Origin of the sequence: Lysinibacillus sphaericus, assembly GCF_015844675.1 — a bacterium.
Lineage (GTDB): Bacteria > Bacillota > Bacilli > Bacillales_A > Planococcaceae > Lysinibacillus > Lysinibacillus sphaericus_E.
Window position 1 is genome coordinate 1 of sequence record NZ_LDGC01000068.1, and the last position, 115343, is coordinate 115343.

Genomic DNA, 115343 nt, shown 5'->3' on the forward strand with positions numbered 1-115343 from the left:
AACCTTCAAAACTGAACGCAAAACGTAATCTTACAAACCCTAGGTTTGTATTCCGAAAATATCCTTAGAAAGGAGGTGATCCAGCCGCACCTTCCGATACGGCTACCTTGTTACGACTTCACCCCAATCATCTATCCCACCTTCGGCGGCTGGCTCCAAAAGGTTACCCCACCGACTTCGGGTGTTACAAACTCTCGTGGTGTGACGGGCGGTGTGTACAAGGCCCGGGAACGTATTCACCGCGGCATGCTGATCCGCGATTACTAGCGATTCCGGCTTCATGTAGGCGAGTTGCAGCCTACAATCCGAACTGAGAACGACTTTATCGGATTAGCTCCCTCTCGCGAGTTGGCAACCGTTTGTATCGTCCATTGTAGCACGTGTGTAGCCCAGGTCATAAGGGGCATGATGATTTGACGTCATCCCCACCTTCCTCCGGTTTGTCACCGGCAGTCACCTTAGAGTGCCCAACTAAATGATGGCAACTAAGATCAAGGGTTGCGCTCGTTGCGGGACTTAACCCAACATCTCACGACACGAGCTGACGACAACCATGCACCACCTGTCACCGTTGTCCCCGAAGGGAAAACCATATCTCTACAGTGGTCAACGGGATGTCAAGACCTGGTAAGGTTCTTCGCGTTGCTTCGAATTAAACCACATGCTCCACCGCTTGTGCGGGCCCCCGTCAATTCCTTTGAGTTTCAGTCTTGCGACCGTACTCCCCAGGCGGAGTGCTTAATGCGTTAGCTGCAGCACTAAGGGGCGGAAACCCCCTAACACTTAGCACTCATCGTTTACGGCGTGGACTACCAGGGTATCTAATCCTGTTTGCTCCCCACGCTTTCGCGCCTCAGCGTCAGTTACAGACCAGAAAGTCGCCTTCGCCACTGGTGTTCCTCCAAATCTCTACGCATTTCACCGCTACACTTGGAATTCCACTTTCCTCTTCTGCACTCAAGTCCCCCAGTTTCCAATGACCCTCCACGGTTGAGCCGTGGGCTTTCACATCAGACTTAAAGGACCGCCTGCGCGCGCTTTACGCCCAATAATTCCGGACAACGCTTGCCACCTACGTATTACCGCGGCTGCTGGCACGTAGTTAGCCGTGGCTTTCTAATAAGGTACCGTCAAGGTACAGCCAGTTACTACTGTACTTGTTCTTCCCTTACAACAGAGTTTTACGATCCGAAAACCTTCTTCACTCACGCGGCGTTGCTCCATCAGGCTTTCGCCCATTGTGGAAGATTCCCTACTGCTGCCTCCCGTAGGAGTCTGGGCCGTGTCTCAGTCCCAGTGTGGCCGATCACCCTCTCAGGTCGGCTACGCATCGTCGCCTTGGTGAGCCGTTACCTCACCAACTAGCTAATGCGCCGCGGGCCCATCTTATAGCGACAGCCGAAACCGTCTTTCAGTATTTCACCATGAAGTGAAATAGATTATTCGGTATTAGCCCCGGTTTCCCGGAGTTATCCCAAACTATAAGGTAGGTTGCCCACGTGTTACTCACCCGTCCGCCGCTAACGTCAAAGGAGCAAGCTCCTTATCTGTTCGCTCGACTTGCATGTATTAGGCACGCCGCCAGCGTTCGTCCTGAGCCAGGATCAAACTCTCCATAAAAAGAAATTTGATTAGCTCAAATTGTTTTGCCGGCATCATGTTTGATGTCCAAAATTTTGTTTCTTTCACCAACTCAAGGTTAGCTACTAAAAACTTTATTGATTACGTTTTGCTTGTTCAGTTTTCAAGGTTCATTTCGTCGCCGTTGTTTTTCAGCGACTTCTTTATATTAACATTTAACTCAATTCGTGTCAATAACTTTTTTCAAAAAGTTTTTTCGTTCGTTGAGTTTTTTTATTACGTCTTAGCGACAATTAATATAATACATTATCAATTAATTAAAAGTCAATAACTTTTTTATAAAAAATATCGAGGTATTTTTTATACCTCGATAACTAGCATACTACAGTCCTTGCTCCATTTCTAGAGCTTCTTTATTTACCTTATAATGACGGTGGAATATCATTTCACTTTTCGCAACGATTGGTTCAATTTGAATATAACCTTTGTCCACTAGATATTCTACAAATACTTCTAAATCTACTGAGTAATTCATGAGCTCACCATGATCATGCAATTCCTGAATAGTCCAAGTATCCTTTGTTTGCATGACTTCTAAAATATGCTGAGCGCCGTCTCGAGTACGTGAATGTATTAAAAACTCACTTGCTAAAAACAATAGCTCTAATCGTTTCTCTATTGGCTCAATACTTGTAACGAGCTCTTCGTACAATTTATAAATCGCTGGTTCTATTTTTTTCACCTGTGCCCAAACAGTTACTTCAGGATAAAGTCCACTATCGATAATGGATAAACGGCCTAAATGATGTAACGAATCTACTACATGATTATAAGCATCAAGATAGCTACCTTTATCAAAGTATTCTTTTCCTTCTAAGTAACGACGAATTAATTTTGAAAATTGAATGCCTGTTTTGATTTTACGACCGCTAAACGGAAACTCCTGTAATTCAATTTTTAATTTATGAAGAAATTCATTACGATCAAATAATACTCTTCCAAAGAAAATCCAATCGACCACTTTTTTATTTGAGCCAATAAGCAGCCATTTTCGTATTATTTTCTCGGTAACCGTATGTAAAGCTACTTTATTTCCTTCATATAGGTAATGTTTCGTAAAGACTGGCTGTTCTGCTTCTTTTACGATAATAAGTAAGATTGTATCAAATGTATCTGTAACATTACTTTGTTCCTCTCGTTTTTCCACTAAAATAACGCCTAGTGTATTCGACTGACTTGCACGTTCCTGATATATTGGACGCAAAACTTGTTCCATGTTCAGTCCCCCTCTATTTGCTTGTAACCTTTTATCTTCATTCAGTGGATGTCACGGATTTACACCGGACTCAATTACGCCAAGGCGAGATTGATTTCGTTAAAATTTCGACATACTCTAAAAGTATTCCTTCTTTCCACGTTATCAAAGCTAAAATACTTTGTTCTTATATGTTATAGTAGATTTTAGATTGGGAGGCAAGATGATAAATGAAACCTTACAAAAGTAAAATTAATAAAATCCGTTCATTCGCATTAGCACTTATTTTTATCGGCTTTGTAGTTATGTATGGGGGAATCTTCTTTAAAAACAATCCTATTCTAGTCTTAATTTTCATGACCCTTGGTGTACTTTGTATTATTGGTAGTACTGTTGTCTATGCATGGATTGGACTGCTCTCAACACGAGCCGTGCAAGTCGAATGCCCTAATTGCCATAAACACACAAAAGTATTAGGCCGTGTAGATATGTGTATGTACTGCAATGAACCATTAACTCTGGATCCAACTCTAGAAGGAAAAGAGTTCGACCAATCTTATAATAAAACAAAAAATTCCTAGCCCTATAGAAGAGCTAGGATTTTTTTATTGTACTTTTGCAGATACTTCTTTACACGATGGACAAGTGCCGTAAATTTCTAAACGATGCGCATGCACATCAAAGCCTGTTACTTGTGATGCAAAATGTTCAATTTCGTCGAGACCAGGATAATGGAAATCGACTATTTTTCCACAGCATTCACAAATCATATGATAATGATCGTTTGTAACGAAATCAAAGCGGCTTGAAGCATCACCGAAAGTTAGCTCTTTTACTAGACCAACTTCACGAAATACGCGAAGGTTATTATAGACAGTCGCTACACTCATATTCGGGAATTTCCCTTCAAGTGCTTTATAAATTTCATCGGCAGTTGGATGTGCCATTGTTTGAATTAAATATTCCAAAATAGCATGACGCTGAGGAGTAATACGAACACCAGTTGTTTTCAACGTGTCAAGTGCATCCTGTAAATGCATTTCAGACATCGTCATGCACCTCTTCCATAAAGATTATTAATTGATAATAGTTATAATTAGTGTATCCAATTTAGCTTACTTCTGTCAACATTCATACACATTTCACTTTAATGAGGATTGCCGCTTCAATAACCCCTTGATAAATCTAACCTATTTTCTACATCTGTTTCACCACGTAACCACTTCTCTAAATTCGGCTTAAAAATCGCTAAGCTACGTTCAACATAGCGAGATGAGTGACTAGAAACATGCGGAGACACAATGACATTCGGCAAAGTCCATATTGGATGATTCGCAGCTAAAGGCTCTTGTTCAAATACATCTAAAACAGCGTAACCGATTTCACCTGTTTGAATGGCATGCATCAAAACAATCTCTTCTACTAAGTTCCCACGACCAAAATTCATAAAAATGGCGTCATTTTTCATCGCTTTAAAATGGTCTGCTTTTAATAAATGTGTCGTCTCTTCTGTTTTAGGTAAAACTGAAATGACAATATCAGCATTAGGTAAAGCTTCGGCTAATTGATCAAAACTCACCATCTCATTCATATACGCCGCTTCGTTCCCTGAACGGTTACAGCCAATTGTCGCAACACCAAAAGCTTGCAATAAGCGACCTACTTCCGAGCCAATAGCTCCAGGCCCCAAAATAAGTGCTGTGCTGTCTCGTAACTCGGATTGTTTCGCTTTTTTTGACCATTCACTTTTCTTCTGCTGTTCATACACCCAAGGTAGTGCACGCTTAATCGCTAAAATATGAGCAAGCATTGATTCTGCCATTGGCGTTTTATGAATGCCACGCACATTCGAAACTACTATTCCTCGGTCAATAATGGCCCCGGCTGGCATTTTTTCAATCCCCGCTGAAGCTACAAAAATCCATTTCACCTTTGTCGCATACTGAATATTTTCATCATTTAAATCTTCACCATATGTCACAAGAACATCCGCTTCTTGTAGCTCATTATTTGATAAACCATTTTCAAAAACAAAATCCACCTGTGGAAATTCTGCTACTAGTGGCTCACGTAAATCTGGTCTTGGTTCAAACGTAAAATAAATTCTCATTGCTTCGCCTCCCATTCTGCTAAATATGTATATACTTCTTCAATATGATTTTTTACACGTACTTTACGCCAAGCCTTTATCAAATTTCCATCTGTATCAATCAAAAATGTTGAACGTTCAATCCCCATATATTCACGTCCATACATCTTCTTCAGCACCCAAACTCCATATGCCTCTGCCACGGCATGATCCTCATCCACTAATAGTGAGAATGGTAATCCATGTTTATCTATAAATTTGATATGCCTTTTAGCTTCGTCAGGACTAATACCAAGCACAACTGCATTTAATTTACTAAAATCCTCATGCTTATCACGGAAGTCACAAGCCTCCGTAGTACAACCTGGTGTCATATCTTTAGGATAAAAATATAAAATAACATTTTGTCCTTTAAAATCCGCTAACTTTACTACTTCTTCTTTTTCATTCATAAGGGAAAAATCCGGTGCTTTTTTACCTTCTATTAAAGCCATATCAATCTCCTCCTCTGTACGCTTTATTTTACTCTAAATAGCAAAACAAATCATATCCCTTAATTTCTTTGGATTTCTTGCACTGATAGGTCTACAATAGATGAAGTATAAAGATTTAGGAGGCAATATAGATGAATCACACAAAATCTGAAGCAGTACACGCAGAAGCGCTACAGCATATCGTCGGTGGTGTAAATAGCCCTTCTCGTTCTTATAAAGCAGTCGGCGGAGGTTCACCTGTCGCTATGGCTCGTGGGAAAGGTGCTTATTTTTGGGATGTTGATGGCAACCGTTATATTGACTATCTAGCAGCTTACGGTCCTATTGTTACTGGTCACGGTCACCCACATATTGCAAAGGCTATTACGCACGCAGCTGAAAATGGTACTTTATTTGGGACTCCAACTGAATACGAGGTTACTTTTGCTAAGATGCTTAAAGAAGCAATGCCATCTATGGATAAAGTGCGCTTTAATAACTCTGGTACAGAAGCTGTCATGACTACAATTCGTGTAGCACGTGCTTATACTGGCCGTACGAAAGTTATGAAATTTGCTGGATGCTACCATGGTCACTTTGACTTAGTATTAGTAGCTGCTGGTTCTGGTCCTGCGACATTAGGTACTCCAGACTCAGCGGGTGTTACAACTTCAACAGCCGAAGAAGTAATTACAGTACCATTTAACAACCCTGAAGCATTTACAGAAGCAATGGATCAATGGGGCGATCAAATCGCAGCCATTTTAATAGAGCCTATCGTTGGAAACTTCGGTATTGTTGAGCCTAACCCAGGCTTCTTAGAATTAGTGCATTCTACAGCGAAGGAAAAAGGTGCATTAACTATTTACGATGAAGTTATTACTGCTTTCCGCTTCCACTACGGCGGTGCCCAAAACTTGTTAGGCTTAACACCTGACCTAACAGCGCTAGGCAAAGTAATCGGCGGTGGTTTACCAATCGGTGCATACGGCGGCCGCAAAGAAATTATGGATACAGTTGCTCCACTTGGACCTGCTTATCAAGCGGGTACAATGGCAGGAAACCCTGCCTCTATGCAAGCTGGTATTGCCTGTCTAGAAGTATTACAAACTCCAGGTATTTATGACGAAATGGATCGTCTTGGAGCTATTTTAGAGGAAGGTATCCTAACTGCAGCCAAAAAACACGATGTAACAATTACTGTTAATCGCCTTAAAGGTGCTCTTACTATTTACTTTACAGATGTGAAAGTAGAAAACTATGAGCAGGCTGAAAACTCAAACGGCGAAATCTTTGGACGCTTCTTCAAATTAATGCTTGAACAAGGCATTAATTTAGCACCATCAAAATATGAAGCATGGTTCTTAACAACAGAGCATACAGAAGCTGATATTGTTGAAACAATCAAAGCAGTAGATAGTGCATTTTCACAACTGTAAAGGCTAAACGCTTAGTGAGAAACGCAATTTATAATAGCATCTAGATTATCTAACTTTTAAAGACGACTCCCATGCGAGTCGTCTTTTTCTTTAAATGACATACAAATCTATGTATTTTATGAGCACTTCCTTCTATAATGTAAAGAAGCATTAATTATGCAGCCTAAGCCCCTCTATTTCAGCGGATGTCTTTTGTACCGAAAGCGTAGCGACAGGTACAGATGATTGAACACCTGCTGAATAGCAACTAAGTCTTCAAGGAGTTAAAATTTTAGACAGAAAGGACATCCATTTTCTATGAAATTAGGTGCCCGTGTATTTAAAACTGGTGTTGCCATCGTGTTTGCACTATTTATTGCTGAGTTACTAGAGCTTCCTTCACCTGTTTTTGCAGGAATTGCAGCAATCTTTGCGATTCAGCCATCTATTTATCGCTCCTATCAAACAATTGTGGAGCAAGTACAAGCCAATATTATAGGAGCTACCATCGCGGTCATTTTTGGCCTACTTTTTAGTCACCATGTAGTAGCAATCGGCATTGCAGTCATTGTTGCTATCGGTATTATGTTGAAATTTAAGCTTGAAAAGTCGTTGTCTCTAGCACTTGTTACTGTTGTAGCTATTATGGAGATTCAAGGAGATGACTTTCTTACATTTGGCCTTATTCGCTTTCTTACCATATTAGTTGGGGTATTAGCAGCATTTGTTGTCAATTTGTTCTTCCTACCGCCAAAATATGAAGTAAAGCTATTCCGTAAAATTTACTTTTTACAAGATGATATTATTCGATGGACGCGACTTGCTGTTCGTCAAGCATCTGAGCATACTTCTACTAAAGAAGCATTAAGCAAATTTAAGTCTCGTATGCAACGTGTTGATACACTGTATGATTTTTATAAGGAAGAGCGTAATTACTTTAAAAATAAAAAATTTGTAAAAGGACGTAAATTAGTTGTGTATCGTCAAATGATCACAACGTCGAAGAAAAGTTTAGAGCTCCTTCATCGTCTTCATAATCATGAAAACGAATTAGCACAGCTCCCGACACAATTCCATTTAATGATTCAAGAGCGGCTTGATTTTCTACTAACTTACCATGAGCAGCTCCTGTTAAAATATACAGGGAAATTAAAGCCCGAACATTCGGAGTGGAGTAAAAACATCGATTATGTTCAGCGTAACGAGTTAATGGAAATATTCATCAAGCAGATCAGTTATGCGCATGACGAAGGCGATACAGAATTTTCGAGCTATCACTTGCTTTATATATTATCGCGTATTTTAGATTACGAAGAAAACCTAGAGCATTTGGATACGCTCATTGTGTCGTATCAAACTCATCATGGTCATGAAATCAATGTGGAATTTGAAGAGGAATTTGTTTAATAATTAAAAGTGAGCGAAGAGTTGGCATAATGTCCATCTCTTCGCCCTTTTTATTAGCTTTTCATTTTCGGATCAAGCGCATCACGTAGGCCGTCACCCATTAGATTAAAACCGAGAACCGTTAACATAATAGCTAATCCTGGGAAAATCATCGTCCACGGAGCCTTTAATAAATATACGCGGGCATCCGCCAGCATTTTCCCCCATTCTGGCGCGGGTGCTTGAGCTCCTAATCCAAGGAAGCCTAGTGCTGCCGCCTCAATAATTGCTGTCGCTATCGCTAGTGTTCCTTGTACGATGATTGGCGTCATCGAGTTTGGCAAAATATGCGAGAACAAAATTCGCGAATCACGCATTCCAATCGCCTTTGCTGCTACGATATACTCCTCTTCTTTAACACTCAATACTTTCGAACGAATTAAGCGCCCAAAATTCGGTACGTTAATAATGGCAATGGCAATCAGTGCATTTTGTAATGATGGTCCAAGTACCGCTACTACCGCAATCGCTAGTAAAATACTAGGGAATGCTAACAGAATATCGAAAATACGCGAGATTATCGTATCAACCCATCTTCCATAATACCCCGCAATAATGCCAAGGAAACTACCTACAATAACAGAAAGAATAACCGATAAAAAGCCTACTTTCAAAGAAATTTGAGCTCCATAAATAACTCTAGAGAAAATATCCCGTCCGAAGTCATCCGTTCCAAACCAATGCTCACTTGATGGTGCTAATAAACGCATCGAAAGATTTTGTTCATTCATTCCTTCAGGAGCAATCTGTGGACCAAATATAGCAAGAAAAATAAAAAATAGTACAATGCCTGCACCTACCAGGGAGATTTTACTCTTTTTAAAGCTGCGCCAGCCTTCTCTCCAAGGACCTGCCGCTCGTTCACGTCTTGGTGCTGCTTCTGTTTTTACATCCATGGCTCCAGTCATTATTGCTTCTCCCCCCTATTTGTATTTAATCCGCGGATCAATCACTGTATACAGTAAATCCACAATTAAGTTAATCATGATAAAAATAAAAGCAATTACTAAAATTCCTGATTGAATAACAGGATAGTCACGGAAGCCAATGGCATCATATATATAACGACCAATTCCAGGCCAGCTAAAAATTGTCTCTGTTAAAATAGCACCACCTAGTAACAATCCTGTTTGCAACCCAATGACAGTTAACACTGGGATAACTGCATTCTTCAATGCATGCTTATAAACAACAATAAACATTTTTTGCCCTTTTGCTCTAGCGGTGCGTACATAGTCAGAGCGCATTACTTCAAGCATAGACGACCTAGTCATTCTTGCAATAATCGCCATTGGAATTGTCGCAAGAGCCATGCCCGGTAATACTAATCGTTTTATTACTTCAGTAAATTGATCAAAGCGGCCTTCGATGAGTGTATCAAGTAAATAAAAATGAGTAATGGCGGTTATTGGATCTCGTACATCTTCTCGTCCAGATGTCGGGAACCAGCCAAGCTGATTACTGAAAGCCCATTGTTCCATTAAACCTAGCCAGAAAACCGGTACAGACACCCCGACTAAAGCAACTACCATTGCCACATAATCGAACCAAGAATTTTGGAACCATGCAGAAATAATGCCTGCATTTACGCCAACGATCACTGCAATAATCATGGCAAACAGCGCTAGCTCAGCTGTTGCCGCTAAATACGGGTAAATCTCCTCTGATACGGGTAATTTAGTACGTAATGATACGCCTAAATCCCCCTGGAAAATGCCACCTAAATAACTAAAATATTGAGTATACCACGGCTTATTTAATCCTAAACTTGCGTTTAACGCTTCAACCGCTTCTTTCGTTGCCTGCTGCCCTAAAATTACTTGTGCTGGATTACCAGGAATTGCACGAATTAACATGAAGACGATGAAAGTCATTCCAAGCAAAACTGGGATTAGTTGGGATAATCGTTTCCCCATATAGTGAAGCATTTTCTTCACCCCTCTGTTATTTTCATAATATACTTTTGTAAGAAAAGCATTGAAGTCTTTACACATACTGTAGAAAGGGTCAGCTTTCACCAACAAAAGAATCCGCTAGATTTCTACGGCTTACCCGCAGAAAGCAAGCAGATTCTTTAAATTTTCTTATCTTCTTAAATTAAAACCTGTTGGGATAGCCGTTTAATACCTACTTCACATCTACTGTATCTAAACGGTCTGAACCTGTCGGATGTGCAACATAGTTTGTAACTTTAGTATTAGCAGATAAAATTGGCGTAGAGTGAGCAAGCGGAACCCATGGTGCATCTTTAGAGATAATCACTTGTGCTTGCTTGTAAAGGTCATTACGCTTGCCCTCATCCATTTCAGTTTGTGCCGCAACAAATAATTCGTGCACTTCTTTGTTGTCATAGAATGTATAGTTGTTAGAATGAATATTATCTCCGTCTAATAAAGTGTAAAGGAAGTTATCTGCATCCCCGTTATCACCTGTCCAACCAAGTAAGAACGCATCTGCCTCTCCATTTTCCGCCTTTTCTAAATACGTAGCCCATTCGAACGTTACAATCTTAGATTTCATGCCAACATCTGCTAAATTCTTCTGAATGGCTTCTGCAATTTTTTGACCGTCAGGCATGTACGGACGTGGTACAGGCATTGCCCATAGCTCAATTTCTTTACCATCATAGCCAGCTTCAGCTAATAATGCTTTTGCTTTTTCTGGATCATAGTCATAGCCTTCAACCTCATCGTTGTAGCCTGCAATTATTGAAGGCATCGGATTTTTTGCTGTCTCGCCTAAGCCTTCATAAAATGCATCTACTAATGCTTGCTTATCAATTGCATGATTTACTGCTTGACGAACCTTTACATTATCGAACGGTGGACGAGTTACTGTTAATCCAAGATAACCAACATTCATAGACGGACGTTCGATTAATTGTAAATTTGCATTTGATTCGATTGAAGCTTTATCAGATGGACTTAAGCCATCAACTACATCAACCTCAGCATTAGTTAATGCATTGAATCGTGCGGAGTTATCTGGAATAGAACGGAAAATAACTTTATCTAATTTCGGTAAATCTGCAATACGGTAATCAGGGTTTTTCTCAATAGTGATAGAATCATTTCGTTTCCACTCTACAAATTTAAATGGACCAGTACCTACTGGATTATCTTTAAGAGCCTCATCATTCTTTTCAAATGCTGTTGGTGAAGCAATAGCAAATGGTGACATCGCTAAGTTTTTCAAGAATGGTGCTTGTGGCTGAGCTAGTTTAAATATAACTTTATAATCCCCATCAGCAGTGATCGACTCAATTACTGGCTTTTCATTTACCGTAAATTGAGAAGCGTAGTATGGGAATTTATCAGCACCACCAGCTTTCCAGCGCTCAAAATTTTTCACGACTGCTTCAGCATTAAAGTCAGTACCGTCATGGAACTTAACCCCTTCTTCAAGTTGCATAGTATACGTTAACCCATCTTCTGAAGATTCCCAAGATTTTGCCAGCCCTGGGTGTAACGTTACATCCTTCTCTCCAAAGTTAATTAGAGTCTCATAGATATTAACGGTAACTTTAAACGATTCACCTTCTGTTACTGTCGCTGGATCGAGAGCAGTAGAATCGCCACCACGACCATATACTAATGTTTTTGGTTCATTACTGCTAGTTGAGTCACCTCCACTTGATGTATCTTTACTACCCGTATCCTTAGAATCTGAACCGCCACAAGCAGCTAAGATTGTCGAGAGAACAAGGATAAGCATTACTCCCAAAGTCCAAAGCTTCTTTTTCTTCATTTAATTTCCCCCTAAGTTTTTTTATATCATTGAATGTTGGATTGCATCGTAAAGATGACAAGCAACAAAATGACCCGGTTTCACCTCTTGCATTTTCGGAACTACTTGAGAACACTCTTCTTTTTTAAATGGACATCTCGTATGGAAAGTGCAACCACTTGGTGGATTCGAAGCACTCGGAATATCTCCAGAAATAACAAGCTGTTCACGTTCAAACATAGGATCTGGAACAGGTACCGAGGATAGCAACGCCTGTGTATACGGGTGAAGTGGCTCAGCATATAAATCTTCGCTTGCTGTCAACTCCACTAATTTCCCTAAATACATCACACCTACACGATTACTAATATGCCGTACAACCCCTAAATCATGGGAGATAAAAATATAAGTTAGCTTTAAATCCTTTTGTAAGTTTTGCAATAAATTCAATACTTGAGCCTGTATAGATACATCGAGAGCAGAGACAGGCTCGTCTGCAATAATCATGCGCGGATTCGTCATCAGCGCACGGGCAATGCCGATACGCTGTCTCTGACCACCACTAAATTGGTGTGGATACCGTTTCACATGATATTCATTTAACCCAACAATTTCGAGAAGCTCTAACACTTTCTTCTTCCGTTCTTTTGCATTGCCCATTCCATGAACAATAAGAGGCTCCTCCAATATCTTCCCAATATTATGTCTAGGATTAAGAGAGGCATAAGGATCTTGGAAAATCATTTGAATATCTCTACGGGCTTTGCGCATTTCATTGTTCGATAGTTCAGAAATTGCCTTTCCTGCAAATTCAATTTTGCCCTCAGTTGGCTCAAGCAATCGCATTAAAAGTCGACCAGTCGTTGATTTACCACACCCAGACTCACCTACAATACCTAATGTTTCTCCTTCAAAAACTTCAAAGGAAACATCATCTACTGCCTTTACGTCCCCAACTTGTTTGTTAAGGACCCCCTTCCGAATGGGGAAGTATTTTTTCAAACCATCAACTTTCAATAAAGTTTTCGACATGTTGCTCCACCTCCTGTTTCTCTAGTAAAAAGCATCTTGATTTATGCTGCTCTCCTGCTTCATATAAAGGTGGCGTTTCTTGTACACAGCGTTCCATCGCAAATTCGCAACGTGCTGCAAAGCGGCAGCCTACCTGAATACTTCCGGGTTTTGGTACACTGCCTGGTATAGAGTAAAGGTTGTCCTTCTTATAACGCATATCTGGTACAGACTTAATAAGTCCTTGTGTATAAGGGTGCTTTGGATTAACGAATATCTCCTGAATAGGCGCCTCCTCTACTATCTGACCTGCATACATCACAATCACTCGCTCGCATGTTTCTGCCACAACGCCTAAATCATGCGTAATTAATAAAACAGCTGTATTTAAACGTTTATTTAAATCTTTCATCAGCTGCAAGATTTGAGCTTGAATCGTAACGTCTAGCGCGGTAGTCGGCTCATCAGCAATCAGCACCTTCGGATCACAGACAAGCGCCATCGCAATCATGACCCGTTGTCGCATCCCCCCGGATAGCTGATGTGGATAATCTTTTAATAATTCCTCAGCACGTGGTAAACCTACAAGCTTCATAATTTCAACTGCCCTTGCAAAGGCTTCTTTTTTCGACCATTTTGGATTATGGATTAAAATCGCTTCTTTTAGCTGATCCCCAATTGTAAACAAAGGATTCAAGGATGTCATAGGTTCTTGGAAAATCATCGCCACATCTTTCCCACGAACTTTCTGCATTTGTTTATCAGATAATGTTACGAGGTTTTTCCCATCTAACCGTATTTCTCCCCCTGTTATTTTTCCAGGCGGTGACGGTATTAACCCCATAATGGACAGGGATGTAACACTTTTTCCACTTCCTGATTCCCCTACTATCCCTAATATTTCTCCCTCATGAACAGAAAAATCAATATCATCTACGGCAGGAATTTGTCCATCATCTGTAAAAAAGGTTGTCTTTAAGCCTTTTATTTCTAGCAGCTTTTTTCTCATGATCAATCTCCCATCGTCCTATATTTTTACTTAATCACTCTAACTATCACTCAATTCCCTATTTTCAGATAATTCTAACCAAAAAACATTGCTCTTTCAATCATAATTGTTCTGCAATAAACATAGATTTTCTACATCGTTCGAGTTTCATATTAATAATGTCTTATTAATTGATACTAATTTATAAATAAGACAAAAAAATAGCCTTCCATTTATGCTTAAACGGAAGGCTATTTTTAAATTTTTAACTCATAACCAAAAGATGGGGACGACATTACTCTTTGCTTTCGCATATTAAAAACTTGTTAGTCCAAGCGACTCCTCGGGGATTAGCGATATAGAGGAACGAAGGCTAAAAGCATCACGTCCTGTGATAACGCCTTCGTGACCAACCTCGTGCTGTTGCTTTCGCACAAACAAAACCAAAACCCTATGCTGCCGCTACGTTGCACTCACGCTTTCGCGCAAAAGACATCTGTTGACCCGAGACCCTGCAACGAAGCGAAGCGGCTCATCGGACGCCCCCAGGAAGCTTTGCTCTGTGCGAAAGCGTAGTGTTAACGTAGCAGCAGCAAATGTTTTAACTGTGCGAAAGCGAAGCGCCAGCAACAACAATGTTTTCTCTGTAGCGAAAGCAAAGCGTCAGCTACAAAGCGCCTGGCCGGAACGGAAATCAACCACACATTATGATGGTGCATCAATCTAAATGTTGCACCTGGAATAAACTAAAGTACGTGCCCTCTTTTTGCATTAATTGCTCGTGCGTACCACTTTCAATTAATTGTCCATGATCAATAACAAAAATTTTATCTGCATGTGTAATCGTAGAAAGTCGGTGAGCAATTATTATTGTCGTACGTTCATGTGCAAGTACATCCAATGATTCTTGGATAAGTGCCTCGCTTTCTAAATCCAATGCAGAGGTTGCTTCATCCAGTATTAATATAGGAGGATTTTTTAAAAACACACGAGCGATCGCTACCCGCTGCTTTTGTCCACCTGATAACTTCACACCGCGCTCCCCGACCTTTGTGTCATAACCATCTGGTAAGCTCATAATAAAATCATGTGCATTGGCTGCTTTTGCCGCAGCAATAACCTCTTCATCAGAAGCATCTGGCTTGCCCATTAAAATATTTTCTTTTACGGAATCACTAAACAAAATATTATCTTGTAGGACTATTCCAATTTGTGAGCGTAAAGAATGTAGAGATACGTCACGCACATCATAGTCATCAATACATACAGTGCCACTCGTTGTGTCATAAAAACGAGGAATTAAACTAATGATAGTTGATTTTCCTCCACCACTCATTCCTACAAATGCAACTGTCTCGCCAGGATTAATTGTAAAATTGATATTGTTTAAAATTTGTGAGCCCTCTTCTTCATATTGAAAGTTCACATTGTCAAAACGAACTTCACCTTTTACCCGAGGTAGCTCTAACGCATTAGCCTTGTTTTTTATTTCATAAGGTTCATCTATTAATTCAAACATTCGATCCATTGATGCAATTGACTGTGTTAACATTGTTGATGAACTTACAAGGCGACGAAGTGGACCATAAAGTCGTTCGATATAGGCAATAAAGGCAACCATTGTCCCGATTGAAAGAGGTCCATTAATAACCTGATAACCTGCATATGCAATTACTAGGAGTGGTGCTACATCCGTGATTGTATTCACCACTGCAAACGATTTAGCATTCCATCTCGTATGATCCAACGCTTTCTCTAAAAATTCTCCATTTGCTTCATCGAATAATTTTTGCTCATGCTTTTCTAGCGTGAAGCTTTTAATAATACTCATTCCAGCTACACGTTCATGTAAATAACTTTGCACACCTGCTAGTGCTTGTGACCGTTTACGTGTTAAAGACCGAAGCTTGCCAAAGAAGAACTTTACGCTAAACGCATAGAATGGGAACGCAATCAATGCTACTAGCGTTAGCTTTACATCCATAGCAAACATAATACCGATTGCAATAACAATTGTCGCAAGGTCCAGCCAAACATTCATCAGGCCTGTCATAATAAAGTTTTTTGTTTGTTCCACATCATTAATTACTCTTGAAATCACATCGCCAGCTCTTGTATTGGCATAATATCTTAAACTTAGTCGCTGTAAATGTGCATATATTTGTTTTCGAATATCGAAAAGCACTTTGTTACTGACATTTTGAGCAAAATATTGACGGTAATACTCAATCGGTGGTCGAATAATAAAGAATACAATGATCGTGCCACCTAACCAATAAAACAATTCTTTTGTCTTCTCTGCATCCGTTAAATGATCTGCAGCAATAATATCATCTAACACAATTTTTATGAGTAATGGAATAAATAACGGAATTGCAAATTTCACTATACCAATTAAAATCGTTAAAATTATTTCCCATGTATATGGTTTTACAAATCTCATATAACGCTTTATACTACCCAATTCATTATCACATCCTTATCAAAAACCATATTTAGCAAATGCAAGGGGAACCCCTTGTTTCACTTCGTACATAAAAAGAAACAGACATTCACAAAATGAATGCCCAAACGTATTATAGCAATATTTTGTTTTAAATACAGTTAATTTAGCTTTGTTACGAACTATTTTGCAATCAGCTTATGTAACATTCCTTTTTACATTTTTTCCTTTAATCTTTTATATACAAATTCTAGTAATATAAAGATTAAACCTACTAGCATGAACCCTAAAGAAGGTACGTATAATTCCTTATTCATATGTATAGAATCATTCACAAAGTGACCCAAACATCGGACCGCTTCAGCTACAAGTCTGTGCATGAACAACATAAAACTACCAGTCAAAAAAAATAATGTACCTATAATATAACCTGTATTCATAGTTCCCCTCCAAATATCTGTAATGCTTTACAATATTACTATAACAAAAAACTGGTAGATAATTACTTATTTTTCCGATAAAAAAACACCTATTAGTAAAACTAATAGGTGCAACTAACAATCATCTGCTTGCATATCGAGCTGAAACTTATAGCGACTTGTCCAGGCATCGATAAAATCAGGTGCAAAGGGTCCTCTTTTTTGTTGAATCCAGCTAATTAATTTATCGACATTGCGCTTTAAAATTTTATCTATGACATCTGGATAAGACATTTCCTTACGATGCAGCTCATATTCATCCTCATCTAAGAGTGAATAAGACATATCGGGGAAAACTTTAATATCTAAATCATAGTCAATATATTTAATGGCATTATTATCGAAAACAAATGGTGAGCTTAGATTACAATAATAATACACACCATCTTCACGTAGCATGCAAATGATATTAAACCAGTACTCCGCATGGAAATAACAAATAGAAGGCTCTCTCGTTAGCCACGTTCGACCATCGGATTCTGTCACAAGTGTCCGCTCATTCGCACCGATAATGATATTTTTTGTTCCTTTTAAAACCGTTGTTTCTTGCCAAACACGGTGGATACGGCCATTGTGTTTATAACTATGTATTTGTATCGTTTCTCCTTCTACCGGTATTGCCATCTTTGAAGCCCACCTTTTCATCTATGCTACCTAAATCTAGCAGTCTCTAGTATATTATAGCAATGTGTAGGCGAAAGGTGTAGTTAGAAAACCACAAATTTCCCTGCGCTCTTTTAAATTTGTACAAAATTTCGTTAATTTAAAGCGAATTTTATCATAACACTAATCCAATTGGAATTATTTGTTTATACCCATGTATCGGAGCATGGTTTTATCAACTATCCGAGCAGTTCCTTATCACCTGAACCGTTTTTTATCTTGCTATATAAAAATTTAAAAGGAGCTGCCCTTTTTAATCTGTTCGATTATAGACAGCTCCTCAGAGGTAAATGCAATTATGCAATTTACAAAGTGTTATTCACCAAGATCTTGGTTAGTTTTATTGAAGTTACCTGAAGCTTGAGCTTTTTTCTGCTCTGCTTTAGCATTTTGCTTTTGCACTTCATTAACATCTGTTTCATAACCAAATTCTTGACTTTGACGTTGCATGTTTTTATTCGGTTGGAAATTCTGGTTGTTTTGCTTTTTCATTTTCATTCACCTCCACGCTCATTATTGTGTACCGAGGTGAATGCTTTTATGCCTAAAAATTTTATATAAATAACTTTCCAGATTAATCCTTTGTTTCCTGCCAAATTTTCAGCATTGGAACAGACATTGGTAACAATTCTATTTGTTCACGAGTCAGCCATTCGCCCTTTTCTGCTGAATTACATTTCATAAAATAGCTATTTATATGCCATGTTAAATGTGAGAAAACATGTTTAAATGTTAGCAAATCCTGTTGCGATTGAACATTCATAGCATAATCATTAATAAAAGTATCTATTGAATCTTTACCGTGCTCTAGCATTGGGAACTGCCATAGATTAGCTAGTAAACCCTCTGCTGGACGCTGCTCTAATAAAATTCGCCCTTCGCCATCTTGACATACAAGCACATCGTATGTGAGATGCTTCATCTTTACTTTTTTAGATTTGATAGGTAATTTTTCAGGCTCTCCTTCATTAAAAGCGGTACAGTATTCCCGAACCGGACATAATAAACACTTTGGTGAAGTTGGCGTACAAATAAGTGCACCCAGCTCCATTAAGCCTTGATTGAAGGACGATGCATTTTCAGGATCAATTAGTTCTTCAACAGCCTCTTCAAAAACCTTTTTAGTCTTTGGAACGGCTATATCATCATGGATAGTAAGCACACGACTTAAAACACGCATAACATTTCCATCCACTGCATGTTCCGGCTTATTATAGGCAATACTTAAAATAGCTCCAGCAGTATACGGACCAACGCCTTTTAATTTTGAAATCTCATGGCGATTATCGGGTACTACCCCACCGTAGTTTTCTAATACCTCACGAACACCCGCTTGTAAGTTACGTGCACGGGAATAATAGCCGAGGCCTTCCCAATGCTTTAATAAGTATTCTTGTGGAGCTTCCGCGAGTAATTCTAATGTTGGAAAACTTTCCATGAAACGATTGTAATAAGGAATAACTGTGTCGACACGTGTTTGCTGTAGCATCACTTCCGATACCCAGATTTTATAAGGGTCCGTCGTATGCCTCCAAGGTAAATCACGTTTCTCAACATTAAACCATTCGACTAAAGATTGTCGAAATTCTGTTACATATGGATAATTCACAGTGACCTCCAGTGTTTTTACGATTTTATTTATGGTAAAAAGAGTATACAATTAAGAAAAGACCATCTGTCTAAAACGACAAAAAGCGCCATTATTTTCTAGCTTCAAGATTTAGCACGACCGTCTTAATAGAGAAATATTAAAGTATTACGGATTATTGAAATATACATGTATGCAAATTGTACTCTATTTAGATGCATACAAGGAGTGGATATTTTTGGATTCAGGTACACATTTCGTTATGGGTATAGCCCTCGGTGGTCTTGCATTAGCAGATCCCGTTGTAGCAAGTCATTCAATGACCTTTACCGCAGTAATGGCAGGTACAATTATTGGCTCGCAGGCACCTGATGTCGATACAGTTTTAAAACTGCGCAACAACGCAATTTATATTCGACATCATCGTGGAATTACACATTCACTACCAGCAGTAGCTATTTGGCCCATCTTAATTACAGCGGTTTTAGCACTTATTATTCAAGACGCAAATGTGTTTCATTTATGGCTTTGGACATTTTTAGCTGTAGCACTTCACGTCTTTGTTGATATTTTCAATGCTTATGGTACACAAGCACTTCGACCGTTTTCTAGAAGATGGGTTGCACTTGGTGTCATTAATACATTTGATCCTATTATTTTCACACTACATTGCATCGGCATTTTGCTTTGGGCATTTGGTGTTAATCCTATTTGGACATTTAGTATCATGTATCTCATTATTATCGTTTACTACATTTTACGATTTGCAGTCCAAAAGGCTGTAAAGAAAGCTGTGCATAATACCATTCAGGATGAAGAGTATGTTATTGTAGCCCCTACAATGCGGTTCTTCCACTGGCGTATTGCAGCAAAATCCAAAACGCATTATTATGTTGGCCGTGCATATGGGAGAGCTGTTAATATTTACGATAAATTCGAAATAAAACCTTTACCAAAAACGCCTCTTATTGAAATAGCATTGAAAGATCCCAATCTCGCTGCATTCGTGTCATTCTCACCATTGTACCGTTGGGAAATTTCAGAACTTGAAAATGGCTTAACAGAAGTAAGATTAATTGATCTGCGTTACCGTAGTGATAATCGCTATCCATTCGTGGCTGTCGCTCATTTAAACGAGGACAATGAGATTATCACTTCATACACAGGCTGGATTTTTACAGAAGATAAACTCCAGAAAAAATTACAAGTTGGCGCAAGTAATTAAACATCAGTAAACCCTGACCAAATATTGGCCAGGGTTTTGTTATTGTACCATATCATCACTAGCATCAAGTAAATGTGCGTATTTGGGGTTACGCCCCGCAAATGCATGCAGTTTATCACCATAACTGGCAATTAATTGACGCACCAAATTTTCAGTGTATTCCGCACCGCGATAAGCGTAACCAGCTTTAGCAGAAGTCGATTCGAAATCACTCCATAAAAGCTCAATCCATACTCGTGCACGCCCTACTGACATTTCCGGATTTTTTGCAAGTAACTCAGCTGTTAGCTTTTCAATTTTTTCATCCATTTATTTGCCCACCTTTACAGGTGATAGCATTGAAACAGGTAAAGCCTCTTGGTATTTTTCGCCCCCTAAGCGATGACCCCATGCGAAACGTCCTTTTAAATAATCCACTTGGAAAAATTCATTTTCAGAACCGTCAATACGATACATTTCTCCAGGAATTATTGTATCTAAATCCACTAAATAAGCTGCAGCCATTAAAGCCTTGCGCTCGTATACTGCGAATTCATTAATGATGCCTAGCTGTTCCGCCTTACGTGCTTTTTCCTTTATCCTAGCTATTTCTTCACGTAATTCATGCTCTGACATCGCAGCATAATTTTTTTCGTTCATTCCTCATTCTCCTTCTCTTCTATAAAACGATCTATAACTTCTATAGGAAAACCCTTTTGATAGAGCGCCTGCTTTATTTTCATTTTCAACTCAAAACCAGTATACTTCGATGAATACTTTTTCCAAACTTTTTCGCCTTGCACATCAAGTAGCTGTTGCCATTCATCTTCCTCTTGCTCAATCTCTATTTGACTAAGCACCTCATCTACAACACTAAAAGAATAACCTTTTCTCATTAAAAAATCTTGAATTTTAGCTTTTATTTGTGTTGGCGTTTTCTTTTTTTCCGATCGAATGACCTTTTCAGCCAATTGTGTCGCAAGCTTTACCTGTTCCCCATGACTATATGTAGCCAATACCTCATCCTGTAAGCTTTTATCAATCCCTTTTTTTATAAGGTCTTGCCTAATTGCTTTGGGTCCCTTTTTCATCGTAGCCTTTTTCGTATCGAGCAACGCCTTGGAGTAAGTTTCATCATTTAAAAAGCCATACGATTTAAGCTTTTGTATAGCCTCTAAAATAACCGCTTCCCCAAATTCTAATGAGAGCAGCTTTTTCTTAACCTCATGCTCACTGCGCATTTGATAAGATAAAAAATTTAACCCTTTATTAAAAGCTTTTCGAATCTCATCCTCATAGGCAATTTCCTGAATATCAAATTCCTCAAGCACTTTGCCCTTCGTTAACCCAAATTGAATGAGAATTGCCTCATCTACAGGAAAAGCGTATTCTTCGTTCAAATATATATTATAACGTTCTGGATTGTTTTTTTGACGTGCAATCTTCGTAATAACACGCATTCGTAACACCTCACTATAACCATTATAACATTTTTCGTAAGTATTGCTTTTGAGGTGTTTTCTCGGTTTGCGTTCGATTCGCGGGATTTACTTCTTTTCTTCGGGTATTCTCTCCTCTTTCGCGGGTATTCATTTCTCTTCCGCGAAGGTTTGGACACCCGCGGAAAAGTAGCTTAAACCTGCATTTATCTCACTACCTATAGAAGTGAGAGACTTCCGCTAAAAAAAGTCAAATTCCCCCATTAAAAAGGAACTTTTTTAATGAAATCAAGTAGGATAATTTTAAAAATAATAACACATTCTAATAAAAAAGAAAGGATGCGTTGTTTTTATGTGGAAACAGCATATAGTAGGATCGGTAATTGCTACTTTTATTATTGCCGCGGCAATTAGCTTTAATCCATTTTCGGCCTCTGGCTCTGATGAATACAACTGGGGCATTAAACGAGCGAAAAACGGTGAACCAGCAGAAGCTGGGGCACAGCTTGATCAGATAGTTGAGAAATATGGTGCCATTTATAAAGGAAAGCCTGATAATAAAGTTGCTTATTTAACCTTTGATAACGGATATGAAAATGGGTTTACGGAGAGCATTTTGGATACATTGAAGAAGGAAAATGCACCAGCTACCTTCTTTTTAACTGGTCATTATTTAGAAAGTGCCCCTGATTTAGTGAAACGCATGGTTAAAGATGGCCATATGATCGGCAACCATTCATATGGGCACCCAAATATGGCGAGACTAACGCCCGATGGTATGCGTAAAGAATGGAAAAAGCTTGACGATAAGCTGCGTGAATTGACGGGTATTGAACGTACAACATATGCTCGCCCGCCTGAAGGTACATTTAATGCGAAATTATTAGAGGTAGGCAATGCTGAAGGTTATCGTCATATTTTCTGGTCTGTTGCCTTTAAGGATTGGGAAAGGGATGTACGACGTGGCGCAGATTATGCGTATAACGCATTAATGGAACAGCTTCATCCTGGTGCCGTAATATTAATGCATACTGTTGCGCAGGATAACGCTGAAGCTCTTCCTAGGTTTATTGCCGAAGCGAAAAAACAAGGCTATACATTTTTATCCCTTAACGATTTAGTTTTAGAACATGAAGATTTCCCTGTCGCTTTGCAATCGTCTACTCCTTAGTTATAATGGAGAGATGATATTAAAAGAACAGGGACGTGGAACGCTTGACGCAACAAACAACAATGGAAGTAGGACAAAAATTTCCTCTAATAATAAAAAGACTAGGTATTAATGGTGAAGGTGTAGGCTTTTATAAGCGTAATGTCGTATTTGTAAAGGGTGCCATTCCTGGTGAAGAAATTACAGCACAAGTGACTAAAACACAGCGAAACTTTGCTGAAGCAGAAATAGTAACGATTCGCAAAGCTTCAAAACATCGCCAGGAAGCACCATGCTCAGTTTACAACGAATGCGGCGGCTGTCAGCTTCAACATATGACATATGAAAAACAGCTGATTGAAAAGCGTGATATCGTCGTTCAAGCATTAGAACGTTATGCTAAACCATTAGCTACTTCAGTTGAAGTTCGTAAAACTCTAGGGATGGATAATCCATGGAATTACCGAAACAAAAGTCAATATCAAGTACGTAAAGAGGGTAAGCGTGTCTATGCAGGGTTATTTGCAGAAGGTAGCAACAAGTTACTGAACATCAATGATTGCCTAGTGCAACATCCGAGTACATCAAAAATCACGGTGGCAACACGTAAAATTTTACAAAAACTGAATATTACTATTTACGATGGTCGTACGCTTGATGGCTTAGTGCGTACGATTGTTGTACGTACAGGGATTCGTACGGGTGAAACACAAGTCGTGCTTGTCACAACACGTGAGGAAATTCCACATCTAGCCGAGCTCATTGCACGTATTAAAAAAATCGACCCAAGTATCGTATCGATCGCTCAAAATATTAATCGTGAGAAAACATCGTTAATCTTTGGCGACGAAACGATTGTCCTCGACGGTAAGGAAACGATTCACGAGGAGTTAGGTGAATTAGCCTTTGATTTATCAGCTCGTGCCTTTTTCCAACTGAATCCAACACAAACTGTTCATCTCTATGATGAAATCAAAAAAGCAGCAGCATTAACAGGCAGAGAAACAGTTGTAGATGCTTACTGCGGTGTTGGAACAATCGGTTTATGGCTAGCTGACAAAGCGAAAGAAGTTCGTGGGATGGATGTCATTCCAGAAAGCATTCAAGATGCACGTAAAAATGCACGTAACCATGGTTTCAAGCATACAAAATACGCAGTCGGCACAGCAGAAAGCGTTTTAGCAAAATGGCGTAAGGAAGGATTTACACCAGATGTTATTACAGTTGATCCACCACGCACAGGTCTAGCACCAGAGTTTATCCGTACGGTGTTAAAGCTAAAACCGAAGCGCTTTGTCTATACGTCTTGTAATCCATCAACATTAGCGAAGGATTTAAATGAATTATCGAAGTTTTATGATGTAGAGTATATTCAGCCAGTGGATATGTTTGCACAGACTGCACAAGTGGAATGCGTTGCGAAGCTTGTGTTGAAGAATAAATAATGTTGAAGAAGGACGTCTTGAGCAAACTCTAGGCGTCCTTTTTTAATCGTTCCCTTTTTAAACAAAACAGGCGTCCCTTAAAAAAAAGAGACGCCCAAATTGTTTATTTTTCTATGTAATGCACAGCTCAAGCTGCCTGGTGGATGACGGACGGTCCAGAAAAATCAGCACCTTAACCAGTAGCCCAGGATTTAAAAGATTTTTATACTTTAAGTTTTTAGCTTTAATACGAAAGATCTTTGAAACGTAAACTTTGGACTTTTAACTTTAACCTTTGAGCTTTCAACTCAGATTAATTAAAGTATCCTTTGTTGTAAGACATGTTTCAGGTTTTAACTCGCACACATGTCTTGAAGCGCGAGCGACTTTTCGTTTTCCGTTTTCGCTTGGCCATGCAAATTTAGTTAGGCTTGTACTTCAATAAATGTCGTTGCGTTTGATTCTGATAATACAGCGTCGACCTCTGATTCAAATTCTTCAATTCGACTATTTAATGCTTCCATCTTCTTTTTAACATTCATCGGATCTATTAATTCGAACTCGTTTCTTTTCATAAATGTGTCCGTATGTAATTTAACTTCCTCAGGAGATTGTTTATCTTTATTCCCTAGAATATTAACTAAATACGTTTCTAGCTTCGCTGGCAACGCATCATTTTCTTTAGCAACCATATTTATCGCTGAACGATATTGCTGTTGCATGACTTCTAACAGTTCCTTTTCATATTGAATGGACTGTTTCCGTTCAATTGCTTCCGCTACAGTCATTTCTTCTTTTCCTACTATTACTTTTGTTATAGCATTGGACTCTACAACTAATGCCTTAATTCGGTTGCGATAGTCAATTAAGCTAACTACTTTATCGTATGAGGCTTGCATTTGCTTTTCATATTCTTGAATCACTACACCATTAATTTTGCTATTGCTTTTACGATTAGCTAACACTGAACTAACCTCATTCGTTGCTGCTTCGATGCGATGATTTAACATCTTCAATTCTGTTAATGCACGGTGAATTGATATTTTTTTATATTCAGTCATGATTCAATCTCCTCATAATAATTAGAATCTTAGTTAGTGTTCTTCTATTATATAGAGATAAAAATACAAAGTCCAAATATTACTTCTCTGCAAATTTTATTTGATTTTATGTTTGCTTGTCTGTATAATATCATTCTAGGTGCCAAACCTATGTGACTTGGACGGAACATCCTTGTCACGCAAAGAACGCCATAACAGCACGGATTTGCTGGGCGTTTTTTGTTTTATGAGCGGGAGATGAGCCCCGCTCTTTTATTTTGCCCCAAAATATACATAGCGCAAAAGCTTACAAGCTAGCAATTTACTCGAGCTATTACTTCCTCTACCGCGAACTATTTGACTAGCTCTCTTCTTTCCGCTTCAAGGATGATTTCCAAAAGACATTACATCGACACCATTCGCTTATTTTTATTTCGTCCAAATACTAACAAAACAATAGCTATAATTAGCAAAAGCATCGCTACTAATAAAAGGAAGCTGTAATTTACATATTCTAAATAAATGCCCCCTAAAAATGGCCCTGTTAAGCTACCGATACTAAGGGCAATGCCGCAAAGCAGATTTCCTGTTGGTAGTAGCTCTTTTGGTGTTAAGTCTGCCATATAGGTAATACCTAGTGAAAACATCGAACCGACTAATGTACCTGTAAAGAAAAATGCTACAGCTACCGCCATTTGAGAATGCTCTAAAAAACTGGCAATCCCAAAAATAATAGCCCCTCCAAATGAGCCAATCATCAGGACATAACGTCGTCCTATTTTATCCGCTACTGCACCAAGCGGCACCTGCGTTAATATTCCGCCAAATGTAAAGACTGATAACATAATGGGAATCATATTCACGTCAAAATCTTTACGTAAAGCATAGACTGGGAACAAAGCATTTAAAGCAGATTCTAAAAACCCATAAGCGAATGGCCCTAAAAATGCAATCCATCCAAATGCAATGGCTATTTTATAGCGATGCCAGCCTCTTGCATGTAAGTCTCCCGTTAAACGCTCTGGTTTTTCATTTTGTAAAAGGAATACAAAAGCCCATGCAAATAAACACATAGCGGAGGACACAATAAACGGTAATGCTTCTGCAACTTGTATAAGTTTCACCATTAAAGGCCCAACTGCAAAGCCTGTACTAAAGGACAAGCCGTAAATGGCCATACCCTTTCCTAAGCTTTTATGATCTGTGGTGCTTGTAACCCACGTTTGAGTTGCAAAGTGTAATGCATGGTCTCCTACTCCAATGAGTAAGCGCAGGACAAACCAAAAAGTCACACTTTTCCATAAAGGAAATAGTAGCAGTGAAACAAACACAAATGCACCGCCAATTAAAATAATCGGTTTATAGCCCCATTTTCGTAATGGCTGCTCGATAAATGGTGAGATTAATAAAGTTCCTATGTATAGACCTGTTGCATTCAATCCGTTCAACGCGGAGGACACCCCATCACGTTCGAAAATAATTGAAATTAGCGGTAAAAGCATTCCTTGTGAAAAGCCTGAAATAGATACAATCAACACTAGAATGGCAAATCTTTTTTTGCTGTAATCTGAGAAGTACGTCATCTTTTCCTCCGACATCCAATCATTCTTCCAAAGAACAGCATACCAAAAAGCCTTAGCGCTCACCACATGTGATTTTACGCTAAGGCCTAACTAACACTTATCTCCATTTAATTGTATAAACACGAATTTCGGCTTTTATATTGGCCGATTACTTGTTTAAACTCCCTCCTTTTCGAGTTAGAGTCTTTTTAGATTTTTCAAATCAGCTCCTTTGCTTTTTCTTAATATTAATTTAACACACGCCCTCAATATTGTAAATATTCCGTCTATTATTTTTTTAAAATAATCGCTAAGTCCTAGGTGTTTACCTAAACGTTGAAATTTAGTCCCAAATCAGCTAAGATGGAGGGGACGAAATGAGGTGTATGTATGTCAAATCCAATCACTGATAAAAAACAACAAATGAATTACTTAAAAGAACGTCTTGAAATATTTTTAGAAGTTTTAGATGCCATCGATCCTGAAACAACTGAATTAGAGGATATTGATCGTTTAATTCAAATGATGGATGATTTAGAGGACAAAATGGAGCAATTTAATGCTCGTGAACAATAACTACTAATCAATTCCAACGTAAAGTAGCTGCTGCTTTACTTTCGCTATAGAAAACATTTGTTGCTGTCGCTTCGCTTTCACACAAATAAACAATGCGACCAGATTTTGAATTATGTCCAGCACAATATCCGCCGGAGGTAGGTTTTAAAAAAACATCCAACTCTCTACCTTCAGAATAAAGATTTGCTGAACGAAGATAAAAAGCAAGTGGAAACAGATCCACTTGCTTTTTTTAAAATTAATAACAATCCCAATTATATAGAACTTTACTAAAATCTTTACGTTTTAGCTCATCCTCTGTGATGAAAAAGTTGCCGACCCCGACATCCCCCCACAGAATATGCTCACCTACACTGTCAATTTGAAGCAACAAAATTGTTGAATCTGTATAGTCACCATAAGCTCTTGGATCTTCCTGAGTAAAGAATGGGTATCCCCCGATTTTATGACCTGTACTATTTAATGTTTCATAAAATGAGTCTACTAATTGATCATCGTCTTCTATAGTAGAAAGAATCTTCGCATATGTTTTTTCACTTCTAAAGTCATTTGCTGATAATGGTTCATAGCTTGTTCCAAAGGACAATGCCATTTCCTTTTCCACAGGAAAGTATAATTCTTCTTCGTTCGCTTCAACAAACGAGAAATCTTGAACTAACTGTGACTCATCACTAACAATATGTTCGTGGAAAACAACCCGGAAGCCCTCATGATTTTGACCATTGTCAAAATCCATCCCTAGTACATCATCGTAGCCATCAATATAAAACTGCAAGATTCCCTCTTTAGGGAAGTTTGGTAAATGCTTCGGAACATCTGCAAAATTAATTTGAGCTAGTAATTTTAGTGGTTGCCCTTCTAGACTTTTCGGATACTCCATTGATAGCGGAAAATACGGATTGCCTGCAAATTTACTTTCAAATAAAGAAGTTTTTCGTACTTTCGTTTCAATTAATACAGTCGGCTGTATCGTTCCCTCTATTACTGTCCTATTTTGTTCAAATGCTTCAGGTAAATTAAGTAACTTCATTCTATTACCTCCTAAAGTAAATTTAAATTCATTATAGAACGAATGTTCCTTTTTAACAATCTTTATTCGGAGAAACTACAGCTTGTGAATAAGGCTCCTGGATGATTCGATCGGCTTGACTCTTAAGATAATCAACTTCTCGGGAAAAATGCCTTCAATTCCCACTATATTCGCTTAAAAATATTATTTATTCCCCTGCTGCAATTATCTTAATACAACCTTAACAATAAATAGATTAACATAATTTAACATTTAAATTTCCTCTTTTTGAGAATAGGCCTTTAATTCCGACCACAATGAGTTGAACTCTTTTTTTCATTAGTTGAAAAGAGTATAATATTACGTGGAAATAATCAAATTTTTATGGGGGGCAATACTGAATGAATATCCAAACTTTGGAGAAAAGTCTTTATGATTTAATTACTGAAACGTCTACGAATCTACCAAAAGACGTACGTCGTGCTATTAAGAAAGCTAAAGAAGCTGAGAATTCTGGCACTCGTGCGGCAATGAGCTTAGACACAATCTCAACTAATATTATTATGGCAGAAGATAATGTATCACCAATCTGTCAAGATACTGGTCTACCAACATTCAAAATTTATACTCCTGTTGGTGTAAACCAATTAGAAATTAAAGCAGCTATTAAAAAAGCTATTGTCGATACTTCTGCAGATGCAAAATTGCGTCCAAATGCGGTTGATTCATTAACAGGTGCTAACAGCGGTAATAACCTAGGTGACGGTCTACCTGTTATGAAATTCGAACAGTGGGAAAAAGACTATATTACAATTAAATTAATCCTTAAAGGTGGCGGCTGTGAAAATAAAAATATTCAGTATAGCCTACCTTGTGAGATTGAAGGTCTTGGCCGCGCTGGTCGTGATTTAGATGGTATCCGTAAATGTATCCTTCACTCAGTATACCAAGCTCAAGGTCAAGGTTGTTCAGCTGGTTTCATCGGTGTAGGTATCGGGGGCGATCGCTCTTCTGGTTACGACTTAGCGAAAGAACAATTATTCCGTCATGTGGAAGATACAAATCCAAATGCTGATCTTGCAAAATTAGAAGAGTATGTAGTAAAAACTGCTAATACATTCGGAATCGGTACAATGGGCTTCGGTGGTGAAGCAACATTACTTGGTTGTAAAATTGGTGTTATGCACCGTATCCCTGCTTCATTCTACGTATCAGTAGCTTATAACTGCTGGGCATACCGTCGTATGGCTGTGGACATCAATCCTCAAACTGGCGAAATTATTAACTGGCATTATCAAGAAGGCGAAAAAATTACATTTAAAGAAGATGAAGTTGCAGCAACAACAGAAGATACTACTACAAATGTAGTGGAACTTACTGCTCCTATTTCTGAAGAACAAATTCGCTCTCTAAAAGTTGGTGACGTTGTATCAATTACTGGTCGTATGTATACAGGCCGTGACGCGATTCACCATCATTTAATGAGCCACGATGCTCCAGTTGATCTTAATGGACAAGTTATTTATCACTGTGGTCCTGTAATGGCAAAAGACGAAGAAGGTAACTGGACAGTAAAAGCAGCTGGTCCAACTACTTCTATTCGTGAGGAGCCATATCAAGGTGACATCATGAAAAAATTCGGTATCCGCGCTGTAATCGGTAAAGGCGGTATGGGACCAAAAACACTTGCTGCATTAGAAGAACACGGTGGCGTTTACTTAAATGCAATCGGTGGCGCTGCACAATACTACGCAGACTGCATTAAAGGTGTTGACGGTGTTGACCTAATGGAATTCGGTATTCCAGAAGCGATGTGGCACTTAAACGTTGAGAAGTTCACAGCAGTTGTAACAATGGATTCTCACGGTAACTCACTACATGCAGATGTAGATAAATCATCTCTAGAAAAACTTGCTCTTCACGCAGAACGAGTATTCTAATAAAGAAGCAATTTCTTTCTGAAGTTAAACCATTTTTACTACACAAATTTGAAAAGCACAGAATATTCTTATGAATATCTGTGCTTTTCATATGTTCAAAAACATTTCAAAAAGCCTCACCATGACCCCAACTCAATCTAATGCCTCTTTTATTCCACTTTCTATCAATTATGCCTCGGCATAATTGCGTCCAAAATCGACTTTGCGTTTAGGCCCGCTGAAAGAAGTTAAAATCCCCTCTAATTTCTCACTTTCTTTTTCCAAATTCTTTTGTTATAATAATTCTAAATTAGAAAGACGTTAATTGAAATCTATTTTCAATTAGAAAAAGTTTATAATCATTGATTTATATAGACTTTGATATTGATTTTCATTATCAGGAGGGATAAAGGTGGAACACACTAATCGAGAAAACATTAGTTTAATTGAGAAAACAAAAGAACACGCTGAATTAATCGCCGCCCTTATAGCAGGTTTGTTTATTTTGCTTGCATGGCGTTTAGATATTAGCGGGCAAACAACAGCTTCTATTCTTTTATATATTATTGCATTTTGCGTTGGAGGATTTGCTAAAGCAAAAGAAGGTATTGAAGAAACTATTGAGAATAAGGCGCTTAACGTTGAACTATTGATGGTATTAGCCGCGATCGGTTCAGCAGCAATCGGTTATTGGACGGAGGGTGCTATTCTTATTTTCATCTTCGCTGTGAGTGGCGCTCTTGAAACTTACGCAATGAACAAAAGTCACCGTGAAATTTCTGCACTCATGAATTTACAACCTGAAGAGGCTTGGCTTGTTCGTGGTGGTTTTGAACCAATGAAAGTTGCTGTATCAACTCTACAAATTGGTGATCATCTTCTTATTAAGCCCGGTGAACGTGTACCAGCAGACGGTGTAATCTTTAAAGGGCAGTCTTCTATCGATGAATCTGCAATTAGCGGCGAACCACTTCCAGTAGCAAAACAGGAAGGCGACGAGTTATTTGCAGGAACAGTGAATTTAAATGGTGCCATTACGATGGAAATGACAAAACCAAATTCTGAAACACTATTCCAAAAAATTATCCAGCTTGTACAAAATGCTCAGAGTGAAAAATCTCCATCACAACAGTTTATAGAAAAATTCGAAGGTACGTATGTGAAATTCGTGCTACTTGCCGTTGCTCTCATGATGTTTCTACCTCACTTTGTACTAGGTTGGGACTGGACGACAACATTCTATCGAGCAATGGTACTCCTTGTAGTCGCTTCTCCGTGCGCACTTGTTGCAGCTATTATGCCAGCGACACTTGCAGCCATTTCAAATGGTGCAAAACATGGTGTGTTATTCAAAGGAGGCTTACACTTAGAGCATCTAGGTGCATTGCGTGCACTTGCAGTAGATAAAACAGGTACTTTAACACAAGGTAAACCAACCGTTACTGATTTCATTGTTCGCGAAGGATTAGACCGTAAAAACGCAATGGCCATCCTTGCGGGTATTGAAGCTCAATCGAACCACCCACTTGCTCAAGCAATTACTTTATTCGCAAGAAAAGAAGGGATCACACAATTCCCTCAGACCACTATTAAAGATATCCCAGGTTGGGGTATTAAAGGTTACGTCAATGAGGTCGAGTACCTTGTTGGTAAACCAGATTTTGTTGGTACAAATGAGGCAAATGAATTTGCAAATGGCGTAGCAGAAAAACTCGCTTCAGAAGGAAAAACGGTTATTTTCATTCGTGACAAGGATGGCATCGTTGCATTAGCAGCCTTAAAGGATACCGTGCGAAACGAAGCAAAAAAAGCAGTTTCATTACTAAAAGAACTAGGTATTAATGTTGTCATGCTAACGGGCGACAACGAGAAAACAGCAAAGGTAATTGCCAAGGAAGCAGGCGTGACAGAGTACGTCGCAGAATGTCTCCCTGAAACAAAAGTGACTGAGATGAAACGACTTCTTTCTGAACATAAATTTGTGGGGATGGTCGGTGACGGCATTAATGATGCACCCGCATTAGCAACTGCCACTACCGGAATCGCTATGGGAGAAGGTACAGATGTTGCTTTAGAAACAGCCGATGTCGTTTTAATGAAAAATGACTTATCAAAAATTGCCTATGCCGTACGCTTATCACGTAAAATGCAACGCATCGTTAAACAAAACATCTTCTTCTCAATCGGCGTTATCGTTTTATTAATTGCCTCAAACTTTTTACAAGTCGTCGATTTACCACTAGGTGTAATCGGTCATGAAGGAAGCACCATTTTAGTTATTTTAAACGGCTTACGTATGCTGAATAAAAACGTCTAAAACAAACAGCCTCGTATCGCAAAAACGTGATCTCGAGGCTGTCCTTTTCATATTCCTAACTATTCGTTAAAGTCTCCTGCATCACAAGTTCTTTTTGCAATGCTTTTTTCTGCATCGTCGCATTTAAAACGCCACCAGAAATTACAATAATCCCCGTGAAATATAGCCAAAGCATTAAAATAATAACGCCACCAATACTACCATATGTAGCGGAATAATTCGCAAAATTATTTATATAAAAAGAGAAAGCGAACGTAACTGCCAGCCAGCCCAACGTCGAAAACAATGCACCCGGCCAAACACTCATTAATTTCAAACGTGGATTTGTATTCGGAATAAATCTATAGACCCCTATTAATACGATGAAAATAAGTAGAGGGGGTATCCACCAGCGCATTCTATGCCAGATAATTTCAAATTGCTCCTCAATGCCAACAATCGAAAATAAGAAATGCCCCACTTGTTGCCCAAAAACCGGTAAAAGTAGTGCAACAGCAAAAACAACGACAAACGCTATAGTGAAAACAAGGGATAACCCTCGTTCCAATATACTTCCCCTATTTTCTGTATCGTAGGCCTTATTCAAGGCTCTAATCAATGCATTAATCCCTTTAGAAGCAGACCAAATTGTTCCAAGCACCCCGATGGATAATAGACTACTATTACGGCTTGTTAAAATTTCATTTAATGTATTTTCAATAAGCCTATATACCTCGTCCGGCATAACATTCACTAGAAAGGAATACACTTGCGTCGTCTCTAAATTCAAATAAGGTAGTAATGTAACTAAAAAAATTAATAGTGGGAAAAAAGATAGTAAAAAGAAATAAGCCAATTCTGCGGCAAGAGCTGATATTTCCACTCGCTGAAAGCGGAGAATTAAATCTTGCATAAAGCCTCTTGATGTCATCACATTTACAGTGTCTTCGTCTGGTGAGACAAACGACTTTACCACTCCAACAGCTGTACGTATCGATGCTTTTTTCTTTTTCATACAAATTTCCTCCTGTACGAACAACTATTCTTTATCAGGTAAAGCAAAGGCTGCTTTTGTATCATTAATCATGCTTTCGATCGTGGAAGGTAATTCTTTAAATTCATCTACTTTTTCAGCAATCGCATTTACATTTTCTGACACACCTTCACATAGCACTTTAGCGGCCAATACTTTTTCCTCAACTAGCACTTGTAATTCCTCTCGATTAGCTGCATAATACGTGATTGCTTCTTTCATCTGTTTTGTTGTAGCTATTGTTTTTTCACGCGTTGTACGGTCTAACATGCTTAATGCAGCACCAACTGCAGCACCAACTACGATGGATGCTAATAATTTACTACGTCCCATATTAAATACCCCCTGCTTGGTAAATGTTTATTCCTTTAGAACAATTAAGACTCATCATCAAAAGTTAGGGATGATTTTGTATACGAGTTGATTGGAGTGGTGACTGGACGTTACCATGAAGCTTTGCCCTGCGCGCCCAAGTCGGAGCCGAAATCAACCCTACGTTATGGTGATGAACCATAATTAAACTATCACTGCCCTTATTCTACCCAATAACAGTCTATTTTTAAAGCAATGCCCAAATCAGTGTTGACATTTTTTTTATTCAATGAAATGATATTTCCGAGGATTATGAAAGGTAGGTTTAAATAATGGATTTATCAGTACCGTCAAAAGAGAACGTTATTTATATGGTTGATCAAATGAAAGAAAAGCTTCGTATGGTGAATGTCGACGCAATGAAATCGGAAAATTTCAATGAAGCTGATTACGAAGATCTTGTTTATTTATACGAAATGGTCATGAAGCGTGATACATTTAGTCCGAGCGAAATGCAGGCTATCGTTGCTGAATTAGGCGCTTTACGCAAATAAATAGGATTTTGTAAATAAAAAGCTATTAGCAATATGGCATCAAAGCCTGTTACTAATAGCTTTTTTCTATTTTGCTTGTTTTGCAGCAGTACCATCTTCAGTTACAAGAGGTTGTATTAACACTTCTACACGACGGTTTTTAGAACGTCCTTCTGCAGAATCATTTGGTGCAATGGCACGGTTTTCACCGAAACCTTGTGTACTAAAGTTTCGACGATCTAACTTCGAATTACTGTTTATTAAAATTTCTGCGAAGTTCACTGCACGCAATGCTGAGAGTTGTAAGTTAGAAGTGAAGTTAGGACCAGCTGGAACATTATCCGTATGACCCGTAATCACAATACTACGTGGTGGATTAGATACTAATACATCTGAAAGCTCTTTAGCTATCGCATTATATTCTGGTTTAATCTCTGCTTTCCCTGGATCAAACAAGATACTATCACGAATTGTTACAAGCAAACCCTCATCAGTCATCGCTGTTGCAAATTGACCTTCCATCTCATTAACTGCGATAAAATTATCAACGCTATCTTTAATTTCAGCTAACTCCTTCTGATCCTTTAAATACGCGGAGTTTTGCGCTTGTTGTGGTGTTTTGTCACTTTCTGCATTTGGACTTTGTATCGGTGCAGGCTGCTCTAAAAAGCCTGTACCACCATCAAATACTTGATTAAACACAGCTGACATTCTCTCTAGCTTTTCTTGGTCTACTGAACTTGATGCAAATAATATGATAAATACGGCTAATAGCAGCGTTAAAATATCTGCATATGGAACTAACCAAGACTCATCGATATGCTCATCATGCTTTTTTTTCTTAGCTTTCTTTGCCAAGGCCGCCCGCCCCGCTTTCATCAGAAATTTGACGACGTTCTTCCATTGTTAAGTAAGAAGATAATTTTTGTTCGATAACACGTGGCGCCTCCCCTTCTAAGACAGAAAGGATGCCTTCAATCATCATTCTTTTTTGCTTAACTTCGATAGCAGATTTACGTTTTAATTTATTCGCAAATGGATGCCATAAAACATAACCTGTAAAAATACCTAGTAATGTGGCCATAAAAGCAGCTGAAATAGCATGTCCTAGCTTTTCTATGTCATTCATATCTGCTAACGCGGCGATTAAACCTACTACCGCACCAAGTACCCCTAAAGTCGGGGCATATGTACCAGCTTGTGTAAAGATTGCAGAACCACTAGCATGACGTTCTTCCATTGCTTCGACTTCTTCTGTTAGGACATCACGAATATAGTCGGCATTTTGACCATCAATTGCTAATGTAAGTCCATTTTTCAAAAATGGGTCTTCTATTTCTGAAGCTTTACTCTCAAGCGCTAATAGACCTTCACGGCGAGCTAAATCAGCCCATTGTGAAAACATCTTAATAATCTCAATATCATCTGCTAATTTTGTTTCTTTAAAAAGAATTTTAAATAGCTTTGGTACACGCTTTAACTCCTTCATTGGGAAGGCAATTGTTACTGCGGAAATTGTACCGAAGATGATAATTAGAATGGCAGCTGGGTTATAAAACGCACTTAAACTTACACCCTTTAGTACCATTCCTGTTAATAGCGCTACTAGCGCAAGTATTAACCCTACAATCGACGATATATCCATTCTAGAACCTCCAAATCTCCTATTAATCTTTATTTCGTCTTTTTTTCCATAATTTTAATATAGTATAAATGTATTTCACATTTTTTTCGATGTAATAAATACTTTTTATTCACTTTTCGACGATATTTGATTATATAGAATTAAGAATAATACATTAAAATGTCTTTATTTAAATTACTTAAGAATTTATTATTATCCTTCAACACAAAATTGTTAAAATATGCTGAATGTGTCGTAAAAGAAGGAGTAAATACCTAAAAATATCAATATCACTATATAAGCTATTCGACCGATAATCAAAATCTTCTTCAGATAATTACTAAATTTTTATAGAAAAATAGTGTAAAAAAACTGTTTACCGATGTGTCATACAATACTTTTTTTCACTTTCATAATTAAAGTACTCCTAAAGAATCATTTATTTTTTTCCTCTATTTAATCAATTATACCTCGGTATATTTGCGTACGGATTCGGCTTTGTACTTGGGCAAAAAACTCCTTTCACCACCTAAATACACGGAAATACCTATTTCACATTCTTGTTTATTATTTTGATGAAAATACCTCTAATCAATTCGTTATTGAGAATGCTGCCTATTATTTTCGTATGGAAGGTAGGAAGAGAATGTCGTTTGAATAGCTATTGAAGAATGAGCTAAATCAAAGCTTGTCATATGACTTTACGATTAGTTTTGAGATAAATGAGTATAAATAACATTACTGCGGATAGATAAAAAACATTCTGTTCTTTGTAATAAAAACTAGTATTTTATACCTACTATTTTTTGTCCAGACTAGGTATCTTATGGTTGTCATAAATTCTCCTTAGATTTTCCTAGTAACCTATTGTATAATTACTTTAGATATCATTTTAGATTATTTTAGTAGAGAGGAGCTTTCATTATGTTCATTACGACTGTACTAGGTTTTTCGGTTGTTTTACTAATTGCTACGGCATTCTTCATCCACTACTTACAAGTTGGTTTAGATACTAAGTCTTCAGTAACTGTAGATCCAAAACCAAGTGAAAAATTCTAATCTATCTATAAAAAACAGCTACCTAATGTAGCTGTTTTTTATTTTTTCAATTATTTCGTTTCGCTAAAAGATTACTAAACTTCTTTTTTTTCGTAAAAAAATTGCGTGAATATTGTCATTATTATTTGCATATTGATCATTTTGCTCTAAAATATTTCTGTAGGGAAGGGAGCAATCTTTCATGACAATGTTACAAGATATTCTTAAGTTTAATGAAGATTTCGTTCAAGAAAAAAAATATGAGCCTTTTATTACAACAAAGTATCCTGATAAACGCATCGTTGTTTTATCTTGTATGGATACTCGCCTTGTAGAGCTGTTACCTAAAGCTATGAATTTACGTAATGGTGATGTAAAAATCGTTAAAAGTGCTGGGGCATTAGTTAGTCACCCTTTTGGTGCAATTATGCGTAGTTTACTTGTAGCTGTTTATGAACTACAAGCGGATGAAGTGTATGTTGTTGGACATTACGACTGCGGCATGAGTGCAGTTGACCCAGAAGCAATGCTTAGTAAAATGGTTGCTAGAGGGATTAACCCTGAAACTATCAAAACGATAGAAAATTCAGGTCTTGATTTAAAAAAGTTTTTACGTGGCTTTGGCGACGTATCAACGAGTGTTAAGAAAAGCGTAGATACAATTCGCAATCACCCGTTAATGGTGAAAGATGTGCCTGTTCACGGATTAGTAGTTGATCCAAATACAGGTCGCCTTGACTTAATCATAGACGGTAGTAAACAATAGTAAAAATAAGAAGCGTCTATCCTTCATTACTTGAAAGTTAGACGCTTCTTTTTATTCGTTCTCTAAACGCGCATACATGTAATGATCCACCCATTGGCCATTAATGTACAGCAGCTTTCTCAAAAGACCTTCTTGCTGAAATCCTGACTTTTCTAAAACACGGATAGAAGGATTATTTTGTGTTGAAACATAAGCCTCTACACGATGTATGCCTACTTGCTCGAACGCAAATTGCACGACCATATTAACCGCTTCTGTTACGATCCCTTTCCCCACATAAATTTCATCCATCGCATAGCCAACAAATGCACTGGAATATGGCAAACGTTTTACTGCATAAAGAGCAATATGTCCTATTAGATTATTTGTACCCGGCTCAAAAATACCGAAAGTAAACTCCCTCTTTGAGTCCATTAAGTATAAGCTTTCTTGAATTTTTTTATATTGAGCATTAATTGTATAATATTCAGGTCGTTGTAACGGTTCGTATGTAGACCAAAAATATTTATTGCGGCTTACGAGATCAGTTAAACTTTGTGCATCTTTTTCGTAAAATGTGCGAATGTAGCATTTATCCCCCTGAATTGATACCACATTTTCACCCTTTTTCCTCAGTAGTCTCCAAATTTTAAGCACCATTTCTCCACACTAACCTTCCGATAATTGTCAATACGTTTTTTAATGCCTGCGTTCATTTTATCAATGGTTAACAAACAATTTTTAAATCTTCACCATAACTTGTGGTTGTTTTCCGTTCCTCTATCGCTCATCCTCAAGGAATCACCCAATCGTAACGAAGATCAACTTATATATGGTGTAAATTTCAATAAATATCGTCCTCAACCTTTAGTAATAAGCCTAATTTGTGGGTAAACACCCACCAAATTGAAGTTTTATTTTATTGTATGTAAAAAAAGATGCTGCTACAACTAAAACATCTCGTCTTGTTGTTACAGCATCAATAACATTATTTCACTTTTTGTTTTTGTTTTTTAGGCTTCTCTTCTAGTAATTCAAGGCTAGACGATTCAGCATCTTCTAAATGCGCTTTGTCTAAGACATTCGTTAAATGAAGGCCACGTTTTTTTGCTTCACGTTCGATATGTGCTAGTGTTTCTTGCAGTACCTGTACACGAGCATATTTTTTATCGTCTCCTGGTATTAGAATCCATGGAGCATTTTTCTTATCAGTCTTCTCAAACATTTCATTTGCAGCTTCTACATACAGTGGTGTTTTTTCACGATTTCGCCAGTCTTCATCTGTTAGCTTCCAAGACTTGTACGGATCCTGCTCACGTTCTTTAAAACGTTTAAGTTGCTCCTCATCTGATACTTGAAGCCAAAACTTAATGACAATATAATCTCCTGCCGTTAGAATCTTTTCAAAATTATTTATTTCTTCGTATGCACGAGACCACTCTTCATTTGTTGCAAATCCTTCAATACGCTCAACTAATACACGACCATACCAAGAGCGATCAAAAATTGCTATTTGTCCATGCTGTGGCAGTTTTCTCCAAAAGCGTTGTAAATAATTGTAGCGTAGCTCATGGGGCTGAGGCGCTGAAATCGGGTGTACGACATAACCACGTGGATCAACACATTCAATTAGACGCTTAATAGCGCCCCCCTTACCAGCAGCATCCATACCTTCAAATACTAAAATTAACCCTATTTTATTGTTTAATAAAAACTGTTGAGCATTTAACATTTCATACTGGAGTACTTTTAATTTCTTTTTATACATTTTCTTATCTAGATTAACTGATAGATCTAGATCATTTAAATTTTGAGTCATTAAAACTTCACTCCTTACATTTGTATACTTCCATTGTACTAAAGAAATATATGGCTGCCCATTTAAATGGTAAATTGTAGATAATTTTAGCGAAACAACACGATACATTGTTGGAAATTTCCGTTATAATGAAAATAGTACGTTACAGTCCTATACTTATTTGTCTTTTCCCTATACAATTTAACACGAAGGGAGAGGAAAACATGCCTCGATTTTTTTTGATGACAATCACTTACGTTGTCTCACTTATCCTAACCTTTTCATCCTATTTCATGAAAATAAACGGTCAATCTTCCTTAGAGATCTCAAATCGTTTTCCAGTAATATTTGCACCTTTTAATGTTAGTTATGTGATTTGGATTGTGGTTTACATGTTACTTGGTTATTGGTTAGTCATGAATCTAAAAAAGACATCTATTAAACAGACTGTTCTCTTTAGTAGCATATGTATCATGCAAGCACTAGCAATTGTTGTTTGGCATCACGAATTATTTATCGTGTCAATCGTCAGTACGTTTATTTTAGTGCTGTATTTATCTAAGTTGTACAAAACGTACCCTCTCAGCAATAACTCACTTACAGGTCGTTTACCCTTCTCGATTTACTTCGCATGGGTTACATTCAGCCTGATGACAAATGTAAGCTTCACGCTAACATCTTATCAATGGAATGGTTTTGGACTTAGTGATCCACTGTGGGCAGTTATTTTACTGACACTTGGGGTAGCAATAGCACTACATATTCGAGTCCATTATTTTGATATTTTCTATCCAAGTGTATTTATCTGGTCCTATATAGGGGTCGCATTACATAATGGTTTTGATGAGCTACTCGTGTCAACAGCAGCCTTGTTTTTATGCGGAGTGCTACTTGTCGGTATATTATTTGTTAAAAAAAATCCTGCCCACCAAAAATAAATTGGTAGCAGGATTTTTGCTTTTTTATTGTTCGTCAAGTGAAGTTAAAATAATTGGTTTGTCTTTTGTAACGATAATTGAATGCTCGATTTGAGCAACTAATGATTTGTCTGGCGTAACAAATGTCCAGCCATCACCAGACTCCACAATATGCTCCGCTTTCGCTGAGATAAATGGCTCAACTGCAAGAACCATGCCCTCTTTCATAATTGTAGAATCCCATGCATCATAATAATTTAAAATATGGTTTGGCTCATCATGTAAAGAACGACCTAAACCATGGCCTGTTAGGTTCATAATCACTGTTAAATCATTAGCATATGCTTCACGCTCAACAGCTTTTCCGATTTGGTTTAATTTTGACCCAGCTTTTACTTTTGTCATCGCACGATCAAAAGCACTTTTGGCTACGCGACACAACTTTTCTTTATCCTCATAGCCCTCACCAACTACAAATGAAATGCCTGTATCAGCAAAATAGCCGTTTAATGAACCAGATACATCTATATTGACGATATCTCCCTCTTTAATCACACGTTCACCCGGAATACCATGTGCAACTTCCTCATTAACACTAATACATGTATATCCTGGGAAATCATACTCCCCTTTAGGGCCAGAAACTGCTCCGGCCTCAGCAAACATACGGCCTGCAATTTCATCTAGTTCTAGTGTTGTTACACCTGGTTTTGTAGCAGCCTTCATTGCTTCACGAATTTCAGCACAAATACGGCCGATTTTTTTAAAGGCTTCAATCTCTTCTTGCGTTTTTACAATCATTTTTAACGTCCCTTTCATCTAATATCTACTACATAATATAACATAACTTTCTATGCTTAAAACGCTAAAAGCTTTAAATATTATATGCCATCATAAATTGTAAAGTGCTGAAAACAGGCACCATTACCAAAAGTCGAGGTTGGCATTTATTAAAACGGAAACAATGTGCATAAGTTAATTGGAGTGGAGACTGGGCGACTCCTTGGGGATTAGCGATATAGAGGAACGAAGGCTAAAAGCATCACGTCCTGTGATAACGCCTTCGTGACCAACATCGTGTTGGCCCGAGACCCTGCAGCGAAGCGGCTCATCTGACGCCCCCAGGAAAGCGCCCAGTTGGAACGGAAATCAACCCCACGTTATGGGGATGATCTTTCATTCAATTTAATAAAAATAAAACCCTCCACTCGTGTGAAGGGCATACTAATTATGATTTTCGTTGCATTAATTGAGGTGCTGCTGTAAATAACAAAACACCGACAATCGCTGTTAAAATCGTTGCTGGAAGCATATATGTTCCATTATAGATAATTGAATAAACCCATGCATTTTGATCGCCAGCATACTCTGCGAAAAATACAGCGCCCCCAATGGTATGTGCTGCATAACGTAAAAAGCCCGCTAAAACCGTTCCTAAAATAATATAAAGCGCCATTTTCTTTTTGTTTAAATCTTTTGCAGCCTCAAGCACTGGTCCACGCACAACGGCCGCTAAGCCTACTACCGTAAAGGCAACACCATAATCAAGTGTTCCTTGAAGCCAATGTATAATATAGGCGCCAAACATTGTTTGCATAACACCAATAAGTAAACCCGTTACCATGCCTGGAATAAGGCCCCAGCGAAATGCTATTAACATTATTGGCACCATTACGAGACTAACAGAGCCTCCTTGTGCCCATACTTTAAAGGAAACTTGATCGAGCACAAGGCCAATCGCTGCGAATATCGCAATCTCCACAAGCATTAAAAGTTTTTTATTGTCCATAATTATTCTCTCCTTTGTTCCGATGTAGGATACAAGAGCAGGAATAGAAATCAGTTGGCAAATATGTCACTATCTAGCATCATTAAAGATAAAAAAACGATGCCAGGACAGAGCCTCACATCGTAAAAGTGTCGGTTTCTATCCACATCCCTACGCAAGCGTTAACTTACAGGTTCAAAGAGTTAAGGCATTACGTGCCTAGTCTCAGCTGACATCATCAGCTCCCCTTGTGGTCGTTACATCTTAATTTAGTTGAACAACCTCATTGTACGCAAACACTGTAACGATTACAACCTCTTCCACATTAATTTTTTTGAAACTTTACTGTTTTTTATGCGTAAATATTTAAAAAGGAGGTACTACTATGGAGAACCAAAAAATTTTATCTGCCTTTAGTTATCTCAGTATCTTTTTTGCACCCTTTATTGTGCCATTAGTCGTTTACTTTGTTTCAAAAGATAACGACGTAAAGAGTCATTCTCTTCGAGCACTAATATCGCATTTAATCCCAGTCGTATTTGGAATAATATTTTTTGCAGTCTTTATTTTCTCAACTTTATCATTCAACACTTTTGAACCCGATTCAGGCAGTAGTTCTTTTCTTATCATTTGGTTAGTTTCATTTATGATTTACATTCTTGTTTCAATCGGAATTGTTATTTGGAATATTATTCAGGCAGTTCGCGTTATCCGATAAGTTTCATTTCAAACTTGAACAGAGTACTAAAAGGAGCTGTTATTTTTTGAAAGTATCTAAAGTTGTCAAAACCGCCGTAAAATTAGCACCAATCGTTATTCCAATAGTAAAAAAAGTAATCGCTGCAAAAAAAGGAACAAATCCTAACTTAACTAAAAAGTAATAAAAAGGCGTATTCCACACATCGGAAATACGCCTCTTTTTTATTTTACTTCAAAATATGTTTGACTATGTCCGTTCATTGTTTTTTCAACGTGCAACACTGCAGGCATTGTAGCTTTTAACTCTGCAACGTGTGAAATGACGCCAATCATGCGTCCAGAATCTTGTAAATCAATAAGAGTATCAATTGCCTTATTTAATGCCTCTTCATCAAGAGAACCAAAGCCCTCATCAATAAACATTGTTTCAATACGGATATTACCTTGAAAGCTTTGAATGACATCCGCCATCCCAAGGGCAAGACTTAAAGAAGCATTAAACTTTTCTCCCCCTGATAATGTTTTTACATCACGTAATTGGTCTGTATAGGCATCATACACATCTAACCCCAGTCCACTTTGCTTAGCATGCTTTTCTAAACGATCTGAACGTCGTAGCTCAAATTGACCGTTGGATAAATGATAAAGGCGGACATTTGCTGCCTCTGTAATTTTATCTAAATAATTGATTTGAATATAACGCTCAAAGGACAGCTTTTTCGCATTTTGCCCATTTAACATTGCATATAATTCCTTTACTCGTCCCGCTTCTTTTTCAAGTAAGCGTATTTCCAGCTCCGCTTCCTCTACTTTTTCGATAAAGTCTGCGCAAGCTTTCGCAAATCCTTCCATCTGCTGCAATACTTTAAAGGCGTCCTCATAGGTTACACGAAGCACCTCTAATTTTTCTTCCATTGCCGTTAAATCTTGTTTCTCTTGTCCTTTAAGGTGCTTCGCTCCCTCAGTAATTTGTACCTGTAAAGTGTGGATTTGCATAGCATAATCACTGCAAGCCTTCCGTAAAGCTTCTATTTGCGACACGCTACGCTTTCCAGTAGCAAATTCTTCATAGCTTTCAAAACCTGCTTCCTTCATACTTACTGAAAATTGCTCACGCTTTTCATCCATTTTCAGCTTTAACTCCTCAAAAGCCTGTTTCGCTATTTCGACGGTCATTCTAGCATTGTTTGCTGCTTCCTTGGCAGTTTGCAAACTTTGTTGGCTGATAGTCCACGCAGTTTGTAAGGCAACCTTTTGGGAACCTATATGAGCAATTGCCTGCTTCAATGCATGTAGCGTCGTAAGATTTTCTGGAATATGTTTTTGCTGCTCTTCCACAATTGCTTGTTGTTTAGTCAATTCCTTCGTCTTTTCAGCTAAATACTGCTCTAGCTTTAATTGTTTTTCTTGTAGCTGCTCCATTCGTACACGATGATCCTTTTGTTGCATACGTACATCAGACAATTGATTGCTCACTACTTTTAAGATAATAATTTGTTGCTCTACATTTTGTAAGGAAGCTACAATTTGTGCTTGGTTCGATTGATCAATCTCATTCGCCTCTAACTGTTCTAATGCCTCTTGCAAAAGATGCTTTGTAGAGTTCAATAAAGCTTCTTTCTCTAAAAACTTGCGCTCATCATTAGTAGCCTTTACTCGCAAAGCTTCCACCTGTGCTAGTTCAATCATCTCTAATTGCTCACGATGTGTTTCAAGATGTGTTGTACTACCACACACTGGGCAAGCCTCTCCATCCTTAAGCTGCTGTGCTAAAATACTTGCCTGACTCGCAATCCATTGTTGCTCCAACTTTTGAAGAGCTCTCTTACTTTCTTGATAGTGGACATCAGTCATGGCTACATCCTGCTCTGCCATTTCAACTGCTCTAGTGTATTTTTCAACTTGCGCTAAGTATGATACTTGCTCTTTTAGCTTCGGTAACTGTTCTAAAAAACCTTCATATGGCTCAAGTTGTTTTTCATATTGTTCAATTGTTGTTGCTAAATGCTGAGCTTGCATTTGTCCTGTTTCTACGATTTTACGATTATCGTCTACAGCTCGCTTAGCTGTTGTAACATATTGTTCAGCTATTTGCAGTTGCTGAAGATTATTCTCATACGCCTCGAAAGTTGGTAATAATGCTTGTAGCTGCAACTCCTGTTGTAGAACGTGTTGGCGTTCAGGTTCCTTCGCCTCTTCAATATTAAATTTTTCCTGCGCAAGTTTTAACTGAGCTTCTGCGTTTTGTTGCTCTGTCACTGCTTGCTGACAGGATTGTTCTTTATGATTTTGCTCCGCACGTAAATCGACGCATTGTTGCTCAAGTATAACAAGACGTTCTGCTTTTTCTGCTAAAGCAATTTCACGTTCTTTTGCGCTATATACATCTTGCTCTTGTAGCAATGCTTGCAGACGGTTCTGACGATTCGATTGCTCATCAAATTGCTCATTCAATGTTTTCGCCATACTATAAAACTCTTGCTCTTTTTGGTGATGCGCATAAGCTTCTTTATAACGCCGCTGTTCCAATTGTATACATTCATTATAGTAGGTCTGCTCTTCTTCCAGAGCCTTCTTTAGCTGATGCATATTTTCGGTATTATTAGTAATACAAGTAAATAGAGATGACGAACGCTGTGGCAATGCCCCCGCAATTTGGCCAAGAATATGCTCTTTTAATTGCTTCGCGCGCAGTAAATCACTTTCTGCTTCTTTTCGTTTCGCATCAAGTCTTTTTGTCATAGCACCAAAACGGTCTGTTTTAAAAATCTTGCGCAAAATAACTTCTTTATTCGTAGAATCTGAAGTTAATAGCTTGCGAAATTCACCTTGTGGCAGCATAACAATTTGACTAAACTGATCCTTTGTGAGGCCTATTATTTCCTGTAGCTTTTTATCTACCTCAAGTGTTTGCTGCTTTTCTACAATACTATAATCAAGTGTGTCTCCTTTGATTTCAGCCAGTTCTATTTTCTTACCAGTAACACTTTTGTTCTTTTCTTTAATATGACCTGGCTGACGTAATATTTGATACACTCTATCATGCATTTCAAAAACAAGTTCCACAGCAGTATACACATCATCATCTGCAAACCCACTTCGCAACATAGCCGTATCTTGACGATCTTCACCGCTACCTGATCCGTAAAGTGCGTAGCATATAGCATCAAAAATCGTCGTTTTCCCTGCACCTGTTTTTCCAGAAATCGCAAATAGACGATGTTCACCTAGCTGTTGAAAATCAATAACCTCTGTATTTTTATATGGACCGAATGCAGTAATCGTTAACTTTAAAGGCTTCATTTTACTGTCTCTCGCTCCTCATCTAATAATTCTTGCAGCATCTCTGTAAATAGACGCTCAGTATCTTGATCTGGCTGTATGCCAATAATATCTGTAAAAAATGATCGGAATAAATCGATGTCTTCTATCTTCTCCGCCTCAACCGCTTGAATTTCTTGTGATAGTTCTTGGCGTATTACTTTACGCTCAACATGCATCGCATGAGGAAACACTGTACGAATACGTTCCATCGGCGACGTTACTGGCGTAGTATCTGTTAAGCGTACAAATACATAATCATCACTTGGTGGTAATTGCAATAAATCATCCATTAAACCCTCTACCACACGTAAATCCCGTCTCGGTATAAGCTTTCGCTTCGTCACAGCTATTTCTCCCTGTGCATCTAGCTCAACAATTAAAAAGCCCTTCTCATGTAAATGCTCAGATAATGAATACTTCAATGGAGAACCAGCATATCGAATCGTTTCATTCAACACAAAATGCGCTTTATGCAAATGTCCCAGTGCAGTGTAATCAAAAGGTTTAAACAACGCTGCATTTATGCAATCCGAGCCCCCTATTGATAAAGGTCGCTCTGATTCACTCGTATTTGCTTCTTCTTCTCCATACTTCGTCACAAAGGCATGTCCAACAAAAACATTACGTTTTGTAGAATCTAAACTTTGCCCAATATATTCAATAATTTTTTCCATCGCCTCTTGATGAGAACGAATAGAATCATCCTCTAAAATCGTCCGTACTGACGCTGGCTCTGCATAAGGTACGAGATGAAAATGTACTTCACCATATTCATCATGTAAAACGATCGGTGCATGGTCTTTCGTAAACTGGCCTTTAATATGTAATCCACTATCACTCATTAAACTACTGCCAAAGTTTAATCGACCTGCACTATCGTGGTTCCCGGCAACTGCTAACACGGGAATTTTCTTATCAAGGACAATTTCCGCCAAAATATCATTTAGTAAATTCACTGCCTCAATCGGGGGCATCGAACGGTCATATAAATCACCTGCTATAACGATAACATCTGGTTTCTCCTCATCTATAGCTAGCTTAAATTGCTGTAAAATACAATGTTGATCCTCGGTCATGTAGACGCCTTGTACAAGCTTCCCTAAATGCCAATCTGCTGTATGAAATATTTTCATTTTGTGCGCCTCCTGTCTATTTCATTTTATCATGGCTGTTGGATTGTTTGTTTTTCCTTTTATTAGTTTGAAAATTATAATAGGGCTCCTCATCATAACTTGGGAAACTAGGGTGACGGAGTGTATCCGTTGTTTCGACGATTCCTTCCGCCGCTCCAACGATTCTTTCCGTCACTCCGACGATTCTTTCCGTCGTTCCAACGATTCCTTCCGTCGTTTCAACGATTCCTTCCGTCGTTCCAACGATTCCTTCCGTCGCCTATATTTTGATAGATCATCAACATAAAAAAGAGCATTCTTGTCGAATGCCCTGTTACATTAAAAAATTTCTTTAGCTCTTACCTTCTCCATAAAAGCAGCATATCCTTTAAAACTTGGGAGGGCACGTGCCGTAGGAGTTGTTTTTTCTTTTTCCTCTTGTTTCTGCTCTGCCTTCACCAGTTGTTCTAAAATCTGGTCAAATGAAATAGGGTTAGGCTTTGGTAATTCGTTTGAAGAAATGGCTAGAGCTTTACTTCCACTATATTCATGTAAAAATGCATTTGCCATTTGGCGATAGCCTTCAAAATTAGGATGTACATCAGAGATATTGGGTAAAAAGTTTCTAGCGTTTAACCCAATATCATCATATACGTTTACATAAGCTGCTCCAGCATGCTCTGCCTGTTGCTGTAAAATCGTATTTAGCTTAACGAGCTGTGCATTTGTTCCTTCTTTTTGCGAAGGGTGAACATTTGGATAAGCAAAATAATAGCCCATTACATAAATCTTTGCTTTAGGTGCTCGCTCTTTTAACGCTTCTAAAGTCTTCTCCATATTTTTTCTGGCAATGTTTAATGCATAATCGGTTTGTAGCTGTGAAAAGGCTAATGTACCAGCAGTTGGATTAGCTTGCACTAGCCGCAGTAAATCATTGGCGCCTGCCGAAACAGTAATAAGTGTTGCATTAGCTAATAAGTTACTTGCTTCCTCTGATTTTACTCGTTTCAAAACGTCGGCTGTTGTATACCCTGGGAAAGCGAGCTCCTTCGTATAGAAGCTCAATTGCCCAGTCATTCCTAATTTCATGGCGATTAGATCACTGTAGCCTGTATCAATCTGTTGATAAGGTGTTTGACCAGCTGCCAAGGAATCTCCAATTGACAGGTAGTTTTCAGTCTGAGCTAAAGCAGATGAAACACTAAACACCAGCGTGAGTATAACTGTACCCATTAAGCATAGGTATCGTTTCATCTGCTCAACTCCTTTCTTTCCATCAAGTACTTAAAATGCCCAGCTACCTTTGCGGAAAATTGGCTCTACAGTTCCGTCTGGTAAAATACCGTCGATGTCCATCTCGCCGCTGCCAATCATAAAGTCCTCATGTGTTACTGAAATATTTGCACCTAATGCTTCAAGCTGCCCTTTTTCTAAATCTCTTCCACCCTCTAAGCAAGTTGGATAAGCTTCACCAATCGCTAAATGGTTCGATGCATTTTCATCAAATAATGTATTATAATATAAAATTCCCGATGCTGAAATTGGTGATTCATGCGGTACAAGTGCTACCTCACCTAAATAGCATGAGCCTTCATCCACATTCATAAGCTCCTGTAATAAATCATGTCCTACCTGTGCTTCAGCCTGAACAATTTTTCCTTCTTCGAATGTCAGTTTAAAGCCATCGATAATATTCCCTTGATAAGCTAATGGTTTTGTATTGCTGACATAGCCATTAACACCTTGTTTCATCGGTAATGTATAAACCTCTTCTGTCGGCATATTAGCAATAAAGATTGTATCTTCTGGCGTTCTACTACCTCCAGTAAGCCATTTATGCTGTGGCGCTAATGCAATTGTTAAATCAGTACCTGGCGCTTTATAGTGAAGCTTCGCATATTTTTTATTGTTCAAAAGGTCTGCACGAGATTCTAAATTTGTTACATGATCACGCCAGTTTTCAACAGCATTGCCTTCACCTATACGAACAGTCTTAAATATAGCCTCCCATAATGCTGGCACTTGTTCCTCAGCTGCTAAGTCCGGGAACACTTTCGATGCCCACTTTGGTGAAGGAACGGCTACAATTGACCAAGCGATTAAATCCTTCATGACAGCGTTACGATAGTTTCTTAGAGCTGCTCCTGATACCTTTTGGTGGGTAGCTAGACGGTCTGCTGAAATACCTGTTAATTTATCAGGGTCTGCAGCATCAATTAATAAGAATGCCCCTTTACGTTCGATTACCTCATCACGCATTTTAACTACCCATTCTGGGAAACGATTAAATTCTTCATCTGAAGCATGCTCAAAGTAAGCACGATCCATTTCATCATCCGTTAAGTTAACATGAACACGCCCTGCCCCAGCCTTATAGGCCTCTTTCACAACTAAACGGGCGAAATCCAATGCATCGACTGATGTATTGATTAATAAATATTGCCCTTGTTGAATATTAACACCGACTTTTACCGCAAGTTCTGCATATGCTTGTAATTTTTCTTCAAAAGTCATATTATTTACCTCGCTTTTGTCCAATTGTTTTTGAATTGCCCTCCACTATCTTGCCTTCATGCCATACTTTCTGTACAGGTTTCCCAGGAATTTCTCTAGTCCATTTTTTATATGTTTTTTCGTCACGATATGATAATAACGTTAATACTTCGCCATCTGCTCCAGCACGACCTGTACGGCCAGAACGATGTAAATACTGCTCAATTGTTCTTGGAACATCGACATGAATAACATGTGTTAAACCTGCAATATCTAAACCACGTGCAGCAATATCTGTAGCAATTAAAATACGCGCATCTCCTTTACGGAATGCATCTAATGTCTTTTTACGTTCTTCTTTTTTCATGTCAGAGTGTAATGTCACAATCGGTGCCGCACGGTATTGTAATTTCGTTTCCTTCATCAGCAATTGATCTATATTGTTGACGAAAGCTAGCGCACGTACTCCTTCAGTATGTGATAGTCGACGTAGGAAATCAGTTTTATCTCGCTCCTCTACTTTCACGAAAGAATGTACAACTTTACCAACCTTCAACATATCTTCTGGTTTAATTTTGAAGCGTACTGGCTCGAACATCATGCGACTAGCTACTAATTCAATTTCCTCCGTAATGGTTGCTGAAACAACAACTACTTGTCGTCCATATGCTGAACCTTCGATAAAGGATTTTACGACAACTCGATATTCACGACTAAGTAACTGATCACATTCATCTAAAATAACTGTTTCAATTTCTTTTAGCTTTAATTTCCCAGCACGTGCTAATTCATTTAATCGGCCTGGTGTTCCTACAACGATCGTCGGTTTTTTCTTTAACTTTTCGATTTGACGTGCAGAGTTTGCACCACCAATTAGTTGCTGAACCGTAATATCAGAACCTGCTGTCCATTCACGGATAACTTCTACAATTTGCATTGCTAGCTCCTGTGATGGGGCTACGATAAGTCCTTGTGTTTGTTTTTTTGAACCGTTTACTTTATTTAGTAAAGGAAGTACATACGCTAGCGTCTTCCCCGATCCTGTCGGCGATTCAGCTACAATATCCTTGCCATCAAGCATTGCTGGAATCATTTCTTCTTGAATTTTCATCGGTTCTTCAAATTTCCATTTTGCTTGTAAATCTTCATTTAATACATTTATTACTGACATGTAATTTCCCACCTTCTATCTACTTGACACTAGTTTAACACACTAATCATTTTCCTACTTCATATGTACATAAACCATTTTATAATCTCACCTAACGAAGTTTGAGATGGGCGTCTTCTTGTACAATAATGCGAAAAAAATCTGCACGATTCATGCACGGGATTTGTAAGCCTTCAAGCCCTCATAGACACCGGAGCTACTTTGAAGGTTTACAGCTTACCCGCGAAGAGCGAGCAGATTTTTATTTGGTTGATTCAATTGTTAATCTACTATTTCGTAACCGCATGCTTCTATCGCACGTTCTGCTAAAACAATTAATGAGTCGATATAGGTATCACTTAATTTTAAATCTCGATTAACGATAGATAATTCTGTGCATCCTAGTACGATACGATCACAATTAAGTGCAAGCATTGCCTCTTCTATCGGTTGCCAATCCTCTTGAGAGACATCTTTCCCAGCCTTTACATAATCATAAATAATAGACATGACTTTTTCTTTCATCCCATCGTCTGGGACAACTGGTGTTAGTCCAAATTCCTCTAACGCATCTTGATACATACGTGAAGTTAATGTACCTGTTGTCGCTAAAATACCTACACGCTCAGCCCCTAAATCAGAGGCACGCTTTGCTGTTTCCCTTATCATATGTAATACAGGGACTGGAGAACCTTCAACAATCTCATCGTAAAAGGTATGTGCTGTATTACATGGAATAGCAATCATATTTGCCCCAACAGAAGCAAGCTTTTTAGCATCTGCGACTATTACTGGTACAGGATTTTCCTTTGTATTATCTAAAATAAAGGCAGTACGATCAGGGATATTCGTATCATTATCAATGATTGTATGTAAATGCTCCTGATCCTTCGTTGCCTTCGTACGTCTTACAATCATTTCACCGATAAACATCGTTGCTAGTGGACCTACGCCACCTATTATACCTAAAGTTTGTTTTTTCATTAGTTTGACAGACCTTTGTTGTTAAAATATTTCTTATATTGGCGATAAAAACTTAAATTATCTAGCGTTATATTCAACCAACGCTTCGCATTCATATCCTTATAATTAAAGACAGAATCCGTAGCCATCCCTTGGCGAATAAGGCTCTTCGCTTCAATTACTAGCTGTTCATTTTGTACATATTTAAAGAGTACACCATTTGGCACAATCGTCCAAAGATGCTTATTCTGAACATAAGTTAGTTGTTGCTTACTTCCTCGAATAAAATCATCCGCAACATATTGCATTAAATTATAGCCACTTGCTGTCACATAATAATTGGAAAGTTCATTATGTAATTCAATACTTAATAACTTATATTGACCGTCGCGTTCATCATACTTCATATCAAACGTGGCAAACCCTTTGAATCGAATCTCCTCTAGAAACAATTTGACGCGATCCATTAAGTCTTGATCATATGCTGTCATTATGGCTACATAGCGACCAATCCCCTCTGGAGAATGCTCTTCTAAAATCGGGTTACCTACCGAAAGTAGCTTTACTTTATTATCTTGCCCAACATAAGCATTGACGACGCACATATGAGCATCTTCGCCTGGAATATATTGCTGTACCATTATGTCATCTCGGTATGCAGATTCCTTATAAATGGCGTGGAAAATAGCATCCTTTTCGTCGTTATCTTGTGCAATATATACTTTTTTCTTGCCTGGAAAAATACATGCAGCATACTTAGTCATATTCAGTGGTTTAATGACTACTGGATATTCAAAAGGGATGTCAAGTTCCTCATAGTCATTGACGGTGCAAACATGCATTGCCGGATAGTGAAAGCCGAACTTTGCACAAAGTTCATACATGCTCTCGCGTGTTAATAAATCTTGAGCAAGGTTTGCATCCACATAAGGAACTTCAAAATACTCTGCTAGCTCCTCTTTATGTTGCACAATTTTTTTTACGTAAAATTCATCGCAGGCTAATAAAAGTAATTTTTTACCTGTAAATTCCTCTGCAATTGCCTTTAACGCCACGACAAAACGATCTTCAATATGGAGTCTTGGAACTTCACGAAATGTTAATAAATCACTGTGCTGTATTTTCTCCATATTCGTATGATTTAATGCAAGTGGTTTAACGCCATAGGACTCGTAAAATGCTCTTGCCATGCCATATGCATTCATTTCATCTCCTAATAAAACCGGTAAAAAAGCGTGCTCAATGACCATTCTGCTCAACTCACTTTAGCTTTTTTTAGGCTTATCACCATAACGTGGGGTTGATGTCCGTTCCGGCTACCAGCCTCCACTCCAATCAACTTATATAAATGGACTTTTTATCGAATGTCATCCTTACTTGGTGATGAGTCTTTTTAAGTGTAACATACTTTCTTTGTACTCCTTATACCTCTTCTTTGAATCATTTATGAACGGCTACAGCTTGTTTACCTAACTCTCTATAGCTTTTAAAAAACTGATCCACATTATAAGTGACAAAGCCTTTTAATGGGTCCATGACCACTACTTTATCGCCTAAATGCCCAGTTAAAACAACAGCATGTAAGTTCATATACGCTTTATGCGGCACTGTTTCACCTTCATATATCCAGCCCTTTTCTGATTTTTCCTTTGGCTTTGATAAATCCAATGTAACCCAAGTCACAACAGGGACTCCTTCTCGAACAAGCTGTAAAATCTCATCCTGCGAGGCATTGCTCTTATTTGTCACTCGTAAGTCTGCCTTTTTATCCGCTATGACTGCCTCTGCTGCTTTGACAATCGGAGCTGCGAAGACATACATTCCATTTGCTTTATCACGAGGATTACCTGCAAAAGCCTGCTTTGGATTTGGACCAAATCGTTGTCCGTCGACAGTACTTATTGTTTGCTTTGGTAAATAGTGATCAGCCATTTCCAGCTTCGAAACATCCAATCCATAATAATTTAATACAGCTGTTAATGATGTTATTTCACACCCATGTGGTAGTTCCGGATTTTGCATAACAACTGGTACATCCAGCTCCTGCTCGTCTCTTGAAAAATGTGTTTGCAATCGATAATACGGCTTTGTCGCATCATATGTAAAATGTTCGATTGTTGTATAACCATCGTTTTTCGTACTATTTTCAAGTGTAGTTGCAGCTATCGCATAATCCTGTCCCTCTTTAAGTTTCGAAAATTTCGCTTCGCCCTCTTCAGAGCCAACCGCATCCTCCACTACCTCACCTGTCTTTACATCTGTAGCAGTGATATAAAGGTTAGGTATCGGTGCACCACTATTAAATTCTACCGTTAACACAGTTAATCCATTGTTTTTCGTTTCCTGCTGAGAAAACGAATTGCAACTCGAAAGTAGCATGATGATCATAATACCTATTAGTAAAAGGCGTTTATACCTCGTCCACAAGACAAATTCCGCTCCTATCTTGTTTGAAGACAATAACTTCAACTCTATTATATTTCAATTTGTCGTATACTCCATTATACGCTAATTTAATAGACGTTCCTATTTTAACCTCTTTCAGCAAAGTGTTTTTTGTAGCGAAAGCGGAGCGTCAGCTACAGAGTGTTTTTTGGTAGCGAAAGAAAAAGACTGCCTCTGGCCTAAAAATCTCATCGAAAGTTACGGAATTAGGTCGAGGCATCATTGATCACACTTTACCTATGAAGTTATTGCCCAAGAAGGTATTATTGACTTTGCTACTTTCGGGTTTCACTTTACACGCTTAGTTTATAGTGCTGCTTACGCTTGGTCGTAATGTATGCTTCAAAACCTTACCAGAAGCATTGCGTGGCAGTTCAGTTAAAAATTCAATTTCATGTGGCACTTTATATTTTGCAAGCTGTGTCCGACAATACGTCAAAATCGCCTCTTCATCAGAAGGCTCCCTTTCCTTCAATACGACAAACGCTTTCGGAACTTCGCCGTATACTTCATGTGGTAAACCTACAACAGCTGCCTCTAAAATTTCTGGAAGTTGATATAACACCTCTTCTATCTCGATAGGATAAATATTTTCGCCACCTCGAATGATCATATCCTTTTTACGATCTACAATATAGAGATAACCTTCCTCATCAAAACGCCCTAAGTCTCCTGAATAAAGCCAGCCATCTTTAATTGTTCTAGCTGTTTCTTCAGAATTACGTAAATAACCTTTCATTACCTGTGGTCCTTTAACACATATTTCTCCAACCTCACCCGTTGGGACAGTTTCACCAAAGCTATCAACAACACGGACGTCTGTTTGTGCTAAAGGTTTTCCTACTGATCCAATTTTCGTCAATGCATCGGTATCTAAAAGGGAAGAGGTCGCAGGCGAATTTTCAGTTTGTCCATACAGGTTCTGTACTTTCACATTAGGGAAAGTCTCTTTCACTTGCTTAACAAGCTCATAAGGCATCGGTGCCGCCCCGTAACATAATAAACGTAAATTTTTAAATGTATGTTCCTTAAAATTAGGTGTGTTTAAAATTATTGTATACATCGATGGAACACCAAAGAAAATTGTCGCAGCTGTAGCGGCAAGCTGTTCTAATGTATTTGACGGAGAAAAAGCCTCTTCTATAACAATCGTACCGCCTTTATAAAACATCGGCATCGCAAATACATGAAGACCTGCACAATGAAATAAAGGCGTACAAATAAACATGCGATCCTCATTGGTCATGTCCATTGATGACGACCATATATCCGCAGTTGAAACAATATTTTGATGAGTTAGCATTACGCCTTTTGGTTTTCCCGTCGTGCCAGAAGTATACATAACAACAGCAGTATCATGAGGCTCTAATTTGATAACTTTTCTTTGACCTGGATTTTTTTTAATAATGTCTTTCATTTCATTGAGCCCTACAATATGTTGAAATGGATTTGCAATCGTTGTGAGTACATCCTCTAACCTTTCATCATAAATAAGCCCTTTAGCTTCTGAATGATTAAAAATATATTCGACTTCCGGAGCTGCTAATTTCGTATTAATGGGCATGACAACGTAACCCGCTAACTGAACACCGATATAAGCAATTAGAAATAAATCTGAATTAAGCGTATATAATGCAATTACATCATCTTTTTCAAAGCCTTGCTCTTGTAAGTACGCTGCGAATTTTTCTGCACTTTTATAAAATTCACTATAGGATACCTCTGTCCCATCGTATATCGTCGCAATCCTTTTTGGTTGTTGCATAGCATAGTTTTGTAAAATGTCTGTCATTAACATCGTCATCATAAGCCCCCCAAATCTTTAATTCATTACCCTCATACCGTACAAAATTGCCACAAAGAAAATTCAGAAAATTACAATTATATTTTATCAATCTATGAAAAGGTTGGCAATTTTTCTTCCCACAAAAAATATGAGATTTTGAGCGAAAGCCCTGAAGTCTCAATTCGGAACTGGAATTAACTCCACGTTATAGTGATAAACGAAAATATGACCAATATGTAACTAAATATACATAAACTTTTTACTTTTATATCAATTTCTGTTAGGTGTATGATATTTGTAAAATGATTAACTTCTTTCAGAATTTGTTTATGTACCGAAAGCGTAGCGACAGGTACAGGTGTTTGAACACCCGCTGAAAAAAGTTTTAAGAAAGGCCTGATTAAAATGCTATACGCACTTTTAGGAGATTTACATTCTAATATAGAGGATACGAAGGCAGTTCTAGCCCATATCCAGTACACTGCGAAAGATGCAAAAGTATTGGGATTAGGTGATTTATACGAATGTACTGTAAGTAAGAAAAAAGCACAAACAATGTCAGGTTTACCGCTTCAAAAAGCTGCAATTGTGGAAAATGATTTTGAAAGTTTGCTAACATTCCCCTCTATTCGTGGCAATCAAGAAGAGCGAATTACGCGTGTAACTGGCATTGAACGTTTTAAAGAGCTACCTGAAACAATAGAGATAGATGGTGCTACGCTTATGCATGGCCATCAATTTCAATGGAGTGTGACGTGGCAACCAACATTTCCGCCATTCCAAAAATCGCTCCTTTTCTTCGGACATAGTCATGAATCAGGTCTTTATCATCGCAATAAAAAGTTACGTATTCGTATTCGCTATGGCGAACCAATCGCATTACAAGAAAAGCATTATGGCATCAATGTTGGATCAGTTGTTGATCACCGTGAATGGTGTCTCTACGATAGTTCTAAACGAACAGTAACATTTATGTGCGCTCCATCTGTTGAGAAGGATTGATTATTTTAATCCAAAGTAAGCCTTACTCTGCACTTTCGCTAATATACATAGCATTCACAAAAAACGCTAAAGTCGGCTTCGACCCTAGCGTTTTTAGCTCCGTGTCCAAACTAGCAATTTTCGCAATCCTTTAAAGCATCCAGTAATTTTTCCATATCACAAATACGATCGCACATAGTTTTAATCATATTTTGAAGAATTGGTATTAATTCCTGACAAATACAGAACCTTAAAACATTTTGTGCTAGTCGAACGCCTCCCTGATGATGAACAATCATTTCTCGAAGAAAGTTTATATTAATATTATTAGATACTGGTGGTAAGCTCATTGCTTGGAACATAGCCCCGGTAATTTCTTTGTATGCACACATATATTCATACAATTCACATTCCGAATTTTGTACGATACAGCATCTATTTTGTATCGCTTCCAGGCATTCAACAATTTCTGTACTTGTTGCTATTATTTCTAATGCGAGATTTTGCACAAGTATATTTGTGGTATATCGCAAAACATTTTCCGACATTCTAATTGCAGCTACTTGATGCGGTAATATTTGCTTAATAAAATTTTCTGAAATACTGCAGGTAATTGTCACATAGGTCATGCCCTGCATCATTTTATTGAGGATCCTTTCGTATTCCTCTAAATATGCCTTTGTTACATTACTAAGTACAATTGGTTTAGTCATTAGACACACTCCTTTCAGAGTAATATATGTCCGATAGGTTGTTGTGCGGTAGACAATTGTACCAAATGATCTTTATTGTTTCGTAACAGCAATTGAAGTTATTTTTAACCATCTTTTTTATATGTATCCAAGCATTTTTGACAAATACATCGCTCTTTAGGTACCGCTTCAAAAATTTCTTTAGGGAAACTTTCTGTCATACACCAGCAATCCTTTTGCCCCTTTACTATCTCACAATGATTTTTTTGCCCACATAACGGACAACGTTTTTCCTTCATTCGTTCACCTCCTTGCATGTGCTTTATTTTATAATAAAGCGAGATTTTAATCTTTTCATCCCAATTAAGCTTTACAGCATAAAAAATAGAGGAGTACTTATTTCATACTCCTCCAAAAATAATTTATTGGTTTTTTCCTTGAATCTCTCGCTTTACTTCTTCAACATCTGTATCACTATATTTTCCCGTACCAACCCCACCACTTTGGGCTAGCAGTTTTTTCACTTCATTGTAAGATAAACCACTTTCCGCATTTTGTCTTTTTACTTCATTAATATCCGTCCCGGCAGAAGTAAACTGAGCTTCGTTATAATCAGTCATGAAAATCCCTACCTTCTATAATTCATCTGGCTGCAATTCGATCAATTCATCGCCTTCTCGTTCTACTCTTTTATTGAGCTCTCTAACCGGTATAGCATCAACCGTTTGCATATCTTCGTGTAAATCAAAAATACTTATATTATCAGATTCCACCATGTCTGGTTTATCCTTACTTGCTAAGTTCATGAACATCTTTTTTTCATGTGGTATGTTTTTTTCTATGTCCATCATTGCTCACTCCTTTACTAATAGAATGTGCAGTGTTGAACAAATCATGTACCTTTCGTTTTCGAGCTTTTATCGATGCGATGATATTCTGATATTTGAATGACTCGAACATGTCTTGTATGCAGCTCATGATACATCCCTCTACTATCGGTAAAAGATATATATTGATCTCGTTCACTTCGAACTAATGCTTCTGCTTTTTCTTGTGATTCTATATGGATAAATCTCCGTACATAATGCATTTCATCAAAAAAATAAGTAATTTTAAATTCTTTCATAATAACTCCTCGATTACTGGTTATGGTTGTTTACTGCTTATCCTATCCAACTAACTACAGTTGCTATTCTCATGAAAAAATATAAAGGTATTTTCTATATCTACGGCATAACCTGTATTAAAGAAACCACTTTATAGGAGGTGATGATTTTGATCCATACAGTTAAAGTAGGAGAAACCTTGTCCCAAATAGCTAGAAATTATCGTACACCGTTATCTTCCATAATTACTGCTAATCCAGGGATAGATCCGAATGTACTTTATATAGGACAACAAATTGTTATTCCTGGATTTCCTAATCCAAATACAATCCCTTATAGAATAGATATTTCTACTGAAAATCGATGGCTACGGTTATATAAGGATAATGTTCTTCAAAAGCAATACCCAATTGCGGTTGGAAGGATGTTACATGATACACCTATTGGCGATTTTATAATCATTAACAAGGCTCCAAATCCCGGTGGTCCTTTTGGAACAATGTGGATGAGTTTATCTAAAGAGCACTACGGTATTCATGGAACTAATGATTCTAGCTCTATTGGTCATGCTGTTTCACGTGGCTGTATTCGTATGCATAATAAGGATGTCGAAGAGCTTGCAAGCATTGTCCCAATCGGCACTGGCGTTTTTATTCATCCATAAAAATCAACGAGGCTATCTCATAAGATAGCCTCATGTTGTTGAAAAACTTTTTCTATAGAGTGCTAGAATACAAATGCTATGTGTGAAGTGGTTGATTGGAGTGGAGGCTGGGCGACTCCTCGGGGATCAGCGATTTAGAGGAACGGAGGCTAAAAGCATCACATCCTGTGATAACGCCTCCGTGACCAACATCGTGTTGGCCCGAGACCCTGCAGCGAAGCGAAGCGGCTCATCGGACGCCCCCAGGAAAGCGCCCAGCCGGAACGGAAATCAACCCCTCGTTTTGCCGAAAAATTCATATGACACCTTTACTTTCATTAGTATATAGCCCCTTTAGTGCAAATTAACCTTCACCTCTAGATTGAGCAAGCTTCGATAAATAGTATTGCTCCTCTCTTAGCATATGATCCGCCATTAGAGCTGTAAACGTACCTAATACTTCTGCACTTAACTCCATTTCCTCTAACTCACGTAAAAACGTTTTGAATAATTTCATTTCTAGATCTACATCCTGATTAAAGCGAGTTAATGCAGGGAAAGAGTCTATATTTGAACGTAAATATCCTGTAAGCTCAACTGCTTTTAAATAAAACTGTTCAAAATGTTGGGCAAAGGTAGTACTTTTTTGTCTCAATCTTCTTTCTACGCTATCCAAATCGTCATGAATAACACCTGCATGTCCTGAAGCATCTAAAAGCCAGAGTAAGTGATGATGTAGCTCATGAAAAATTGGTGGGACTTCTCCCTTCTTCAGATAGCTAAGCACATTTTGATATTCCTCTAGTTCATTCACCATGTGATTAATAAAGGTAGGTGATAAATGGATATTAATATTTCCCGATAATTGCTTTCGAAGGATATAAAATTTAAATTGCTTTAATTGCGCTACAGCCTCATCGACAGTAAGTGAAAAAGAAACCGCATTATTGGCATCGATTGAATTCACATAGGCAAGTAACTGAGAAAATTTTTGAATAAATGAATTTGCTCTTTTTATATCCTCTGTTTCCGATGGATACAAAGAATCATGAATGAATTGAGAATGATCTTTTAATATCCTTAGCCAAAACCTATGTTCAAACATCGCATGCTGTAAGTAATTCGACAACCAATCACATCCCCTTTAATCTCTACGTTCCTTTATTCTATTCTTCTTGAAAACCTAATATTATTGCCAAATGTTCTTTTCGTATAGGATGACATCCTTAAAGCTATACTACATAATGCGAAAAAAATTTAATGACATCCAAAACACTTGAAAATTAGGAGGGATATACTTGTCCACAAAAGACAATACACTATCGATTTTCGCCTTAGGTGGCATTAATGAGATTGGTAAAAATATGTATGTAGTACAGTATGGGAATGATATTTTAATTATCGACTGTGGCGCTAAATTTCCAGACGAAAGCTTATTAGGCATCGATTTAATCATTCCTGATATTACGTATTTACAAGAAAATAAAGAGAAAATTAAAGCGTTAATTGTGACACATGGTCACGAAGATCATATTGGCGGTATCCCTTATCTGCTAAAAAAAATAAATGTCCCTATTTATGCAACACGCTTTACGCTTGGTTTAATCCAGCTGAAGCTGAAAGAGCATAAACTTTTAAGAGAGACCGAATTAATTGAAATTAATTCCGATTCATCTTTAAATTTCGGACAAGTTGATGTTAGTTTCTTTAGAACAAACCATAGTATACCTGATTGCTTAGGAATCGTTATGAATACACCTGAAGGAAATGTTGTACACACTGGCGATTTTAAGTTTGATTTAACGCCTGTCAATGATCAGTTTGCAGATATTCATAAGATGTCCGAGATTGGATCAGAAGGTGTACTATTACTTATTTCTGAAAGTACAAATGCAGAACGACCTGGTCTAACGCCTTCCGAGAAGCTTGTCGGTAATCATATTGAAGATGCTTTTTTACATGCCGACCGTAAAATTGTTATTTCTACTTTCGCTTCTAACGTTAATCGCATTCAGCAAATTGTAAATGCAACGATTGCTACAAATAGAAAGCTTGCATTACTTGGCCGTAGTATGGTGAATGTTGTAGATGTCGCACTTGAACGAGGCTATTTAGACGTTCCAGAGGATTTGTTACTTGATGCACGCGAGGTGAAATATCTCCCCCCTGAAGAAGTTGTTGTACTATGTACAGGAAGTCAAGGAGAGCCATTAGCTGCACTCTCTCGCTTAGCAAGCGGCAATCATCGCGAAGTGAAAATTTTACCTGATGACACAGTTATTTTAGCTTCATCCCCTATTCCAGGGAATGAGAAAGGTGTTTCAAGGATCGTCGATAATTTATTTCAGCTAGGTGCGAAAGTTATTTATGGTTCTTCTAGTCATACAGGTATGCACGTTTCAGGTCATGGTCATCAGGAAGATTTAAAACTAATGCTGACACTAATGAAACCTAAATTTTTCATACCGATTCATGGTGAATTCCGTATGTTACATCAGCATCGGTTACTAGCTGAATCCGTTGGTGTCAAAAGAGGGCATACGTTTATTATGAAAAACGGGGATGTTGTTGATATTGAAAACTCCATTGCTAGACAAACACGTAAAATTCCTTCTGGGGATACGTATGTCGACGGTATCGGTATCGGTGAAGTCGAAGGTATAGTTTTACGCGATCGTAAACAGCTTTCTGAAGACGGCATGCTTGTGATCGTAATCACACTTAATAAAGTAGATGGAGCCTTTATTTCAGAACCGGATACAATTTCACGTGGCTTTGTTTATGCTAAAGACTTTGAGGATCTTTTAACGAAAGTAAATATTCTCGTTAAAGAAACGGTAAATGAGCTTCAAGAAGAAAATAAGCAGCAAATACATGTTTTAAAAAGAGAAATCAAAAGAGCTGTCGGTCAGTATCTATTTTCGCAAACAAAAAGAAAACCAATGATTTTACCTATAATCATTGAAATTTAAAAAAGTCGGTGTAAAGGCACAAGCCCAAACACCGACTTTTTATCCCTTAAATTAAGGCTGTGATGAATTTATTTATGCTCACCCTTAAAAATTTTATATAACATATGATTGTAAAGATACTGAGCCTGATGAAACCCATGATGTAAATTTTTTGAGTGATTTTCAATTTGCACAGACACATTGTCAAAATGCCGTGGTAGCCCTTCTACTGCTGTCAGCAACGGCTCTTTACTTTTGAATAAAAGCTGGCTCGTATTTAAAATTTGCACCATTTTATGTTGGATATCTATCGTCGGAAGATCAATCGGTATTTGGTACAAATGCTGCCATTCTTTATTTATTTTATACCATCTAAGAAAATGTAATAAATAATCACTTAAAACAATTGTTTCATTTGGAATAATAGCAACGATATCGCTTGCAATACATAGTTCAGTTTCACTCTGATATATATATTTATTGGTGTCCTTCAAATTAGCTTTAGTAAGAATGATGGTTTTAGCTGGTACTGGTCCACATTTAAAATGTTTTTCAAAGGTAATGTTAATTTTTGGTAATTGCTCCATGTCACCGTCTAGCATTAACTTTTTTAAATTATCTGCTGTAATGAGAGGTACACCGATGTTTGTAAAGTACTTACTCCTCGGTATTATTTTTCCCTCTTCTATTTTAGCAACCTCATCTAATCGATAACGCTTTACCATGCCTTAATCCTCCAATCCTTCACTTAATTAGGTATACTCTAAAACAAGCTACTGAAGAATCATCCACACTGTTTTACACAAGTCTTTTCTCATAATAAAAATCCCCACTAATCATTGTACCATTTTACTATAACATTTTGTCTATTATACCACTATAATGGTATAGGCATTTTTAATGTTTTTCACTAGCTTTTTACATAGAGGTGAATCATATGTCAGACTTTTTAAAGCTAGTAGGCGAACAACTCCGTATTATTAGAGTTTCTAAGGGGCTTAGTCAGGAAGAAGTAGCAGAAAAAACGGGGAAACTAGGTTTTAGTAAAGGACGAATCTCAAACATTGAACACGGGCAATCTAATATCACATTAAGCACTTTAGAAACGCTGATGAAAGCATTAGATATTGCACCTGAGGAGCTTTTTAATTTCCAAAAATTATCTGGTGTCACTGATATTGAAGAAAAGAACATTATGCTTGACATACATCGATCAGTATTAAGGGAGCGCAATTTAGACGAAGTGAAATACGTAGTACGTATTACGAAGGATTTTTTAAATACTATTGATTCACAATCAAAGAAAAATAGCTCCAATAGTCAATAACATTGGAGCTATTTTAACGAGCTACAATTTTTTTCTAAAGTTCTGCTTAATGTGTAGGACTTCCAATGAGTCGCTTCACTCACATTTAATAAATCGCATATGTATGAACAAGTGCCCCATTTTTGCTGTGGAATCACTTGTTTTTCTATATGCTTGAATAGAGTAAAATCTCCTATACAAAAAAATCCATTTAGTCTGAAACCAAATGGATCTATTTATTACATTCCAAATTTTTGGCGATAGCCGCATTTTCTACATAGCTCTTCAACTGCTTCTCTACGTGAAAATCCATCGACAATATTATTTGCACGTTCACCTTGAACAATGTCTGTGAAGGATTTCTCGTTCACATTCCCCAAATTAATGACGCCTTCACCGTCAAGACAGCAAGGCACTACTGTACCATCCACTAAAATAGCTGCTTGACTTCTAAGTGCATGGCAAAAGCCTTTTCCTTCATCCTCAGGCTCCAATAAACTTGGCCACTTAAATTCATGATCCTGATTTAAATAAATATTATTAGCAATCTTTACACCTTTACCAGGCTGTACTTTTTCTTCGATGCGATAATCCAGATTATATTCATTTTCTAGAATTTCGAGTGTTTCACGATTTCTTCGTGCCGCGATATCTGTCATATGATCCTTTTGTAAATTCCATAAACGATATGAAATAATCGTATTATAATCTTTTGAATCACGCACAAAGTCTAATATATCCCCTAAGTATTTCTCACGATTTTCCGATCCCTCATGACCGTCGAAACTATGCAATGAAAAATTGATTTGGCGTAAAGCTGGTTTCCCCAATATCTTTTCGCGATTCTTTTTAATCAGTGTCCCGTTCGTTGTAATATTAACTTTAAAACCTTTCTCATGTGCTGCGTCAAGCAACTGATCAATACGCGGGTGTAAAAGCGGCTCTCCTTTTACGTGCAAATAAATATATTTCGTATGAGGTCGTATTTCATCTAATATTTTATTAAATTGTTCTACTTTAATAAGTCCCTTTGCACGCGCAGTTGGAGGACAAAAGCTACATGCTAAATTACAGACACTCGTTATTTCTATATAAACCTTTTTAAATGTTCTCAACGTTGATTCACCGTTCCAGTTCTTCTTATATTCAAATCCTATTCATTTTAACAAATTTTACGATAAGGAACAGTTTTTCAGTCTCCATCCCCTCACATTATTTATACTTTTTAGGGCCACATGAACAAGTAAACTTGAAAAAAATTAATAGATAGAAACGGCAGAAGCGGTATTGCTGGTGACAATAATGACGAAACTGGCGGACAAAGGAATAAAAGTAAGAGACAGCTTAGTCATCGATAGCGATATCCACTCATCTTCGAATCATAGTGAAAGTAGTGAAGATGAAAGTGAATCATCTCCATTGATGAAGATAAAAACGAATAAAACGTTTAGGCTCATCGCAAAAATTCTGGATAAAATATGGTGAAAGTATGCCATGTTATATATTGATCTTCATTCCGGTTTATCGACTAGGAGTAGCGACGAAGCATCTATCGCCACCAGGAAAGCGCTCAGCCAAAAATTAAAACTTCTATCTGCTGGAATATTTTATACCAACAGATAGAAGTTTTTTGTTACACATTACGTTTATAATTTTTTGTTCCATCATATGAATAAAGCATTGGCTTTCCATCCACAAATGTTTCTAAATGAACAGGACGACCCCATAGCTGATAAATATATGGCAAAACGTTCTCTAAATAGTGAGGATCGAGCTCCATTCCCTCAAAGCCATGCGATAAATAGAGCTCTCCATTGCGAAGGTAATCGCCATTTTTAACGACGATATACGGGAATCCCCCGTTTACACGCATCGATATGAGCTGATCACGTACCATTTCATGATCCTTATCTGTAATACGGTATTCATTCCCCTTTTTCTGGAACAAATAAAGATCCTCTCGCTTAGCTAAATCCTTCGTTAAATAGTTGCGTATAAAAGATATGTCCGACTCTATCTCTCTTACCTCAAACATTTTCTCTCGACCTGAGTTAGGTTGAACGCCTAGCTTTCTCATCTCTTCTGTCGGATGATTATAGCGGTTTTCAATATCCTCTAAAATTTTCACACCAAGATAATAAGGATTAATCGTCGTTTTTGAAGGCTGCACAACACCTGCATTTAATTTCGCATACTCAATCGTTTCAGCTGTCGTTAGCTTGAGCTCACGCATAATACGTTGATGCCAAAAAGAAGCCCAACCCTCATTCATAATTTTCGTCTCTAATTGTGGCCAAAAATAAAGCATTTCCTCACGCATCATCGTTAGTATATCTCGCTGCCAGTCCTCGAGCTCTCGACTATGCTCCTCTAAAAATAGCAATATATCTTTTTCTGGTTTTGGGGGGAAGTGCTTTATTTTTCGCCTGATCGATTTATACTCTTTTTCCTTTTCATCTAACTTCCATAGATCATCATACGGCGATTTTGATTGAGAAATCTCTTCTTCAAATTCATCCTCCGTATTCCAAGCCAATTTTGGTCGTAAAAGGGATGGGTCGATATGCTCCTGAATCGCTAAAATCGCATCTAAAAACTGCTCGACTTCATCCTTTCCATATTCTCTTTCATAACCAGCTATCCTTTCAGCTGTTGCCGTCATGCTCTCTACCATATCTCTTCTTGTATTGGAGAAGCGTACATTATTTTTAAAGAAATCGCAGTGCGCCAATACATGCGCAATAATTAATTTATTTTGTGTTAACGTATTTGTATCAAGTAAAAATGCATAACATGGGTTAGAGTTAATCACTAGCTCATAAATTTGACTTAGCCCTAAATCATATTGAAGCTTCATTTTATGGAATTGTTTACCGAAGCTCCAATGTGAAAATCGAGTAGGCATACCATATGCGCCAAATGTATAAATAATATCTGCCGGACAAATTTCATAACGCATCGGAAAGAAATCTAAGCCAAAGCTTGAGGCAATTTCTGTAATTTCATCAATCGCTCGTTCAAGCTCTTTCATCTCCACTTTTTAGTCCCCTCCTTTGAACATGGTTTATGATTCATTTTTTTTGAAAAAGCTCTTTAAGGCATCGTATACATCGCCTTTTTTTCTCAAAATATGATACCTAAACTTAGGATCATCTACTTTTTTATAGGTGTACATAAGTGTAGAGAAACGGTTATGCTGATTGACTTCCCCATATCCAAACATGCTCGATACTTCCATCAACTCTCCCACTAGCTTCAAGCACTTTTCATTATCCATTGATATATTTTCACCATCTGAAAAATGCACTGGATAAATATTGTAGCGAGAAGGATTATACTTTTCCCGAATTAGCTCCAATGCCTTTATATAGGCAGATGAACAAATCGTTCCTCCACTTTCTCCCTTCGTGAAAAATTCTTCTTCTGTCACTACTTTTGCCTCTGTATGATGCGCAATAAACTCAATTTCCACGGTTTCATACTTGGAGCGCAAAAATTTTGTCATCCAAAAGAAGAAGCTCCTAGCACAATATTTTTCGAAAGAACCCATCGAGCCACTTGTATCCATCATGGCAAGAACTACTGCCTTCGATTCAGGTTTTTCCACTTCATCCCACGTTTTAAAACGTAAATCATCATTATGAATCGGCGTAATTTCTGGTTTTCCTTTCATCGCATTACGCTTTAGTGCATTAAGGATGGTGCGTTTTTTATCGACATTTCCCATTAAACCTTTTTTTCGAATATCGTTAAACTCGATTTTTTCCGTTTTAATATCCGCTTTTTCTTTCTGCTGTAGGTTCGGTAGCTCAAGCTCGTTAAATAACACATTTTGAACCTCTTCTATGCTTACTTCAGCCTCATAATAATCATGGCCTGGCTTGTCACCAGCTTCTTTTCCTTTACCATTAGCCTGATTGCCTTTGCTACCATCACGCGCAACCACATCACCTACATTACTGTCTCCTTGCCCTTGCCCAACATGCTTGGAGTTATCATAGTTATATCGAATTTTATATTCATCAAGTGAACGTATAGGGATTTTTATAACCTCGCGACCATTGGACATGACAATACTTTCTTCACTAACTAAATCAGGTAAATTATTTTTAATAGCATCTTTTACTTTTTCCATATGCCGTTGCTGGTCCTGGTGCCCTTTACGATGGAGGGACCAATTTTCCTGAGAAATGGCAAAACGTTTATTTTCGTTTTCAGTCATTTTTATCCTCACCCATCTATCAAATTCGCTTTTTCTATACTATGCTAGGGATTCACTTTCTTGAACTTTTTTTAAAAAATCAATTACACTTCGTGGTTACTTCACCTATGGCAAAAACTAAGTGCATGAAGATCAATTTCGCCTTGGCGTAATTGTTGTTGCTGTCGCTTCGCTTTCGCACAGATAAAACCTTGTTGTTGCTGTCGCTTCGCTTTCGCACAGAAATTTGCCACAGGACATGGCGAGTTCCTCTATTTCAGTAGTGTTTGGACACCAACTGAATGAAGATAAAAGGAGTGCCCTTAAATGGACACTCCTATTCACTCCTATCGATAATCTTATAATTCCCTCTGAATAGGTCAAAATTATTAACGATTTAACAGACTACCTACATACTGCAATAATTCATTAGCAGATGTTGAATTATAGCCATGTTCATCAACAAGTCTCGCTACGACCTCATTAATCTTTTTCAGCTGTGATTCATCTGGCATTTTTGAAGATGTTGTAATTTTCACGACATCCTTGAGATCCGCAAATAGTTTCTTCTGTATTGCCTCTCGTAATCTTTCATGAGAATTATAGTCAAAACGCTTACCTTTTCGAGCATAAGCAGAAATACGAATGAGTATCTCCTCACGGAATGCCTTTTTCGCATTTTCCGAAATGCCAATTTGCTCCTCGATAGAGCGCATTAATTTTTCATCTGGATTCATTTCCTCACCAGTCAATGGATCTAAAATTTTATTTTTATTACAAAACGCTTCTACATTATCAAGATAATTATTCATTAATGTTTTTGCAGACTCTTCATATGAATAAACGAAAGCTTTTTGCACTTCGTTCTTCGCAATATCATCATACTCTCTTCGAGCAACGGCAATATAGTTCATATATTTTTCCCGATCTTCTTGAGAAATCGAAGCATGCTGGTCAAGTCCATCTTTTAGTGCACGCAGAACATCTAACGCATTAATGGATGGTACCTCTTTTCGGATAATAGCAGAAGAAATACGATTAATAATATACCGTGGATCAATACCGTTCATGCCTTCATTCGGAAACTCTTTTTTAAGTTCCTCTAAGTCAACGGAATTAAATCCCTCCACATTTTCTCCGTCGTACAGTCGCATTTTTTTAATAAGATCCACACCTTGTTTTTTCGGTACTTCCAGTCTTGTAAGAACCGAAAAGATTGCTGCGGCCTTTAATGCATGTGGCGCAATATGAACATGGGACATATCGCTTTCTTTAATCATTTTTTCGTAAATCAATTCTTCCTGACTAACTTTTAAGTTATACGGAATCGGCATCACAATAATACGTGAATGTAATGCTTCATTTTTTTTATTTGAAATAAATGAGCGATACTCCGTTTCGTTTGTATGCGCAACAATTAACTCATCTGCACTAATTAACGCAAATCGCCCTGCTTTAAAATTACCTTCCTGCGTTAAAGACAATAAATTCCACAAGAATTTTTCATCAAGTTTTAACATTTCTTGGAATTCCATCATACCTCTGTTTGCCTTATTTAGCTCACCATCAAAACGATAAGCACGAGGGTCAGATTCTGAACCAAATTCGCCAATTGTGGAAAAATCGATACTACCTGTTAAATCAGCAATATCTTGCGATTTAGGATCTGATGGTGTAAATGTTCCTATACCTACACGTTTGTCTTCTGAAAAAGTAATACGTTCAATCATCACATTTTCAATGCGTCCATCATACTCCTTTTCAAGACGCATCGTATTTAGAGGCGATAAACTTCCTTCAATTCGTATACCATACTCCTCGTAAAATTCATTACGCAAATGATGTGGAATTAAATGTAGTGGATCTTCATGCATTGGACATCCTTTAATTGCGAAAACCGCGCCTTCATCTGTTCGCGAAAATTGCTCAAGTCCGCGTTTCAACAAGGTCACTATTGTTGATTTACCACCACTTACTGGTCCCATTAATAACAAAATACGTTTTCTAACATCCAATCTTCGTGCTGCCGGATGGAAATATTCCTCCACCAGTCTTTCAATTGCTGTTTCAAGCCCAAAAATTTCTTGCCCAAAAAATTCATACATTTTTTGCCCATCGCGTTCCGCTACACCACTACTCTTTATCATATTGTAGACGCGTGAATGGGCTGTTTGAGCGACTTCAGGTCTTTCCTTGATGATGTTTAAGTAATCTGCAAATGTACCTTCCCACTTTAGCCGATTTTCTTCTTCGCGATAGCTTTTCACTTTATCTAAAATGTTAATAGCCTTCCCTCCATTCAGGGCTTGATTTATAACATAGTATGAAGGAAATGACATTATGATACCCAATACTTTTTTGCATTCTTTAAAGATTTCTATGTAAAATTCCTAATTACACCATTTACTAAGGGGTTTTAAAAGGGCTTTACTTTGAAAAATCAACTTATTGCCCAGAATGAAGATAAAAAATTCCACCTACATTATATCCAGTAGATGGAGTAAAAATATTTAGTTTTAACGCTTTCTCCTAATTCGTTCTAATAATAATCCATCCGACTGATTATTTTCGCCTATGACAAAATCCTTCATATAATAAGTTAAATAATTACCAAACCGATTTGTTGTGTTTTTCAATAGTTCTTCAACATAATAAGCGCCTTTCTCAATTTCATCCATTAGTACGACAGCTAAAGATGCATAGACACCACATGCAACTTGAAAATACGTAGCATTCGTTTGATACTGAGAAAAGATCTCTTCGTTTTTCATAACATTGTACATAAATTTCTCACGATCTTTATAGACAAGCAGTACACCACAAAAATCCTCTCCTTCTAATGGAGCATTATGTGGATCAAGCACCTCCATTTTAAAATCCCATAAATTATCTAAATCATCGATATTAGATACTATTAACTCTGTCGTATGGTCATTGACTTTATATAGGAACCCACATTCCACATTCAACATTTTCCCTAAGCTATACACCTCTTCATGAGGCATTAAACAGCCAAAAAATTGTTTATCCCCTAGATTCACCTTAAATTCTAAATCATATACTTTTTCATAAAGAAAAAGTGGAGTTCTTTGACTCATGAACATAGGATAGCTCATTATGGCTTCATCTAAGAAACATTCCGGTGACCAAGTTGTATAAATAACATTTTTCTTGGCTTTGCTTTTATCCTTAAAGAAAGAAGTATCATGCTCAACAATATAGCAGGCCAATAATGAATCATCGTTTACTTCCTTTTGTAATTCAAATGTCATCCATTGTACAACACCAGGATTCATGCCAGAGCAAACTATTGCAACAGCATTTGAAATTTCATCTTTGTATTTTTCTAAATGCCTAATCCTTTCAATTAAACCAAAGCCCTCATACAATTCCTCATTTTCATCTATAAATGGATTTTCTAAAGCTGTATTTATATAATTAATGCCCAGATTATTACAACATTGCATCATTTCCACTGTATCCGCCCAAGAAACATCAATGACAACAGTAGTATTTGTTTTTTTCAGATGTTCCATTAATGTCGGTTGATCAATTAAATCAAATTGATGAACGACAAGCTGATTTCTTAAATTTGGATATAGATGCGCAAGAGACTTCTGATTAATTTCCCTTTTGTCTACTAAATGAATTAAGCTTTTTTCGATGATTGGATTAATAGAATCAGACTTGTCTTGAACTGTTTTATTTAATATCGCAAGTACTGCTTTTGCAACACCTCCACAACTACCTAGAATCGTAATAGAGTTGTTATATACTACCATTCTATAACCTCGCTTTCGTATAAATAGCATATGTATTAGAAAGCATTTGCCTTAGGTAGTAATCTATTAAATAAGCGTTAATAGATTGACATTTTATAGTGTACAAACTGACTTATGAAAAAATTTTTTTCGGTTATTCTAACTGTAGAAAGGAGGTCCACTATTGAATCGCTTTTTTATATTCCTTTTATCATGGATGTTATTATGGAGTTTTACTCTCCCCACTGTTGCGTTCGCAAAAGAAGAGCCCACACAAGAAGAAATTGTACAGCAACGTATGGCCCATTACGTACAATTTGACGAATTACTCATCCCGTGGCATTTCTTAGCAGCCATTGACCAATATGAACGTAATTTACAATCCGTTCGAAAAGATATTCCGAAACGGGATGGTATTATTGCCATTCAATTTTCTGATGAATATTGGTCAGGTGCTTTAAATCCTGTAAGAGATGATACTCGCCCAGATACCATTAGTTACTTTGGTGGGATGGGGCTAGACGGCAACGGTGATGGAGTTGCCAGTCCAAAGGATGATATCGATACAATATTCTCAATGGCTACTTTTTTAAGCAAATTTGGAACAACTGATGAAGACTTCAAATTAGCTCTATGGGAGTATTACGGAAGCGAACAGGCCGTAAATCAAATCTTCACTATTTCCAAAATGTATAGTCATTTCAAAACAACAGAGCTTGACGATCACACTTTCCCACTCCCTACTAATTACGATTACAGCTATCGAAGTACATGGGGTGCCAATAGGGGCTGGGGTGGACGCCGTATTCATGAAGGCACAGATGTTTTCGCTAGCTATGGCACTCCAGTGCTATCTACCTCTTATGGAGTAGTAGAAATAAAGGGCTGGAACCAATTCGGTGGTTGGCGCATAGGCATTCGAGATAATCATAACTCCTATCATTATTATGCCCATCTCGGTAGTTATAATAAGAAAATTAAAGTAGGAGACCTTGTCGAACCTGGAACTGTTCTCGGTACTGTTGGTAGCTCTGGCTACGGTAAAGAAGGAACGTCTGGAAAATTCCCGCCTCATCTTCACTACGGCATCTACAAATTCAACGGACGTACAGAATGGGCATTTGATCCATATCCATCATTACTACAATGGGAACGACAAGCAAAAAAAGCAAAGCAAAAACAGTAAAAAAAAAGAAGGATAGATAAAATTGACTTTATCCATCCTTCTTTTAGTTACATATATCCGATAATTTCTAACGCTTCTGTGGCTTTCAGTCGCTAATTTACCACAAGCTTACTACCTCTGATCCGTTCGTTTCTCCCCTTCAATTTGTAGAACTAGGTTGTTGCTATTATCCGGATGGATTTTCCCCAGCTCCGTATCTTTGCCCTGAGCGTCTACAATTCCATAAGTGAATAAGCCAGCCATATACTCGTTCAAGAAATAAACATAGCTTTTAAAGGCTGGTTTCGCTCCCCACTCTCGTTCAGCCACATCATCCTTCTGCCATTTAATGACTGCCAGACCTTCATTATTCACTTCATAATAAGCATCGCTATAGCCGGCGAGATTCAGCGTGAAACGTAATGCTTCTCCTTCTGGGAATGTGTAGTAGGAGTAATTATACCCTTCTCCAGCATGTAGAGGCGGCGCTTCATCTGTTAGTTTTTCTAGCCTGAGCGCAATATGACGCGCCTTCGTAAGATCCCCGCGCATCAGTGTCTCGTATTCTTCCTGACCCGCAGGTGTACGGACTATGACCCGTTTGTCTTTGTTATTGTAATAAACATAACCGCCAAGTGTCTCGCTAATGAAACGAATTGGCACATAAGTGCTACCGTTTTTATTTACTACTGCAGCATCTAATTTTATTGTTTTCCCATTAACTGTTGCTGTCTTTTTTCCCGCCACAAGCTGTACTTTCTTACTCATATCTTTATTTTGAATCGTGACGACACCAGTCTTAGGATTATAAGCAAGCACAGGCCACGACGGGTCGCTCAGAGACCTTAGTTTAACCATTGTTCTTCCTTCAACCGTAATAAAGTCATACTCAGCTTTACCGTTGACAAAAAGAGAAGTAGAGGAAGCTGCATGCGCTGAAGTATTGCCAATAAAGCTCACAAATATCACGAAGCCTATTATTTTGAACCATTTGTTCATACCCATATCCCTCCTATAATCGTATTGTTTTTCGGAACGATTATACCATTCAAACTAAAATATGGATAATAATAACAGCGGTTTTATAGAAGCTCATCAGTTAGGTATAAATACATAACAGCAATAAGAAAACATCAGAATTTCTATTTAGACGTATATATTTAACTATCTATTATTCATAACTAGGATTTGTTATTGTACTAAAAAACCATTTTTAAATTTTTCCATTAAAAGGCTTATTTATATATCTAATTAGTTATAAAATATATTTGTACTATAACAATTATTATTTCGATTTTTTTACAGTTCTACATTGAAAATGAACAATAAAAGGATGGGAAAAGATGAAGGGAATATATCAGTTTAAAACACTTAAAGCTCGAATTTTAAGTGCATTTCTTATTTTGATTGTATTAGTTGTTGGTTTTACAGCCTATACGTACATTTCTAATAATAAGATGGAAAAACAAGCAGAAGGTTTAGTGAAAGAAGATTTACAAGTCTTAACTGCAAGTAAAGATTTAGCAATGTCTATGAGTGTTCGTCTCTCTGCAGCTTTAAGTTATGTTGTATCCGGTGATGAAAAATACATAGATACTTTTAATGAATATCGTAAAATTGCTGAGGAAAGTAATAGTATTGTGGAAAAATACGAAAATACACCTGAGCGTGCAGCACTAGTAGAAATGGCACGTACATGGAGCAATCGCGTAAATACCGAAGTATTCGATGTTTATAAAAAAGGTGATAAAGAATTAGCATTAAAAAATTTAACAGCTATCAATAATCTCGTAACCGATGTTCGTGTTGGTTATGAAGAATTGGCCGATAAACGCTCAGTCGCCATTACTAAGGTAGGGGATGACGTAGTATCAACAAGTTTAAGCAATAAAACAGTTGGGCTAATTGTTAGCATTGTATTGACAGTCGCAGGTATCCTAATCGCTATTGTTACTGCTAGCACTATTTCTAAGCCTATTACAATTGTCTCAAAGCGCATGAGTGAATTAGCGGATGGCAATCTGCAACATGAACTACTTCCAGTAACTCATCGAGATGAGATTGGTCAATTAATGCTTTCCGCAAATAATATGAATGATAAGTTAAGGCAGACAATAAGCTCCATTCATACTGTTTCCGAAACAGTAGCAGCTAGTAGCGAAGAGCTGGCCCAATCGGCTAATGAAGTACAATCAGGTACAGAGCAAATTACCGTAACTATGCAGGAGCTAGCCTCTGGCACTGAAACACAAGCATCTACTGCAGGTGATTTAGCCGAAACAATGACTTCTTTCCAACGTAGTATTCATGAAACAACACAGGAAGGCATTGAATTAAAAGCGCATTCAAATCTTGTACAAGAACTAACAACTACAGGTAAAGGCTTAATGGTACAATCAACACAACAAATGACAGCCATTAATGAAATTGTTTTAGATTCAGTGAAAAAAGTTGAAGGCTTAAATGTCCAGTCTGCTGAAATTTCCAAGCTTGTTTCTGTCATTGATGATATTTCAAATCAAACAAATTTACTAGCCTTAAACGCTGCCATCGAAGCAGCTCGCGCAGGTGAGCACGGAAAAGGTTTTGCAGTTGTAGCCGATGAAGTTCGGAAGCTTGCAGAAGAAGTACAGTATTCTGTCACGGATATTTCAACAATCGTCAACCGAATACAAGGTGAAACTGGCAATGTAACAACCGCTCTACAATCCGGCTACGAGGAAGTAAAAAGAGGAACCGTACAACTAAATCAAACAAATGAAACATTTGAACAAATTTCAGAAGCTGTTGAGGAAATGATTCTTAACATAAATACCATTTCAAGCAATTTAAATAAAGTTGCTCAAAATTCCGAATCCATCAATGTCTCCATCGATGAAATGGCTTCTATTTCACAAGAATCTGCAGCTGGTGTAGAACAAACAACAGCTACTGTAGAGGAAACAGCTGCTACTATGGAGGAAATTTCAAGGGGTGCAAATCATCTCGCTAATATGGCTGAAGAACTAAATAGCCAATTACAGCAATTTAAAATTTAAGGTTCAAGATGATTGATTCTACTTAAAAAGCTATCTCGACATTACGGTCGAGATAGCTTTTTTCACCTTGATACTAATGCCTAACTGGTACCCTCTCCAGCTCATAGCGATTAATTATCACGCTGATCTTCTGAAACCATTCCTCACATAGCTCCAGCACTTCTTGATACTCATCCTCTTCTCTTGATAGAGGCTCACTGCTATCCATAAAAACAAATTCTAAAATGGGGTCAGATAAATGATCAGCTACCATTTTCAACGTCAGCGAAGACATAGTGTCAAGCTCAGAGTCCTCGTCGCCTAATTCCTCTTCTTCTATATCCATATCTTCACCAAGTAATAAACCACTTATGAAGTTATTGCTCGTCCTAGCAATGTACATGTCGTCCTCTACTATAGCTACTTCATATATTTTTTCGAATGGAATTTCTTTTTTTATCAAATCTTCTTCTAAATCTTCTCTACTTGCTAGGATAAGTGTATTTGTAGGTTCATTTAATAATAAAGCACTTAAACAATCATTTGAGATGATGCACTGTGTATGAGGGATAGCCATAAGTTCCTCCTCACTCGCCTCTTTCATTTCATTTAATGTATTGATATAGATAAATCGTTCTTTCACATACCGAAAAAGCCCTGCTAATACTAGCCCTAAGCCAATTAAAAAATATGCCTTACTAAATATAGCCGTTTCGACTGAATTTGCTAGTAATATATAGATCATCCCAAGAAATAAAATAAAAAAGGTTTTCATATCTCCCACCCTCAAAAAGATAATCGATAGGATTATTTCATCCATATTAATAGAAATTTTATTCTAACGATTATCTTTTCATTCTTAATTTCTATAGGAATTATTTGTACTACTAGTACCCACATCAAACTTTGAAACGGATTTTTCAAGTTCCTCCGCCATTTTGATCAGTTTTAAAATAGAATGGAGAATATCTTGATTGTAGCTCTCTTGTACCATCGTAAGCTCAACAACACTTTCTGTTGCCTTTGCAGCCCTATTCGCAAGCATCGTCGTTTCCAAAACTCCTGCTGTAATCTCCTCAGAAAATGCAGATATCTCTTCTGAGGTTACGGAAACTTATTTTGTATGAGATACAACGCCCTGAATAGATTGGAGAATACTTTCGAATGATTTTCCGACTTCTTCTACGGCATGTAAACCGTCTTCTGCATTTTCAGTGACAACATTCATAGTTTGCACAGTTAAGCTTGTACGCTAATCCAGCAGGAGGCGACTCATTGCTTTCGCTATAAAAAACATTTACTTAAAAAAGTTAAAACAGCTACAACGCAATATTGTAGCTGTTACTATAATTTAAAATAATCAATTACCCCTAAATGATTATTCATATTAAAAATACTTATCCGTTTAGTGTCATGACTAAAACTGCCGGTATAAATGACACAGCAAACATACTCGCATACCACATCGATGTACGGCGTAATGAAAAACGAACTTTTTTCTTTTCTGCATAAAAAATGTCTATCATAATTGCAGCAACAACAAGTGGAATAGTAACACATGCGATAGCAACTAATAAAATTTTCAAACTAAACATAAAAGCACCCCTCTGTTCGTGAACATTTATTTTCCATCTTTGTGACAACTTTATGTCAATTTCAGTGTACACAATTCCGCCACAAATTGTCAACTACATCCGACTAAGAAAAACGTGCTTTTTGCAGAGAATTTTCACCTTATTATAGATATTTACGTAAAAACCTTCATAAACAAAGCAGCTACAAAATTGCAGCTGCTTTGTTTATGAGTAACTCTTTGGCTATTAACTAAAATTCCCGCTTGACTAAAAAAGACTTCACGCTTCTTTTTAATCAAGAATATATTTTAGTTCTAACCATTTTAGTCTCTATATTTATATGTTAACCCTCTTAAAAAATTCCTTACAAAACGATCGCCACATTCTTTATAGTTACGATGGCTTGGGTTTCTTAAAATGGCACCTAATTCGCCTTTCGAGACGCTAACGCCACCATCATATAAAATATCGAGCATCTCCTCACTCGTTAAGGCTAACGCTATCTTCACTTTCTTTAATAGCATATTATTAGGGCTTTCTTTTCCTGAAACAGGCGGCGGTCCTTCTGGCTGACCAGATTTAGGCTTTTGCGGACCACGTTTAAATGTAATAAATCCATTTAAAAAAGCTTCTACCATTTTATTATTACATTTGATGTATTCTTCTGGTGCTTCTTCCTCATCATTAACTTTAATAAGCATGTTCAATACTTCTTCCTTCGTAAAGTCCATACCGCCTAACTTAAAAATTTCAACCATATCTTTATTTTTGATATCTAATGCATATCTTAAACGAATTAAAATATCATTGTTCGTCATTTAAAAAACCTCCATTTTAACTGTAAAGCGCTTCTAACAATCGTATCTTCAAGATTGTAGCATTACTTTATTATAGCAGAGACATTCACAATTTTAGCTAGCTTTCCAAAAGTTACTTTACTATAGTATTTAGAATGCGCATTTTACTTTTTTAAATGTATGATTAGCCAACTCTCGACCATTCTAATCACAAGGAGGTGAGAAAAATGGCTAATCGTAGTTCAAATAAACTTCTAGTTCCTGGTGTACATGAAGCTGTTACTCAACTGAAGTATGAAATCGCACAAGAATTTAATGTACAATTAGGGCCAGAAGCCTCTTCTCGTGCAAACGGTTCAGTCGGAGGAGAAATTACAAAACGCCTCGTAGAAATGGCTGAAAAACGTTCAAAAGGTTTATTATAATAATAAATATCAAAAAGAACGAATCCCTTTTATTTAATTGGAATTCGTTCTTTAATGTTTTTGCTATTACATCATTCTACCCGTCCATCTCAATCAACATTGTTTGATTCGAAGTTATCAAGCAATGCACGTACTTCATCAGTTGATTTTGTGTTCATCAATTGATTTCTTAATTCACCAGCTCCACGGAATCCTTTAACATAAATTTTGAAAAAGCGATGAAGCCCAGAGATTGAACGTGGTAGTACTTCCGCATATTGATCTTGAAGATCCAGCTGCAGTCTTAAAAGATCAAGGTATTCTTTACTGCTATGCTCTTTTGGTTCTTTTTCAAAAGCAAAAGGATTTTTAAAAATACCTCGCCCGATCATAACGCCATCTATACCATATTGTTCAGCAAGTTGTAGCCCCGTTTGACGGTCAGGAATGTCTCCATTGATTGTTAGTAGTGTATTTGGTGCGATACGGTCACGTAATTTTTTGATTTCCGGAATTAGCTCCCAATGCGCATCTACTTGGCTCATTTCCTTTCTTGTACGTAAATGAATAGAAAGGTTCGCAATATCCTGTTTTAAAATATGCGTCAGCCACTCCTCCCACTCATTTACCTCTTTAAAGCCCAGTCGTGTTTTCACGCTGACAGGCAGTCCTCCCGCTTTTGCTGCTTGAATAAGCTCTGCCGCAACGTCTGGACGCAAAATAAGGCCACTACCTTTCCCTCTCGATGCTACATTCGGTACAGGACAGCCCATATTAATATCGATGCCTTTAAAGCCTAGCTCCGCCATACCAATACTCATTTGACGGAAATATTCAGGATTGTCTCCCCAAATATGTGCCACCATTGGCTGTTCATCTTCTGTAAAAATCAAACGACCTCGCACACTTTTCATGCCCTCTGGATGACAATAGCTATCCGAGTTTGTAAACTCTGTGAAAAATACGTCCGGTTTACCGGCTTCACTTACTACGTGACGAAAAACAACATCCGTCACATCTTCCATTGGTGCAAGTACAAAAAATGGTCGTGGTAAATCACGCCAAAAATTATCTATCATTTCAAACTCAATTCCTCTCACTATGGATACAACTTTAAACTCTCGGTCAAAAAATATGAAGCCTAATGTTCTACTTCATTTACACTTATATCATGCTCATTAAATGATTATCAAACACAAAAATCGGCAATGTTTATTTTAACGAAAATCGGTCCTGAATGGTATGTTTATAAACGAAAAGCAGATGGCAAAGATTTTTGAACTGAACCCCGAATTCTTTATTCCAAAAACATAAAAAGCAATTCAAGATAACGGTTAATTTATCATAAAGCAATCGAATTATAAACCATATGATATCAAACCCACGTTCTTGAACTGCCTCTTATAATGTTCTGATACCAATTATGAGGTGTATAATTTTCATCACATATATCAAAAGTAACCTCTTCTATTCAAGCATAAGATTCAACTAAAAACCCTTCCATGCTTACACAAAAAGGATGGAATATTCACTCCACCCTTTCAGAGTTCTATCATTTACTAATCAATCACCCGAGCAACATCCCTACCACAAGTCTTGCATTTCCCCTTTAATACAGGGGCATATTCTCCCTCTTGTATAGTGTACTTCACAATTGTCGTTACACCACAATTGCCACAAAATACGTTTTTCACGAGCATTTCTCTAATATCTTTCGGGATAGAGAGCCATTTTTTTGCTGCGTCCATTATGATCGCTCCTTTAGAGTTAGTTGTGTTACAACCTCCACATGCGTCGAATGCGGGAACATATCCACAGGTTGAATCTCCTGTGTTTGATAACCCCCATCCTCCAAAATTCGTAGGTCACGTGCTAGTGTAGCTGGATTACAGGACACATAAACAACACGCTTAGGACGTTGCTCTAAAATCGTCTGAAGAAGCGCCTCATCGCAGCCTTTGCGTGGTGGGTCAACTACTAAAACATCCGCTTCTTTGCCTTCCTTATACCAACGTGGAATAACTTCCTCTGCTGGCCCGGCCTCGAAATACGTATTTGTAAACCCATTTAGTGCTGCATTGCGTTTTGCATCTTCAATCGCTTGCGGGACAATTTCAACACCCATAACAGCCTTTGCTTGTTGTGCAAGGAATAATGAAATTGTGCCGATACCACAGTAAGCATCAATTACTCGTTCATCGCCTTGTAAGTTAGCGTAGTCTAATGCTTGTTTGTATAGAACTTCCGTTTGCTCAGGGTTTACTTGATAAAATGAACGGGCTGAAATTTCAAAGCGAACATCGCCAATTGTATCAATAATAACATCCTTGCCCCACAGATTTACGGTTTCATCACCAAAAATAACGTTCGTTTTGTCGCCATTAACGTTTTGCATAATGGATGTGACATTCGGGACAAGCTTCTGGATTGTCCCAACAGCAGCATCTTTTTGCGGGAATTTTTTCTTTTTAGTTACGAGAACAACCATCACTTCACCAGTTGCTCGTGCCTTACGAACAACTACGTGGCGCAGCATTCCCTCATGCGATAATTCGTTGTATGGTCGAACACCGATTGCCGCTAGTTCCTTTTTCAAACCTGCAAGAATAGCGTCCGCTTCTCCAGTCTGAATTAGGCATCGCTCCATATCCACTATGCTATGAGACTTCGTTTTGTAGAAACCAGCAATTGCTTGTCCTGCTTCATTTGAGGAGAAAGGTATTTGCGCTTTATTACGGTAATGCCAAGGCTCTTCCATGCCCTTCACCGGTAGAACAGGCGCATCAATTTTGCCAATGCGCTGCATGACATTACGCACCATGTTTTCTTTCCATTTTAACTGTCCTTCATAAGACAGGTGCTGTAATTGGCAGCCGCCACATTGTTTAAAATATTCACAAGGCGCATCTACACGATCTGGTGATGGCTCGAGAATTTCTACGACCTTCGCAAAGCCGTAGTTTTTTAATGTTTTCACAACATGTACTTCCGCCGTTTCAATAGGAAGTGCACCTTGGATAAATAATGGATAGCCATCGACCTTTGCGACGCCATTGCCATCATGTGTTAAATCTTCTATATAAACTGTTAGTCGGTCATTCTTTTTCACGGGTGCTGACATTCGTACATCCTCCATTTCAATCTCTTTATTGTAGCATGTTGAGGCGGATGAAAAAAGAACAAGTCTTACTATTAACGGCTCGGGAGTGTCGAGAAAACAAACTGCCCAGGCATTCCATTTCCTTCCTTTCGAGAGGGTTCATTCGCTTCGCGGGTATTTCACTCTCTTCCGCGGGTATTTACTCTCGGCTTCGCGGGTATTTCACCTTAAACTACATGATCGCCTATACACGAGTAGAAAAAAGAGCCGCTATTCGCGACTCTTCCCCTCTTTCCTTACTGTATGGTAATCTCTAGGTGCCCACCAGAAAGCAGCAGCTACACCTAGGATGACGACTATAAATGGTGCATAAAAAATCAAAAAGCTTGTCATAGTTGTATCCCTCCTATGCGTGATTGTCTTCTTTTCCTGTCACATAATTTTTGTTGAAAAGGAATAGTTTCAACAACAAGAACAGTGATGGAATAAGCAGACACAATCCCAAAACAAACGCAATGACGAGTGCAATCGCCATTTGTGTACTTGTAAAGCTATCGTAAATCGTTAAATACGGGTACAGTAAATATGGGTATTGGGCAATTCCATATGCAAAGAATGCCACTGCAAATTGGGCAATCAATAAACTAAGCGCTAGACCGTAATTTTTCCGCATCCATATTAACACTACAGTAATAATAAACAGCACGGCAGAAATGGCAAACATCCACCATAAATTAACCATGTTATTGTAACTTTTAGGGTTAATGAATTTCATTTCGTACATAATGCCGAGCGCACTCACCATTAATGGTATCGCCCAAGCAAGCGCGTATTTTCGCATTAAATTTGTAGCTTCTCGATCCTTTGCTTTATGAGCATACCAAGTTAAAAACACGGCTGAAATATAAAGTACCGCTGCGATGCTCAGCACGACAATACTCCAAGCAAACGGACTCGTATACAACGTCCAATAATTCAAGACTGGTTGCCCGTCAACAAGATCAACATAGCCACCAGCAGCAATCGCGAATACAACAGAGAGTGAGGCTGGAATGAGTAATCCTGTTATACCATACGTCAACGTGTAACCAATATGCCCACGTGCGCCATATGATTCAAATGCATAGTAGGAGCCTCGTATTGCAAGAAGCACTAGCGAAATACTAACTGGAACAAGTAAAATCGTTCCATAATAGAAAGCTGTTTGTGGGAAAAATCCAACAATCCCAACAAAGAAGAATACTAAAAAGACATTGGTTACTTCCCAAATAGGTGATAAATAACGTTTAATAATATTCGTTAATATATGATTTTTTCCGATGAGTAGGCTGTAGGCATTAAAAAAGCCTGCACCAAAATCGATTGAAGCTACAATGACATAACCAAATAGGAAAATCCATAAAACTGAAATACCTAAAATCTCTAATGTCATAAGATGTCACCGCCTTTTTCATCATGGCGATCTTCTATTTCACGCTCAATTGGATTCTTTTTGAACATACGGACTAAAACTACAATACTTCCTATTCCCAATACAATATACACACCTGCAAACAATACCAGCATTAAATCCACATGGTTACTCGTTGTGGCTCCTTCTGGTGTTCGCATTAATCCACGTAAGATCCAAGGCTGTCGTCCCACTTCCGCAAGCCACCATCCTGCTTCAATTGCAATAATGGAAAGTGGTCCACCTGCAACAACAATCCTTCTAAACCAACGGCTATGAATAAACTGCCAATCACGTGCTTTCCCGGTTACATAAAGCAGTGAAACGAGTGCCATGAACATGCCAATAAACACCATGAGATCAAAGAGGTAATGAATATACAACGGTGGTCGATCTTCTTTAGCAAATTGATCTAAACCAATTACCTCTGCATTTGGATTATTATGTGCTAAAACACTTAAAGCATAAGGTACTTTAATAGCATATTTTACTTCTTCACCATCTAATACACCCAATAGTATAAGAGAAGCCTTATCTCCCGTTTCAAAGTGCCACTCAGCTGCAGCTAGTTTTTCTGGTTGATATTCAGCTAAATATTTTCCTGAAAAGTCTCCAATAATCGCTGCTGCAATAGAGAAAATCAGTCCAATCTTCATAAGTAGGTATAAAGATTTTTTATGGTATACATGCTTAGAACCTCTAAGTAGACGGTATCCTGCAATGGATGCTAACACAAATGCGGCCGTCATGTAGGCTGTAACGAGTACATGTGCTACCTTTGTCGGCATCGCTGGATTAAACATCGCTAAAAAAGGTTGAATATTTACAAGCTGTCCGTCCACAATGTCAAATCCTTGTGGTGCATTCATAAACGCATTGACAATTGTAATAAACACAGCTGACATTGATGCACCGACAGCAACCGGAATTAATAGTAGCATATGCTTTTTCTGACTATCGAAGCGATCCCAAGTATATAAGTAGATGCCTAGGAAGATGGCTTCAAAGAAAAATGCGAATGTTTCCAAAAAAAGTGGTAATGCAATCGTTTGGCCAGCAAGCTGCATAAAATTCGGCCATAGTAAAGACAACTGTAAGCCAATTGCTGTCCCTGTTACAACTCCGACGGCAACTGTAATAACAAAGCCGCGCGCCCAACGTCTTGCCATTAAAATATAGTGCTCATCATTCTTTTTATACCCAGTCCATTGTGCGATCATAATCATTAATGGGACACCAACACCAATCGTTGCATAAATAATATGGAACGATAAAGTTAGCTCCGTTAATGCTCTACTCCAAAAGACTGCTGATTCATTCACCATTTCATTGCCCCCCTAACCTCCAAATATTCTTCCAAGTATGGAAAGTAGCATGATAATTGCAACACCAAAGCTTAGCCAAATGAGCTTTCTTTCCTGTGACTTATACAACGGCAACACTTCCTTTCCCTTATCCATACCCCCATTTTCCACTATTGCAACGAAAAAAACCTTTATAATGGACCGGATTTTCGGCCTATTATAAAGGTTTCAAATTTTGTTCAAGTATTATACTCACATTTGCCAAACATTTTTCTTAATTCATTCACAATACCATTTAAAGGATGGGTATATTCATAAATATGGTGATTAACCCATTAATATGAATCATCACCAAAACGTGTGGGTGATTTCCGTTCCGACTGGGCGCTTTGTAGCTGTTTGTTGCTAGTCGCTACGCTTTCGCACAGAGCAGAGCTTTCTGGAGTCGCCCAGCCGTAACGAAGATCAACTTATTTACATAGTAGACGTTTTAACAAAAGTCATCCACAACTTTAGGTGATGCACCATTAATCTCCACAAAAATTCGATTAAACAGGCTCTCACCTAAATTAAACAGAGCCCTGAATATGTTTATTGCATACGGTCTTCCTCACGAATATCTGCTAGTGGAACAAAAATTTCAATATGGCGCTTTAAGTTTTCAAATGTTGCAGGCGCGTCACCACCATATTCACCGTCTAAGTTTAAATGAATTTCATCTTCAGTAGATACTTTGACGACACTTGCCTTTTTATAAATTACACGATCATCATTTAAATGCTCGCCTCTCAATGCCATCGCAGCAAGCTGAATAAATTCAGGCAGGTTTACTTTTTTCAATACGATTAAAGTAAAGTAGCCATCATTAATACTTGCGTCTGGTGCAAGCTTTTCAAAGCCTCCCACCGAATTTGTTAAGCCGCATAAAAACATCATGGCATCCCCATCAAACACTTCGCCATCGTATTCAATACGCATGTGTGAAGCTTTAATCGATGGGATCATTTCCACTGCTTTTAAGTAATAAGCTAACTGTCCTAGCATTGTTTTCATTTTACTTGGCACTTCATAAGTTAATTCTGTAATACGTCCGCCAGCAGCAATATTGATGAAATAGCGTTCCCCATTTAATAAACCAACATCTACTGGTAACGATTCACCTTTAATAATAATGTCAACGGCAGTTTCAATATTTCGAGGAATGTGCACGGCACGGGCAAAGTCATTCGTTGTGCCCATCGGAATTAGACCTACTTTCGGCCGGTTCTCAAATGGACTTACACCTGCAACAACTTCATTTAATGTGCCATCTCCACCAACTGCAATAATTATATCAAAGCCACGTTCTACTGCATTTTTTGCAGCAATGGTTGCATCGCCTTCACAGGTTGTTGCGTGACAAGATGTTTCATAGCCTGCTACCTCTAATTTTGCCAATACTTCTGGTAGATGCTTTTTAAACACTTCACGCCCAGATGTAGGATTATAAATGATTCTTGCTCGTTTCATAACATACCTTCCTGCTTCATAAGATTCTATTTTTTTCAACGAATTATTCTTTTAAATGTTGCATTGAAGTCAACAATAGCAAGGCATGTCCTCATTTTTCTGACATGCAGCCATGTGATTTACAATTATCTCAGTGCATCTGTTACTTGCTTTTTAAAATCCTCATAAACATATGTCCAATATGACTTATTCGTCATATTCTCTTCACGAATTTCTGCATATAGCGCTTTTTGTGCATCTTCAAATGTAGGATCTTCTTTATCAGGTAAAGTAGCTCGTTTACTTACTACTAATTCCTGTAATTCTGGTGCTCGTGGTCCCCATTTTCCTACAACCTGACCGGCATCATCTAATAAAATATAAACCGGAATTGCACGGCCACCGTTTGTTAAATATCGATCAATCAAATCTGTATCCGCATCACGTAATACTGCGCGCATGTCTAGTTCTGCTGCCTCTGCAACTCGGCGAATGATAGGATTGTTTAACATTGCGTCCCCGCACCAGTCCTCAGTAATTGTTAAAATTTTTGGTTGCTTGTCCTTCAGTAGTTCGATAAAGCCATCGTTTAGTGGCACTTCGAAGCCATCATAAATACGGAAGCTTTCCTCTTTTAACGTCGTCATATGATCCATATATTGTTGAATTGAAATCGCATCATTGAAATATTGTTGTTCAGTTTTCATTGATAGACCTCCTTAAGTTTTATCATGTTCTATTCTATATTTTGCTATGAATACTCCATTTAGACAACTATAAAGTGCTAATTTGGTATTTTTTAGTCTTAATACGATAAAATTAGATCATCGCCCTAACGTGTGGTTGATGTCCGTTCCAGCTGGGCGCTTTCCTGGGGGCGTCCAGCGGTAACGAAGATCAACTTATTTACATAGTAGAAGTTTTACCAAAAGTCATCCACAACTTTTGGTGATGAACCATAAAATTAAGTTCAATGAGCTTTTTTAATATAACTCCGCTTCGGAAAGGTCAATATGTAATCTTTCTAAACTACTACCTGTTGATACTTTATGGTAATGGGGGCATTTTATCTTGTTATAGATACCTCAAAGATTCTTTAGTATGTATCAATTTTTTAAATATAAAAGGCCAAGAAAACAAATTTGCTTTCTTGACCTTCCGTTGCAATTGCAATTAACGTTTTGCAATTTCTTGTTGTAATAATTTATTGACCATAGGTGGGTTTGCTTGACCTTTAGTTGCTTTCATAATTTGACCAACTAAGAAGCCGATAGCGCGATCCTTACCGTTTTTGAAGTCTTCGATCGATTGTGCATTGTTGTCTAGAACTTCTGTAACGATAGCAAGTAATGCACCTTCATCAGAAATTTGAACTAAACCTTTTGCTTTAACGATTTCTTCTGCAGAACCGCCGTTTACTACTAATTCAGCAAATACCTTTTTACCGATTTTAGAAGAAATTGTACCGTCAGTGATTAATTTCACCATTTCCGCAAGGTTTTCTGGTGTTAATGCAGTATCTTTAAGGTCTTTTTGTTCTGCATTTAAGTATGCAGAAACATCACCCATAAGCCAGTTTGCTGAAAGTTTAGCATCCGCCTCTTTAGCTACCATTGCCTCGAAGAAGTCTGAGATTTCTTTTGAAATAACAAGAACTCCTGCATCATATGGCGTTAAGCCTAATTCTTCAACATAGCGTTTTTTACGAGCGTCTGGAAGCTCTGGAATTTCTGATTTTACTCGTTCTAACCATTCATCATCGATTGATAGACGAACTAAATCTGGTTCTGGGAAGTAACGATAATCGTCTGTTCCTTCTTTTACACGCATAAGAATTGTTTTACCTGTTTTTTCATCGAAGCGACGAGTCTCTTGTTCAATTACCCCACCTGAAAGAAGGACATCAGCTTGGCGTAATTCCTCGTGCTCTAAACCACGGCGAACATAGTTGAAAGAGTTAAGGTTTTTAAGTTCTGTCTTTGTACCAAATTCTTCTTGACCATATGGACGAAGTGAAATGTTAGCGTCACAACGAAGTGAACCTTCTTCCATTTTACAGTCCGATACATCTGAATATTGGATGATTGATTTTATTTTTTCAAGATACGCATACGCTTCGTTTGGCGTGCGAATATCTGGCTCAGAAACGATTTCTACAAGTGGTGTACCTTGACGATTAAAGTCAACTAAAGAATGGTCGCCACTGTGAGATAGTTTACCAGCATCTTCTTCCATATGAAGACGTGTAATACCAATACGTTTTGTGTAACCATCTACTTCGATATCAACCCAGCCGTTTTTACCGATTGGTTTATCGAATTGAGAAATTTGATAAGCTTTCGGATTATCTGGATAGAAGTAGTTTTTACGGTCAAATTTTGTTTCTTGTTCGATTTCCATGTTTAGTGCAAGTGCTGCACGCATTGCGAAATCTACAACATTTTTATTAAGTACAGGTAGGACACCAGGATAGCCTAGATCGATAACTGTAGTATTTGTATTTGGTTCAGCACCGAAATGAGCTGGTGCTGATGAGAAGATTTTTGAGTTCGTTTTTAACTCAACGTGTACTTCTAAACCAATGACTGTTTCAAAGTTCATGTTATTTTCCCTCCCAAATTTGAGGAACTTGTTTATGGAACTCCGTTGCTTGTTCAAAAGCATGAGCTACACGGTAAATTGTTGCTTCATCGAAATATTTACCGATAATTTGTAAGCCTAGTGGTAGACCATTTTCAATACCACATGGGATTGAGATGGCTGGTACACCAGCTAAGTTCATAGGAATCGTTAAAATATCATTTGCATACATCGTCATTGGATCATCAACGTTTTCACCAATTTTAAATGCTGGTGTAGGAGAAGTTGGTCCAATAATTACGTCGAAGTCTTCGAATACTTTGTCATAGTCTGCTTTGATAAGTGTACGTGCTTGTTGAGCTTTTTTGTAGTAAGCATCATACGTACCTGCACTTAACGAGTAAGTACCAAGCATGATACGACGTTTTACTTCATCCCCAAAACCTTGTGCACGTGTTTCTTTATAAAGGTCCATCAAGTTATTAACGTTTTCTGCACGGAAACCATATCGGATACCGTCAAAACGAGAAAGGTTAGAAGACGCTTCAGAAGAAGAAAGAATATAGTATGCTGCAAGTGCATATTTCGAGTGAGGAAGCGATACTTCTTCTACTGTAGCACCTAAGCCTTTTAATACTTCTAACGCATCAAGCACTGATTGACGTGCTGCTTCGCCAACACCTTCACCAAGGAATTCTTTTGGCACAGCGATACGTAAACCTTTTACGTCACCAGTAAGTGCTGCTGCATAGTTTGGTACTTCTACGTCTGCAGAAGTTGAATCGTTTGCATCTAATCCTGCGATTGCTTCAAGTAAAAGAGCGTTGTCTTCAACATTACGTGTAATTGGTCCGATTTGATCTAAAGAAGATGCAAAGGCAACTAGACCAAAACGAGATACACGGCCATATGTAGGCTTCATCCCTACAACACCGCAATAAGCAGCTGGTTGACGGATTGAACCACCTGTATCAGAACCAAGTGAGAATGGTACTTCACCTGCTGCAACTGCTGCTGCAGAAGCACCTGAAGATCCACCTGGTACGTGGTTTAAGTTCCATGGATTTTTTGTTGTTTTATAGTATGAGTTTTCATTTGAAGACCCCATTGCAAACTCGTCCATGTTTAATTTACCGATAGTGACCATACCTGCGTCACGTAGCTTTTTAACTACTGTTGCATCGTAAATTGGCATAAAGCCTTCTAAAATTTTAGAAGCACAAGTTGTTTCTAAGCCTTCTGTCACGATGTTGTCTTTTACACCGATAGGAAGACCGAAAAGTGGTCCACGCTCTTCAAATGGCACTTTATCCATTTCAGCTGCTTGCGCAGTTGCTTTTTCTTCGTTTGAAGCAAGGAAAGCTTGTACATCGCCGTCAAGCTTCGCCACACGTTCGAATGCTTCTTTTGTTAAATCAGCGATTGTTAAGTTACCCGCTTTAATATCAGCTTGTAGCTCCTTCGCTGAACGTTCAAATAACGTCATGAGGAATCCTCCTATGTTTTAGTATTACATGATAGCTGGTACTTTTACTTGACCATCTTCTTGTTCTTTTACGTTTAACATCATTACTTCACGGTCTAAACCTTTTGTTGCCACATCTTCACGCATTACGTTTACTAGTGGTAAAACGTGAGTTGTTGGTTCAACATTCGTTGTATCTAACTCATTTAGTTGCTCTGCGAAATCAGTAATTTTACCAAGCTGTTCAGCAAATTTCTCTGCTTCCTCTTCCGTAATTGCAAGACGTGCTAAGTTTGCCACGTGCTTAACTTCTTCTTTTGTTAATTTTGCCATTTTTCACACCTCCGAATACTCATTCAATTCATTGCTTTTGTCGATAACAATAGGGTTGAATAAAGTTAACCATGCAGATAATCATAACATTTTTCATATTAAAAATCACAACTTTCACCAAAAATAAAGAAACTTTCACTACTATGACGAAGTGTCGTCTTTATAGACTGTTTTTAGAATCCTCCATTAAGACTTTGCTCTTTGTGAGCGGAGCATCGATCGCGTTGTTGCGCTTTCTTATGTATCCGTCACTTTGAGGAGTCTATCCATTTTTGCTTTTCTATCCATCATTTCGGGGAGGCTTTCCGTCGTTTCGATTGTTCTTTCCGTCGTTCCAAGGTTTCTTTCCGCCGCTTTTACTTTTCTATCCGTCACTTCGTACAGGCTTTCCGTCGCTTTTAACCCATATGCATCCCATAAAAAAATATAGTCAGCACATGGCTGACTATATTTTTAATAGATATGGACGTATGGTTCTTTTTCGTTGGCATTCTTTACGATCAATGCCTCTGGACCGTTAATTGAGGTGATACTTACTTCAACATGAATGTTATCAAATTGATTGATCATGACACCTGTTAAATATTGAGTGAATCCAATAATTTCAAGTTTACTGAAAAATTGGATGGGCACTTCAATCGATAATTTTTGAATTTTTTTGTTTTGGTAGAAGCCTGTTCCTACTACACTAGTATAGTTTGAAAAATACTTATCTACATCTTGTTTAAAATTCTCAAAATTTTTGCTATCATCACGGTATACATCCTGTGATTCACTCGTTGGGAACAGTACATATTCTTCATCCATAGCTTTCCAATCAGCTACTTCGTTTTGTCCAGCTTTAGCTACGCCATAGTTAAAATACGTTCCTGGAATAATATCATTGCGCGCTTTTTGTTTAAATAAACCTACTACAATCGGTACATCTTTCAATTCATCTTGGGTTCTTAGGCGGGACACAATTTCTGCGGCCATCTTCTTCCCTTGCTCAATCAGTTCTGCCTCCGAAATTGGTTTCTCATAATATTCCCCATACGTTTCTTTTTGATAGTAATAAATAGAGTTTAAGGCAAGTCCTATCGAAATACCGCTTAATTTTACTTTGTTATCACTAGTTTTTGTTAAATAATTTTGCTCAACAATATGTGATAAATAGATTGGGGCCTTTGTTGCACGTTCCTCTGCCGACATTGAGTCCGTCGTTGGAGGATTTAAGCCGTCCTTCTCTTGTGAACTACGAGCAAGCCAATTTTCTACTGTGGCTTTCGCTAAATATTGCCCCTCTTGGAAGAAATAATTTTCTGTGTCAAACTCATTTTGAGAAAGACGCATTAAACCTGTTTCAACTTCCTTCATATCATATTTTGTAAAAATATTTGAAACTACTAATCCCCTGCTAGCACTTTCTTTATAGGGTGTTAGCGTTCTATAATATGATTTATCAATCTGTAAGCTTGGAATAATTGTTGTTTCCGCTTTTTCCTGTTGCGTCTCCTGTGTTAGCTCTGTCTCCTTCTTATCAGAAGGCACACAGCCGACTAGCATTGCAGCAGCGATAATTGCTGGAATGAGTCGAAATGACTTCATTATTTTAGTACTCCTTTACTGATGTTCAGATTTTGCTTGACGAAATGTTCATACCTATCTGTGGAAAGGACGGACAATTCATCTTACTTTACTATAATATTTAGATCATCACCATAACGTGTGATTGATTTCCGTTCCGACTGGGCGCTTTCCTGAGGTCGCCCAGTCTTCACTCCAATCAATTTATATAAGGTATGCATTTTACAAATGTCATCCTCAACTTTTGGTGATGAACCTGATAATATCCATTATTGGACAAGGTTAAATTGTTCAATCAGGCGATCTTCATTCCAAACTTCAATACCTAACTGCTCGGCTTTTGTTAGTTTAGAACCCGCATCTGCTCCTGCAATAACAAGATCAGTTTTTTTGCTGACACTGCCTGTAACAATACCACCTAACTCTTCTATTTTCGCCTTTGCTTCGTTACGTGTCAATTGCTCAAGTTTACCAGTTAATACGATTGTTTTTCCTGCAAGTGGATTATCCCCTACAGCTACCTCTACCTTTTTACCCTTATACGTCATATTGACGCCTACTTCAGCAAGGCGCCCAATGACTGCACGTGCATCCTCATTTAAAAAATACTCGACAAGTGATGAAGCCATTTTATCGCCGATTTCGTAAATCGCCACGAGTTGCTCCTCTGTTGCTGCCATCACCGCTTCCATTGTTCCAAACTCTTCTGAAACAATTTTCGCAGCCTTTTCACCAACATGTCGTATCCCTAAGCCAATTAGTAAACGCTCCATCGAATTTTCCTTGGAAGCCTGGATAGCATTGACTAAATTAGCCGCTGATTTTTCTCCCATACGCTCAAGCTCGACAAGCTGTTCTTCCGTTAAGTGATACAAATCAGAGACATCATGAATTAAATCTGCACGTAATAATTGCTCAACGACCTTATCACCAAGTCCGTCGATATTCATAGCATTACGCGATACAAAATATTTAATGCTCTCCGCGATTTGTGCAAAACATGCAGGATTTACACAACGTAAAGCCACTTCCCCTTCAATACGAATAAGTTCGCTATCACAAACAGGACAATTTTCAGGCATTACATACGGAACTGCGTCCTCAGGTCGCTGCTCCAGTATTACCCCGACAACTTGTGGAATAATGTCTCCGGCTTTTCGGATAATGACTGTATCCCCTAGACGAATATCTTTATCACGAATTAAATCCTCATTGTGTAATGATGCACGTTGAACCGTCGTACCTGCCACTTGAACAGGGGATAAAATAGCAGTTGGTGTAACAACCCCTGTTCGCCCAACCGTTAAATCAATATCAAGTAATGTTGTAACTACTTCCTCAGCAGGGAATTTATAAGCAATTGCCCAACGTGGACTCTTTGCTGTATAACCTAGCTCATCCTGCTGGGCATAACGATCCACCTTAATGACAATACCGTCAATTTCATAGGCTAAATTCGGACGGTTTTCAGTCCATTTTTCGATAAATGCTAGTACCTCTTCAATCGTTGAGCAGCGTTGGCGCTCTTTGTTTGATGGGAAACCTAGTCCCTCTAAATAATCAAGCATCTCTGCATGACCGTCGATACCATATGCCTCGCCATCTCCCCCAATTGCATAAATAAAGGTAGATAGTTGACGACTCGCTGCTATTTTAGGATCTAACTGGCGTAAAGAGCCTGCAGCCGCATTTCTCGGATTAGCAAATAATTCTTCTCCATTTTCAGCACGTAGAGAATTCAATTTTTCAAATGATTTTTTAGGCATATACGCCTCACCACGTACTTCAATTGTAAGTGGCTCCTTCAATCGAAGTGGTATTGCTCGAATCGTTTTTAAATTTGCTGTAATATCTTCCCCTACAACACCGTCTCCTCGTGTTGCTCCTTGTACAAAAACGCCGTTTTCGTATTTTAAAGAAATAGCAAGACCATCGATTTTCAGCTCGCAAACATAGGAGAATTTATCACCGATTGCTTGACGCACTTTACGGTCAAATTCACGTAAGTCTTCTTCATTAAAAGCGTTTGATAAACTTAGCATAGGGTAATCGTGCGTCACTTTTTTAAAGCCTTCTACCACTGCTCCACCAACTCGCTGTGTCGGCGAATCTGGATAAATAAGTGACGGATTCGCTTCCTCTAATGCAATAAGTTCATGTAATAATTGATCATAAACACTATCTGCTACGACAGGTTTATCCAATACATAATAGGCATGACCGTATTCATGTAACAATTTATTTAATTCAACAACACGCTGTTCAATTTCGTTCATTTAAGTTCCCCCGGTTACCCTTTTTCAATAGGTGCAAATTGTGCTAGTAATCGCTTAATACCAACAGGTTGTGGAAAGGCAATATCTAGCTCTGTACTATCACCCTCACCTTTTACACTAACAACCATACCTGTTCCCCATTTTTTATGGATTGCTTTGTCTCCAGCCTTCCAGCCAAATTGGTCTCCACCAGTTGTTTGTAAACGAGATGTTGCAGGCTTTGTTTTCTGAATTGCTCCAAGTGTACGCTTTTGATAGCCGCCTGCTGAACGATTGCTAGAGGCAAATGGAACTTCAGGTTTCGCACCACCTTTGGAAATCGATTGTGTAATATCCTCCGAAATTTCACCTAAGAAACGTGATACATTGTTATAGCTAGAACGACCAAAAATCGTACGACTTTGTGCACTCGTTAAATACAAACGTTCTTCTGCACGTGTTATACCTACGTACGCTAAACGACGTTCTTCCTCCATTTCATCCATATCATCAAGTGAACGAGAATGCGGGAAGATATTTTCCTCCATTCCAATGATAAAGACAATTGGGAATTCTAAGCCCTTTGCGGCATGCATTGTCATTAAAATAATATTGCCCTTCGATGCATCATCTTTATCAAGTGCATCAATATCTGCAATTAGCGCTAAATCTGTTAAAAAGGCAACTAAGCTCTTATCATCACTACGCTCCTCGAAAGCCTTTGTTACAGATAAAAATTCTTCAATATTTTCTAAGCGGCTTTCTGCTTCAATCGTCTTTTCGTTTTGTAGCATTGTACGATAACCAGATTTGTCAATGACCTGCTCTACAATTTCTGTCACCGATAAATATTCTTGCATCTCTGTAAAACCTTTAATCATTGCATAAAATTGCTCAGCTGAATTAGCAGCCTTCCCTGTAAGCCCCATGAATATAAGATCATTCATAGCATCAAAAATTGAGCGCTCTTGATCAATCGCATAGCGCGCCATTTTTTCAAAGGAAGTTGCACCTATACTACGCTTTGGTTCATTGATAATACGGGCAAGTGATAAATCATCATCATTATTGGCAATAAGGCGCAAGTAGGCAAGTAAATCCTTAATCTCTTTACGATCATAGAACTTAGTACCACCAACTATTTGATAAGCCATATTAGACTTAACAAGCACTTCCTCCATCACACGAGACTGCGCATTTGTACGATAGAGTATTGCAAAGTCATCAAATGAACGATTTTCTTTTTGAATATGCTGTTGGATTGTTTGTACAACGAATTGTGCTTCCTCTTGCTCGTTATACGCTTTGTACAATACGATTTTTTCACCCTCAGCATTTTCTGTACGCAGTTCTTTTGGATAACGTGTTGTGTTATTTTGAATGACGTCATTTGCTGCTTGTAGGATGCGTTTTGTGGAGCGATAATTTTGCTCAAGCATAATGACCTTAGCACTTGGATAATCCTTTTCGAATGAAAGAATATTGCCAATGTCCGCACCACGCCAACGATAAATCGATTGGTCTGAATCACCTACAACACAAATATTTTTAAATTTCTTGGCAAGCATCTGAACAAGTAAATATTGAGATTTATTCGTATCTTGATATTCGTCTACATGGATATATTGGAATTTATTCTGATAGTATTCAAGCACTTCTGGTACACGCTTGAATAATGTAATAGTCGTCATAATTAAATCATCAAAATCGAGTGATTGATTGCGGCGTAGTCTTTTTTCATACCCTTTATAAACCCGGGCAATCGTTTTTTCGTAAGGATTATTTTCATTGATTTGACCCGCATAATCGTCCGCAGCTATACATTCGTTTTTTGCTGAACTAATCGCATTTAAAATCGCACGCGGTTCAAAACGTTTCGTGTCAATATTTTCATCCTTCATTACATTTTTAACAACTGATAGCTGATCAGTCGAATCTAAAATTGAAAAGTTACGCGATATCCCTAGCTGATCAATATTACGTCGTAAAATTCGCACACACATGGAGTGGAAGGTCGATACCCACATACTATCGCCAGTTCCATTACCGAGAATGCCATCTATACGCTCTCGCATTTCACGTGCAGCTTTATTTGTAAATGTGATTGCTAAAATCTTTGACGGATATACCTCTTTTTCGATGACTAGGTATGCAATACGATGTGTCAATACACGTGTTTTCCCTGATCCAGCACCCGCCATAATTAGAAGCGGTCCTTCAGTTGTTTTAACCGCATTTTCCTGTTCAGTGTTCATACCTGCTAATAAGTTTTTCGTTAACTGCTCCATTTCGCACCGCCTTACAAACATTTGTTCTTAGATTATATCGTATTTTTTACAGCCTTAACAGTCGCAAGTGCAGCTTTTAAATCGTCGTAAATAATATTACCAACCACTACTGTATCTGCATATTTTGCCATTTCTGCTGCTTGCTTAGCAGATGTAATGCCGCCACCGTAAAACAGTCGGGTATTTTTCAGTTCATTTTTAACAGCACTTACAACCTCAATATCACCATAAGTACCGCTATACTCTACATAAAATACAGGTAATCTAAATAAATTTTCAGCCATACGTGCGTAGGCAACAACATCATCAATGGATATATCGGTTTTCGCCTTCGTTACTTCCGCTACTTTACAAGTCGGATTTAAAATACAATAACCTTCTGCTACTAGTTCATCCCACACCATAATATCTCCATATTCTTTAATTGCTTCATGGTGTAAATTTTTTATCCACTTTGGATCATCACTATTTAACACGGTTGGAATGAAATAATAGTCATAACCTGGTGTTACCGAATCAATATTAGAAATTTCAAGCGCTATCGGTACTTCAAAGCGTCTTACACGAACAAGCAAATCTAATACGCCATCTAAAGTTACATTGTCTGTTCCGCCAACTATAATAACATCTGTCCCTGATTCACAAATTCTTTCTAGTGCCTCATCTGAAATATCCTTAGCTGGGTCAAGCTTGAACACATGTCTCCATTCTAAATAATCCATCTATTTTACCACCTATCATTTTCTATCTATTCGATTACAAGTATAGCTTATGACTGTCTACAAAAAAATGAAAAAGACTGAGCAGAACCTCTACCCAGCCTCTTTACCTACTATTCTTTTGGTGCTTGAAATGGCTTTTCATCTGGATACAAACGACCTAACATTTCATCATATGTATCGTTCCCATAATCAAAGCAACGACGTACACGCGAAATAGTTGCTGTACTTGCACCTGTTTCCTTTTTAATGGATTCGTAGGTTTTCTTTAAACGTAGTAAATGCGCAACCTCAAAGCGTTGTGCTAACGATTGAATTTCACTAATCGTACATAAATCATCAAAAAACTTATAGCATTCTTCGATGTCTTTCAGCTCTAACACTGCTTTAAATAACTGATCTGTTTGATGCCCACGAATTTTTTCGATTTGCATGCAATCTTCCTCCCTTTAAGGCTGCGTTTTCACCATTGCTTTTAATCCTGGTGAAGTTGGTATGAAGTGAACCCAAGACTTCCCTGGTACTAGCTTCACAAGTTCCCCAGACTCTTCTACAGCCATTGGTATTCCATCAATATTAGCCCATTTGACTTCTCTCATATAGCCATTTTGAAATACATACGCATTTCCACCAGAAGTTAAATCAATTTCTTGGCGCCCCTCATTATCAATCGTTCGATGTTTCATTTCAAAAAATAGAACATTTGCAATTGATAATGTGTCGCCTGTTAACATATCCTTTGTGTCTACGCCAGCCGATTGTCGTCCATAACGATTACTTTGATGATCATACAAATACGAATTATGGAAATACTCACTATTTCCGTAGGTAACGTCAACTCGACTTGTTTCAATGCCTATTTTACCACGTTCATCGGGTTCATAAAAAGCCTGACTTACTTTTTCACGATAACTCATTGAAGCGTTCACTTTTTCCGCTCCATTTACTATATTTTCAGACGTAATATATGAGTTGTGTGGAGCAACACGATCTTTTGAACGTTTAAAAAGTATCCCATCATAATCCATGCCATTTATATTGTCGACTACATTATTAGTAAGCATCGATTTTGCCTCAGGGCTATAGCCGTGTGCTACATAAAATGCATCAAAGCCTTTTGCAAGATCAATAAAATAAGATCGAGCACTACGAACTGGCCCTACAGTTTCTGGCAGTTCACTTTGATACACTGCTAATAAACGCGTAACATCGCCTTCAGCTAGCATTTCATAAATAATATCCGCCGCTTCAATTCCTGATTGTGGACGTGCTTTCGGGTGATTATTAATTGTAACCATAATTGGGCGTTGCGTAATTTCTTCCTTCACAGCTTCACCTGTTAATGGAGCAACCTTATCCCCCTTTTGAGCAGGCTCTTCAATAGCAGTTTCTTCATCAACCTTGTTCGTATCATCTTCCTTTACTTCCGACGAATCTTTAGAACATCCTCCTATCAACAAAGTACTAAAAGCCATTGCGATAAATAGTTTCTTCGATTTGAACACAAGCATTACTCTCCTTTAATCAATTACATCTAACTGTAATTGTTGTGGCTATACCATAAGGAAGCTACAACTAGCGCATCACTGCTGGTAATAATAACTTATTCTTCATAACATCAAAAATCCCTTTTGGTGTTATCCGAATATATGGTAAATGTGTAGATTGTAAGAATAATAAAGAATAAATTGCGTCTCCTAAGTGATAACCACGTTCCGCTAATGCTTGTTTTAAGACCTTCTCTTTTTCCGATAGTTCCTTAACATCACCGTCATGTAAAAGGCCACCAATCGTTAATGGAATAGCTGCAATTACTTCACCCTTTTCAGCAAGTACAATCCCACCACGCATTGCCTTCATTTCTTCAAAAGCTGTCATCATATCATCTTTATTTTTTCCGATTAGCAAAATATCGCCTGTATTCGAATAAGATGAAGCAAAGCCTTGAACACTAGTAGCAAAACCTTTAATCATCGTGTTAACATGCCATTTACCATCTCTATTAATAAGCATTAAATAACATTCATCATGATCTGCAAGCTGCCCTTCTCTAGTAATTAATGAGTTATATGGTTTGGTAATAACATCATTTACTAACTCAATTCCAAACGGCATCGAAAATTGAAAATCATGAGATGTTAATGAAAAATCTAAGTCAAATGCAGGAAACGCTGAATAATCAATTGTAGCAAGTTTTTGCACTTGCTCTCCATCGCGTTTTAACCAAACACCCTTCGATAGTACACTCTCAGGAACTGGGTGCCATTCATCCTGTAAAATATTTAGAGAAGCAAATCGCCCAGTTGCGATAAAGCCATGTAAGCTGGACATATTATAATAGCGCGCCACATTATAAGAAGCCATTTGATAAGCATCGATTGGTGCTACACCTGCATCTAATGCTGCTTGAATACATTTATCCATCACGCCATCTTCATGAAAAGAAGGTGTTGAGCCATCTGTTGTCATCATTAAATGATCAAAAATAGGCAGTTCTTTTTCGACAATTCCTTTTAATAGATGTGGTAAGTCTGGACGTATTGAAGAATAACGCAGCGTTACAGCATATCCTTGCATAATACGTCGCTCCACTTCTTCCACTGTCATTGCTTCATGATCACCATCTGCACCAAGTAACTTCATACGTGCTAAAGTTCGTTCTGATGCGCCAGGGAAGTGCCCTTCTATTTTTTTTCCGTAGCCCTTAGCCATTTGCATGCGATAAAGCATTTGGTCATCTCCATGTAACAACCTTGGCCAGCCTGTTAATTCTCCTCCAAGTAAAACGTCATCTCGTTCTAACCATTCTAAAATGGACGTATTAGAAAAAATCTCTTCCTCCTGCTCCATCTCAGTTTGCGAATCAAAACGAGTCCACCAATAAAATGAAAACGGTAGCTTTTTTAAATCATCCAAAATTGAAAACGCTTTCTTATTTTCTAAAGATAAAACGAAGCTTAAATTATCTGAAATAAAAGTTGTAGTGCCTAGCTGTCCACAAAAGTCAGCAAAAGATTGTGGATGGTATAACTGGAACGGATGAACATGTGGCTCAATATATCCTGGCACAATTGTTTTATTCGTACAATCGACCACCTCTGTTCCCTCTGATAACGGAGGCATTCTATCACCAGCATAGACAATACGATCTCCTAAAATCCAAATGTTCCCTACTACCCATTGTTTGAGCATGCTATGTAAATAACGCGCATTTTTTAATACAATATCAGGTGCTTTTTTACCATCAATTACAGCTAATTGTTGGCGTAATTCTGTAATTTTCCATACTGGATCCATTCTATTCGCCCCTTCCTAAATTACGTAAAATTTCATCGTGTAAATCCTATTTGAAATCACATACTACTACTGCATAAACGCTTTCTTTCATAAATTTAGTGCTTTATGCAATCATCTTGTTTCAATCGTAACACAGCACTTTCATAAAGCAAAGTGCCCCCCGCTTTATTTTTTCCACAATGACTAAAGGAGGAAATATGATGATGCATGAAACGAATTTAAGCGAAAAAAATGCCTTCTGTCGCTTTGCAATGGGTACAAGTTTAACGGCATTTGGTATCGCTAAGGTCTCAAGAAATCCTAACTGTACGGCAGGTCGATTGATGATTGCTTTTGGTGCCATGAAAATGGCTGAGGGTATCTTTAAGTATTGCCCAACTAAATCTTTACTGAGCTCAAGTATGGAGAGTGCTATGAACAACAGCAACAATAATAGCAACTCTTTTATGCAAAGTATGCTCAGTGGCCAAAATTCTATGTCATCTGAACAAATCGAAAAACTCATGAAGGATTTCTCCTCAGTTATAACTGGAAATACGTCAGGATCAAGCGCAACTGCGTCAAAGCAATCTGACTACAGCACTTCCAATCAAACTTCCTCAGAAAGTAAAAGTTCCACAAATAATGCACAAAATCCTTCTTAGTCAAAGGAGCCGTCTCAACTGTATAGTTGAGACGGCTTTCACCCTTGTAAATCATACGTTTAAAAACAATAAGAAGTTTCACAGTATGATTAAAATATTTAATTATAGTGACCATTACCATAGCGTAGGGTTGATTTCCGTTTACGGCTGGGCACTTTGCCGCTGACGCTTCGCTTTCGCGCAGAGCAGAGCTTCCTGGGGGCGTTCGATGAGCCGCTTCGCTTCGCTGCAGGGTCTCGGGCCAACACGATGATGTGATACCTTTAGTCTCCGTTCCTCTAACGCTTTTCCCCGAGGAGTCGCCCAGCCTCCACTACAATCAACTATTTGCATGGCATACGTTTTACCAAAATGTCACCTCTAAATTACGATGATGTACCAAAATTTATTAGAAACACTTTTATGGCAGATTACTACAGCGAGGGTTGGTTTACATTCGGCTCATTTTAATCAGTCACTACTTAAACGTACGCCAGCCGATATCTTTACGGAAGAAGAAATTGTCCCATTTTTCTGTTGCAATGCCTGCGTATACTTTTTCTTGTGCTTCCTTTAAAGTGGAGGCTTTTGCTCCAACTAATAAAACTCGGCCACCATTACCAACAAACTTCTCATCTACGAGCTTTGTACCTGCATGGAATACTGCATGTGAAGCTGATAGAGTTTCTAAGTTAGGTAATGTATTTCCTTTTTCAACGTCCCCTGGATAGCCTTCAGCCGCAATAACTACACCAAGCATCGCTTCTTCAGACCATTGCAAATCAAATGGCTTCTCGTCCATCAATGCTGTCATAAATGCGCCAAAATCGGAAGCCATGCGTGGTAAAACTACTTGCGTTTCTGGATCTCCGAAGCGTGCATTAAACTCAATCACTTTTGGACCATTTTTCGTTAAAATCAATCCTGCATATAAAATTCCTGTAAACGATACACTATCTGCCTCCATACCTTTCACGGTCGGTTCGACAATTGCCTTATAAGCTTCATCCACTACGTCTTGTGAAATTTGAGGCACCGGCGAATAGGCACCCATACCACCTGTGTTCGGTCCTTTATCGCCATCATAAGCACGTTTATGATCTTGAGCAATGACCATTGGATATATGTGACCTTTATGGACAAACGACATAAAGGAGAATTCTTCTCCGTCCAGGAATTCTTCAATGACAACACGTGAAGATGATTCACCAAAACGTTGGTTCCCAATCATATCCTCTACAGCTGCAATTGCTTCATCTTCGGTCATTGCTACAACCACACCTTTACCAGCTGCCAACCCATCCGCTTTGATCACAATCGGTGCACCTTGCTCTTTAATATAAGCGATAGCCTTTGCAGCCTCAGTAAACGTTTCATGGGCCGCTGTTGGGATATTATATTTATTCATAATATCTTTCGCGTATGATTTACTGCTTTCGATTTGTGCCGCTTCTTTTGTTGGACCAAATACTCGTAAACCGCGAGCAGTAAAGAAATCTACAATACCTGCAGCAAGTGGTTGCTCAGGTCCTACAAATGTTAAATCTATTGCATTTTCTTTTGCAAATTGTGCAAGACCTGCAAAATCCATCGTATCTATTGTAACGATTTCTGCATCATTTCTCATGCCATCATTACCAGGAGCTACAAAAACTTTATTCACAGATGGTGAAATACTAAATTGTTTGGCGATAGCATGTTCTCGACCGCCGCTTCCAATAACTAATACTTTCATTCAGGGAATCCTCCTATTTGTAAGTAAGACCGAGATGAACCAACATCTCGGTCTAGTTTTTAACGTGTTTGAATTAGTGTTTGAAATGACGTACGCCAGTAAATACCATTGCAATACCGTACTCATTTGCTTTATCGATTGAATCCTGATCTTTAATAGATCCACCTGGTTGAATAATGGCTGTAATGCCCGCCGCTGCAGCTGCTTCTACTGTATCGCTCATTGGGAAGAATGCATCTGATGCTAATGCCGCACCTTTTGCTTTTTCGCCAGCTTGTTCAAATGCAATTTTAGCCGCGCCAACACGGTTCATTTGACCAGCGCCAACACCTAGAGTCATTTGAGAATCCGTAACAACGATAGCATTTGATTTAACGTGCTTCACAACTGCCCAACCAAGTTGTAATGCTTCCCATTCTTGCGCTGTCGGTTCACGATCTGTGACAACTTTTATATCTGCATTAGAAAAACCGTAGCGATCTGGTTCTTGTACAAGAAGTCCACCTTCTACCGATACAACATTGAATTTGTCTTGTTTTGCTTGCTCGAAAGGTATTGTTAATAAGCGAATATTTTTCTTCTTCGTTAAAATATCAAGTGCTTCTTTGGAGAAAGCTGGTGCAATAATAATTTCTAAAAATATATGGCTTAATTTTTCAGCAGTTGCTGCATCAACTTCCATGTTTAAAGCAATAATGCCACCAAAAATAGACGTTGAATCTGCTTCATATGCTTTATCAAACGCTTCTTCTAATGTTGCGCCAGTACCAACACCACAAGGGTTCATGTGCTTTACAGCTACCGCTGCAGGCATTTCAAACTCTTTAACAATTTGCAATGCTGCATTCCCGTCTTGAATATTGTTGTATGATAATTCTTTACCATGCAATTGCGTAGCATAAGCTAGTGAAAAATCCGAGCCTAGACGTTTTTGATAGAACGCCGCTTTTTGATGAGGGTTTTCACCATAGCGTAAGTTTTGCTTTAATTCATAAGTCATTGTTAAGCTCTCTGGGAACTCTTCTTCTGTTAAGTAGTTCGATATATATGAATCATAAGCGGCTGTGTGACGGAAAACTTTTGCAGCTAATTTACGACGTGTTTCAATAGTCGTTGCACCATTAGCTTTCAGTTCCTCTAATACGTTCGCATAGTCATTGCTATCCACAATTACTGTTACATATTGATGGTTTTTTGCTGCAGAACGTAACATTGTTGGACCACCGATATCGATATTTTCGATCGCATCATCCCATGTTACATTAGGCTTTGAAATTGTTTCAACAAACGGGTAAAGATTGACACAAACAATCTCGATTGGCTCAATTCCATGCTCATTCATTTGTGCTTGATGAGAAGCATCGTCAAATTTCCCTAATAGTCCACCGTGAATCATTGGATTTAAAGTTTTTACACGGCCATCTAAAATTTCTGGGAATTTAGTTACTTCGTCTACTGCTGTTACGGCAACATTATTGTCTTGTAACATTTTTTTCGTACCACCAGTTGATAAAATTTCATAACCTAATGCTACTAGTTCCTTTGCAAATTCTAATATACCATCTTTATTGGAAACACTGATTAATGCACGTTTTGTCACAACGAAATCCTCCTAATTTTATCGTGTTTGTCACGAATATGTCTTGCTATTATTGGTCGGACAGAGTTAGGTTTTGATAAGGCAATCTTTCGAAGACCTAACTCTCTCATCAATCTATTACTTTAATAATTGCTCTAAAGCTTTTGTATAGAGTACATGCTCTTTTTGATGAATTGCCGCTTCTGTTGCCTCACGGTCACCTTCAACAACTTGAACTGCCGCTTGTGCAATAATAGGCCCTGTATCCATACCTTCATCTACAAAATGGACTGTTACTCCTGTTATCTTGACGCCGTGCTCCATCGCTTGACCAATGGCATCTTTACCAGGGAATGCTGGTAATAGTGAAGGATGAATGTTCACAATGCGCTGTGGGTAGGCAGTTAACAATACTTCACTAATTAAGCGCATATAACCTGCAAGTACAATCCATTCTATATGACGTTCGTGAAGAGCCTCGATAATAGCAGTCTCGTAATCTGCCTTTGATAAAAACTCTTTCGGACTTAAAGCTAGCACTGGAATACTATAGTTTTCAGCACGTGTCACTACAAATGCGCTAGGCTTGTCTGTCACAACAAGTTCAATCTTTGCATGTAGTTCGCCTCGTTCAATGGCCTCTTGAAGAGCTTGAAAGTTACTGCCGCTACCTGAAGCAAAAACGGCAATTTTAGTTGGTGCAGTCATTACACTAAACTCCCATCATGTGAGCCATTGAATACAACACCTTCGCCTTTCACAACGCGACCAATTTTGTATGCTTTTTCACCATTAGCTTCTACTGTAGCAAGCACTTTCTCTACTTCAGCTGCAGGTACAGCTAACACGAAGCCAATGCCCATGTTAAAGACATTATATAAATCCTTGTCCTCTAACTGTCCTTTTTCTTTTAAAAACTCAAAAATACGTAAGACTGGCCAAGAACCTAAGTCTATTTCAGTTGCTAAGCCTTCTGGCATCATACGTGGTAGGTTTTCATAAAAGCCACCGCCCGTTACATGTGCACAGCCATGAACGTCTGCTGCTTTTAAAGCTGCAAGTACAGGTTTCGCATATAATTTTGTTGGCACTAATAAGGCTTCCCCGATAGGACCAAGATCTTCGTAGCCTTCCACAATCGAATCAACTTCGTACTGATTATCTGCAAAGACAATTTTTCGCACTAAGGAATAACCGTTTGAATGCACCCCACTTGAAGCAATACCAACAAGCACGTCACCCTCTACGATGTTCTCACCTGTTACGATGGCTGATTTTTCACAGGCTCCTACTGCAAAACCAGCTAAATCATACTCATCCTCTTCGTAAAGACCTGGCATCTCTGCAGTTTCACCACCGATTAATGCCGCACCAGATTGCACACAGCCATCGGCAACGCCCTTTACAATTTGCTCAATTTTTGCTGGCTCTGCCTTGCCAAGGGCTACATAATCTAAAAAGTACAATGGCTCTGCACCTTGCGCTACGATATCATTGACACACATCGCTACACAGTCCACGCCAATAGTGTCGTGCTTGTCCACCATAAACGCTAACTTTAGTTTTGTCCCAACACCATCAGTACCTGAAATAAGAACAGGTTCCTTAAGATTTAGTTCTGACAAGTCAAACATACCACCAAAACCACCGAACGTGCCCATCACACCTAGACGGTTTGTACGTTCAACGTGAGACTTCATTCGTTTTACGGCTTCGTAGCCTGCTTCAATATTTACACCTGCTTGTTCATATGCTTTAGACACGCAGAGTTCCTCCTTATCATCCAAATCGCCTTGGCACATCTGAATCTAGAATTTTCATCAATGCTAGACGTATTTGGATGTTTTTCTTAACGTAATAGTTCTTTTTCATGCGGTAAGATTGTATCTGGGAAAATTTCTGTTGGATATTTACCTGTAAAGCATGCTAGGCATAATCCACGGTTTTCATCTTCATATGGTCTTGCAATCGTCTCTACCATGCCTTCAACAGAAAGAAATGTTAGTGAATCGGCTCCTATCGTTTCACGGATTTCATCTACATTTTGGCTAGATGCAATCAATTCTTCGTGTGTTGAAGTATCGATGCCATAATAGCAAGGATCTGTCATCGGTGGAGAAGAGATTACAACATGTACTTCTGCTGCCCCTGCATCTTTTAACATTTTTACAATACGTCTTGAAGTTGTACCACGAACGATTGAATCATCCACCATCACTACTCGTTTACCTTTTACGACTTGAACAACTGGAGAAAGTTTCATTTTCACACCGCGTTCACGTAATTCCTGTGTCGGTTGGATAAATGTACGACCTACATAACGATTTTTAATAAGACCTAATTCATATGGAATTCCGCTTTCCTCTGCAAAGCCGATTGCTGCTGAAATACTCGAGTCAGGGACACCTGTAACAACATCAGCTTCAATATGTGCACATTCACGAGCAAGCTGTTTTCCCATACGTTTACGTGCCATGTGGACATTAATACCATCAATATCTGAATCAGGACGCGCTAAATATACGTACTCCATCGCGCACATTGCACGTTTATCCATCTCTACAAAACGATCAGATTTTACACCTTCATCGTTAATAATTAATAACTCACCAGGTTCAACAGAGCGAACAAATTCTGCACCTATTAAATCAAATGCACAAGTTTCAGAGGCCACAACCCAACCATCTCCTAGCTTTCCTAGAGATAATGGACGTAAACCATGTGGATCACGTGCGACAAGCATTTCATCTTTAGTCATAATTAAGAATGAGTAAGCACCCTTTAATAATGAAAGGGCATTTTTCACCTTTGCACGGAATGGCGATAGCGAGCTTTTCTTAATAAGATGCCCAAGCACTTCAGTATCGGAGCTAGAATGGAAAATACTACCTTGTCGCTCTAAATACTGTTTTAAGTGCGTTGCATTGACCAAATTACCGTTATGAGCAATTGAAAGGCTACCTGTTGACGAGTGGAATAATAACGGCTGTACATTTTCAATACCGCCACCTCCAGCAGTCGTATAACGGACATGGGCAATTGCTGCTTTTCCGTCCACTGCCTTTAATTTGTCTTCGTTGAAAACATCATTAACTAGTCCTTCGCCTTTCACCGCGCGAAGGTGCTGACCGTCAGAAACGACGATCCCAGCGCCTTCTTGGCCACGGTGTTGAAGAGCATGAAGCCCGTAATAACTAAGGTGTGCTGGATTCGGGTTGCCCCAAATACCAAACACCCCACATTCTTCGTTTAAGCCTCTGAGTTCAGCAAGCATGGGATTGCTCCTTTCCAATTAGAACGGAATTCCTCCACTGTACCTTCTACAAGCACACCGTTGTCACCGTTGATTTTAACAAGCGCATCGTTTGTTACGACACCGATTTTCTTAGCGTCTTTTACAATTTCTACAAATGCAGATGCATTTTCTTCTTTCACTGTTACAACGAAACGAGATTGTGTTTCACTGAATAATGCCGTTGTAGCAGAGCCTGTTAATGTCACATCAAGACCTAAGTCATTAGCGCCAAATGTTGTTTCAGCTAGCGCCACTGCAAGACCACCTTCTGCTACATCATGTGCAGATTGGACGATTCCTGCTTTAATTGCTTTAAGTAATGCTTGTTGACGGGCAGCTTCAATCTGTAAGTCAATCGCTGGTGCTTTCCCTGAAATAACCCCATTATTTAATAATTTTTGAAGCTCCGAACCACCGAATTCAGTATTTGTATCGCCGATCACAAATACTACATCACCAGCAGCTTTTACTTCTTGAGTTGTTACATGTGCTAAATCTTCAATTAGTCCAACCATACCGATTGTCGGTGTTGGATAAACCGCTTCACCAGAACGTTCGTTATAAAGAGACACGTTACCACCGATTACTGGTGAATTCAGTGCTGTACAAGCCGCTGAAATACCATCAGCTGATTTTTCAATTTGCCAGAAGATTTCTGGTTTCTCAGGATTGCCGAAGTTCAAGCAGTCAGTAACCGCTAATGGCGTACCACCAGTTGCTACGATATTACGAGCTGCCTCTGCTACAGCAATGGCACCGCCTACTTCTGGATCTAGGAAAATATAACGGGAGTTACAGTCTGTGGTCATCGCTAAGCCTTTGTTCGTACCGCGAACACGGATAACGGCTGCATCAGAACCTGGAGCAACGACTGTTGATGTACGAACTTGATAATCATATTGATCGTAAACCCACTCTTTTGAAGCAACTGTTGGTGCTTTTAAAAGTGAATTTAATGTTTCTTTGAAATCTGTTACCGCTGGTTCTGTGTTTTCCATTGCTTGGAACTCTGCATAGTAAGCAGGCTCTGCAGATGGCTTATGATAAACTGGTGCATCTTCTGCAAGTGCATCAGCAGGTACTTCTGCTACAACTTCACCGTTATGTAAAAGGCGAAGCATTTTATCATCAGTCACGCGACCAATTGCCACAGCATCTAAATCATATTTATCGAAAATCGCTTTAATTTCATCTTCGCGACCTTTTGTCACAACAAGTAGCATACGCTCCTGAGATTCAGATAGCATCATTTCATATGCTGTCATACCTGTTTCACGTTGAGGTACTAAGTCTAAGTTCATCTCTACACCAGAGCCAGCCTTAGAAGCCATTTCTGCTGATGAAGAAGTAAGACCAGCAGCACCCATGTCTTGAATACCTACTAGAGCGTCAGATTTTACAACTTCTAAACATGCTTCAAGTAAAAGTTTCTCCATAAATGGATCTCCTACTTGTACTGCAGGACGTTGGTTCTCAGATTCTTCAGTTAACTCCTCAGAGGCAAATGTTGCACCATGGATACCGTCACGACCTGTTTTCGCACCAACATACATAACTGTATTCCCTACACCAGCTGCGATTCCACGTTGAATATCTTTGTGGTCAATTAAACCTACACACATTGCATTAACTAATGGATTGCCTTCATAGCAAGGATCGAATTGAATCTCGCCACCTACTGTAGGAATTCCGATACAGTTACCGTAACCTGCGATACCAGCAACGACTTCTTCAAATAAATATTTACCACGCGCTGACTTTAATTCGCCAAAGCGTAGTGAGTTCAGCATAGCAATTGGACGTGCACCCATTGAGAAAACGTCACGGATAATACCACCAACACCTGTGGCAGCACCTTGATAAGGCTCGATTGCTGAAGGATGGTTATGCGATTCCATTTTAAATACAACTGCTTGTTCATCACCAATGTCTACGATACCAGCACCTTCACCTGGACCTTGTAAAACTTGTGGACCCTTCGTAGGGAATTTACGTAACACTGGTTTTGAATTTTTGTATGAGCAGTGCTCAGACCACATTACTGAGAAAAGACCTGTCTCTGTCCAGTTTGGTAGACGTCCTAAAATACCTTCTACCATTGCAAATTCTTCGTCTGACATTCCCATACCAGCGTATAGCTTTTGATCTTTAATTTGCTGTGCTGTTGGCTCAAACTTAGTTGTTGACATGATTTTCCCTCCACTGCTTCACAATTGATTTAAATACTGCTAGACCGTCTGCTCCGCCCACCAGTGCATCAACTGCTCGCTCTGGGTGAGGCATCATACCTAGTACATTGCCGCGCTCGTTTATAATCCCCGCGATATCTTCTAAAGAACCGTTTGGATTTTCGCCTGAGTATGTAAACACGATTTGATTGTTATCTTTTAATGCTTGTAAAGTTTCCTCGTCACAGTAATAGTTACCTTCACCATGTGCAATTGGAATATTGATTACTTGACCTTGCTCATATTGGTTTGTGAATAATGTATTATTGTTTTCAACTTTAAGCTGGATTGTGCGGCACATGAATTTCAAATTTTTGTTTCGAAGTAATGCACCTGGTAATAAACCTGCTTCAGTTAGTATTTGGAATCCATTACATACTCCTAATACCGGCTTACCAGCATCTGCTGCTTTTTTGACCTCTGCCATAATATTAGATTGATTGGCCATCGCACCACAGCGAAGGTAATCTCCGTATGAGAAGCCTCCCGGTACTAAAATACCATCAAAGCCACTTAAATCTGTTGCTGTATGCCATACATATTCTACTTCTTCACCTAGCTCGTCTTTAATCGCATGATACATATCGATATCACAGTTTGACCCAGGGAACACGAGTACTGCGAATTTCATGATTAGTTAGCCTCCTCGACTTCGTAACGGTAGTCTTCGATCACAACGTTAGTTAAAACCTTTTCACACATTTCTTTTACTAGAGTATCAATATCACGTTCTGTATCTTTAATTGCTAGTTCAAGATATTTACCAATACGTAAATCTTCTACTTCAGCGTAACCCATTTTCACTAAAGAACCTTGTACAGCTGAACCTTGTGGATCAAGAATGCTCTCACGTAATGTTACGTAAATTTTAACTTTTTTCATTGTTATTTGCCTCCGAGTCTAGAAAGTATAATAGTATAAACTTCAGTTAAATTACCAAGGTCTCTACGAAAGACATCTTTGTCTAACTTTTGCTTTGTAGTTGCATCCCAAAGTCTGCATGTATCTGGTGATATTTCATCTGCCAGCAGTACATTTCCGTCATTGTCACGTCCAAACTCTAATTTAAAGTCAATTAGTGTAACGTTGACATCTGCAAATATAGGTTGCATAACTTCGTTAACTGCAAGTGCTCCATCATAAATGGCTGTCACTTCCTTAGGTGTTGCAAGATCAAGTACGTCAATATGCTCCGTCGTAATGAGCGGATCGCCAAGTTCATCGTCTTTATAATAAAACTCAACGATTGGGCGTTTTAATGGTGTGCCTTCCTCCAAACCGAGACGTTTCGCTAAGCTACCTGCTACTATATTACGAACTACGACCTCTATTGGAATAATATCTACCTTTTTTACAAGCTGTTGCGTATCAGATAATTGTTTCACGAAATGTGACGCAATTCCGTTAGCTTGCAATTTTTCGAAAATTAGAGAGGTAATGCGATTATTTAATACGCCTTTACCTTCAATTTCTTCTTTTTTCTCACCATTAAATGCTGTTGCACTATTCTTGTATTCAACGAGTAACACATCTGGCTCCTCTGTTGTATACAATTTTTTTGCTTTACCTTCATACAAAAGTTGACCTGTAGTCATTTCGTTACTCCCCCTGATATTATGAAATACACGCGTATTGTTCAGAATTGAATCGTACATATACGATTCAATTCTGTAACATCCGCTAGTGGCTCTACTCAATCAATTTCGCCTTGGCGTAATTGCGTCCGGATTTTGAATTGTGCTAGCACAATTCAAAATCCGTGACATCCGCCGGAGGCATCTTCATTCAGTTGCTGAATGAAGATAACTGTTTAGTTAAGTCCAAGACGCTCAAAAATCATATCTACATGCTGTAAATGGTAGTTGTAGTCGAAGCACTCATCTAGTTCTTCTTTCGTTAAATACGATGTAATTTTTTCACTTGCATCGACTAACGTACGGAACTGAACTTGCTCATCCCACGCCTGCATCGCTAAAGGTTGTACTGTATCATACGCTTCCTCACGCACTAACCCTTTATCGATAAGTGCTAGTAGGATGCGTTGAGAGTATATTAGACCATAAGTGCGACCCATATTACGTTTCATATTTTCAGGGAATACTGTTAAGTTTTTCACAATGTTACCGAAGCGATTTAACATATAGTTAAGTGTAATTGTTGCATCCGGTAAAATAACGCGCTCTGCAGATGAATGTGAAATATCACGTTCATGCCATAATGCTACGTTTTCATAAGCCGTTACCATATAGCCACGCATTAAACGTGACATACCAACCATGTTTTCAGATCCAATTGGATTACGTTTATGAGGCATCGCTGACGAGCCTTTTTGCCCTTTTGCAAATCCTTCCTCAACTTCACGTGTTTCAGATTTTTGCAAGCCACGAATCTCTGTTGCAAATTTCTCTATTGATGTTGCGATTAATGCCAACGCCCCAAAGTACTGTGCATGGCGATCACGTTGTAATGTTTGTGTTGAAATAGGTGATGCTGTAAGTCCTAATTTATCGCATACATATTGCTCAACTCGAGGATCGATATTGGCATATGTTCCAACTGCACCAGACATTTTTCCTGTTTCAATTACTTTTGCTGCTGCTTCAAAGCGTTCTAAGTTACGCTTCATTTCTTCATACCATAAAGCTAATTTTAAACCGAAAGTTGTTGGCTCAGCATGAACACCATGTGTACGTCCCATCATGACCGTATGCTTATACTCTTTCGCTTTCGCTGCGATAATGTCAATGAAATTCATGATGTCTTTACGTAAAATATCATTCGCTTGTTTAATTAAAAAAGAAAGGGCTGTATCAACTACGTCCGTTGAAGTTAAACCATAGTGCACCCATTTTCGCTCTTCGCCAAGTGTTTCAGATACGGCACGAGTGAAAGCTACAACATCATGGCGTGTTTCTTTTTCAATCTCTAAAATACGATCCACATCAAATGAAGCATTTTCACGGATTTTAGCTACATCTTCTTTTGGAATGTCGCCTAATTCTGCCCAAGCCTCACATGCTAAAATTTCAACCTCTAGCCAAGCTTGATATTTATTTTGTTCTGTCCAAATTGCGCCCATTTCGGGTCTTGTGTAACGTTCGATCATTGCGTTTCTCCTTCTATTCTGGCCAAATGCCAGAACTCTCGATTTGTTGTAGTGTTTCTTCTAAGTTTTTCGTCATAATCGTTACGTGGCCCATCTTACGGTTCACCTTAGCTTCAGCTTTCCCATAAAGATGTATAGACCATTCAGGATATTTAGCAATTGAGTTACTAAGTGGCACGACATGCTGCCCTAAAACATTTATCATAATTGATGGTGCCCAAAGTTGTGGTTTACGTAATGGCCAACCACAAATAGCGCGTATGTGCTGATGGAACTGTGAAACATTACATGCTTCTATTGAATAGTGACCTGAATTATGAGGTCTTGGTGCTAATTCATTAATAACAATTCCACCGTCTTCTAATACAAACATTTCTACTGCTAATGTGCCTACTAAATTTAAGTAATCAGCAATTTTCAAAGCTTCGCGCTCTGCAGCCTGTGCTGTTTCTTCTTTTATGCGAGCTGGCACAATCGTTTCATGTAAAATATGATGAACATGAATATTTTCTCCAACTGGCTGACAAAAAGATTCACCATTACCGTTTCTTTGAACAATGACAGACACCTCTTTAACGAAAGGTACAAATCCCTCAACAATACATTGTGAATGAGAGAAAAGCCCCTTTGCTAACGATAGGTCTTCTGCAGATTTTAAAAGCTGCTGCCCCTTGCCATCGTAACCACCTCTTGCTGTTTTGACTATACAAGGATAACTAATCATATCGATATTGGCTAGTAATTCTTCATATGTATTTACAACCAAATAAGGGGCTACCGGACAACCTGCGTTCATAATCGCTTCTTTCTCAGTCACACGGTTTTGTGTAATGCGTACTAGCTCTGCTCCTTGTGGTACGTAAGCCATTTGTGTTAAACGTTTTAAGCCATCATAATCGATGTTTTCAAACTCATACGTTATAACGTCACTTACCTCAGCAAGTTCTTCTAAAGCTGCCTCATCATCATATGGTGCTACAATACGAACATCCGCAACCTGTCCACATGGTGAATCCATTAATGGTTCAAGAACAGCAACTTTAAAGCCGGCCTCTTTTGCAGCAAGTGCCATCATACGACCAAGTTGCCCTCCTCCGATAATGCCAATCGTCTGCCCTGGATAAATTATCTTTGTCACACTAAGTCACCTGTGCTTTCCAGTACTTGTTGTTTCGTGGCTTCACGTCTAGCATCCAGTTTATTAGCAAGCTGTGCCTCTGTTGTCGATAAAATTTGTGCTGCAAGCAAGCCTGCATTCGTCGCTCCTGCTTTGCCAATCGCTACTGTTGCTACAGGTACACCTCCAGGCATCTGAACGATTGATAATAGTGAATCAAGACCGTTAAGAGCACGAGATTGCACAGGTACTCCGATTACCGGTAACGTTGTTTTAGCTGCTACCATTCCTGGTAAATGTGCAGCTCCACCTGCACCAGCGATAATTACTTGAATTCCTCGCTCACGTGCTGATTCTGCATACTCAAACATTAAGTCAGGAGTACGATGTGCAGACACTACCTTTTTCTCGTACGGTACTTGTAATTCATCTAAAATATCACATGCATGTTTCATTGTTTCCCAGTCACTTGAACTCCCCATAATGACACCGATTTTCGGATTCATGATTGTCGCTCCTTTTTAACGTTAGAAAAATGATCAAATATATTAAAGCTACTACAATTCTTTACTTTTTCTTTTTATAACAAAGAAAATCCTCAAATAAACTACTCCCTACCATACACGTGAAAGCAGCTTACTTGAGGACTTATTATGAAGAAAATATGCGAATGTACATTTCTGTACACATAGCCTTCC

The 115343-nt window shown here is 38.3% G+C and carries 109 protein-coding genes, 1 rRNA gene and 1 riboswitch; of the genes, 23 read left to right on the plus strand and 87 right to left on the minus strand.

All coding sequences use genetic code 11. The features are described from left to right. Nucleotides 1–68 precede the first annotated feature (68 nt). Nucleotides 69–1620: ribosomal RNA gene (locus ABE34_RS16230) — 16S ribosomal RNA — on the minus strand. Between the two features lie 343 nt (nt 1621–1963). Then, nucleotides 1964–2857: a nucleotidyltransferase-like protein gene (locus ABE34_RS16235; protein WP_197143526.1), complete on the minus strand. Its 894-nt coding sequence runs from the start codon at nt 2855–2857 to the stop codon at nt 1964–1966. Nucleotides 2858–3066: 209 nt separating this feature from the next. Between ABE34_RS16235 and ABE34_RS16240 the strand changes: the two genes are divergently transcribed. Then, nucleotides 3067–3417 (plus strand): YgzB family protein, encoded by a 351-nt coding sequence (locus tag ABE34_RS16240; RefSeq protein WP_197143527.1) that lies wholly within the window; start codon nt 3067–3069, stop codon nt 3415–3417. Nucleotides 3418–3441: 24 nt separating this feature from the next. Here ABE34_RS16240 and perR read toward each other — a convergent pair whose 3' ends face one another. The 3 genes from perR to bcp form a co-directional block, all read right to left on the minus strand. Continuing rightward, nucleotides 3442–3885, minus strand: coding sequence for a peroxide-responsive transcriptional repressor PerR (gene perR / locus ABE34_RS16245; protein WP_197143528.1), 444 nt, complete (start codon nt 3883–3885; stop codon nt 3442–3444). Between the two features lie 116 nt (nt 3886–4001). Beyond that, the gene (locus tag ABE34_RS16250) at nt 4002–4946 is read right to left on the minus strand and encodes a D-2-hydroxyacid dehydrogenase (RefSeq protein WP_197143529.1); all 945 of its coding nucleotides are present in this window, start codon (nt 4944–4946) and stop codon (nt 4002–4004) included. Beyond that, nucleotides 4943–5419: a thioredoxin-dependent thiol peroxidase gene (bcp, locus tag ABE34_RS16255; protein WP_197143530.1), complete on the minus strand. Its 477-nt coding sequence runs from the start codon at nt 5417–5419 to the stop codon at nt 4943–4945. Before bcp ends, ABE34_RS16250 begins: the two co-directional genes overlap by 4 nt. Nucleotides 5420–5550: 131 nt before the next feature. Between bcp and ABE34_RS16260 the strand changes: the two genes are divergently transcribed. Further along, nucleotides 5551–6837 carry a glutamate-1-semialdehyde 2,1-aminomutase gene (locus ABE34_RS16260; RefSeq protein ID WP_197143531.1) on the plus strand — a complete coding sequence of 429 codons (1287 nt, stop codon included), beginning with the start codon at nt 5551–5553 and terminating at the stop codon, nt 6835–6837. A gap of 297 nt (nt 6838–7134) precedes the next feature. Continuing rightward, entirely contained in the window at nt 7135–8223 is a 1089-nt protein-coding gene (locus tag ABE34_RS16265; protein WP_197143532.1) for an FUSC family protein, read from the plus strand. Nucleotides 8224–8276: 53 nt separating this feature from the next. Here the strand turns inward: ABE34_RS16265 and nikC are convergent, their stop codons facing one another. The 5 genes from nikC to ABE34_RS16290 form a co-directional block, all read right to left on the minus strand. Further along, nucleotides 8277–9170 (minus strand): nickel transporter permease, encoded by an 894-nt coding sequence (gene nikC / locus ABE34_RS16270; protein WP_197143533.1) that lies wholly within the window; start codon nt 9168–9170, stop codon nt 8277–8279. A 15-nt stretch (nt 9171–9185) separates the two neighbouring features. Then, on the minus strand, nt 9186–10190 hold the full coding sequence (locus ABE34_RS16275; protein ID WP_197143534.1) for an ABC transporter permease: 1005 nt from the start codon (nt 10188–10190) through the stop codon (nt 9186–9188). Between the two features lie 199 nt (nt 10191–10389). Beyond that, nucleotides 10390–12009, minus strand: coding sequence for an ABC transporter substrate-binding protein (locus ABE34_RS16280; RefSeq protein WP_197143535.1), 1620 nt, complete (start codon nt 12007–12009; stop codon nt 10390–10392). A 21-nt stretch (nt 12010–12030) separates the two neighbouring features. Next, nucleotides 12031–13020, minus strand: a complete 990-nt coding sequence (locus tag ABE34_RS16285; RefSeq protein ID WP_197143536.1) for an ABC transporter ATP-binding protein — start codon at nt 13018–13020, stop codon at nt 12031–12033. Further along, on the minus strand, nt 12995–14008 hold the full coding sequence (locus tag ABE34_RS16290) for an ABC transporter ATP-binding protein (RefSeq protein WP_079564303.1): 1014 nt from the start codon (nt 14006–14008) through the stop codon (nt 12995–12997). The genes ABE34_RS16285 and ABE34_RS16290 overlap by 26 nt, the downstream gene beginning before the upstream one ends. Before the next feature lie 541 nt (nt 14009–14549). Between ABE34_RS16290 and ABE34_RS16295 the strand changes: the two genes are divergently transcribed. Further along, entirely contained in the window at nt 14550–14714 is a 165-nt protein-coding gene (locus ABE34_RS16295; RefSeq protein ID WP_197143537.1) for a hypothetical protein, read from the plus strand. Here ABE34_RS16295 and ABE34_RS16300 read toward each other — a convergent pair. The 4 genes from ABE34_RS16300 to mutY form a co-directional block, all read right to left on the minus strand. Further along, nucleotides 14706–16451: an ABC transporter ATP-binding protein gene (locus ABE34_RS16300; RefSeq protein WP_276569503.1), complete on the minus strand. Its 1746-nt coding sequence runs from the start codon at nt 16449–16451 to the stop codon at nt 14706–14708. The two genes, ABE34_RS16295 and ABE34_RS16300, sit on opposite strands and share 9 nt — an antisense overlap. 533 nt (nt 16452–16984) lie before the next feature. Beyond that, the gene (gene ntdP, locus ABE34_RS16305; protein WP_197143539.1) at nt 16985–17533 is read right to left on the minus strand and encodes a nucleoside tri-diphosphate phosphatase; all 549 of its coding nucleotides are present in this window, start codon (nt 17531–17533) and stop codon (nt 16985–16987) included. Nucleotides 17534–17887: 354 nt separating this feature from the next. Next, nucleotides 17888–18064 carry a gamma-type small acid-soluble spore protein gene (locus tag ABE34_RS16310; RefSeq protein WP_079562726.1) on the minus strand — a complete coding sequence of 59 codons (177 nt, stop codon included), beginning with the start codon at nt 18062–18064 and terminating at the stop codon, nt 17888–17890. Between the two features lie 82 nt (nt 18065–18146). Continuing rightward, nucleotides 18147–19181 carry an A/G-specific adenine glycosylase gene (mutY, locus tag ABE34_RS16315; protein WP_197143540.1) on the minus strand — a complete coding sequence of 345 codons (1035 nt, stop codon included), beginning with the start codon at nt 19179–19181 and terminating at the stop codon, nt 18147–18149. A 217-nt stretch (nt 19182–19398) separates the two neighbouring features. Here mutY and ABE34_RS16320 point away from each other — a divergent pair, with 217 nt between their 5' ends. Further along, a complete protein-coding gene (locus ABE34_RS16320) occupies nt 19399–20385 on the plus strand; it encodes a metal-dependent hydrolase (protein WP_197143541.1) in 987 nt (328 codons plus the stop codon). Between the two features lie 39 nt (nt 20386–20424). Here the strand turns inward: ABE34_RS16320 and ABE34_RS16325 are convergent, their stop codons facing one another. Genes ABE34_RS16325 through recX form a run of 3 tightly spaced genes read right to left on the minus strand, consistent with a single transcriptional unit; the run spans nt 20425 to nt 21824 of the window. After that, nucleotides 20425–20694, minus strand: a complete 270-nt coding sequence (locus tag ABE34_RS16325) for a YfhJ family protein (protein WP_197143542.1) — start codon at nt 20692–20694, stop codon at nt 20425–20427. Continuing rightward, entirely contained in the window at nt 20695–21024 is a 330-nt protein-coding gene (locus tag ABE34_RS16330) for a YfhH family protein (protein WP_079562722.1), read from the minus strand. Then, nucleotides 21021–21824 (minus strand): recombination regulator RecX, encoded by an 804-nt coding sequence (gene recX / locus ABE34_RS16335; RefSeq protein WP_197143543.1) that lies wholly within the window; start codon nt 21822–21824, stop codon nt 21021–21023. The genes ABE34_RS16330 and recX overlap by 4 nt, the downstream gene beginning before the upstream one ends. Before the next feature lie 331 nt (nt 21825–22155). Here recX and ABE34_RS16340 point away from each other — a divergent pair, with 331 nt between their 5' ends. Continuing rightward, nucleotides 22156–22974, plus strand: a complete 819-nt coding sequence (locus ABE34_RS16340; RefSeq protein WP_197143544.1) for a polysaccharide deacetylase family protein — start codon at nt 22156–22158, stop codon at nt 22972–22974. Nucleotides 22975–23018: 44 nt separating this feature from the next. Further along, nucleotides 23019–24398 carry a 23S rRNA (uracil(1939)-C(5))-methyltransferase RlmD gene (rlmD, locus tag ABE34_RS16345; RefSeq protein ID WP_197143545.1) on the plus strand — a complete coding sequence of 460 codons (1380 nt, stop codon included), beginning with the start codon at nt 23019–23021 and terminating at the stop codon, nt 24396–24398. 404 nt (nt 24399–24802) lie between these two features. On the opposite strand, the gene ABE34_RS16350 is transcribed toward rlmD (ABE34_RS16345), so the two are convergent. Together ABE34_RS16350 and ABE34_RS16355 are read right to left on the minus strand one after the other, a co-directional pair. Beyond that, nucleotides 24803–25438 (minus strand): hypothetical protein, encoded by a 636-nt coding sequence (locus tag ABE34_RS16350; protein WP_197143546.1) that lies wholly within the window; start codon nt 25436–25438, stop codon nt 24803–24805. Between the two features lie 383 nt (nt 25439–25821). Continuing rightward, nucleotides 25822–27000: an MFS transporter gene (locus tag ABE34_RS16355; RefSeq protein WP_197143547.1), complete on the minus strand. Its 1179-nt coding sequence runs from the start codon at nt 26998–27000 to the stop codon at nt 25822–25824. Between the two features lie 369 nt (nt 27001–27369). Between ABE34_RS16355 and ABE34_RS16360 the strand changes: the two genes are divergently transcribed. Next, on the plus strand, nt 27370–27555 hold the full coding sequence (locus tag ABE34_RS16360; protein ID WP_197143548.1) for an SE1561 family protein: 186 nt from the start codon (nt 27370–27372) through the stop codon (nt 27553–27555). Nucleotides 27556–27562: 7 nt separating this feature from the next. Here the strand turns inward: ABE34_RS16360 and ABE34_RS16365 are convergent, their stop codons facing one another. Continuing rightward, nucleotides 27563–27715 (minus strand): hypothetical protein, encoded by a 153-nt coding sequence (locus ABE34_RS16365; RefSeq protein ID WP_197143549.1) that lies wholly within the window; start codon nt 27713–27715, stop codon nt 27563–27565. A gap of 78 nt (nt 27716–27793) precedes the next feature. Continuing rightward, nucleotides 27794–28585: a YwqG family protein gene (locus ABE34_RS16370; protein WP_197143550.1), complete on the minus strand. Its 792-nt coding sequence runs from the start codon at nt 28583–28585 to the stop codon at nt 27794–27796. A gap of 380 nt (nt 28586–28965) precedes the next feature. Here ABE34_RS16370 and ABE34_RS16375 point away from each other — a divergent pair, with 380 nt between their 5' ends. After that, nucleotides 28966–30504, plus strand: coding sequence for a fumarate hydratase (locus ABE34_RS16375; protein ID WP_206700638.1), 1539 nt, complete (start codon nt 28966–28968; stop codon nt 30502–30504). A 391-nt stretch (nt 30505–30895) separates the two neighbouring features. Continuing rightward, the gene (locus ABE34_RS16380) at nt 30896–32800 is read left to right on the plus strand and encodes a heavy metal translocating P-type ATPase (RefSeq protein ID WP_197143551.1); all 1905 of its coding nucleotides are present in this window, start codon (nt 30896–30898) and stop codon (nt 32798–32800) included. Between the two features lie 55 nt (nt 32801–32855). Here the strand turns inward: ABE34_RS16380 and ABE34_RS16385 are convergent, their stop codons facing one another. Further along, nucleotides 32856–33794 carry a YihY/virulence factor BrkB family protein gene (locus ABE34_RS16385; RefSeq protein ID WP_197143552.1) on the minus strand — a complete coding sequence of 313 codons (939 nt, stop codon included), beginning with the start codon at nt 33792–33794 and terminating at the stop codon, nt 32856–32858. A 24-nt stretch (nt 33795–33818) separates the two neighbouring features. Continuing rightward, entirely contained in the window at nt 33819–34145 is a 327-nt protein-coding gene (locus tag ABE34_RS16390; protein WP_197143553.1) for a YtxH domain-containing protein, read from the minus strand. Between the two features lie 311 nt (nt 34146–34456). Here ABE34_RS16390 and ABE34_RS16395 point away from each other — a divergent pair, with 311 nt between their 5' ends. Then, nucleotides 34457–34678 carry a DUF1128 domain-containing protein gene (locus tag ABE34_RS16395; RefSeq protein WP_079562713.1) on the plus strand — a complete coding sequence of 74 codons (222 nt, stop codon included), beginning with the start codon at nt 34457–34459 and terminating at the stop codon, nt 34676–34678. 66 nt (nt 34679–34744) lie between these two features. On the opposite strand, the gene motB is transcribed toward ABE34_RS16395, so the two are convergent. Both motB and motA read right to left on the minus strand, forming a co-directional pair. After that, the gene (gene motB, locus ABE34_RS16400; protein WP_197143554.1) at nt 34745–35515 is read right to left on the minus strand and encodes a flagellar motor protein MotB; all 771 of its coding nucleotides are present in this window, start codon (nt 35513–35515) and stop codon (nt 34745–34747) included. Next, nucleotides 35499–36302 carry a flagellar motor stator protein MotA gene (gene motA, locus ABE34_RS16405; protein ID WP_079562711.1) on the minus strand — a complete coding sequence of 268 codons (804 nt, stop codon included), beginning with the start codon at nt 36300–36302 and terminating at the stop codon, nt 35499–35501. The genes motB and motA overlap by 17 nt, the downstream gene beginning before the upstream one ends. Nucleotides 36303–37205: 903 nt before the next feature. Here motA and ABE34_RS25470 point away from each other — a divergent pair. Both ABE34_RS25470 and ABE34_RS16410 read left to right on the plus strand, forming a co-directional pair. Continuing rightward, nucleotides 37206–37340, plus strand: a complete 135-nt coding sequence (locus ABE34_RS25470; RefSeq protein ID WP_276569504.1) for a hypothetical protein — start codon at nt 37206–37208, stop codon at nt 37338–37340. A 181-nt stretch (nt 37341–37521) separates the two neighbouring features. Next, nucleotides 37522–38085, plus strand: a complete 564-nt coding sequence (locus ABE34_RS16410) for a beta-class carbonic anhydrase (protein ID WP_197143555.1) — start codon at nt 37522–37524, stop codon at nt 38083–38085. A gap of 51 nt (nt 38086–38136) precedes the next feature. Here the strand turns inward: ABE34_RS16410 and ABE34_RS16415 are convergent, their stop codons facing one another. Together ABE34_RS16415 and ABE34_RS16420 are read right to left on the minus strand one after the other, a co-directional pair. Next, nucleotides 38137–38724 carry a GNAT family N-acetyltransferase gene (locus ABE34_RS16415; protein WP_197143556.1) on the minus strand — a complete coding sequence of 196 codons (588 nt, stop codon included), beginning with the start codon at nt 38722–38724 and terminating at the stop codon, nt 38137–38139. A 328-nt stretch (nt 38725–39052) separates the two neighbouring features. Next, nucleotides 39053–39883 carry a polyphosphate kinase 2 family protein gene (locus ABE34_RS16420; RefSeq protein WP_197143557.1) on the minus strand — a complete coding sequence of 277 codons (831 nt, stop codon included), beginning with the start codon at nt 39881–39883 and terminating at the stop codon, nt 39053–39055. 203 nt (nt 39884–40086) lie between these two features. On the opposite strand from ABE34_RS16420, the gene ABE34_RS16425 reads away from it, so the two are divergent. Then, nucleotides 40087–40800, plus strand: coding sequence for a hypothetical protein (locus ABE34_RS16425; protein WP_197143558.1), 714 nt, complete (start codon nt 40087–40089; stop codon nt 40798–40800). A 24-nt stretch (nt 40801–40824) separates the two neighbouring features. On the opposite strand, the gene map is transcribed toward ABE34_RS16425, so the two are convergent. After that, nucleotides 40825–41580 (minus strand): type I methionyl aminopeptidase, encoded by a 756-nt coding sequence (gene map, locus ABE34_RS16430; protein WP_079562706.1) that lies wholly within the window; start codon nt 41578–41580, stop codon nt 40825–40827. Between the two features lie 427 nt (nt 41581–42007). Next, nucleotides 42008–42568: an energy-coupled thiamine transporter ThiT gene (thiT, locus tag ABE34_RS16435; protein WP_197143559.1), complete on the minus strand. Its 561-nt coding sequence runs from the start codon at nt 42566–42568 to the stop codon at nt 42008–42010. A 130-nt stretch (nt 42569–42698) separates the two neighbouring features. Then, nucleotides 42699–42806: riboswitch (TPP riboswitch) on the minus strand. Between the two features lie 126 nt (nt 42807–42932). On the opposite strand from thiT, the gene ABE34_RS16440 reads away from it, so the two are divergent. After that, entirely contained in the window at nt 42933–43265 is a 333-nt protein-coding gene (locus ABE34_RS16440) for a DUF4870 domain-containing protein (protein ID WP_197143560.1), read from the plus strand. A 203-nt stretch (nt 43266–43468) separates the two neighbouring features. Here ABE34_RS16440 and ABE34_RS16445 read toward each other — a convergent pair whose 3' ends face one another. The 9 genes from ABE34_RS16445 to ABE34_RS16490 form a co-directional block, all read right to left on the minus strand. Beyond that, nucleotides 43469–46549, minus strand: coding sequence for an AAA family ATPase (locus ABE34_RS16445; protein WP_197143561.1), 3081 nt, complete (start codon nt 46547–46549; stop codon nt 43469–43471). Further along, on the minus strand, nt 46546–47703 hold the full coding sequence (locus tag ABE34_RS16450) for an exonuclease SbcCD subunit D (protein WP_197143562.1): 1158 nt from the start codon (nt 47701–47703) through the stop codon (nt 46546–46548). The genes ABE34_RS16445 and ABE34_RS16450 overlap by 4 nt, the downstream gene beginning before the upstream one ends. Before the next feature lie 318 nt (nt 47704–48021). Beyond that, nucleotides 48022–48936, minus strand: a complete 915-nt coding sequence (locus tag ABE34_RS16460; protein WP_197143564.1) for an SGNH/GDSL hydrolase family protein — start codon at nt 48934–48936, stop codon at nt 48022–48024. A 30-nt stretch (nt 48937–48966) separates the two neighbouring features. After that, nucleotides 48967–50196 carry an aminopeptidase gene (locus tag ABE34_RS16465; protein ID WP_197143565.1) on the minus strand — a complete coding sequence of 410 codons (1230 nt, stop codon included), beginning with the start codon at nt 50194–50196 and terminating at the stop codon, nt 48967–48969. Between the two features lies 1 nt (nt 50197). Then, complete coding sequence (locus ABE34_RS16470) at nt 50198–51346, minus strand: DEAD/DEAH box helicase (RefSeq protein ID WP_197143566.1); 1149 nt, start codon at nt 51344–51346, stop codon at nt 50198–50200. A 261-nt stretch (nt 51347–51607) separates the two neighbouring features. Next, nucleotides 51608–52309, minus strand: coding sequence for an aspartate/glutamate racemase family protein (locus ABE34_RS16475; protein ID WP_197143567.1), 702 nt, complete (start codon nt 52307–52309; stop codon nt 51608–51610). Next, nucleotides 52309–53538 (minus strand): ATP-grasp domain-containing protein, encoded by a 1230-nt coding sequence (locus ABE34_RS16480; protein WP_197143568.1) that lies wholly within the window; start codon nt 53536–53538, stop codon nt 52309–52311. Before ABE34_RS16480 ends, ABE34_RS16475 begins: the two co-directional genes overlap by 1 nt. Nucleotides 53539–53728: 190 nt before the next feature. After that, the gene (locus ABE34_RS16485; protein WP_241747069.1) at nt 53729–54715 is read right to left on the minus strand and encodes a C39 family peptidase; all 987 of its coding nucleotides are present in this window, start codon (nt 54713–54715) and stop codon (nt 53729–53731) included. 319 nt (nt 54716–55034) lie between these two features. Further along, nucleotides 55035–56537: a class I adenylate-forming enzyme family protein gene (locus ABE34_RS16490; RefSeq protein ID WP_197143617.1), complete on the minus strand. Its 1503-nt coding sequence runs from the start codon at nt 56535–56537 to the stop codon at nt 55035–55037. Nucleotides 56538–56924: 387 nt separating this feature from the next. Between ABE34_RS16490 and ABE34_RS16495 the strand changes: the two genes are divergently transcribed. Continuing rightward, on the plus strand, nt 56925–57521 hold the full coding sequence (locus ABE34_RS16495; RefSeq protein ID WP_197143569.1) for a metallophosphoesterase family protein: 597 nt from the start codon (nt 56925–56927) through the stop codon (nt 57519–57521). A gap of 110 nt (nt 57522–57631) precedes the next feature. Here ABE34_RS16495 and ABE34_RS16500 read toward each other — a convergent pair whose 3' ends face one another. The 5 genes from ABE34_RS16500 to ABE34_RS16520 form a co-directional block, all read right to left on the minus strand. Continuing rightward, nucleotides 57632–58213 (minus strand): DUF305 domain-containing protein, encoded by a 582-nt coding sequence (locus tag ABE34_RS16500; RefSeq protein ID WP_197143570.1) that lies wholly within the window; start codon nt 58211–58213, stop codon nt 57632–57634. A 104-nt stretch (nt 58214–58317) separates the two neighbouring features. After that, nucleotides 58318–58491, minus strand: coding sequence for a cysteine-rich CWC family protein (locus tag ABE34_RS16505; protein ID WP_197143571.1), 174 nt, complete (start codon nt 58489–58491; stop codon nt 58318–58320). A gap of 123 nt (nt 58492–58614) precedes the next feature. Next, entirely contained in the window at nt 58615–58812 is a 198-nt protein-coding gene (locus tag ABE34_RS16510) for a gamma-type small acid-soluble spore protein (RefSeq protein WP_197143572.1), read from the minus strand. Nucleotides 58813–58827: 15 nt separating this feature from the next. Continuing rightward, complete coding sequence (locus ABE34_RS16515; RefSeq protein ID WP_197143618.1) at nt 58828–59040, minus strand: hypothetical protein; 213 nt, start codon at nt 59038–59040, stop codon at nt 58828–58830. A gap of 44 nt (nt 59041–59084) precedes the next feature. Then, on the minus strand, nt 59085–59318 hold the full coding sequence (locus ABE34_RS16520) for a hypothetical protein (protein WP_197143573.1): 234 nt from the start codon (nt 59316–59318) through the stop codon (nt 59085–59087). 149 nt (nt 59319–59467) lie between these two features. On the opposite strand from ABE34_RS16520, the gene ABE34_RS16525 reads away from it, so the two are divergent. Further along, the gene (locus ABE34_RS16525) at nt 59468–59962 is read left to right on the plus strand and encodes a L,D-transpeptidase family protein (protein WP_197143574.1); all 495 of its coding nucleotides are present in this window, start codon (nt 59468–59470) and stop codon (nt 59960–59962) included. Nucleotides 59963–60305: 343 nt separating this feature from the next. On the opposite strand, the gene ABE34_RS16530 is transcribed toward ABE34_RS16525, so the two are convergent. After that, the gene (locus ABE34_RS16530) at nt 60306–61070 is read right to left on the minus strand and encodes a DUF2935 domain-containing protein (RefSeq protein ID WP_197143575.1); all 765 of its coding nucleotides are present in this window, start codon (nt 61068–61070) and stop codon (nt 60306–60308) included. A 169-nt stretch (nt 61071–61239) separates the two neighbouring features. Here ABE34_RS16530 and ABE34_RS16535 point away from each other — a divergent pair, with 169 nt between their 5' ends. Then, nucleotides 61240–62913, plus strand: coding sequence for a ribonuclease J (locus tag ABE34_RS16535; protein ID WP_197143576.1), 1674 nt, complete (start codon nt 61240–61242; stop codon nt 62911–62913). 68 nt (nt 62914–62981) lie between these two features. Here the strand turns inward: ABE34_RS16535 and ABE34_RS16540 are convergent, their stop codons facing one another. Then, nucleotides 62982–63617 carry a restriction endonuclease subunit S gene (locus tag ABE34_RS16540; protein ID WP_197143577.1) on the minus strand — a complete coding sequence of 212 codons (636 nt, stop codon included), beginning with the start codon at nt 63615–63617 and terminating at the stop codon, nt 62982–62984. Nucleotides 63618–63829: 212 nt separating this feature from the next. On the opposite strand from ABE34_RS16540, the gene ABE34_RS16545 reads away from it, so the two are divergent. Next, nucleotides 63830–64219 (plus strand): helix-turn-helix domain-containing protein, encoded by a 390-nt coding sequence (locus ABE34_RS16545; RefSeq protein ID WP_197143578.1) that lies wholly within the window; start codon nt 63830–63832, stop codon nt 64217–64219. 218 nt (nt 64220–64437) lie between these two features. Here the strand turns inward: ABE34_RS16545 and ABE34_RS16550 are convergent, their stop codons facing one another. From ABE34_RS16550 to ABE34_RS16575, 5 genes are all read right to left on the minus strand, one after another. Continuing rightward, on the minus strand, nt 64438–65313 hold the full coding sequence (locus ABE34_RS16550) for a radical SAM/SPASM domain-containing protein (protein ID WP_079562683.1): 876 nt from the start codon (nt 65311–65313) through the stop codon (nt 64438–64440). A gap of 518 nt (nt 65314–65831) precedes the next feature. Beyond that, on the minus strand, nt 65832–67229 hold the full coding sequence (locus ABE34_RS16560) for a SpoVR family protein (RefSeq protein ID WP_197143619.1): 1398 nt from the start codon (nt 67227–67229) through the stop codon (nt 65832–65834). Nucleotides 67230–67262: 33 nt separating this feature from the next. Then, nucleotides 67263–68420 (minus strand): sporulation protein YhbH, encoded by a 1158-nt coding sequence (yhbH, locus tag ABE34_RS16565; RefSeq protein ID WP_197143579.1) that lies wholly within the window; start codon nt 68418–68420, stop codon nt 67263–67265. Between the two features lie 368 nt (nt 68421–68788). Then, complete coding sequence (locus ABE34_RS16570) at nt 68789–70684, minus strand: PrkA family serine protein kinase (RefSeq protein ID WP_197143620.1); 1896 nt, start codon at nt 70682–70684, stop codon at nt 68789–68791. 231 nt (nt 70685–70915) lie between these two features. Beyond that, a complete protein-coding gene (locus ABE34_RS16575; RefSeq protein ID WP_197143580.1) occupies nt 70916–72181 on the minus strand; it encodes a saccharopine dehydrogenase NADP-binding domain-containing protein in 1266 nt (421 codons plus the stop codon). Nucleotides 72182–72344: 163 nt separating this feature from the next. On the opposite strand from ABE34_RS16575, the gene ABE34_RS16580 reads away from it, so the two are divergent. Then, the gene (locus tag ABE34_RS16580) at nt 72345–73346 is read left to right on the plus strand and encodes a M23 family metallopeptidase (RefSeq protein ID WP_197143581.1); all 1002 of its coding nucleotides are present in this window, start codon (nt 72345–72347) and stop codon (nt 73344–73346) included. Between the two features lie 111 nt (nt 73347–73457). Here ABE34_RS16580 and ABE34_RS16585 read toward each other — a convergent pair whose 3' ends face one another. Then, complete coding sequence (locus ABE34_RS16585; RefSeq protein ID WP_197143582.1) at nt 73458–74324, minus strand: copper amine oxidase N-terminal domain-containing protein; 867 nt, start codon at nt 74322–74324, stop codon at nt 73458–73460. A gap of 344 nt (nt 74325–74668) precedes the next feature. Between ABE34_RS16585 and ABE34_RS16590 the strand changes: the two genes are divergently transcribed. Then, nucleotides 74669–76363 carry a methyl-accepting chemotaxis protein gene (locus tag ABE34_RS16590; protein WP_197143583.1) on the plus strand — a complete coding sequence of 565 codons (1695 nt, stop codon included), beginning with the start codon at nt 74669–74671 and terminating at the stop codon, nt 76361–76363. A 73-nt stretch (nt 76364–76436) separates the two neighbouring features. On the opposite strand, the gene ABE34_RS16595 is transcribed toward ABE34_RS16590, so the two are convergent. From ABE34_RS16595 to ABE34_RS16610, 5 genes are all read right to left on the minus strand, one after another. Further along, a complete protein-coding gene (locus tag ABE34_RS16595; RefSeq protein ID WP_197143584.1) occupies nt 76437–77117 on the minus strand; it encodes a hypothetical protein in 681 nt (226 codons plus the stop codon). Nucleotides 77118–77201: 84 nt separating this feature from the next. Beyond that, nucleotides 77202–77399: a hypothetical protein gene (locus ABE34_RS16600; protein WP_197143585.1), complete on the minus strand. Its 198-nt coding sequence runs from the start codon at nt 77397–77399 to the stop codon at nt 77202–77204. A 57-nt stretch (nt 77400–77456) separates the two neighbouring features. Next, a complete protein-coding gene (locus ABE34_RS25475; RefSeq protein ID WP_276569505.1) occupies nt 77457–77579 on the minus strand; it encodes a hypothetical protein in 123 nt (40 codons plus the stop codon). A gap of 160 nt (nt 77580–77739) precedes the next feature. After that, on the minus strand, nt 77740–77937 hold the full coding sequence (locus ABE34_RS16605) for a hypothetical protein (protein WP_197143586.1): 198 nt from the start codon (nt 77935–77937) through the stop codon (nt 77740–77742). A 302-nt stretch (nt 77938–78239) separates the two neighbouring features. Further along, nucleotides 78240–78734 carry a DUF1456 family protein gene (locus ABE34_RS16610; protein WP_197143587.1) on the minus strand — a complete coding sequence of 165 codons (495 nt, stop codon included), beginning with the start codon at nt 78732–78734 and terminating at the stop codon, nt 78240–78242. 206 nt (nt 78735–78940) lie between these two features. Here ABE34_RS16610 and ABE34_RS16615 point away from each other — a divergent pair, with 206 nt between their 5' ends. Then, nucleotides 78941–79138, plus strand: a complete 198-nt coding sequence (locus ABE34_RS16615; protein ID WP_079562673.1) for an alpha/beta-type small acid-soluble spore protein — start codon at nt 78941–78943, stop codon at nt 79136–79138. A gap of 89 nt (nt 79139–79227) precedes the next feature. Here ABE34_RS16615 and ABE34_RS16620 read toward each other — a convergent pair whose 3' ends face one another. From ABE34_RS16620 to ABE34_RS16705, 19 genes are all read right to left on the minus strand, one after another. Beyond that, nucleotides 79228–80196, minus strand: coding sequence for a tRNA dihydrouridine synthase (locus tag ABE34_RS16620; protein WP_197143588.1), 969 nt, complete (start codon nt 80194–80196; stop codon nt 79228–79230). A gap of 480 nt (nt 80197–80676) precedes the next feature. Continuing rightward, a complete protein-coding gene (locus ABE34_RS16625; protein WP_132363450.1) occupies nt 80677–80865 on the minus strand; it encodes a hypothetical protein in 189 nt (62 codons plus the stop codon). Beyond that, nucleotides 80865–82238, minus strand: a complete 1374-nt coding sequence (rlmD, locus tag ABE34_RS16630; RefSeq protein WP_197143589.1) for a 23S rRNA (uracil(1939)-C(5))-methyltransferase RlmD — start codon at nt 82236–82238, stop codon at nt 80865–80867. Before rlmD (ABE34_RS16630) ends, ABE34_RS16625 begins: the two co-directional genes overlap by 1 nt. A gap of 249 nt (nt 82239–82487) precedes the next feature. Next, entirely contained in the window at nt 82488–82610 is a 123-nt protein-coding gene (gene cydS, locus ABE34_RS25480) for a cytochrome bd oxidase small subunit CydS (RefSeq protein ID WP_276569506.1), read from the minus strand. Nucleotides 82611–82623: 13 nt separating this feature from the next. After that, the gene (locus ABE34_RS16635; RefSeq protein ID WP_197143590.1) at nt 82624–83649 is read right to left on the minus strand and encodes a cytochrome d ubiquinol oxidase subunit II; all 1026 of its coding nucleotides are present in this window, start codon (nt 83647–83649) and stop codon (nt 82624–82626) included. Further along, nucleotides 83646–84992 carry a cytochrome ubiquinol oxidase subunit I gene (locus tag ABE34_RS16640; protein WP_197143591.1) on the minus strand — a complete coding sequence of 449 codons (1347 nt, stop codon included), beginning with the start codon at nt 84990–84992 and terminating at the stop codon, nt 83646–83648. The genes ABE34_RS16635 and ABE34_RS16640 overlap by 4 nt, the downstream gene beginning before the upstream one ends. Before the next feature lie 12 nt (nt 84993–85004). Further along, a complete protein-coding gene (locus ABE34_RS25485; RefSeq protein WP_276569507.1) occupies nt 85005–85127 on the minus strand; it encodes a hypothetical protein in 123 nt (40 codons plus the stop codon). A 435-nt stretch (nt 85128–85562) separates the two neighbouring features. After that, nucleotides 85563–86480 (minus strand): diacylglycerol kinase, encoded by a 918-nt coding sequence (locus ABE34_RS16645; RefSeq protein ID WP_197143592.1) that lies wholly within the window; start codon nt 86478–86480, stop codon nt 85563–85565. Nucleotides 86481–86605: 125 nt separating this feature from the next. Continuing rightward, nucleotides 86606–87166: a thioredoxin family protein gene (locus ABE34_RS16650; RefSeq protein ID WP_197143593.1), complete on the minus strand. Its 561-nt coding sequence runs from the start codon at nt 87164–87166 to the stop codon at nt 86606–86608. Nucleotides 87167–87632: 466 nt separating this feature from the next. Next, on the minus strand, nt 87633–89060 hold the full coding sequence (gatB, locus tag ABE34_RS16655) for an Asp-tRNA(Asn)/Glu-tRNA(Gln) amidotransferase subunit GatB (protein WP_197143594.1): 1428 nt from the start codon (nt 89058–89060) through the stop codon (nt 87633–87635). Between the two features lies 1 nt (nt 89061). Further along, nucleotides 89062–90525: an Asp-tRNA(Asn)/Glu-tRNA(Gln) amidotransferase subunit GatA gene (gene gatA / locus ABE34_RS16660; RefSeq protein ID WP_197143595.1), complete on the minus strand. Its 1464-nt coding sequence runs from the start codon at nt 90523–90525 to the stop codon at nt 89062–89064. Nucleotides 90526–90549: 24 nt separating this feature from the next. Further along, on the minus strand, nt 90550–90837 hold the full coding sequence (gene gatC / locus ABE34_RS16665; protein WP_010857153.1) for an Asp-tRNA(Asn)/Glu-tRNA(Gln) amidotransferase subunit GatC: 288 nt from the start codon (nt 90835–90837) through the stop codon (nt 90550–90552). Between the two features lie 453 nt (nt 90838–91290). Then, nucleotides 91291–92424 (minus strand): CamS family sex pheromone protein, encoded by a 1134-nt coding sequence (locus tag ABE34_RS16675; RefSeq protein ID WP_197143597.1) that lies wholly within the window; start codon nt 92422–92424, stop codon nt 91291–91293. Between the two features lie 248 nt (nt 92425–92672). Then, complete coding sequence (gene ligA, locus ABE34_RS16680; RefSeq protein ID WP_197143598.1) at nt 92673–94679, minus strand: NAD-dependent DNA ligase LigA; 2007 nt, start codon at nt 94677–94679, stop codon at nt 92673–92675. A gap of 14 nt (nt 94680–94693) precedes the next feature. Continuing rightward, a complete protein-coding gene (gene pcrA, locus ABE34_RS16685) occupies nt 94694–96946 on the minus strand; it encodes a DNA helicase PcrA (RefSeq protein WP_197143599.1) in 2253 nt (750 codons plus the stop codon). Nucleotides 96947–96978: 32 nt separating this feature from the next. Further along, nucleotides 96979–97668 (minus strand): heptaprenylglyceryl phosphate synthase, encoded by a 690-nt coding sequence (locus tag ABE34_RS16690; RefSeq protein ID WP_197143600.1) that lies wholly within the window; start codon nt 97666–97668, stop codon nt 96979–96981. A gap of 110 nt (nt 97669–97778) precedes the next feature. Then, nucleotides 97779–98099, minus strand: a complete 321-nt coding sequence (locus ABE34_RS16695) for a YerC/YecD family TrpR-related protein (protein ID WP_004225717.1) — start codon at nt 98097–98099, stop codon at nt 97779–97781. Between the two features lie 15 nt (nt 98100–98114). Next, complete coding sequence (locus ABE34_RS16700; RefSeq protein ID WP_346655577.1) at nt 98115–99170, minus strand: DUF3048 domain-containing protein; 1056 nt, start codon at nt 99168–99170, stop codon at nt 98115–98117. Nucleotides 99171–99240: 70 nt separating this feature from the next. After that, nucleotides 99241–100962, minus strand: a complete 1722-nt coding sequence (locus ABE34_RS16705) for an adenine deaminase C-terminal domain-containing protein (protein ID WP_197143602.1) — start codon at nt 100960–100962, stop codon at nt 99241–99243. A 197-nt stretch (nt 100963–101159) separates the two neighbouring features. On the opposite strand from ABE34_RS16705, the gene ABE34_RS16710 reads away from it, so the two are divergent. Beyond that, nucleotides 101160–101606, plus strand: a complete 447-nt coding sequence (locus tag ABE34_RS16710) for a YgaP-like transmembrane domain (protein WP_241747070.1) — start codon at nt 101160–101162, stop codon at nt 101604–101606. 457 nt (nt 101607–102063) lie between these two features. Here the strand turns inward: ABE34_RS16710 and purD are convergent, their stop codons facing one another. The 12 genes from purD to purE all read right to left on the minus strand — a co-directional run bounded on the left by purD (nt 102064) and on the right by purE (nt 115151). Further along, nucleotides 102064–103320, minus strand: coding sequence for a phosphoribosylamine--glycine ligase (purD, locus tag ABE34_RS16715; RefSeq protein WP_197143604.1), 1257 nt, complete (start codon nt 103318–103320; stop codon nt 102064–102066). A gap of 73 nt (nt 103321–103393) precedes the next feature. Beyond that, complete coding sequence (purH, locus tag ABE34_RS16720; protein ID WP_197143605.1) at nt 103394–104920, minus strand: bifunctional phosphoribosylaminoimidazolecarboxamide formyltransferase/IMP cyclohydrolase; 1527 nt, start codon at nt 104918–104920, stop codon at nt 103394–103396. A 117-nt stretch (nt 104921–105037) separates the two neighbouring features. Continuing rightward, nucleotides 105038–105607: a phosphoribosylglycinamide formyltransferase gene (gene purN / locus ABE34_RS16725; RefSeq protein ID WP_197143606.1), complete on the minus strand. Its 570-nt coding sequence runs from the start codon at nt 105605–105607 to the stop codon at nt 105038–105040. Then, nucleotides 105607–106662: a phosphoribosylformylglycinamidine cyclo-ligase gene (gene purM, locus ABE34_RS16730; protein ID WP_197143607.1), complete on the minus strand. Its 1056-nt coding sequence runs from the start codon at nt 106660–106662 to the stop codon at nt 105607–105609. Before purM ends, purN begins: the two co-directional genes overlap by 1 nt. Before the next feature lie 86 nt (nt 106663–106748). Then, nucleotides 106749–108173 carry an amidophosphoribosyltransferase gene (gene purF, locus ABE34_RS16735; RefSeq protein WP_197143608.1) on the minus strand — a complete coding sequence of 475 codons (1425 nt, stop codon included), beginning with the start codon at nt 108171–108173 and terminating at the stop codon, nt 106749–106751. Continuing rightward, nucleotides 108149–110383, minus strand: a complete 2235-nt coding sequence (gene purL, locus ABE34_RS16740; protein ID WP_197143609.1) for a phosphoribosylformylglycinamidine synthase subunit PurL — start codon at nt 110381–110383, stop codon at nt 108149–108151. Before purL ends, purF begins: the two co-directional genes overlap by 25 nt. After that, nucleotides 110370–111053 carry a phosphoribosylformylglycinamidine synthase subunit PurQ gene (purQ, locus tag ABE34_RS16745; RefSeq protein WP_079562649.1) on the minus strand — a complete coding sequence of 228 codons (684 nt, stop codon included), beginning with the start codon at nt 111051–111053 and terminating at the stop codon, nt 110370–110372. The genes purL and purQ overlap by 14 nt, the downstream gene beginning before the upstream one ends. A gap of 2 nt (nt 111054–111055) precedes the next feature. Next, a complete protein-coding gene (gene purS, locus ABE34_RS16750) occupies nt 111056–111304 on the minus strand; it encodes a phosphoribosylformylglycinamidine synthase subunit PurS (protein ID WP_079562648.1) in 249 nt (82 codons plus the stop codon). 2 nt (nt 111305–111306) lie between these two features. Further along, nucleotides 111307–112017: a phosphoribosylaminoimidazolesuccinocarboxamide synthase gene (gene purC / locus ABE34_RS16755; RefSeq protein WP_197143610.1), complete on the minus strand. Its 711-nt coding sequence runs from the start codon at nt 112015–112017 to the stop codon at nt 111307–111309. A 215-nt stretch (nt 112018–112232) separates the two neighbouring features. Continuing rightward, the gene (gene purB / locus ABE34_RS16760; RefSeq protein WP_197143611.1) at nt 112233–113528 is read right to left on the minus strand and encodes an adenylosuccinate lyase; all 1296 of its coding nucleotides are present in this window, start codon (nt 113526–113528) and stop codon (nt 112233–112235) included. A 13-nt stretch (nt 113529–113541) separates the two neighbouring features. After that, entirely contained in the window at nt 113542–114666 is a 1125-nt protein-coding gene (gene purK / locus ABE34_RS16765) for a 5-(carboxyamino)imidazole ribonucleotide synthase (RefSeq protein ID WP_197143612.1), read from the minus strand. Next, a complete protein-coding gene (purE, locus tag ABE34_RS16770) occupies nt 114663–115151 on the minus strand; it encodes a 5-(carboxyamino)imidazole ribonucleotide mutase (RefSeq protein WP_197143613.1) in 489 nt (162 codons plus the stop codon). Before purE ends, purK begins: the two co-directional genes overlap by 4 nt. Nucleotides 115152–115343: the final 192 nt, after the last annotated feature.

Bases quoted from the DNA above. Each gene is read 5' to 3' on its own strand.
- ABE34_RS16235 (WP_197143526.1), bottom strand. From the start codon at position 2,857: ATGGAACAAGTTTTGCGTCCAATATATCAGGAACGTGCAAGTCAGTCG.
- ABE34_RS16240 (WP_197143527.1), top strand. From the start codon at position 3,067: ATGAAACCTTACAAAAGTAAAATTAATAAAATCCGTTCATTCGCATTA.
- perR (WP_197143528.1), bottom strand. From the start codon at position 3,885: ATGTCTGAAATGCATTTACAGGATGCACTTGACACGTTGAAAACAACT.
- ABE34_RS16250 (WP_197143529.1), bottom strand. From the start codon at position 4,946: ATGAGAATTTATTTTACGTTTGAACCAAGACCAGATTTACGTGAGCCA.
- bcp (WP_197143530.1), bottom strand. From the start codon at position 5,419: ATGGCTTTAATAGAAGGTAAAAAAGCACCGGATTTTTCCCTTATGAAT.
- ABE34_RS16260 (WP_197143531.1), top strand. From the start codon at position 5,551: ATGAATCACACAAAATCTGAAGCAGTACACGCAGAAGCGCTACAGCAT.
- ABE34_RS16265 (WP_197143532.1), top strand. From the start codon at position 7,135: ATGAAATTAGGTGCCCGTGTATTTAAAACTGGTGTTGCCATCGTGTTT.
- nikC (WP_197143533.1), bottom strand. From the start codon at position 9,170: ATGACTGGAGCCATGGATGTAAAAACAGAAGCAGCACCAAGACGTGAA.
- ABE34_RS16275 (WP_197143534.1), bottom strand. From the start codon at position 10,190: ATGCTTCACTATATGGGGAAACGATTATCCCAACTAATCCCAGTTTTG.
- ABE34_RS16280 (WP_197143535.1), bottom strand. From the start codon at position 12,009: ATGAAGAAAAAGAAGCTTTGGACTTTGGGAGTAATGCTTATCCTTGTT.
- ABE34_RS16285 (WP_197143536.1), bottom strand. From the start codon at position 13,020: ATGTCGAAAACTTTATTGAAAGTTGATGGTTTGAAAAAATACTTCCCC.
- ABE34_RS16290 (WP_079564303.1), bottom strand. From the start codon at position 14,008: ATGAGAAAAAAGCTGCTAGAAATAAAAGGCTTAAAGACAACCTTTTTT.
- ntdP (WP_197143539.1), bottom strand. From the start codon at position 17,533: ATGGCAATACCGGTAGAAGGAGAAACGATACAAATACATAGTTATAAA.
- ABE34_RS16310 (WP_079562726.1), bottom strand. From the start codon at position 18,064: ATGAAAAAGCAAAACAACCAGAATTTCCAACCGAATAAAAACATGCAA.
- ABE34_RS16325 (WP_197143542.1), bottom strand. From the start codon at position 20,694: ATGGATGAAAAAATTGAAAAGCTAACAGCTGAGTTACTTGCAAAAAAT.
- ABE34_RS16330 (WP_079562722.1), bottom strand. From the start codon at position 21,024: ATGAACGAAAAAAATTATGCTGCGATGTCAGAGCATGAATTACGTGAA.
- recX (WP_197143543.1), bottom strand. From the start codon at position 21,824: ATGCGTGTTATTACGAAGATTGCACGTCAAAAAAACAATCCAGAACGT.
- ABE34_RS16340 (WP_197143544.1), top strand. From the start codon at position 22,156: ATGTGGAAACAGCATATAGTAGGATCGGTAATTGCTACTTTTATTATT.
- ABE34_RS16350 (WP_197143546.1), bottom strand. From the start codon at position 25,438: ATGACTGAATATAAAAAAATATCAATTCACCGTGCATTAACAGAATTG.
- ABE34_RS16355 (WP_197143547.1), bottom strand. From the start codon at position 27,000: ATGACGTACTTCTCAGATTACAGCAAAAAAAGATTTGCCATTCTAGTG.
- ABE34_RS16360 (WP_197143548.1), top strand. From the start codon at position 27,370: ATGTCAAATCCAATCACTGATAAAAAACAACAAATGAATTACTTAAAA.
- ABE34_RS16370 (WP_197143550.1), bottom strand. From the start codon at position 28,585: ATGAAGTTACTTAATTTACCTGAAGCATTTGAACAAAATAGGACAGTA.
- ABE34_RS16375 (WP_206700638.1), top strand. From the start codon at position 28,966: ATGAATATCCAAACTTTGGAGAAAAGTCTTTATGATTTAATTACTGAA.
- ABE34_RS16385 (WP_197143552.1), bottom strand. From the start codon at position 33,794: ATGAAAAAGAAAAAAGCATCGATACGTACAGCTGTTGGAGTGGTAAAG.
- ABE34_RS16390 (WP_197143553.1), bottom strand. From the start codon at position 34,145: ATGGGACGTAGTAAATTATTAGCATCCATCGTAGTTGGTGCTGCAGTT.
- ABE34_RS16395 (WP_079562713.1), top strand. From the start codon at position 34,457: ATGGATTTATCAGTACCGTCAAAAGAGAACGTTATTTATATGGTTGAT.
- motA (WP_079562711.1), bottom strand. From the start codon at position 36,302: ATGGATATATCGTCGATTGTAGGGTTAATACTTGCGCTAGTAGCGCTA.
- ABE34_RS25470 (WP_276569504.1), top strand. From the start codon at position 37,206: ATGTTCATTACGACTGTACTAGGTTTTTCGGTTGTTTTACTAATTGCT.
- ABE34_RS16410 (WP_197143555.1), top strand. From the start codon at position 37,522: ATGACAATGTTACAAGATATTCTTAAGTTTAATGAAGATTTCGTTCAA.
- ABE34_RS16415 (WP_197143556.1), bottom strand. From the start codon at position 38,724: ATGGTGCTTAAAATTTGGAGACTACTGAGGAAAAAGGGTGAAAATGTG.
- ABE34_RS16420 (WP_197143557.1), bottom strand. From the start codon at position 39,883: ATGACTCAAAATTTAAATGATCTAGATCTATCAGTTAATCTAGATAAG.
- ABE34_RS16425 (WP_197143558.1), top strand. From the start codon at position 40,087: ATGCCTCGATTTTTTTTGATGACAATCACTTACGTTGTCTCACTTATC.
- map (WP_079562706.1), bottom strand. From the start codon at position 41,580: ATGATTGTAAAAACGCAAGAAGAGATTGAAGCCTTTAAAAAAATCGGC.
- thiT (WP_197143559.1), bottom strand. From the start codon at position 42,568: ATGGACAATAAAAAACTTTTAATGCTTGTGGAGATTGCGATATTCGCA.
- ABE34_RS16440 (WP_197143560.1), top strand. From the start codon at position 42,933: ATGGAGAACCAAAAAATTTTATCTGCCTTTAGTTATCTCAGTATCTTT.
- ABE34_RS16445 (WP_197143561.1), bottom strand. From the start codon at position 46,549: ATGAAGCCTTTAAAGTTAACGATTACTGCATTCGGTCCATATAAAAAT.
- ABE34_RS16450 (WP_197143562.1), bottom strand. From the start codon at position 47,703: ATGAAAATATTTCATACAGCAGATTGGCATTTAGGGAAGCTTGTACAA.
- ABE34_RS16460 (WP_197143564.1), bottom strand. From the start codon at position 48,936: ATGAAACGATACCTATGCTTAATGGGTACAGTTATACTCACGCTGGTG.
- ABE34_RS16465 (WP_197143565.1), bottom strand. From the start codon at position 50,196: ATGACTTTTGAAGAAAAATTACAAGCATATGCAGAACTTGCGGTAAAA.
- ABE34_RS16470 (WP_197143566.1), bottom strand. From the start codon at position 51,346: ATGTCAGTAATAAATGTATTAAATGAAGATTTACAAGCAAAATGGAAA.
- ABE34_RS16475 (WP_197143567.1), bottom strand. From the start codon at position 52,309: ATGAAAAAACAAACTTTAGGTATAATAGGTGGCGTAGGTCCACTAGCA.
- ABE34_RS16480 (WP_197143568.1), bottom strand. From the start codon at position 53,538: ATGGTCATTGAGCACGCTTTTTTACCGGTTTTATTAGGAGATGAAATG.
- ABE34_RS16490 (WP_197143617.1), bottom strand. From the start codon at position 56,537: ATGACGATGTTAATGACAGACATTTTACAAAACTATGCTATGCAACAA.
- ABE34_RS16495 (WP_197143569.1), top strand. From the start codon at position 56,925: ATGCTATACGCACTTTTAGGAGATTTACATTCTAATATAGAGGATACG.
- ABE34_RS16500 (WP_197143570.1), bottom strand. From the start codon at position 58,213: ATGACTAAACCAATTGTACTTAGTAATGTAACAAAGGCATATTTAGAG.
- ABE34_RS16505 (WP_197143571.1), bottom strand. From the start codon at position 58,491: ATGAAGGAAAAACGTTGTCCGTTATGTGGGCAAAAAAATCATTGTGAG.
- ABE34_RS16510 (WP_197143572.1), bottom strand. From the start codon at position 58,812: ATGACTGATTATAACGAAGCTCAGTTTACTTCTGCCGGGACGGATATT.
- ABE34_RS16515 (WP_197143618.1), bottom strand. From the start codon at position 59,040: ATGGACATAGAAAAAAACATACCACATGAAAAAAAGATGTTCATGAAC.
- ABE34_RS16520 (WP_197143573.1), bottom strand. From the start codon at position 59,318: ATGAAAGAATTTAAAATTACTTATTTTTTTGATGAAATGCATTATGTA.
- ABE34_RS16540 (WP_197143577.1), bottom strand. From the start codon at position 63,617: ATGGTAAAGCGTTATCGATTAGATGAGGTTGCTAAAATAGAAGAGGGA.
- ABE34_RS16545 (WP_197143578.1), top strand. From the start codon at position 63,830: ATGTCAGACTTTTTAAAGCTAGTAGGCGAACAACTCCGTATTATTAGA.
- ABE34_RS16560 (WP_197143619.1), bottom strand. From the start codon at position 67,229: ATGAAAGAGCTTGAACGAGCGATTGATGAAATTACAGAAATTGCCTCA.
- yhbH (WP_197143579.1), bottom strand. From the start codon at position 68,420: ATGACTGAAAACGAAAATAAACGTTTTGCCATTTCTCAGGAAAATTGG.
- ABE34_RS16575 (WP_197143580.1), bottom strand. From the start codon at position 72,181: ATGGTAGTATATAACAACTCTATTACGATTCTAGGTAGTTGTGGAGGT.
- ABE34_RS16585 (WP_197143582.1), bottom strand. From the start codon at position 74,324: ATGAACAAATGGTTCAAAATAATAGGCTTCGTGATATTTGTGAGCTTT.
- ABE34_RS16590 (WP_197143583.1), top strand. From the start codon at position 74,669: ATGAAGGGAATATATCAGTTTAAAACACTTAAAGCTCGAATTTTAAGT.
- ABE34_RS16595 (WP_197143584.1), bottom strand. From the start codon at position 77,117: ATGAAAACCTTTTTTATTTTATTTCTTGGGATGATCTATATATTACTA.
- ABE34_RS16605 (WP_197143586.1), bottom strand. From the start codon at position 77,937: ATGTTTAGTTTGAAAATTTTATTAGTTGCTATCGCATGTGTTACTATT.
- ABE34_RS16610 (WP_197143587.1), bottom strand. From the start codon at position 78,734: ATGACGAACAATGATATTTTAATTCGTTTAAGATATGCATTAGATATC.
- ABE34_RS16615 (WP_079562673.1), top strand. From the start codon at position 78,941: ATGGCTAATCGTAGTTCAAATAAACTTCTAGTTCCTGGTGTACATGAA.
- ABE34_RS16620 (WP_197143588.1), bottom strand. From the start codon at position 80,196: ATGATAGATAATTTTTGGCGTGATTTACCACGACCATTTTTTGTACTT.
- ABE34_RS16625 (WP_132363450.1), bottom strand. From the start codon at position 80,865: ATGGACGCAGCAAAAAAATGGCTCTCTATCCCGAAAGATATTAGAGAA.
- rlmD (WP_197143589.1), bottom strand. From the start codon at position 82,238: ATGTCAGCACCCGTGAAAAAGAATGACCGACTAACAGTTTATATAGAA.
- cydS (WP_276569506.1), bottom strand. From the start codon at position 82,610: ATGACAAGCTTTTTGATTTTTTATGCACCATTTATAGTCGTCATCCTA.
- ABE34_RS16635 (WP_197143590.1), bottom strand. From the start codon at position 83,649: ATGACATTAGAGATTTTAGGTATTTCAGTTTTATGGATTTTCCTATTT.
- ABE34_RS16640 (WP_197143591.1), bottom strand. From the start codon at position 84,992: ATGGTGAATGAATCAGCAGTCTTTTGGAGTAGAGCATTAACGGAGCTA.
- ABE34_RS25485 (WP_276569507.1), bottom strand. From the start codon at position 85,127: ATGGATAAGGGAAAGGAAGTGTTGCCGTTGTATAAGTCACAGGAAAGA.
- ABE34_RS16645 (WP_197143592.1), bottom strand. From the start codon at position 86,480: ATGAAACGAGCAAGAATCATTTATAATCCTACATCTGGGCGTGAAGTG.
- ABE34_RS16650 (WP_197143593.1), bottom strand. From the start codon at position 87,166: ATGAAAACTGAACAACAATATTTCAATGATGCGATTTCAATTCAACAA.
- gatB (WP_197143594.1), bottom strand. From the start codon at position 89,060: ATGAACTTTGAAACAGTCATTGGTTTAGAAGTACACGTTGAGTTAAAA.
- gatA (WP_197143595.1), bottom strand. From the start codon at position 90,525: ATGACGTTATTTGAACGTTCAGCGAAGGAGCTACAAGCTGATATTAAA.
- gatC (WP_010857153.1), bottom strand. From the start codon at position 90,837: ATGGCAAAATTAACAAAAGAAGAAGTTAAGCACGTGGCAAACTTAGCA.
- ABE34_RS16675 (WP_197143597.1), bottom strand. From the start codon at position 92,424: ATGAAGTCATTTCGACTCATTCCAGCAATTATCGCTGCTGCAATGCTA.
- ligA (WP_197143598.1), bottom strand. From the start codon at position 94,679: ATGAACGAAATTGAACAGCGTGTTGTTGAATTAAATAAATTGTTACAT.
- pcrA (WP_197143599.1), bottom strand. From the start codon at position 96,946: ATGGAGCAGTTAACGAAAAACTTATTAGCAGGTATGAACACTGAACAG.
- ABE34_RS16690 (WP_197143600.1), bottom strand. From the start codon at position 97,668: ATGGATTATTTAGAATGGAGACATGTGTTCAAGCTTGACCCAGCTAAG.
- ABE34_RS16695 (WP_004225717.1), bottom strand. From the start codon at position 98,099: ATGCAAATCGAAAAAATTCGTGGGCATCAAACAGATCAGTTATTTAAA.
- ABE34_RS16705 (WP_197143602.1), bottom strand. From the start codon at position 100,962: ATGGATCCAGTATGGAAAATTACAGAATTACGCCAACAATTAGCTGTA.
- ABE34_RS16710 (WP_241747070.1), top strand. From the start codon at position 101,160: ATGATGATGCATGAAACGAATTTAAGCGAAAAAAATGCCTTCTGTCGC.
- purD (WP_197143604.1), bottom strand. From the start codon at position 103,320: ATGAAAGTATTAGTTATTGGAAGCGGCGGTCGAGAACATGCTATCGCC.
- purN (WP_197143606.1), bottom strand. From the start codon at position 105,607: ATGACTGCACCAACTAAAATTGCCGTTTTTGCTTCAGGTAGCGGCAGT.
- purF (WP_197143608.1), bottom strand. From the start codon at position 108,173: ATGCTTGCTGAACTCAGAGGCTTAAACGAAGAATGTGGGGTGTTTGGT.
- purL (WP_197143609.1), bottom strand. From the start codon at position 110,383: ATGTCAACAACTAAGTTTGAGCCAACAGCACAGCAAATTAAAGATCAA.
- purQ (WP_079562649.1), bottom strand. From the start codon at position 111,053: ATGAAATTCGCAGTACTCGTGTTCCCTGGGTCAAACTGTGATATCGAT.
- purS (WP_079562648.1), bottom strand. From the start codon at position 111,304: ATGAAAAAAGTTAAAATTTACGTAACATTACGTGAGAGCATTCTTGAT.
- purC (WP_197143610.1), bottom strand. From the start codon at position 112,017: ATGACTACAGGTCAACTTTTGTATGAAGGTAAAGCAAAAAAATTGTAT.
- purB (WP_197143611.1), bottom strand. From the start codon at position 113,528: ATGATCGAACGTTACACAAGACCCGAAATGGGCGCAATTTGGACAGAA.
- purE (WP_197143613.1), bottom strand. From the start codon at position 115,151: ATGAATCCGAAAATCGGTGTCATTATGGGGAGTTCAAGTGACTGGGAA.